The 113,083-nt window shown below is 64.8% G+C and carries 112 protein-coding genes and 1 pseudogene (2 of these 113 running past the window's edge); 43 read left to right on the top strand and 70 right to left on the bottom strand.

Going from position 1 to position 113,083, the window contains the following annotated elements; genetic code table 11:
• From HNQ08_RS10625 to HNQ08_RS10515, 23 genes are all read right to left on the bottom strand, one after another.
• On the bottom strand, positions 1-239 hold the 5' portion of the coding sequence (locus tag HNQ08_RS10625) for a hypothetical protein (RefSeq protein WP_184131272.1). It extends 103 nt beyond the left edge of the window; only the first 239 of its 342 coding nucleotides appear in the window; its start codon is at positions 237-239; the stop codon falls past the left edge of the window.
• On the bottom strand, positions 236-589 hold the full coding sequence (locus HNQ08_RS10620) for a hypothetical protein (RefSeq protein WP_184131270.1): 354 nt from the start codon (positions 587-589) through the stop codon (positions 236-238). The genes HNQ08_RS10625 and HNQ08_RS10620 overlap by 4 nt, the downstream gene beginning before the upstream one ends.
• Before the next feature lie 89 nt (positions 590-678).
• Positions 679-972, bottom strand: coding sequence for a hypothetical protein (locus HNQ08_RS10615; protein ID WP_184131269.1), 294 nt, complete (start codon positions 970-972; stop codon positions 679-681).
• A gap of 247 nt (positions 973-1,219) precedes the next feature.
• Entirely contained in the window at positions 1,220-1,486 is a 267-nt protein-coding gene (locus HNQ08_RS10610; protein ID WP_184131267.1) for a hypothetical protein, read from the bottom strand.
• Positions 1,483-1,737, bottom strand: a complete 255-nt coding sequence (locus HNQ08_RS10605) for a hypothetical protein (RefSeq protein ID WP_184131265.1) — start codon at positions 1,735-1,737, stop codon at positions 1,483-1,485. The genes HNQ08_RS10610 and HNQ08_RS10605 overlap by 4 nt, the downstream gene beginning before the upstream one ends.
• Positions 1,734-2,243, bottom strand: a complete 510-nt coding sequence (locus HNQ08_RS10600) for a hypothetical protein (protein ID WP_229789807.1) — start codon at positions 2,241-2,243, stop codon at positions 1,734-1,736. Before HNQ08_RS10600 ends, HNQ08_RS10605 begins: the two co-directional genes overlap by 4 nt.
• Positions 2,240-2,422, bottom strand: coding sequence for a hypothetical protein (locus HNQ08_RS10595; RefSeq protein ID WP_184131263.1), 183 nt, complete (start codon positions 2,420-2,422; stop codon positions 2,240-2,242). Before HNQ08_RS10595 ends, HNQ08_RS10600 begins: the two co-directional genes overlap by 4 nt.
• 77 nt (positions 2,423-2,499) lie before the next feature.
• Entirely contained in the window at positions 2,500-3,036 is a 537-nt protein-coding gene (locus HNQ08_RS10590) for a hypothetical protein (RefSeq protein WP_184131261.1), read from the bottom strand.
• 164 nt (positions 3,037-3,200) lie between these two features.
• Positions 3,201-3,425 (bottom strand): hypothetical protein, encoded by a 225-nt coding sequence (locus tag HNQ08_RS10585; protein ID WP_184131259.1) that lies wholly within the window; start codon positions 3,423-3,425, stop codon positions 3,201-3,203.
• Positions 3,422-3,646, bottom strand: a complete 225-nt coding sequence (locus HNQ08_RS10580; protein WP_184131256.1) for a hypothetical protein — start codon at positions 3,644-3,646, stop codon at positions 3,422-3,424. Before HNQ08_RS10580 ends, HNQ08_RS10585 begins: the two co-directional genes overlap by 4 nt.
• Complete coding sequence (locus tag HNQ08_RS10575) at positions 3,636-4,019, bottom strand: hypothetical protein (RefSeq protein ID WP_184131253.1); 384 nt, start codon at positions 4,017-4,019, stop codon at positions 3,636-3,638. The genes HNQ08_RS10580 and HNQ08_RS10575 overlap by 11 nt, the downstream gene beginning before the upstream one ends.
• Positions 4,016-4,486, bottom strand: coding sequence for a hypothetical protein (locus HNQ08_RS10570; RefSeq protein WP_184131250.1), 471 nt, complete (start codon positions 4,484-4,486; stop codon positions 4,016-4,018). Before HNQ08_RS10570 ends, HNQ08_RS10575 begins: the two co-directional genes overlap by 4 nt.
• On the bottom strand, positions 4,483-4,689 hold the full coding sequence (locus HNQ08_RS10565; protein ID WP_184131247.1) for a glyoxalase superfamily protein: 207 nt from the start codon (positions 4,687-4,689) through the stop codon (positions 4,483-4,485). Before HNQ08_RS10565 ends, HNQ08_RS10570 begins: the two co-directional genes overlap by 4 nt.
• Positions 4,686-4,976, bottom strand: a complete 291-nt coding sequence (locus tag HNQ08_RS10560) for a hypothetical protein (protein ID WP_184131244.1) — start codon at positions 4,974-4,976, stop codon at positions 4,686-4,688. Before HNQ08_RS10560 ends, HNQ08_RS10565 begins: the two co-directional genes overlap by 4 nt.
• Positions 4,976-5,584: a hypothetical protein gene (locus HNQ08_RS10555; protein ID WP_184131241.1), complete on the bottom strand. Its 609-nt coding sequence runs from the start codon at positions 5,582-5,584 to the stop codon at positions 4,976-4,978. Before HNQ08_RS10555 ends, HNQ08_RS10560 begins: the two co-directional genes overlap by 1 nt.
• Positions 5,581-5,973, bottom strand: a complete 393-nt coding sequence (locus tag HNQ08_RS10550) for a hypothetical protein (protein WP_184131238.1) — start codon at positions 5,971-5,973, stop codon at positions 5,581-5,583. The genes HNQ08_RS10555 and HNQ08_RS10550 overlap by 4 nt, the downstream gene beginning before the upstream one ends.
• Positions 5,967-6,206, bottom strand: coding sequence for a hypothetical protein (locus HNQ08_RS10545; protein WP_184131236.1), 240 nt, complete (start codon positions 6,204-6,206; stop codon positions 5,967-5,969). The genes HNQ08_RS10550 and HNQ08_RS10545 overlap by 7 nt, the downstream gene beginning before the upstream one ends.
• On the bottom strand, positions 6,203-6,619 hold the full coding sequence (locus HNQ08_RS10540) for a hypothetical protein (protein ID WP_184131233.1): 417 nt from the start codon (positions 6,617-6,619) through the stop codon (positions 6,203-6,205). Before HNQ08_RS10540 ends, HNQ08_RS10545 begins: the two co-directional genes overlap by 4 nt.
• Positions 6,603-6,998, bottom strand: coding sequence for a hypothetical protein (locus tag HNQ08_RS10535; RefSeq protein WP_184131230.1), 396 nt, complete (start codon positions 6,996-6,998; stop codon positions 6,603-6,605). Before HNQ08_RS10535 ends, HNQ08_RS10540 begins: the two co-directional genes overlap by 17 nt.
• The gene (locus HNQ08_RS10530) at positions 6,998-7,414 is read right to left on the bottom strand and encodes a hypothetical protein (RefSeq protein WP_184131227.1); all 417 of its coding nucleotides are present in this window, start codon (positions 7,412-7,414) and stop codon (positions 6,998-7,000) included. Before HNQ08_RS10530 ends, HNQ08_RS10535 begins: the two co-directional genes overlap by 1 nt.
• On the bottom strand, positions 7,411-8,181 hold the full coding sequence (locus tag HNQ08_RS10525; RefSeq protein ID WP_184131224.1) for an AAA family ATPase: 771 nt from the start codon (positions 8,179-8,181) through the stop codon (positions 7,411-7,413). Before HNQ08_RS10525 ends, HNQ08_RS10530 begins: the two co-directional genes overlap by 4 nt.
• A complete protein-coding gene (locus HNQ08_RS10520) occupies positions 8,181-9,950 on the bottom strand; it encodes a DDE-type integrase/transposase/recombinase (protein ID WP_184131221.1) in 1,770 nt (589 codons plus the stop codon). The genes HNQ08_RS10525 and HNQ08_RS10520 overlap by 1 nt, the downstream gene beginning before the upstream one ends.
• Before the next feature lie 389 nt (positions 9,951-10,339).
• The gene (locus HNQ08_RS10515; RefSeq protein WP_184131217.1) at positions 10,340-10,576 is read right to left on the bottom strand and encodes a helix-turn-helix domain-containing protein; all 237 of its coding nucleotides are present in this window, start codon (positions 10,574-10,576) and stop codon (positions 10,340-10,342) included.
• Between the two features lie 79 nt (positions 10,577-10,655).
• Here HNQ08_RS10515 and HNQ08_RS10510 point away from each other — a divergent pair, with 79 nt between their 5' ends.
• The 6 genes from HNQ08_RS10510 to HNQ08_RS10485 all read left to right on the top strand — a co-directional run bounded on the left by HNQ08_RS10510 (position 10,656) and on the right by HNQ08_RS10485 (position 19,734).
• A complete protein-coding gene (locus HNQ08_RS10510; protein WP_184131214.1) occupies positions 10,656-11,351 on the top strand; it encodes a LexA family protein in 696 nt (231 codons plus the stop codon).
• Between the two features lie 310 nt (positions 11,352-11,661).
• Positions 11,662-12,255: a TetR/AcrR family transcriptional regulator gene (locus HNQ08_RS10505; RefSeq protein WP_184131211.1), complete on the top strand. Its 594-nt coding sequence runs from the start codon at positions 11,662-11,664 to the stop codon at positions 12,253-12,255.
• A 162-nt stretch (positions 12,256-12,417) separates the two neighbouring features.
• Complete coding sequence (locus tag HNQ08_RS10500; protein ID WP_184131208.1) at positions 12,418-13,989, top strand: TolC family protein; 1,572 nt, start codon at positions 12,418-12,420, stop codon at positions 13,987-13,989.
• Entirely contained in the window at positions 13,986-15,041 is a 1,056-nt protein-coding gene (locus HNQ08_RS10495) for a TolC family protein (RefSeq protein ID WP_184131205.1), read from the top strand. Before HNQ08_RS10500 ends, HNQ08_RS10495 begins: the two co-directional genes overlap by 4 nt.
• A complete protein-coding gene (locus HNQ08_RS10490; protein WP_184131202.1) occupies positions 15,038-16,318 on the top strand; it encodes an efflux RND transporter periplasmic adaptor subunit in 1,281 nt (426 codons plus the stop codon). Before HNQ08_RS10495 ends, HNQ08_RS10490 begins: the two co-directional genes overlap by 4 nt.
• Positions 16,315-19,734: an efflux RND transporter permease subunit gene (locus HNQ08_RS10485; RefSeq protein WP_184131199.1), complete on the top strand. Its 3,420-nt coding sequence runs from the start codon at positions 16,315-16,317 to the stop codon at positions 19,732-19,734. Before HNQ08_RS10490 ends, HNQ08_RS10485 begins: the two co-directional genes overlap by 4 nt.
• A gap of 104 nt (positions 19,735-19,838) precedes the next feature.
• Here the strand turns inward: HNQ08_RS10485 and HNQ08_RS10480 are convergent, their stop codons facing one another.
• The 4 genes from HNQ08_RS10480 to HNQ08_RS10465 form a co-directional block, all read right to left on the bottom strand.
• The gene (locus HNQ08_RS10480; RefSeq protein WP_184131196.1) at positions 19,839-21,059 is read right to left on the bottom strand and encodes an MFS transporter; all 1,221 of its coding nucleotides are present in this window, start codon (positions 21,057-21,059) and stop codon (positions 19,839-19,841) included.
• 53 nt (positions 21,060-21,112) lie between these two features.
• Complete coding sequence (locus tag HNQ08_RS10475; RefSeq protein WP_184131193.1) at positions 21,113-21,928, bottom strand: helix-turn-helix domain-containing protein; 816 nt, start codon at positions 21,926-21,928, stop codon at positions 21,113-21,115.
• 92 nt (positions 21,929-22,020) lie between these two features.
• Positions 22,021-25,122 (bottom strand): alpha-mannosidase, encoded by a 3,102-nt coding sequence (locus HNQ08_RS10470; protein WP_184131189.1) that lies wholly within the window; start codon positions 25,120-25,122, stop codon positions 22,021-22,023.
• 157 nt (positions 25,123-25,279) lie between these two features.
• Positions 25,280-25,774, bottom strand: coding sequence for a hypothetical protein (locus tag HNQ08_RS10465; protein ID WP_184131186.1), 495 nt, complete (start codon positions 25,772-25,774; stop codon positions 25,280-25,282).
• Positions 25,775-25,905: 131 nt separating this feature from the next.
• Between HNQ08_RS10465 and HNQ08_RS10460 the strand changes: the two genes are divergently transcribed.
• The 10 genes and pseudogenes from HNQ08_RS10460 to HNQ08_RS27320 all read left to right on the top strand — a co-directional run bounded on the left by HNQ08_RS10460 (position 25,906) and on the right by HNQ08_RS27320 (position 32,696).
• On the top strand, positions 25,906-26,709 hold the full coding sequence (locus HNQ08_RS10460) for an alpha/beta hydrolase (protein WP_184131182.1): 804 nt from the start codon (positions 25,906-25,908) through the stop codon (positions 26,707-26,709).
• 233 nt (positions 26,710-26,942) lie between these two features.
• The gene (locus tag HNQ08_RS28200; RefSeq protein ID WP_425321343.1) at positions 26,943-27,347 is read left to right on the top strand and encodes an FAD-dependent oxidoreductase; all 405 of its coding nucleotides are present in this window, start codon (positions 26,943-26,945) and stop codon (positions 27,345-27,347) included.
• A 59-nt stretch (positions 27,348-27,406) separates the two neighbouring features.
• A complete protein-coding gene (locus HNQ08_RS10450) occupies positions 27,407-27,676 on the top strand; it encodes a hypothetical protein (RefSeq protein WP_184131176.1) in 270 nt (89 codons plus the stop codon).
• A complete protein-coding gene (locus HNQ08_RS10445) occupies positions 27,673-27,861 on the top strand; it encodes a hypothetical protein (protein WP_184131173.1) in 189 nt (62 codons plus the stop codon). Before HNQ08_RS10450 ends, HNQ08_RS10445 begins: the two co-directional genes overlap by 4 nt.
• Positions 27,839-28,021 (top strand): hypothetical protein, encoded by a 183-nt coding sequence (locus HNQ08_RS10440; protein ID WP_184131170.1) that lies wholly within the window; start codon positions 27,839-27,841, stop codon positions 28,019-28,021. Before HNQ08_RS10445 ends, HNQ08_RS10440 begins: the two co-directional genes overlap by 23 nt.
• A 57-nt stretch (positions 28,022-28,078) precedes the next feature.
• Positions 28,079-29,131: a flavin-containing monooxygenase gene (locus HNQ08_RS10435; RefSeq protein ID WP_184131167.1), complete on the top strand. Its 1,053-nt coding sequence runs from the start codon at positions 28,079-28,081 to the stop codon at positions 29,129-29,131.
• Positions 29,124-29,858, top strand: a complete 735-nt coding sequence (locus HNQ08_RS10430) for a hypothetical protein (RefSeq protein ID WP_184131164.1) — start codon at positions 29,124-29,126, stop codon at positions 29,856-29,858. Before HNQ08_RS10435 ends, HNQ08_RS10430 begins: the two co-directional genes overlap by 8 nt.
• Before the next feature lie 226 nt (positions 29,859-30,084).
• Positions 30,085-30,444: a hypothetical protein gene (locus HNQ08_RS10425; protein ID WP_184131161.1), complete on the top strand. Its 360-nt coding sequence runs from the start codon at positions 30,085-30,087 to the stop codon at positions 30,442-30,444.
• 207 nt (positions 30,445-30,651) lie between these two features.
• Positions 30,652-31,425, top strand: a complete 774-nt coding sequence (locus tag HNQ08_RS10420) for a hypothetical protein (protein ID WP_184131158.1) — start codon at positions 30,652-30,654, stop codon at positions 31,423-31,425.
• 119 nt (positions 31,426-31,544) lie between these two features.
• Positions 31,545-32,696 (top strand): annotated as a pseudogene (locus HNQ08_RS27320) (sensor histidine kinase).
• A 98-nt stretch (positions 32,697-32,794) separates the two neighbouring features.
• Here HNQ08_RS27320 and HNQ08_RS10405 read toward each other — a convergent pair.
• Both HNQ08_RS10405 and HNQ08_RS10400 read right to left on the bottom strand, forming a co-directional pair.
• The gene (locus HNQ08_RS10405; RefSeq protein WP_184131149.1) at positions 32,795-33,934 is read right to left on the bottom strand and encodes an ABC transporter substrate-binding protein; all 1,140 of its coding nucleotides are present in this window, start codon (positions 33,932-33,934) and stop codon (positions 32,795-32,797) included.
• Positions 33,935-34,083: 149 nt separating this feature from the next.
• Entirely contained in the window at positions 34,084-35,274 is a 1,191-nt protein-coding gene (locus HNQ08_RS10400; protein ID WP_184131146.1) for a PucR family transcriptional regulator, read from the bottom strand.
• A gap of 124 nt (positions 35,275-35,398) precedes the next feature.
• Here HNQ08_RS10400 and HNQ08_RS10395 point away from each other — a divergent pair, with 124 nt between their 5' ends.
• The 9 genes from HNQ08_RS10395 to HNQ08_RS10355 all read left to right on the top strand — a co-directional run bounded on the left by HNQ08_RS10395 (position 35,399) and on the right by HNQ08_RS10355 (position 44,738).
• On the top strand, positions 35,399-36,199 hold the full coding sequence (locus HNQ08_RS10395) for a fumarylacetoacetate hydrolase family protein (protein WP_184131144.1): 801 nt from the start codon (positions 35,399-35,401) through the stop codon (positions 36,197-36,199).
• 58 nt (positions 36,200-36,257) lie between these two features.
• The gene (gene hpaE / locus HNQ08_RS10390) at positions 36,258-37,823 is read left to right on the top strand and encodes a 5-carboxymethyl-2-hydroxymuconate semialdehyde dehydrogenase (RefSeq protein WP_184131129.1); all 1,566 of its coding nucleotides are present in this window, start codon (positions 36,258-36,260) and stop codon (positions 37,821-37,823) included.
• Positions 37,820-38,641, top strand: a complete 822-nt coding sequence (locus tag HNQ08_RS10385) for an NAD-dependent epimerase/dehydratase family protein (RefSeq protein ID WP_184131126.1) — start codon at positions 37,820-37,822, stop codon at positions 38,639-38,641. Before hpaE ends, HNQ08_RS10385 begins: the two co-directional genes overlap by 4 nt.
• 2 nt (positions 38,642-38,643) lie before the next feature.
• Positions 38,644-40,137: a 4-hydroxyphenylacetate 3-monooxygenase, oxygenase component gene (gene hpaB, locus HNQ08_RS10380; protein WP_184131123.1), complete on the top strand. Its 1,494-nt coding sequence runs from the start codon at positions 38,644-38,646 to the stop codon at positions 40,135-40,137.
• Positions 40,130-41,107 carry a 3,4-dihydroxyphenylacetate 2,3-dioxygenase gene (hpaD, locus tag HNQ08_RS10375; protein ID WP_184131120.1) on the top strand — a complete coding sequence of 326 codons (978 nt, stop codon included), beginning with the start codon at positions 40,130-40,132 and terminating at the stop codon, positions 41,105-41,107. Before hpaB ends, hpaD begins: the two co-directional genes overlap by 8 nt.
• Positions 41,108-41,278: 171 nt before the next feature.
• Positions 41,279-42,370, top strand: a complete 1,092-nt coding sequence (locus tag HNQ08_RS10370) for a sulfite oxidase (RefSeq protein ID WP_184131117.1) — start codon at positions 41,279-41,281, stop codon at positions 42,368-42,370.
• Positions 42,367-43,215: a 2-oxo-hept-4-ene-1,7-dioate hydratase gene (gene hpaH / locus HNQ08_RS10365; RefSeq protein ID WP_184131113.1), complete on the top strand. Its 849-nt coding sequence runs from the start codon at positions 42,367-42,369 to the stop codon at positions 43,213-43,215. The genes HNQ08_RS10370 and hpaH overlap by 4 nt, the downstream gene beginning before the upstream one ends.
• Entirely contained in the window at positions 43,208-43,972 is a 765-nt protein-coding gene (gene hpaI, locus HNQ08_RS10360) for a 4-hydroxy-2-oxoheptanedioate aldolase (RefSeq protein ID WP_184131110.1), read from the top strand. The genes hpaH and hpaI overlap by 8 nt, the downstream gene beginning before the upstream one ends.
• A gap of 70 nt (positions 43,973-44,042) precedes the next feature.
• Entirely contained in the window at positions 44,043-44,738 is a 696-nt protein-coding gene (locus HNQ08_RS10355) for an HAD family hydrolase (RefSeq protein ID WP_184131107.1), read from the top strand.
• Between the two features lie 26 nt (positions 44,739-44,764).
• Here the strand turns inward: HNQ08_RS10355 and HNQ08_RS10350 are convergent, their stop codons facing one another.
• The 10 genes from HNQ08_RS10350 to HNQ08_RS10305 all read right to left on the bottom strand — a co-directional run bounded on the left by HNQ08_RS10350 (position 44,765) and on the right by HNQ08_RS10305 (position 55,788).
• Positions 44,765-45,643, bottom strand: a complete 879-nt coding sequence (locus tag HNQ08_RS10350; protein ID WP_184131104.1) for a ParB/RepB/Spo0J family partition protein — start codon at positions 45,641-45,643, stop codon at positions 44,765-44,767.
• A complete protein-coding gene (locus tag HNQ08_RS10345; protein ID WP_184131101.1) occupies positions 45,640-46,416 on the bottom strand; it encodes a ParA family protein in 777 nt (258 codons plus the stop codon). The genes HNQ08_RS10350 and HNQ08_RS10345 overlap by 4 nt, the downstream gene beginning before the upstream one ends.
• Before the next feature lie 220 nt (positions 46,417-46,636).
• A complete protein-coding gene (locus HNQ08_RS10340) occupies positions 46,637-47,974 on the bottom strand; it encodes a family 1 glycosylhydrolase (protein WP_184131098.1) in 1,338 nt (445 codons plus the stop codon).
• Between the two features lie 10 nt (positions 47,975-47,984).
• On the bottom strand, positions 47,985-48,854 hold the full coding sequence (locus HNQ08_RS10335) for an SDR family oxidoreductase (RefSeq protein ID WP_184131095.1): 870 nt from the start codon (positions 48,852-48,854) through the stop codon (positions 47,985-47,987).
• 136 nt (positions 48,855-48,990) lie between these two features.
• Positions 48,991-50,088 carry an NAD(P)-dependent alcohol dehydrogenase gene (locus tag HNQ08_RS10330; RefSeq protein WP_184131092.1) on the bottom strand — a complete coding sequence of 366 codons (1,098 nt, stop codon included), beginning with the start codon at positions 50,086-50,088 and terminating at the stop codon, positions 48,991-48,993.
• Between the two features lie 114 nt (positions 50,089-50,202).
• Complete coding sequence (locus HNQ08_RS10325; RefSeq protein ID WP_184131089.1) at positions 50,203-51,720, bottom strand: mannitol dehydrogenase family protein; 1,518 nt, start codon at positions 51,718-51,720, stop codon at positions 50,203-50,205.
• A 47-nt stretch (positions 51,721-51,767) separates the two neighbouring features.
• Positions 51,768-52,442, bottom strand: a complete 675-nt coding sequence (locus HNQ08_RS10320) for a nucleoside/nucleotide kinase family protein (RefSeq protein WP_184131086.1) — start codon at positions 52,440-52,442, stop codon at positions 51,768-51,770.
• Between the two features lie 75 nt (positions 52,443-52,517).
• Positions 52,518-53,375, bottom strand: a complete 858-nt coding sequence (locus tag HNQ08_RS10315; protein ID WP_184131083.1) for a carbohydrate ABC transporter permease — start codon at positions 53,373-53,375, stop codon at positions 52,518-52,520.
• Position 53,376: 1 nt separating this feature from the next.
• Positions 53,377-54,306 carry a carbohydrate ABC transporter permease gene (locus tag HNQ08_RS10310; protein WP_184131080.1) on the bottom strand — a complete coding sequence of 310 codons (930 nt, stop codon included), beginning with the start codon at positions 54,304-54,306 and terminating at the stop codon, positions 53,377-53,379.
• Positions 54,307-54,456: 150 nt separating this feature from the next.
• A complete protein-coding gene (locus tag HNQ08_RS10305) occupies positions 54,457-55,788 on the bottom strand; it encodes an ABC transporter substrate-binding protein (RefSeq protein WP_184131077.1) in 1,332 nt (443 codons plus the stop codon).
• A gap of 288 nt (positions 55,789-56,076) precedes the next feature.
• Between HNQ08_RS10305 and HNQ08_RS10300 the strand changes: the two genes are divergently transcribed.
• The 6 genes from HNQ08_RS10300 (at position 56,077) to HNQ08_RS10275 (ending at position 61,109) form a co-directional block, all read left to right on the top strand.
• A complete protein-coding gene (locus tag HNQ08_RS10300) occupies positions 56,077-57,117 on the top strand; it encodes a substrate-binding domain-containing protein (RefSeq protein WP_229789809.1) in 1,041 nt (346 codons plus the stop codon).
• 47 nt (positions 57,118-57,164) lie between these two features.
• Entirely contained in the window at positions 57,165-57,341 is a 177-nt protein-coding gene (locus tag HNQ08_RS10295; protein ID WP_184131070.1) for a hypothetical protein, read from the top strand.
• 28 nt (positions 57,342-57,369) lie between these two features.
• Positions 57,370-57,510, top strand: coding sequence for a hypothetical protein (locus HNQ08_RS10290; RefSeq protein WP_184131067.1), 141 nt, complete (start codon positions 57,370-57,372; stop codon positions 57,508-57,510).
• Between the two features lie 84 nt (positions 57,511-57,594).
• On the top strand, positions 57,595-59,340 hold the full coding sequence (locus tag HNQ08_RS10285) for a glycoside hydrolase family 15 protein (RefSeq protein ID WP_184131064.1): 1,746 nt from the start codon (positions 57,595-57,597) through the stop codon (positions 59,338-59,340).
• A gap of 44 nt (positions 59,341-59,384) precedes the next feature.
• Entirely contained in the window at positions 59,385-60,560 is a 1,176-nt protein-coding gene (locus HNQ08_RS10280) for an ABC transporter permease (RefSeq protein ID WP_184131061.1), read from the top strand.
• Between the two features lie 3 nt (positions 60,561-60,563).
• Positions 60,564-61,109: a glycosyl-4,4'-diaponeurosporenoate acyltransferase CrtO family protein gene (locus tag HNQ08_RS10275; RefSeq protein ID WP_184131058.1), complete on the top strand. Its 546-nt coding sequence runs from the start codon at positions 60,564-60,566 to the stop codon at positions 61,107-61,109.
• Here the strand turns inward: HNQ08_RS10275 and HNQ08_RS10270 are convergent.
• The 4 genes from HNQ08_RS10270 to HNQ08_RS10255 all read right to left on the bottom strand — a co-directional run bounded on the left by HNQ08_RS10270 (position 61,099) and on the right by HNQ08_RS10255 (position 65,469).
• Positions 61,099-62,379 (bottom strand): glycosyltransferase, encoded by a 1,281-nt coding sequence (locus HNQ08_RS10270; RefSeq protein WP_229789811.1) that lies wholly within the window; start codon positions 62,377-62,379, stop codon positions 61,099-61,101. The genes HNQ08_RS10275 and HNQ08_RS10270 overlap by 11 nt on opposite strands.
• A gap of 66 nt (positions 62,380-62,445) precedes the next feature.
• Positions 62,446-63,594, bottom strand: a complete 1,149-nt coding sequence (locus tag HNQ08_RS10265) for an FAD-dependent oxidoreductase (protein ID WP_229789813.1) — start codon at positions 63,592-63,594, stop codon at positions 62,446-62,448.
• Complete coding sequence (locus HNQ08_RS10260) at positions 63,587-64,297, bottom strand: class I SAM-dependent methyltransferase (RefSeq protein ID WP_229789820.1); 711 nt, start codon at positions 64,295-64,297, stop codon at positions 63,587-63,589. The genes HNQ08_RS10265 and HNQ08_RS10260 overlap by 8 nt, the downstream gene beginning before the upstream one ends.
• A complete protein-coding gene (locus HNQ08_RS10255; protein WP_184131052.1) occupies positions 64,294-65,469 on the bottom strand; it encodes a type III polyketide synthase in 1,176 nt (391 codons plus the stop codon). Before HNQ08_RS10255 ends, HNQ08_RS10260 begins: the two co-directional genes overlap by 4 nt.
• Before the next feature lie 299 nt (positions 65,470-65,768).
• Between HNQ08_RS10255 and HNQ08_RS10250 the strand changes: the two genes are divergently transcribed.
• Positions 65,769-67,007, top strand: coding sequence for an MFS transporter (locus tag HNQ08_RS10250; protein WP_229789822.1), 1,239 nt, complete (start codon positions 65,769-65,771; stop codon positions 67,005-67,007).
• 6 nt (positions 67,008-67,013) lie between these two features.
• On the opposite strand, the gene HNQ08_RS10245 is transcribed toward HNQ08_RS10250, so the two are convergent.
• The 3 genes from HNQ08_RS10245 to HNQ08_RS10235 are packed head-to-tail and all read right to left on the bottom strand — an operon-like array spanning position 67,014 to position 70,590.
• The gene (locus HNQ08_RS10245; protein ID WP_184131048.1) at positions 67,014-67,742 is read right to left on the bottom strand and encodes an ABC transporter ATP-binding protein; all 729 of its coding nucleotides are present in this window, start codon (positions 67,740-67,742) and stop codon (positions 67,014-67,016) included.
• The gene (locus tag HNQ08_RS10240) at positions 67,739-69,544 is read right to left on the bottom strand and encodes a branched-chain amino acid ABC transporter ATP-binding protein/permease (RefSeq protein ID WP_184131045.1); all 1,806 of its coding nucleotides are present in this window, start codon (positions 69,542-69,544) and stop codon (positions 67,739-67,741) included. The genes HNQ08_RS10245 and HNQ08_RS10240 overlap by 4 nt, the downstream gene beginning before the upstream one ends.
• Complete coding sequence (locus HNQ08_RS10235) at positions 69,541-70,590, bottom strand: branched-chain amino acid ABC transporter permease (protein WP_184131042.1); 1,050 nt, start codon at positions 70,588-70,590, stop codon at positions 69,541-69,543. The genes HNQ08_RS10240 and HNQ08_RS10235 overlap by 4 nt, the downstream gene beginning before the upstream one ends.
• A gap of 1,018 nt (positions 70,591-71,608) precedes the next feature.
• On the opposite strand from HNQ08_RS10235, the gene HNQ08_RS10230 reads away from it, so the two are divergent.
• Positions 71,609-73,063: a replication initiator protein A gene (locus HNQ08_RS10230; protein ID WP_229789825.1), complete on the top strand. Its 1,455-nt coding sequence runs from the start codon at positions 71,609-71,611 to the stop codon at positions 73,061-73,063.
• 163 nt (positions 73,064-73,226) lie between these two features.
• Here HNQ08_RS10230 and HNQ08_RS10225 read toward each other — a convergent pair whose 3' ends face one another.
• A complete protein-coding gene (locus tag HNQ08_RS10225) occupies positions 73,227-73,679 on the bottom strand; it encodes a MerR family transcriptional regulator (RefSeq protein WP_184131039.1) in 453 nt (150 codons plus the stop codon).
• Positions 73,676-74,650: an NADPH:quinone oxidoreductase family protein gene (locus HNQ08_RS10220; protein ID WP_184131037.1), complete on the bottom strand. Its 975-nt coding sequence runs from the start codon at positions 74,648-74,650 to the stop codon at positions 73,676-73,678. The genes HNQ08_RS10225 and HNQ08_RS10220 overlap by 4 nt, the downstream gene beginning before the upstream one ends.
• Positions 74,651-74,773: 123 nt before the next feature.
• Here HNQ08_RS10220 and HNQ08_RS10215 point away from each other — a divergent pair, with 123 nt between their 5' ends.
• Positions 74,774-76,570, top strand: coding sequence for an acyl-CoA dehydrogenase (locus HNQ08_RS10215; RefSeq protein ID WP_184131034.1), 1,797 nt, complete (start codon positions 74,774-74,776; stop codon positions 76,568-76,570).
• Positions 76,570-77,397: an alpha/beta fold hydrolase gene (locus HNQ08_RS10210; RefSeq protein ID WP_184131031.1), complete on the top strand. Its 828-nt coding sequence runs from the start codon at positions 76,570-76,572 to the stop codon at positions 77,395-77,397. Before HNQ08_RS10215 ends, HNQ08_RS10210 begins: the two co-directional genes overlap by 1 nt.
• Here HNQ08_RS10210 and nagA read toward each other — a convergent pair.
• From nagA to HNQ08_RS10195, 3 genes are all read right to left on the bottom strand, one after another.
• Positions 77,360-78,520, bottom strand: a complete 1,161-nt coding sequence (gene nagA, locus HNQ08_RS10205) for an N-acetylglucosamine-6-phosphate deacetylase (protein WP_184131028.1) — start codon at positions 78,518-78,520, stop codon at positions 77,360-77,362. The genes HNQ08_RS10210 and nagA overlap by 38 nt on opposite strands.
• 136 nt (positions 78,521-78,656) lie before the next feature.
• On the bottom strand, positions 78,657-80,399 hold the full coding sequence (locus tag HNQ08_RS10200) for a GGDEF domain-containing protein (protein WP_184131026.1): 1,743 nt from the start codon (positions 80,397-80,399) through the stop codon (positions 78,657-78,659).
• Positions 80,389-81,993, bottom strand: coding sequence for a GAF and HD-GYP domain-containing protein (locus tag HNQ08_RS10195; RefSeq protein ID WP_184131023.1), 1,605 nt, complete (start codon positions 81,991-81,993; stop codon positions 80,389-80,391). The genes HNQ08_RS10200 and HNQ08_RS10195 overlap by 11 nt, the downstream gene beginning before the upstream one ends.
• A 354-nt stretch (positions 81,994-82,347) precedes the next feature.
• Between HNQ08_RS10195 and HNQ08_RS10190 the strand changes: the two genes are divergently transcribed.
• Positions 82,348-84,525 (top strand): family 1 glycosylhydrolase, encoded by a 2,178-nt coding sequence (locus tag HNQ08_RS10190; RefSeq protein ID WP_184131020.1) that lies wholly within the window; start codon positions 82,348-82,350, stop codon positions 84,523-84,525.
• A gap of 215 nt (positions 84,526-84,740) precedes the next feature.
• Here the strand turns inward: HNQ08_RS10190 and HNQ08_RS10185 are convergent, their stop codons facing one another.
• The 5 genes from HNQ08_RS10185 to HNQ08_RS10165 all read right to left on the bottom strand — a co-directional run bounded on the left by HNQ08_RS10185 (position 84,741) and on the right by HNQ08_RS10165 (position 90,666).
• Entirely contained in the window at positions 84,741-85,268 is a 528-nt protein-coding gene (locus HNQ08_RS10185; protein ID WP_184131017.1) for an HPP family protein, read from the bottom strand.
• Between the two features lie 24 nt (positions 85,269-85,292).
• The gene (locus tag HNQ08_RS10180) at positions 85,293-86,090 is read right to left on the bottom strand and encodes a formate/nitrite transporter family protein (RefSeq protein ID WP_184131013.1); all 798 of its coding nucleotides are present in this window, start codon (positions 86,088-86,090) and stop codon (positions 85,293-85,295) included.
• 71 nt (positions 86,091-86,161) lie between these two features.
• Entirely contained in the window at positions 86,162-86,620 is a 459-nt protein-coding gene (locus tag HNQ08_RS10175; protein WP_184131010.1) for a molybdopterin oxidoreductase, read from the bottom strand.
• Position 86,621: 1 nt separating this feature from the next.
• Positions 86,622-89,066 carry a molybdopterin oxidoreductase family protein gene (locus HNQ08_RS10170; RefSeq protein ID WP_184131007.1) on the bottom strand — a complete coding sequence of 815 codons (2,445 nt, stop codon included), beginning with the start codon at positions 89,064-89,066 and terminating at the stop codon, positions 86,622-86,624.
• Between the two features lie 553 nt (positions 89,067-89,619).
• Complete coding sequence (locus HNQ08_RS10165; RefSeq protein ID WP_184131004.1) at positions 89,620-90,666, bottom strand: LLM class flavin-dependent oxidoreductase; 1,047 nt, start codon at positions 90,664-90,666, stop codon at positions 89,620-89,622.
• A gap of 175 nt (positions 90,667-90,841) precedes the next feature.
• Between HNQ08_RS10165 and HNQ08_RS10160 the strand changes: the two genes are divergently transcribed.
• The 4 genes from HNQ08_RS10160 to HNQ08_RS10145 are packed head-to-tail and all read left to right on the top strand — an operon-like array spanning position 90,842 to position 94,063.
• Positions 90,842-91,765, top strand: coding sequence for an ROK family protein (locus HNQ08_RS10160; protein WP_268239999.1), 924 nt, complete (start codon positions 90,842-90,844; stop codon positions 91,763-91,765).
• 22 nt (positions 91,766-91,787) lie between these two features.
• A complete protein-coding gene (locus tag HNQ08_RS10155; RefSeq protein WP_184131001.1) occupies positions 91,788-91,955 on the top strand; it encodes a hypothetical protein in 168 nt (55 codons plus the stop codon).
• Between the two features lie 9 nt (positions 91,956-91,964).
• Positions 91,965-93,230 (top strand): kynureninase, encoded by a 1,266-nt coding sequence (gene kynU, locus HNQ08_RS10150; RefSeq protein ID WP_184130998.1) that lies wholly within the window; start codon positions 91,965-91,967, stop codon positions 93,228-93,230.
• Positions 93,227-94,063: a tryptophan 2,3-dioxygenase gene (locus HNQ08_RS10145; protein WP_184130995.1), complete on the top strand. Its 837-nt coding sequence runs from the start codon at positions 93,227-93,229 to the stop codon at positions 94,061-94,063. The genes kynU and HNQ08_RS10145 overlap by 4 nt, the downstream gene beginning before the upstream one ends.
• Positions 94,064-94,321: 258 nt before the next feature.
• Here HNQ08_RS10145 and HNQ08_RS10140 read toward each other — a convergent pair whose 3' ends face one another.
• The 9 genes from HNQ08_RS10140 to HNQ08_RS10100 all read right to left on the bottom strand — a co-directional run bounded on the left by HNQ08_RS10140 (position 94,322) and on the right by HNQ08_RS10100 (position 104,285).
• Complete coding sequence (locus HNQ08_RS10140) at positions 94,322-95,404, bottom strand: aminopeptidase (protein ID WP_184130992.1); 1,083 nt, start codon at positions 95,402-95,404, stop codon at positions 94,322-94,324.
• A complete protein-coding gene (locus tag HNQ08_RS10135) occupies positions 95,401-96,189 on the bottom strand; it encodes an SDR family oxidoreductase (protein WP_184130989.1) in 789 nt (262 codons plus the stop codon). The genes HNQ08_RS10140 and HNQ08_RS10135 overlap by 4 nt, the downstream gene beginning before the upstream one ends.
• Positions 96,189-96,887: an RraA family protein gene (locus tag HNQ08_RS10130; protein ID WP_184130986.1), complete on the bottom strand. Its 699-nt coding sequence runs from the start codon at positions 96,885-96,887 to the stop codon at positions 96,189-96,191. The genes HNQ08_RS10135 and HNQ08_RS10130 overlap by 1 nt, the downstream gene beginning before the upstream one ends.
• Entirely contained in the window at positions 96,884-98,500 is a 1,617-nt protein-coding gene (locus HNQ08_RS10125; protein ID WP_229789827.1) for a DUF885 family protein, read from the bottom strand. The genes HNQ08_RS10130 and HNQ08_RS10125 overlap by 4 nt, the downstream gene beginning before the upstream one ends.
• Positions 98,497-99,621, bottom strand: coding sequence for a Gfo/Idh/MocA family protein (locus HNQ08_RS10120; RefSeq protein ID WP_184130980.1), 1,125 nt, complete (start codon positions 99,619-99,621; stop codon positions 98,497-98,499). The genes HNQ08_RS10125 and HNQ08_RS10120 overlap by 4 nt, the downstream gene beginning before the upstream one ends.
• Positions 99,618-100,697, bottom strand: a complete 1,080-nt coding sequence (locus HNQ08_RS10115) for a ketopantoate reductase family protein (RefSeq protein WP_184130977.1) — start codon at positions 100,695-100,697, stop codon at positions 99,618-99,620. Before HNQ08_RS10115 ends, HNQ08_RS10120 begins: the two co-directional genes overlap by 4 nt.
• A gap of 34 nt (positions 100,698-100,731) precedes the next feature.
• Entirely contained in the window at positions 100,732-101,622 is an 891-nt protein-coding gene (gene opp4C, locus HNQ08_RS10110) for an oligopeptide ABC transporter permease (RefSeq protein WP_184130974.1), read from the bottom strand.
• Entirely contained in the window at positions 101,615-102,568 is a 954-nt protein-coding gene (locus HNQ08_RS10105; protein WP_184130972.1) for an ABC transporter permease, read from the bottom strand. The genes opp4C and HNQ08_RS10105 overlap by 8 nt, the downstream gene beginning before the upstream one ends.
• Before the next feature lie 97 nt (positions 102,569-102,665).
• Positions 102,666-104,285: a peptide ABC transporter substrate-binding protein gene (locus HNQ08_RS10100; RefSeq protein ID WP_229789829.1), complete on the bottom strand. Its 1,620-nt coding sequence runs from the start codon at positions 104,283-104,285 to the stop codon at positions 102,666-102,668.
• 212 nt (positions 104,286-104,497) lie between these two features.
• Between HNQ08_RS10100 and HNQ08_RS10095 the strand changes: the two genes are divergently transcribed.
• The 3 genes from HNQ08_RS10095 to HNQ08_RS10085 are packed head-to-tail and all read left to right on the top strand — an operon-like array spanning position 104,498 to position 107,771.
• Positions 104,498-105,694, top strand: coding sequence for a hypothetical protein (locus HNQ08_RS10095; protein WP_229789831.1), 1,197 nt, complete (start codon positions 104,498-104,500; stop codon positions 105,692-105,694).
• 13 nt (positions 105,695-105,707) lie between these two features.
• Entirely contained in the window at positions 105,708-106,490 is a 783-nt protein-coding gene (locus tag HNQ08_RS10090; protein ID WP_184130971.1) for an IclR family transcriptional regulator, read from the top strand.
• Positions 106,491-106,526: 36 nt separating this feature from the next.
• Positions 106,527-107,771, top strand: a complete 1,245-nt coding sequence (locus HNQ08_RS10085) for a M24 family metallopeptidase (RefSeq protein ID WP_184130969.1) — start codon at positions 106,527-106,529, stop codon at positions 107,769-107,771.
• A 62-nt stretch (positions 107,772-107,833) separates the two neighbouring features.
• Here the strand turns inward: HNQ08_RS10085 and xylB are convergent, their stop codons facing one another.
• From xylB to HNQ08_RS10060, 5 genes are all read right to left on the bottom strand, one after another.
• Positions 107,834-109,300: a xylulokinase gene (gene xylB / locus HNQ08_RS10080; protein WP_184130967.1), complete on the bottom strand. Its 1,467-nt coding sequence runs from the start codon at positions 109,298-109,300 to the stop codon at positions 107,834-107,836.
• On the bottom strand, positions 109,297-110,463 hold the full coding sequence (xylA, locus tag HNQ08_RS10075; RefSeq protein ID WP_184130965.1) for a xylose isomerase: 1,167 nt from the start codon (positions 110,461-110,463) through the stop codon (positions 109,297-109,299). Before xylA ends, xylB begins: the two co-directional genes overlap by 4 nt.
• Positions 110,464-110,539: 76 nt before the next feature.
• The gene (locus tag HNQ08_RS10070) at positions 110,540-111,589 is read right to left on the bottom strand and encodes a LacI family DNA-binding transcriptional regulator (RefSeq protein ID WP_184130962.1); all 1,050 of its coding nucleotides are present in this window, start codon (positions 111,587-111,589) and stop codon (positions 110,540-110,542) included.
• Between the two features lies 1 nt (position 111,590).
• Positions 111,591-112,739, bottom strand: coding sequence for a Gfo/Idh/MocA family protein (locus HNQ08_RS10065; RefSeq protein WP_229789833.1), 1,149 nt, complete (start codon positions 112,737-112,739; stop codon positions 111,591-111,593).
• On the bottom strand, positions 112,736-113,083 hold the final stretch of the coding sequence (locus tag HNQ08_RS10060; protein ID WP_184130959.1) for a sugar phosphate isomerase/epimerase family protein. It continues 660 nt past the right edge of the window; only the last 348 of its 1,008 coding nucleotides appear in the window; the start codon falls outside the window, past its right edge; its stop codon occupies positions 112,736-112,738. The genes HNQ08_RS10065 and HNQ08_RS10060 overlap by 4 nt, the downstream gene beginning before the upstream one ends.

The following is a 113,083-nucleotide window of genomic DNA, read 5'->3' as shown; positions in this document are numbered from 1 at the left end:
GTGTGATCGTCCATCGCCCAGTCCACCGTGACGTACCCCTTGTCTTCCAGCCAGCGCAGTGCGCTGACCTCCAGTTCGGGTGGCGGCATCATGCCAGTGGCCCCTAGGCCACGCAGGGTGAGGCGGCTGCACGTGCAGGGCGTGGCCGGATCGTTCAGCCCCATGTCCTGCAGGCGATACAGCTGGGTGAGGATGGTGCCCCGCGCCATGCGGCGGGCGTACTGCTGCTCTTGACTCATAGATCCTCCACGGATTTCTCTCGGCCTTCCAGGCAACGCACGGCCCCGGCGTCCCACAGCGCACGCCACAGCGCCCGGTAAGCGTCGGCCTCGTCATCTCGCATCTGAGGTGCGCGGGCCTTGTAATAGACCCGCCCGTCCTCGTCCTTGCATTTCACGAAATCGTCCTCGCGCTCCTGGTACAGCGCCATTGCGGCCTGCTGGTGGTGCGACAGGCCCTGCCGCACCCGTCGCACCGCGCGGTCGTCTACTTGATAGCGCCCGCCAATGCTGAGCACATATAGCGGGTCTGGGGTACGGCATTCCATCGCGCCCACCAGATCCACCTGCCCCGGCGTCCAGTTGGCCACGCGCAGGCGCTGGCCCAGATGGACCCCCCAGTCGCGGCGCAGATCGACAGCAGGAGGGGAAGGCGTTTCGGCCTCCCCCTCCTGCGCTTTTAACCTTCCTTCGTGTCCCAGAAGCTGTCGAAAAGTCCCGGTGATCTGTTTGCGTCGGGCGGTGCCTGGGGCAGATACTCCCGCAGTTGCCGGGTGTCCAGCATCACCCGCTCGCCGGTCTCCGGCAGGTACTGCTCCAGAGTCTCGCGGCGCTGGCAGTACCGTTCGCATTTCGGGTTGATGCATACCCTGTACCTCCTATACGCCGTCGCGCCGCCCTCGTCCTGAAGAATCACTCCAGATGGGATGACGATGCTCTCTTCCTGGCAGGTGTCGCAGGGCAGGCCAGCCACAGCTAGACACTCCCCCGCACACGTTTTGATGCTGGCAGGCTAGCGGTTGAGCAGGGGACGGCGTTCACAGTGCTGTGACGCGGTTTCAAGGCTGTGTGGGTTGCCGCTACGCTACCACGCAACCCACTCAGGATCACCATCCGCATCAGGGTGGCCACCATCTCCGGCCTGCTGTCGCCCACGCACCAGCACACGCGAGACAACGGCGCGTCGGGGTCCGTGGCGAGCACCAGGCGCACGCGGTCAATCAGAGCCATGGGGACCCCAGCATGTCCTTCAGTCGGCTCGGAAGTAAGCCGTGAAGTCTCATGCAGTTAACGGTGTGGGACACGCCATAGCGTCGGCAATCCTCCAAGAAATCAAGGTTGTTGGCCCAACTGTTGGGCAGGCCAGTTTTCTCAAGCTCTTTGACGGCGCTCACAGCCAAGTCGTAAAAGCTCGGTTCGGTTTTCCGGGGCACTGGCTTGGGATCGGCAGGCAGGCCCATCTTGCGGAGGCGGGTGCGGCGCTTCACTGCCCCTCCCCCCGGACCAGCGCGTGCGCCTGATCCAGCGCTGCCTCGACTTCTGGCCCCTGCTCCAGCGCCCAGATACCTGGCTCCAGCTCGCGGACCAGGTTGCGGCCCCAGAGTCTCGCCAGGATCTGGCCCACGTTGTCTCCCGATATGCCTTTGGTCCGTTTGGCGATCACTGCCTGTCGATCACCTTCCAATGTGCAGGCCAGCAGCACCTGGGCCTGGGCAGGGCCGAGCGCAACGCGCCTCATTCCAGCACCCCCCAGGCCCGCAGGTAGGCCAGCAGCGTGGCCACGCCGGGGCCGTCGTTCTGGCCGAGCCCCTGACTGCCTGCACGTGGGTTCTCAAAGAGATCGCACGCGCACCCCAGCGGCATTCCCTGGCCCAGCGTGACGGCGGCGTTCCATACCGCCTGCATGTACGGCTTGATGTGCACCGGCCCAGGAGGCGGCGTCTGCATGACCTGAGCCGTGACGAGGACCAGGAGGCCGCTCGTTTCTTGCAATCGGCTCGTGATGGCCGTGAGCACCTTGCCGTCGCCATTCTCTGACCAGCCACAGCGATAATTCGGGTCGACGCCGATCTCGTAGCTGTCCGCTTCCAGTTCCCAGCCGGGTTCCTTCGTCTCGCCAGACCAAACCTCAGCGCGTTCGGTGAGGTAGCCATCGGGCACTTGGGCCAGAACCTCCAGCAGCTCGTCCAGGTGGAACTCCGGTTCACGGGCCAGATCGGCCACGCGCAGCAGCACCCCGCTCACCACGATATCGTCCAGTAATCAGTGTCGCGCTGATCATTACTGTACTGGTAAGCGTTCATATGGGTGATTTTGTACCCACGCTCTTCGAGATACATCCTGACGCCCGTCGCCATGCTCATCACGGTGATGGACTCCTTGCCCTGCTCAATCGCTTTGGAAATGGCGGTTTTAAGGGTCATGAGTTCTGTCCTGGTCGCTACGTTCTCGCTGGAGTTCAGGGCTGCCCGCGCTTCTGCCGCAGTGGGGAACTCACCGCTCACGACAGCGCCCCGAATGCCCCGCTCGCCACGGCACGCTCCGCCACGCCAGCCAGCCGTGCCTGCGCCTCCCTGTCCACCAGTTCTCCTGGTAGCAGCGTCAGTCGATGCCCCGCACCTTCAGGGGTCATGCGAATGGTCACGTACTGATCGTGCAGGATGCCGCCCAGCATGGCTTTCGTATCTAGGTAGCGGGTCAGCGTCTTCACCTGCGAGCGGCGGGCCGTCAGGGTCATCACCTGCGCCCCGTCGTCCATCCACAAGAGCAGCGTCAGCTCCTCAGTGCAGTCGGGCGGCGTGCCGTCCTTGCCCCAGTCGGCAAAGGCGCACAGACACGGGCCGAACTCGCTGCCATTCACGCAGATGGGCAGCCGGGGCAGCTCACCAATGGTGGGCCACAGGGCGCGATCCTCACGGAAGGCCAGGACCACGCCGTACACGGCTTCCCCGTACTCGCCGGTCATGGTGTTGGTCAGTATTCCGGCGTCGTAGTCGAGGGCCAGGGTAGGTAGGGTGGGTCTAATCGGTTTGGTCATGTTTTCCTTGCTTCCAGCGGCGGACGCGCTGGCGTCGAATGATGTCGGAGACCTTGGGCCGCCGAGTGGCGTGCCAGAGGTTGCAGTGGGGGCAGAGGTAGGCCCGCCACGGCGGGTGGCAGCCACTCCGGCGCGGGGCGTAGCGCAGGCTCTCGCGCTGGGCTTCACCCGGCCCTCGGAATGTGGATTTCCCCGTCGTGGGGTACTTCGGGAGCATGGGTCACCTCCACGTCGGCCAGGAAGTGCGTCATGTCGCTGTGGCACTCCGGGCACAGCTCGCCCTCGCCCGTGCTGACCGCACAGGACCGGCACAGCCTCTTGCCACAGCAGCCACAGCGCAGACGGGTGGGTTCCTGGTGGCACTGGCGGCAGATGTCGGGAGAGCTCACAGCCCCATCTCCGCGTGAACTTCCCGGAGGGACTCGATCACCCCGGCCAATGCATCGCGCAGCACGCATTCCGCAGCCGTCTGCCAGGCGTGCTGGATGGACATGGGCAGCTCTTTCCACAAAGGCGCAATACGTCCATCGTAGGTGCGTCCACCCGTCGAGCGACGGTAGCCCTCATACGCGATCTGTCCACCAGTCTGTAAGGTCGTTTCAATATCCACGGCGTTCCTCCTCGGGCAGCAGCGCCAGCAGCGCGGCCCATTCGTCATCGGTGAGGGCATCCAGCTGGCTGGTGCGGGTTTCGATGGTTGCGTCCTCGCGCTCGTGCTTGTACAGGCGGGCATACAGGGGCGTCATGTTGTTGTTGACGACGAACTGGTCATCGTCGGCCCGCAGGCCAGAGTGGTAGCGCAGCACGTGGCACACCATGTCGGCGCTCACCCGGCGCGTGGGGTCCACGGCACGGTACTGATCGGCCAGCGTGCGGAATCCGGCGTACATCTCGGGGTGGTTCTTCAGGTGCCAGTGGTAGTACTCCAGCGGGTTGGCGCTGAAGGACGGCGCGGTCACGCGGGGTGTCAGATCGAGGGTCACAGGTCAACCTCCAGGTCCGGGCGAGGGGCGGGAATCCGGGGCTCGATCACGGTGGTCGGCGGCGGCTCACGAGCAGGGGGATCGCCTTCGCGCCGGAGCCTGCGCCAGCGTTGGCCGTCCAGGGACACCTCCAGCCACGCCCGGTAGGGGCCGTCCGAGATCAGCCGCACCTTCTGGACGGCATGAGTCACCAGCAGTTCCGCGAAGGGGCGCAGGCTGTTGCTCCCGCCAGGGCCGACTGGCTTGGCCGCGTGGGACAGGACCAGCACCACGCGCGGGAACGGGGCCAGCTCGAACGCCATGCCCTTGTAGTCGAAGGTCTCGGCATGCGGGTACTTGCCCATGGCCCGGATGTAGGCGTTGCTGACCAGGCCGAACGCGCAGCCAGTCTGTTCAAACGATTCGGTAGCGGCCAGCAGTTCGGCGGTAATGCAGACGGCGCGGATCTCCTGAGTGCGCGAGGTCATGCGGTGCGCTTCACTTTCGACAGGCCCGCGTCGGCCCGAAGTTTCGCGCTGTAGGTGTGCCAGTTGCGGTAACCATCCTGCACGGCCACCTGGTGGAGGCAGTTGCCGTAGGCGACATCGGCATGCCCCTGGCGCTTCAGCTCATCGTGTATGGCTCTGGCCCGCGCTTTCACATCGCGCACGCTCTGCGGATCGCTGTTCATTTCGCCCTCTTGACGCCATAGGCGCGGTCTAGGGCCTTCTCGATCACTTGGCCGCAACGGATGCAGGTGCAGTCGCCCGTGGTGGTGTAGCGGGGCAGCTTCTGGCCGTCCAGAGGAATCAGGGTGCCGCAGATGGTGCGGCGGCTGCCCGCCTGACGCAGGTGCACGGTGCCGGTGGGCATGACCACGTACTCGGCTGGATGACCCAGGTGGTAGCGCTCGCCCAGGTCGCGGGCCTTGTCGGGGTCGCACCTAAATTCAGGCTCAAAAGTGTGAAGGAGGGTCATTACAAGCCCTCCGGGATGTTGTCGGGCTCATCGGCCCAGCAACCAGAACCACCCGTGCAGGCACCGTACTCGCCGCAGCAGGGCAGGCCAGGGCGAAGGCTTTTCAGGCGCTCGTCAAGGGTTTCCGTCGAAGTGCCGCCATGCTCCTGGCGGGGATCGGCCTCCTCGCCCTTCCCGTGATGCGGCTGGGCCACCAGCGAACCAGGAACGGGGCCGAGGTTCATCCACTTGCGCCAGATGTGTTCGCGCAGCTCCCACTCGCCGTAGGTATAGGTGCCTGTGTTGGAGCGCTTCTTGTGCGACTCCATGGTCGTGATCCCGCACTTGCCGCAGGTCCGCACGTAGCCGTAGGGGTTGCGGCTGAAGTGGGCCACCATGTCCCAGCGGTGTTCGCACAGCTCGCCTGTGAAGCCCTCGCGGATGATTCGTGCACCGACGTATGCCCCAAGAGTCAGCGTCGGCTCCGTGCGTGGATCGTAGAAGCCGTGATCCTCGCCAATGTCCTCGCACACCTTGGCGCTAATCGGGCGGCCCGATGCGCGATAGGCCAGCAGGATCTTCTTGCCTTCCTGCTGACGCTCCAGAACGGTCACGCCGAAGGCACTCACGCCGCCACTCCAGCCACCCGGTACACCGCGCGCACCGTCTTCGTGTTCCGCGCGTGGTTCAGCCGTTCGACTTCCAGCCGTCGCTCGATGTAGCGCCGGTCTGCCAACTCCTCCAGCAGCTGCGCCTCGCTCAGCTTCTTGGCCAGGGCCTTGTCCACCACTTCGCCCGTGCCAGTGCCCTCGCGCACGATCCGGCGCAGGTCGTCGGCCAGGGCCAGCAGCTCGCCGGGTCTGTAATCGCAGGCGTGCACGTGGTCCACCTCGCTCCTCTGGCGGCTCAGCACATCACCGTTTTGCCAAGCGGGGTAGGAGATGGCCTCGGTCTTGACCACGCCCTGCAGGAGCATTCCGCCGAGGGCAATCGTGGCCAGAGTCAGGGTGATCAGCATGGGGGAACCTCCAGGGGCAGACGAGAGGGCGAGTTCAGCAGGGTGGCCAGCGCCTCCTCCGGCGTGGCCCCCTCGGCGGCAGGAAGCTGGTCGATCTCAATGCCCACGTCATCGGGGCCGGGGTAGGGGCCGGATTCCGGCAGGGCCACCCACACGCCGTCGTCGTCGCACCACAGGCGCACGTGCGTGCTCGAATTGGTGAGCATCACGTCGCGCACGGTCTGGCCACTCATGCCAGCCACTTCCCGCCCACGGCGGCCACGATGTCCTTGTCTTTGACCAGCTCGTCCAGCCGGCCCACGATGTGCAGGCCCGCCTGAACCTGGAGTCCGGCCCGCTTACGGCGCAGGAGATCGCGCTGGGCCTCGGCGGCGCGGATGGTGCCGTTCAGCTGGTCCAAACGGTCGGTGATTCCGGCGTATTTGAGGTCGTCTTCCAGGGCGATGGTCAGCGCGGCCTTGCGGTCCTCGGCGTTGGTGTAGCCGCCCTCCTTGCTGATGCGAATGCGGTGACGGGCCTCCAGCGCCTCCAGTTCACGCGCACGCTTGGCCTTGTCGGACTTCATGCCGTTGATCTGCCGTTCCTGCGCGGCGATCTGTTCGGGCAGGTCCAGCAGCTGGCGCAGGTCATCAACCGTGGGTTTCATGCGGCACCTCCGGGGTGTCGAGGATGGTGTTCAGGTAGTCGCGCAGCGCCCGCAGGTCGTCGTAGTCACCGGGCAGGTAGGTGTGCCCCAGGCCGTTGCCGCCGCGCCGCTCGCGGATCACCAGTGCCCCGCTGTTCAGCAGCATTCGGAGGGGGTGATTTGCACGGGTGGGCAAGATGTACGGGAACTCGCGGGTCAGATCGTGGGTGGTCAGCTGCCCGTGCTCGCGCACGAACTGGAGTGCCCAGCGCCGCACCGGGTGCAGCAACAGGCCAGCGGCGCGGCCCTCCGGCGTGGTCTGGTCGCCGTTCTTTCCAGCCAGGGCACGGTCCTGGGGCGGGTGTGCGCGGTTGCGAAGTGCAGGCAGGCGAGTGTCCATCAGTTGACCTCCAGGTCGGGAATGCCCATGCCGCCCGCCTCGTCTTCGCCAGCAACCTCCTCACACAGCACCCAGCGCTGCATCTGTCCGTAGCGCCCCTCGTGCAACTGGACGCGGGCACGGGCCACGATCACGCGCAAGGTTTTCAGGACGCCCATGCCGCGCCCAGGCCGCATCTCCTCAACCTCAAACACGCTGCCTTCGTTCAGCCACACGGCGTCGTAAAGCAGCACGATGAGCGCCTGTTTTGGCCAATCACCTTTGGGGGTGGCCTCGCAGATGTAGGTGGCGGCGTCCTTAGCCGCTGGCACCTTGGCTTCGCCTCCGTCTGGCATCTGAACCACAGCGAAGCGCTGGCTGTTGCTGCCCACACCGCTGGGACGGCGGTTGCCCCGACTCTTCTTCTCGGCGCTCACGACAGCACCTCGCTGGCCACCTTGCGGACATGCTCTGGCGTCAGATCGGCACGGGTCATGTCGGGGGCGCGCTTCAGGCCCTCGTCCAGGTGATCGAGCAGGGCCATGATCCGGCGCATCACGCCGCCCGTCGCGCCATGAACAGCGGCCAACGTTTTGGGGTTGTACCCCTGGCTGCCCAGCAGGCCAGCCAGATCCGTCAACTCAATGGGCTGCACCCGCCCGCGCACCCACGCACGGCTGGCAATGTCGCTGTGACGGTCCACCATCCGGTCCAGCCACGGGCTGCCCAACATGACCACCGTGGTCTGGCTCTGGTCCGCGATGTACTTCAGCACATCCATCGCGCGGTAGTTCAGGCGCTGAGACTCATCCAGCAGGATCACGAAGGATTGCTGTTTCAGGTGCTGGATCAGCACGCTGGTTCGCACTCGCCACGCCTCGCCCGCGCTGATTCGCAGGCGCTGGCACAGGTCTGCCACGACTTCACGGGCGTCGTATTCGGGGGGAACCTCCCAGTACAGGGCGCGAGGGTTGCTTTGGGCGTACAGCTTGGCCGCCGTGGATTTCCCCCCTCCGTGCTCACCAGAGATCACGCACAGCGGGCTGTGAATTTTCACGGCGTAATCAATGCGGCTCAGCACCAGCCGCACGGCGGGCGTGCTGTACACCGTGGGGGCCGGTGCGGGCGTTTCGACGGGGACCAGCTTCAAGTCGATGACCGGTTCGATATCGGCTTGTAGCTCAGCGTTCTTGGCAGGTTTCATCAGTTGTCCTCCCGGATGCGCCGCAACAGCTCATCCATGTCTTCGGCGGGTTTAAGGAAGTCCCCAAAGCCGTCCAGATCGGGTTGTGGGGCAGCCTCGGGTTGCAAAGCGGCAAGGCGAGCACGGGGTGCGGGCAGCGGCGCAGGTTGGACAATCACGTCCTCCATGCCCCGGTTCAGGTGGGCCTCGTAAGTGGCCGCAGGATTGAACAGCTCGCGGCGCAGGCCGTCGGCCTCGGCCAACTGCTCTTTGGTGGCTGCGCGGTTAGCGCGGCGCTGGGCAGCGGCTTCCAGCGAGTCTGCGGCGGTGGGCGCGGGGGCAATCGGTCCCAGCATTTGAAACCGGCCACTGCGATCCTCGTAGGCCGCCAATCTGCGCGGATCGCCCAGGGCAAATGCCTCGGTCATCACCACGACCTTCATGCGCTGGTATTGCGCGAGTCGTCCGTTCGGAGTGGTCCAGGCCACCTTGTCGATCAGCACGGTGCCGTCCGACCGCACCGTGCGCGGCTCCCAGCGAGCAAACAGCAAGCTCAGGTCGTAGAGATCGAGGTCGATCAGGGTAGAGGCGGGGGCGGTCTGGACGAAGTGCTGAAGGCGGGTCAGGCCGTGCACCACTGTCTGGTGATAGTCGGTGACAAGCCATTTAAGAATTACTTCCTGGTATTCGGCCAGCGTCAGCAGCCGCTCGTGCCGTGCGACGTTGCGCCCTTCACGTGCCCAGGCCAGGGTGTTCCTGTACAGGCGGTTCAGCTCATGATTGCTGCGCTTGGCAGCGTTCTCACCGCAGTAACCGACCAGGGCACGTTCTACCTGGTGCAGCGTTCCGAAAAACCGTTCCACCTTGCCGCGCGTGTGGGAAACCAGCGGCCTGGAATGAATAATCTCCATTCCGATGCCAGACACGATCCGGTGAAAGTGCGCGCTCTTGTACGTTTTCCCGTTGTCGATGTACAGCCGCCGCGCCACGCCGCGCATGGGCCAGTGGGCGTCCAATGCGCCGTATTTCCGCATGAGTGAGCGGGCCAACACCAGATCAGCCTGGTCCTGATCCTCACGGCGCGAGAACGAAATGCCCATGATGCAGCCGCTGTACACGTCAATGACAGCCTGCACACGCGGGCGGTAAATGGCGTCTTTGTCGGGATCGTAGACCATGATGTCGCACCTGGTCATGTCCATCTGCCACATGTCATTGCCATGCGCCGCCATGACCTGGCCGCTGTACGTGCGGATGTACTCCTTGCGGGCGTCGGCGTCGGCAAACAGCAGTCGCAACGTGGGGTCATCCAGCATTTCCTGACGTACTCGACGCACCGTGGCGACCGACAGTTCGATCACTCGTCCGCTCTTGCGCGGCACCAGTGCCAACTCTGGCACTCCGCGCGTCACGATGTCGTGGATCTTCCGGATACTCGTTCCAGGCGGATTGCTGATCAACGTGGACTGAACCACCTGCACCAGCTCGTGCGGAAGCCGATGCGCCCCTTTGTCCATGCGGGGTAATTTGCGTGCTGCGCGGGCCAGACCGACCATGCCCATGCTCTCAAATGCACTGATCCAACGTCGGATGGTCCGCGAACTGACGTCCTGGCTAGCGGCAATTTGCTCGATAGCCTCACGACGCTCAGGGCTGCCTGGGCGTTTGGTCAGCGCAGGCATAAGTGACTCGCGCAGATCGGTTGCTTCATCCAGATCGGTAGACGACAGCGGCGCAGATGAAACTTGATTGGACTGGCCCGTGATGGTCCGAGAGTCTCGGACCATCATTTCGAGTGATGGTGCGAGATCATCGCTGCTCTGAAGTGTTGTGGGTACTTTTGCTGTGTCAGGCGGGCTTAATAGGGCGTGATGGTGCGAGGTCTGGATGATGGTGTGAGGTGATGGTGCGAGGCTGCTCACACCATCACCTGTCACCCCGCTCAACATGGCCCTGGAAATGTCCCAGCCCAGGGTGGACGGGTCGTAGTAATTCGCGCGAGTTGCCCCTGCTGTATGCCGTTCAACGACCATCTCGCTGTAGGCAGGGCGGCCTTCTTTACGCAGAAGCGCCAATCGACGTTCAACCGTGGGTTTCGACTTGCCAAAAACCTTCTGACATTCCGCCATGTTGAGTAGCCAGACCTTTCTGGATTTCGAGTAGTGAGGACTCAGTACACTCACCTGGCCGCTTTCCTGGACATAGAATCCGCATAAGAGGATTCACTTGAGAAAAATTTTTGGCTTACCCGCAGGGCTTTCGCCAGTCGGTAAGCCGCATCAATTCCAATACGCTGTCCTCGCTGATTATGGATCAACATGTTGACGTATTGCGGAGAAAGCCCGCTTCTGTCGGCCAATTGCTTCTGCGAAAGCTTCAGCTCACGCCTGCGCCGGTCAATCTTCTCTCCAAGCATCTTGTCTCCTTACATTCAGCATAATCCGCGTAAGCGGATTTATCAACACACGTATGTGGATTTTCTGTATGCTTTTTGCATGACGCGGCGCGGGGCAAAAAATAAAGCAGCAGAGATGCGCGGACCGATCAACGGTCTGATTGTTGAATACATGAGAAAGCACAACGTGGAGAACGTTAGAGAGTTCGCTGACATCGTCGGAATCGGGCGCACCACCATCTATGACCTAGTGCGCGGGCGCTCGACAATCAACGGCGCTTGGATGAAGCCAAGCCTCGACACTCTTGTTAGGCTCGCAACGGTCCTGGAACGCCCCACGCACGAGCTGCTGTATCTCATTGACCCTGAAGCCCCAGGCGCAGACGTTCCTCTATCCGCAGAAGTCACTCAAGTTCCTATCGCCATCGCTGGCCACGCTGGCGCTGGCCCCGACCAGAACTTCAAGCTTGACGGTTACACCTATGTTGAGCGCGAATTTGCCACTGGACGCGAGTTGCTCGCTTTCCGCATCGTGGGCGATTCTATGGCTGGTGGAACGCACCCTATATACAAGGACGACCTGGTAATCGTAGATCGGCGTCTAGAGGGCGAGATCAACAGCGCCGTAGTCGCGCGCCTGATAGGCGATGGATACGTCTGCAAGCGCCTGCGCCCCGGCAATATTCTTGACAGCAGCAACCCTGAATTCCTCGACCCACAACAGGCAATCATCACCGGTGATCGGATCGACAAAATTATCGGTAAAGTTGTGCGGATCATCCACACCAGCCTCTGACCGTTGACACGTAATTTGACCCAAAACGAACGATAACCAGAAAACGAAATCGTTCCGCAAAAATTCACCACGTTCCAGATGAAAGCGAAACAACGCCCTCCCAGCGGGCGCTTTCTTTTGGTTGGTTCAGGCTGGTTCCGGTTGTTCCATTGACACCGAAGCTATACAGGGTAGGTAGATTAATTAGATAAACAACACCATCACACAGATTCCGGATACTTCGGGAGAGGGCCAGAGGCATCGCCCGCCTTCGACGTTGCGTAACCCGTTTCACAGTGCCGTCCCGAGTTCGTGCAGTACAAACTCACTTATGGCCCGCCCCCGCACGATTACCGATGAACAGATTGTGGAGGCCGCCCGGGAAGTCTTCCTGGAACAGGGCTTTGCCGCCACCACAACCGAAATTGCCCGCCGGGCCGGGATCTCTGAGGGCACTCTGTTCAAACGTTACGCCAGCAAGGAGGACCTGTTCGAGGCCGCCGTCGGCCTGCACGATTACGCCCACTGGCGCGCGGAATTGCTGGAACGGCTGGGGCAGGGTGAGGTCCGGCGCAATCTGGAAGGGGCGTTCATGGCGTTCCTGAAGGAAGCTGCCGCCATCATTCCAAATCTGATGACGGTGCTGTCACGCGGCCACGATCCCGAACACAACCGCATTCTGGAGCGCCTGGGAAACCCAGTGCGCCAGGACGCCGAGGTGTTGGCCCAGTATCTGCGGGCCGAGCTGGACCTGGGGCGGGTCCGTCCACTGGACGCCGAGGTCACGGCACTGACCATCCTGGGGGCGCTGACCACCTACGTCCATCAGGAACACATGATGGGCCAGACCGGGCGCGAGCCGATGGACGCCGGACGCTTCGTGCGCGGCATGCTGGACCTGCTGTGGCCAGGACTGGCCCCGTGACCGGGGACGCGATCCGTCCCGGATGTTCCACCTTTAGATGGTGTTGTCAGGGCAGGACAGGGTGTAGCATCTGGCCCGAAAGTAAGTAACCACTGCACAAACCCCGCCAAGATTCCTAGCTTGCCCCTCCCATCCGTCCTGTGTTCGTTTGAGGTTTACTCCATGACGCGACGTTTTTCCGCACTGTTTCTCACGGCGCTTCTAGGTCTGGGACTGCACACCCCGGGCCAGGCCCAGACCCCGACACCACCCCCGTCAGGTTCAACAACGCCCGCTTTACAACAGCCCTCCTCCACGGCACAGGTCCAGGCCGCACCGCTCACGCTGAACGGCGTCCTGACCCTGCTGCGGCAGTCGCCCGGCTGGCAATCGGCAGACCTGACCTACCGCGCCGCGCAACTCGCGCTAGACAGCGCCCGCACCCGCGCAGGCCTGTCCTTGAGCGTGGGAGTTGACAGCAGCCTGGTCAAGGTGCCGTGGGACACTGGCGAGTGGAAGGGCAGCGCCTCACTGAATGTCAGCGCCGCCCTGAACGTGTTGCCATGGTCTCCCGCCCGCGAGGCGGTTCGTAGCGCCGAACGGGCGCTGTCGGCATCGGCGGTCACCTTACGCGACAACCGCGCCACGCTGACCATTCAAGCCGCACAGGCCTTTGCCGGAGCGCGAAGCGCCGTGACCGGACTGGCCCAGGCCGACGCGCAACTGGCCCTGAGTGCCCGGCTACGGGCTGTGGCGGACGAACAGCGCTCGCAAAACCTGATCACCGAGGAAGCTGTGCTGGAGCGCCAGGCTGCCCTGGAATCGGCCCAGGCCGCGCGCGAGAAGGCGGCGCGCGGCGTGACCCTGGCCGCCGCACAACTGACCCGCGTGCTGGGGCAGCCCCTGACGCTGCCCACCGATCTGAGGAGCCTGGGCGGCCTGCCCACGCTGAATCCCTCGAATGACCTGAACACCCTGCTGGCCCGCGCCCTGAATGCCCGTCCGGAAATCGCGCGCGCTGAGGTCTCGCTGGCCGACGCGCAGGCTGCGCTGGCCGCTGCCCAGCGCAACGCCCGCCTGCCGGACCTGACCGCCGGTATCCGCGCCGGACAGCTCAGCGACGGTCAGGGCGGCTCGGGCCGGGTGGTCAGCGGCAGCTTGAACGCCAAGACCGGCGTGCTGGGCGTCCAGGCCAGCATTCCGCTCAAGGACACTGGCGATATTCCTGGTGGGGTCACGCTGTCGCTGAGCGGCACATACACCCTGCTGGGCGGCGCGGCAGCTGGCGAGCTGGCACAGGCCGTTCAGGGCCTGCAGCAGGCGCAACTGGGCCTGAGCACCGCCCGGCAGGGGGTGGAACTTGATGTGCGCACCCGACTATCTGGTTATAAGGACGAGCTGGGCGGGCTGACCAGCCTGCAGACCGCGCTGACCCGTGCCCAGACTGCGCTGGCCAGCGCGCGCGCCCGCGTGGACGCTGGGCTGGCGACGCCGCTGGACGTTTCACAGGCTGAACTGGGCGTGATGCAGGCGCAGAACGCCCTGGACGCCCAGAACGCTGCCGTGGCACTGGCCGCGCTGCAATTGCTCCAGGCGACGGGCGAACTGGATCCGGTGCTGCTGGGCCAGCTCCCGGCGCTGCCCACCACGCCTGCTCCGGCCCAGGTCTCCCCTCCCCCATCACCCGGCGCAACGCCAGTCCCACCGCCCACCGAACCCAGCCCATCTACCGAAACCTCCGGAGGCCAACCATGACCCACCACACCCCCACAGTCCGCATCCTAACCGTCCTGCTCGCCCTGAGTCTGGGCCACGCCGCCGCGCAGGACGCCGTGAAGCTGACCCTGTCGGGCGCCGTCTCCCGCGCCCTCGCCAGCGGGCCGGACGTCACCACTGCCCGCGCCAACCTGCAAAAGGCCCAGGCCAATCTGCGGGCCGTGCGCGCCGATCCCACCAGCATCATCACCACGCTGACCCAGGCCGAGCAGGACAACGCGGCGGCCGCCATCACGCTGGACAGCACCAAACTGAACGTCGCGCAGACCGTCATCTCGCAGTACCTGGCGGCCTACGAGGCAGGCGGGCGAATTGCCCTGAACAGCGCACAGGTGGCGCTGGACAAACGCAACCTGCAGATCGCGCAGGCCCGCCTGGCTGCCAGGGTCGCCACCCAGCTCGACGTGAACCGCGCCCAGACCAGCCTGAACAGCGACACCCAGGCCCTGGCCGACGCGCAGGCGCAGCTTCCTGTACTGAAAGCCGGGCTGGCCCGCACCCTTGGCCTGCCCACCGGCACGGCCCTGACCCTGGCCGATCCGCCCGCGCCGCCCAAGCTGGGCACCAGCCTGGCCACGCTTCAGACGGGACTGGACAAACGCCTGCCCTCGCTGAGCCAGGCCAGCAACGGCCTGAGCTTCGCGGCGCTGCAGGTCAGGCTGGCCGACAATGACTACACACCCGCCCGGACCCTGGAAGACGCCCGCACGGCCCAGGCCAACGCTCAGCGGAGTCTGGATGACGCCGTGAAGGCTGCGTCGACAGGCGTACGCGATGCCTACCGCGCCGTGCAGAATGCCCAGGAACAGGTGGATATTGCCCGTCAGCAGAGCACCAATGCCCAGACCACCCTGACCCAGGCGCGCGCCCGCCTGAAGGCCGGGACCGCCGCCGCCGTGGAGGTCCAGCAGGCCGAGGTTCAGGCGCAGCAGGCTGACTTCGCGGTGGTTCAGGCGCAGGACGGGCTGTGGAAGGCTCTCGCGGCGTTGGGGGCGGCCTCCGGCGTGGACGTGACCGGACTGGCAAAATGAGACGGCTGCTTCCATTCCTGACCCTGCCCCTGCTGCTGGCAGCGTGCTCACAGCCAGGCGAGCAGGCCAAGTCCACAGGCAATGACCTGACCACCGCCCCCGCCAAGTCCACCGTGCTGAACGTGCAGGTGGTCACGGCCAGGGAGGGCACCCTGAACGTGCAGCGCAGCGCCAGCGCCATCATCACGGCGCAGAAGGATTCACAGGTGGCCACCCAAAGCGGCGGCACCGTGACGCGGGTGCTGGCCGACGAGGGTGAACAGGTGAGCGCCGGGGCCGTGGTGTTGCAGCTGGACGACACCCAGCAGCAACAGGCGCTGGACAACGCCCGCCTCCAGCTCCAGCAGGCCCAGATCAACCTGCAACAGACCCGCGACTCCACGGCCAATGCCAGCGCCTCGCTGTCTGCCGCAGTCTCTTCGGCAGAGGCCACGCTGGCCCAAGCGCAGCAAAACGCCCAGAGCGCCGAGACGCTGTACGGGCTGGGCGGGATCAGTCTGGCGGACCTGCAGGCGGCGCGGGCCACGCTGGCGCAGGCACAGTCGGGCCTGTCTGCCGCAAAGAACAACCTGACACAGAACGGGCGCAGCGCCCAGGGCAGCGTGCCGCTGCAACAGGTGGCGCTGGAAACGGCGCAGGCGGGTGTCAGGCAGGCCGAGGAAAACCTGGCCCGCACCGCCGTCAAGGCGCCCTTCGATGGAACGGTGGCGAACATCAGCGCGAAGGTGGGCGAGTTCGCCGGACAGGGGACGCCCGTCTTCCGGCTGGTCGATCCTGGCAGCATCCGCGCCAAGTTCAGCATTCCCAGCAGCGACGCCTTTGCCCTGACCGACGGCACCCAGCTCAATCTGGGCTACGGCGGTGTCAATTACGTGGCTACCGTGCAGGGCAGCCCCGGCATCGCGGGCAGTGACCGACTGGTGCCCATCACCGCGCGCATTCAGGGCGGCGAGAAGCTGCCGGTGGGCGCGGCGGCCCAGGTGCGCTACCGCGCCAATCTGGGCAGCGGCGTGCTGATTCCCAGCAGCGCCGTGCAGGTGGACGACGGCGAGAACGCCGTTTACGTGGCGGCAGACGGCAAGGCCGAGCGCCGGGTGATCCGCGTGATCGCCGAATCCGGCGGTCAACTGGCCGTGGACGGCCTGAACGCGGGGGTGGCCGTGATCAATCCGCTGCCCGCCAGCCTGCAGGACGGCGCGGCCATCTCGGTGGCCGGGGCCGCGCCCACGGCGGCTGACGAGGCCGAAGAGGGCGAGACGGGGGGCGACGCGCCATGAGCACCCACGAATCCGATGAACTGAACGCCCCGCGCGGCACGCTGCCCGACGGCACACCGGAACCGGCAATCAATCCCTTCGTGCGCTTCAGCGTTCGCAACTACGTCTTTTCCATCGGCATCTTCGTGCTGGTGGCGCTGCTGGGGCTGGTGTCGGTGTTCCGGCTGGGCGTGGAACTGCTGCCCAACTTCGAGGTGCCGGTGCTGGCGGTCAGTACGGCCTATCCGGGTGCGAATCCCGATCAGGTGGACCGCGAGGTCAGCCGCAAGATCGAGGACGCGGTCAGTACCCTGGCCGGCGTGGTGGACATCAACACCACCTCCGTGAGCAACCAGTCGGCGGTGATCATCACCTTCGCCGACAACACCGACATCGACTCGGCAGCCAACAGCGTGTCGCAGGCGGTGGCCGCCATTCGCGGCGTTCTGCCCGGCAGCGCTGAGGCCCCGGTCGTTCAGAAGTTCGATCCCAACGCCACTCCGATCCTGTCGCTGGCCCTGCTGGGCGGCAGCGCCAGACCCGACGACGTGACGGCCTTCGCCGAGGACACCCTGGTCCCCCGGCTGGAGCGCGTTGAGGGTGTGGCCGACGTGAACCTGTCGGGCGGACCGGAGCGCAAGATTCAGGTGCTGCTCGATCCCGCCAGATTGCAGAGTTACAACCTGACGCCCGCGCGCGTCACCGGGGCCATCGGCGGCTCGGCGCTGGACCTGCCTGCCGGAACGGTCACGCAGGGCGGCAGCACCACAGGCTTTAGCACGCGCAACACGCCGCGCAGCGCTGCCGATGTGGGCCGCATCATCGTCGATCCGGCCACCGGGCTGCGCGTGGCCGATGTCGCCAGCGTGCGTGACGGCAGCGCGTCGGCCACCTCCTTCGCGCGGGTCAACGGTCAGCCCGCCGTGCTGCTCTCGGTGCGCAAGGCCTCGGGCACCAACTCGGTGGCCGTGACCGACAACGTCCTGGCGGCCATGAAGGAACAGCCGCTGCCCCGTGGCTACAGCCTCAAGCTCGCCAGCGACACCACCCGTGAAACGCGCGCCACCGTCTCGGACACCTTCAAGGAATTCCTGATCGCCGTGGGCGCCGTGGGCATCATCTGCCTGCTGTTTCTGGGCCGCCTGAACACGGTGTTCGCGGTGATTCTCGCCATTCCGATCTCGATCAGCGCCGCGCCGCTGCTCTTCGGGGTGCTAGGCTTCACCTTCAACATCATCTCGCTGCTGGCGATCATCGTGGCGATTGGCATCGTGGTGGACGATTCCATCGTGGTGGCCGAGAACGTGCAGCGCTACCGCGACATGGGATACAGCCCGGTGCGCAGCGTGCTGCTCGGGGCCAGCGAGGTCTTCTCCGCCGTGACCGCCGCGTCGTTCTCGCTGCTGGCCGTCCTGATTCCGCTGAGCTTCTTTCCCGGTATCCTGGGCCAGTTCTTCAGCCAGTTCGGGCTGGGCATCGCGGCGGCCATCACGCTGTCGTGGCTCGAAAGTCTGCTGTTCCTGACCGTCCGCATGACCTACACCACCGAGACAAGGGCGGTGGCGTGGAGCGATCTGCCCGGCGTCCTCGCCCGCCTGCCCGAACTGTTCCGGCGGTCACTGGTGGGTGTGCGGACAGTGCCCGGCTTCCTGGGGCTGGCGCTGGGCGGCGCCATCGGAGCGCTGGCCCTGTCCCGCAGCGGCCTTCCGCTGCCGGTCACGCTGGCGCTGGCCGTGATCCTGGCCCCGGTCGTGCTGACGCTGGTACGCTACGTCCTGAGCGTGCTGTACGCCGTGTTGGAGGCGCTCACCGGCACCCTGCACGGCATCACCCTCAACGCCGTGCAAGGCACCGCCCGCGCATATGCCCGCAGTCTGGGCAGCGCACTCAAGCGCCCCTGGATGGTCATGCTGGCGGCCCTGGCCTTCATGGGCAGCGTCGCGATGATCGCGCCGAGGCTGGGGTTCGCCTTCGTGCCGCAGACCGACAGCGGCATTCTAAATGTGGACCTGAAGCTGCCGGTCGGTACCGATCTGGCCACCACCAACGCCCTGACCCGCCAGATCGAGGACAGGCTGCTGGCCAGGGACGAGGTGCGTCTGGTGCAGACCAGCGTTGGGAACGGCAGCCTGGTGGGCGGCAACAGTGCCAATGCGTCGAGCCTGACCCTGACGCTGGTGCCCAAGGAGGAACGCGCCGGGCTGGAGGCACTGAGCGCCGAGTACCGCAAACTGCTTGCCCCGCTGATTGCGGATCGCCCCAGCGCGGAACTGACGGTGGCCTCCCAGCAGGCCGGCCCCGGCGGCAGCGCCGACATGACGCTGGCGCTGACCGCCCCCAACCAGAGCCTGCTGCTGGAGCGCAACCGCGACGTGGTCCGTCTGCTGCGCCAGGATCCCAACATCCGCACGATCACAAGCAGCCTGAGCGCCACCACCCAGGAGCGCACCTTCATTCCTGACGCCAACAAACTGTCCGGCACTGGCCTGAGCGCCAGCGACGTGGCGCAGGCGCTGCGGACCTACAACGACGGCAGCGTGGCGGGCAGCGTGCGTGACGGTGACCAGAGCGTCGACATCGTGGTGCGGCTGGACCCCTCGCTGATCCGCGACGAGCAGAGCCTGCTGTCCCAGACGGTGTATTCCTCCGCGCTCAATGCCAATCTGCCCCTCAGCGGGCTGGGCACCTTCCAGGTGGGCCAGGCGCCGGCCACCCTGAGCCGCCTGAACAAGGCCTACACGTCCACGCTGGACATCAACCTGGTCCAGGGCGGCCCCAACCCGTTCGCGTATCAGGCCGAGCTGGAAAAGCGCGTGGCCGACGCCGGCCTGCTCAGGAATGGCGTCACGCTGGGCAACGCGAGCGCGTTCGGCAGCGCGGGCCTGACCAAGGATCTGGTCTTCTTCGGACCGATCATCATGGTGACCTCCATCCTGCTGACGTACCTGGTGCTGGGCAGCCAGTTCAACTCGTTCCGTTACCCTATCTACCTGCTGTTGCCAGTGCCGATCGCAATTGTGGGCGCGCTGTGGACGCTGGGCCTGTTCGGGGTCAATCTGGACGTGATCACGGTGCTGGGCATGGTGATCCTGCTGGGCCTGTCCACCAAGAATTCCATTCTGTACCTGGAATTCGTGACCGAGCGCGCCCGCAGCCTGCCGTTGCGAGAAGCCCTCATCGAGGCCGCCGAACTGCGCTTCCGTCCGATTCTGATGACCACGCTGACGGTGCTGGTGATCAGCATTCCCCTGATTCTCGGACAGGGCGACGGCGCGGAATTCCGGCGGGGCCTAGGCATCGTGATTCTGGGCGGCGTCGTGACCTCCACCCTGCTGACCTTTTACGTGGTGCCCACCGTGTTCTGGCAGTTCGAGCGCCGCAGGGTCAAGCCGGACGCCCCGTCTGGGGTCACGGGAACGCTGGCGCACGGCGACTGAGCGCCGCCTTGAGATTGAAAACCCCCTCCCATCATCGGAGGGGGTTTTCGTTTGAAGAGGCCCAAAGGGTGGTCATACGTTGAACGTTGAAAAAGGCCCCTCCCCTACGCCGCTGCAACTCCGGCCTTCGCAGGCTTCTGTCCCAGCAGCAGGCCCAGCGCTGCCAGCACCAGCGCCGCCGCTGCGCCGTATGTGGCGCCGGGACCGAGGCGTGAGTACAGTTGCCCGCCACCGAGCGGCCCCGCCACCTGCGCTAGGGAGGCTAACGCCTGCGCGCCGCCCTGCACCTGTCCCTGCGCCTCGGCGGGAGCAGCGATAGAAATCAGTGCGCCCTGCGAGGCGTTGAAGATGCCTTCGCCAATAGCAAAAGCCAGCGTGCTGGCGTACAACAGGGCGGCGTGCGGAAAGACCACCAGCAGCGCCATCCCCAGCATTCCGGCAAACCCCAGCAACAGGCCCAGCACGGCCACGCCACGTTCCCCGAGAAGTCTGAGCAGGTGCGGCAGCGCAAAACCCTGCGCCACAATGTCGCTGAGGCCCACCAGGATAAACAGAGTGCTGGCCTGCGCCGGCCCCCAGCCCAGGGTGTCACGTCCCAGCAGGGCCGCCGTGACCTGCAGGATGGACAGCGGCAGGGCGAACAGCACGCTGACGGTCACCAGGCGCCGCACCGCCGGATGCGCCAGCGCCCCCGACAGCTGCCTCAGGGGATTGAGGTGTGCCGCGTCGAAGTGGGCGCTGCGGCGCGAGGCGGGCAGGCTTTCGGGCAACATGAACAGGCCCCACAGGACATTCAGCAAGCACACGCCCGCCGCCAGAAACATCGGGGCACCCAGGCTGACTTGCGCGGCCAGGCCACCAATCGCTGGGCCGACGATAAAGCCCGCGCCCACCGTCGCGCCGATCTGCCCGAACACCTTGCCGCGCTCCTCCTGCGGGGTGGTGTCGGCCACGTAACCGAACAGCGCTCCCATGCCGCCCGCGCACAGCCCGTCAATGATGCGGCCGGCAAACAGCATCCCCAGGCTGCCCCCGATACCGAAAATCACGTACCCGAGGGCCGAACCCAGCAAGCTGAGAATCAGCAGCGGACGCCGGCCATAAGCGTCGCTGAGCGCACCCAGGACGGGGGACGAGAAGAACGAGAAGAAGGCATAGGCGGCGCCCAGAAGGCCGATCACGGCGGCCTGTTGCGAGGCCTGGGGCACGTACTTCACCACCACGAACGGCAGCACCGGAAACACCAGACTGATGCCCACTGAGAACAGGAAGGCGGTGACCAGAAGAAACAGGATCGGGACTTTTGTGACCGGGGATTCATGCATACGCTCAGGCTAGATTTGGGTGCCTGGCGGGGTCTTGAACAAACGCGACACGCTCAGGGATGCCCGGCCCCATCGTCTCTGGAGCGGTAGGCCCGCTGTCTCACGACCTGCCCGAACAGCCCAGGCGTCATGAACGACAGCGCCCTGAACTCCCGTGTCAGGTGCGCCTGATCGGCAAAACCCAGCTCGTAGGCCAGTCCGGCCAACGAGAGGTCAGGGTCGACCATCAGCCGGTTGTGGATTTCCTCGAAGCGAATCAGGCGCGCGAGCGTCTTGGCATTGATGCCCACTTCCGAAACGAACAAACGCTCCAGCTGGCGGGAGCTGAGGCCCACCTCGTCGGCCAGGGTCCCCAGGCGCGTCTGTCCCAGCGTGCGGTAAAGGGTGGCCGCCGCCTGGATGCCCGCCCCCGATTCGCGGCCACGCTGGGCCAGCAGTTCCAGCAGCCAGGCGTCCAGCGTCTGCCGCGCTTCCTCCCAGGCCGAGAGCCGCACGAGTGAGCCGAGGGCACGGGTCAGCGCCGGATACTTCAGGCTCAGGTCCAGCGACACCGTGCGGGCGTCCCAGCCGAACAGCTGCCGCGCGCCCCAGGGCAGCAGTTCTGCGCCCAACACCTTATTCTCGCCCTCGGAGACCGCCCGCAGCGGCGTCAGGCTCAGCCCGGTCAGCAGAGCGTCCGGCAGCCGGTCCATGTTGCCGCCCAGCAGCGAACCCTGCCAGGTCTGCCCAGCGGAAAAAGACAGGCGCACCAGACGTTCCGGCAGGAAGCGGTGTTCCTCCCTGGCGCTGTGCAGACTTCCAGACACCTGAAAATAGTTGCGCACCAGATGGCCCAGGCGGGGGTCTGGCGCAAATTCCTGGTAGACCACGCCCCACTGTGGCAGACCGGCGCGCGGGGCGCATCCGCCATCAGGACGGGGGCGGGATGTCGGATTTCTTCAAGACAACTGGAGCGGAATGCTTAATGGCCCTTCAGGCTCAGCACCCGGTACGGCGTAAAGTCCAGAGTTGCCTCGCTCGCCTCTTCCAGCAGGTTGACAGGCGTCCAGTGCGTTACGCCCAGTCCATCTGGCACAGCTGTGCCGCGCGTGCCCTGAGACTCGTAGACCCTCAGCAGCAACGAATCATCGTCTTCGGCCAGCTTGAGGGCGCTCAGGCGCAGCGACGGATGACCGATGCCCAAGAGCCGTGCGCTGCCTTCGCCCTTTCCCGTTTCCGAGGTGAAAAAGCCGCGCAGCGGGGCGTTCAGATCATGGGCCTCTCGCAAGGTGCCATTGCGCCAGTCCCCGGCGTGCGGGTACAGCGCGTAGGTAAAGGCATGCTCTCCGGCGTCGGCGCTGGGATCGGGCGTGATCGGGGCCTTGAGCAGACTCAGTCCCAGCACGTTGCCGTGGGCGCTGTAGCCGTACTTGGAAGTGGTCAGCAGGCTCAGGCCGAAATCTCCCTCGCTGAGATCGGCGAAGCGGTGGCCCGGTACCTCGAACTGCGCGGCCTCCCAGGAGGTGTTGCGGTGGGTGGGGCGCGCGACCGTACCGAACGCGGTCTCGAAACTGGCCTGGGCCGCCCGCACGTTCAGGGGTGTCAGCGCGCGCAGGAACAGGCGGCGCGGCTGCCAGTCTACCTCGGTGTCGATCTCCAGCCGCCGGGACCCGGCCCGCAGGCGGTAAGTCTGCGTCACACGGCTGCCCTGCGCGTCGTACTGCACGCGGATGGCCTGCTCCAGCTGCCCCGGCAGGCGTTCAGGCCGCGCCACAGCGCTCAGGCGCACGCCACCTTCCGGGTAACTGGCGTCCAGTTCCCAGGCCTCCCACTCACGCGGCACGTCGGGGTACAGCCACAGCTGGTTGCCCGGCCCGGCCAGTGCCTCGCGCCCCAGCGTCCGGTCCAGCACGGATTCCAGGCTACCGTCGGGCGCTACTACCACACGCAGATGCTCGTTTTCCAGAGTGAGGGGGCTCGGGGCGGAGTTGCCGCCCGGTACCGGTTGGTCCGCATCCACGCCCAGGCAGAGGTAGCCAAGGCCCGGCACGGTGACGTTTCCGGTGATCAGCAGGCCATTTTCATCCGACTCGGTCTGAAGCGGTGTGCCGTCGGGGGCGCTCAGTCTCAAATCGAACTGACCCGGCAGCCGGAGCGACAGTGGACGCTCGTCGCAGCTCAGGTTCCACACCACCACGCGCTCACCGGTGCCGTGGACGTTGCTCAGGGCCTGCAGAGCATCGTCTCGGAGCGTTTCGGCCTGTGCCAGCGCCTCCACCAGTTCCCGGCGCGCATCGTCGTAAATCGCCCGCACCCCGGAGCCGGGCAGGATGTCGTGAAACTGATTGCGCAGCAGCACTTCCCACAGGCCCTGCAAGGTCCCGCGCGGATAGGGCCTGTCCAGCAGCCTGAACGCCAGGACACAGGCCGTCTCCGCGTCCCCCAGAGCATGCTCCAGGGCGCGGTTCAATTCCTTGATGCGCGCCTGGGTGGTGTAGGTTCCCCGGTGCAGCTCGAAGTACTGTTCTCCCACCCACACAGGCAGCGCCGTGTCCTCATCCACTCCGCCGTAGAACTCGGCCACGCGCGTCATCTGAAGACGGGGCAGGCCGGGAAAGTCGCGCAGGCGATCGTAGCGCTCCAGCATCTCGGAGGTGGGGCCGCCGCCGCCGTCGCCCCAGCCGAAGCTGAACAGAGAAGCGTCGTGACGGCGCTTGCCGCCAAAGTTCTGCCAGGTGTTCAGCACGTCGGGAGCCCCCAGCGTACCGTTGTAACCCTGGCCAGGGTTGCGGAAGCTGTGGGCCAGCACCTGCGTGCCGTCCAGCGCCTCCCAGCGGTACAGGTCATACGGGAACTTGTTGGTCTCGTTCCAGGTGAGCTTGGTGGTGAAGAAATACGGGATCTCTGCCGCCTGCAGCAGTTGCGGCAGATTTGCCGCGTAGCCGAAGGTGTCGGGCAGCCAACACACCCGCGCCCGCTGGCCGAAACGCGACTGGAAGTAGCGCTGACCGTACAGCAATTGCCGGGCCCAAGATTCGCCGGAGATCAGGTTGCCGTCCGGCTCCACCCACATGCCGCCCACCACGTCCCAGCGGCCTTCCTGCACGCGTTGCTGGATGCGAGCGAACAGCGCAGGGTCATCCTGCTCTATGTACGCGTAAATCTGTGCGGAAGACTGGTTGAAGGTGAAGTCGGGGTACCGTTCCATCAGCGACAGGACGGTGGCGAAGGTGCGCCGGATCTTGCGCCGGGTTTCCTTCAGCGGCCACAGCCACGCCAGATCGATATGCGCGTGGCCCGACAGCGCCAGTTGTCCGGCGGCGGGATACCGCGCCCGGATAGCGTTCAGGCGAGTGGCCAACTCCTTGCGGGCCTCCTCGAGCGCCGGGCGATCCGCGTCGGGGTAAGGCAGAGGGGTGCCAGTGAAATTCCACTCGTCCCACTGCTGACGCAGGCTGGCGCGCAACCGGGGTTCCTGCCAGGCCCGCGTCAGGTAGGCTGCGCCCCCGCCACGGGGCACAGGAACGCTGTTCAGTACGTCGCTTAGGGCATCGGCGATCAGTTCGGCAATGTCGCCGCGTCCGCCCTGAAGGAGCGCCGCGGCTGCCTCGTGTGCTGCTTCGAGATCTTCCACCACGGCACGCACCTGGGGATCCGGCAGCAGCAGCCGGGCGCGTTCCAGCCTGGGCGCGTACTCGGGCGAGCCAAACAGGCCGCGTGGCACCGCCTCGATTTGAAGCTGGAGGGTGGACGGGCCGCCCGCCTCCAGCCACAGCTCGGAGTGATAGGGATTCAGACCGCCGCGGGCCACCCCGTCCAGCAGGGCCAGCGCCTCCCCCCCCACCGACAGGTCAAGGACCACAGGCTGGCCCTGCCACTCGTGCGGAAGGTTGACCGTGGCGCTGAAGGTCACGGGCAGTTCACGGGCGGGCCACGCTTCCCCCTCGGCGATGGGCTGCTCGCCGCCGCTCCAGCGAAAGGTCATGTCCAGGGGAACGGAAGCGAGATCACGCCACGCGCGCAGTTCGGTCAGGCGGTTCTGGACACGGATCAGAGTCTGTTCGGTGGTTAGGGCGTGGGTCATGGGCTCCTTTCATCTCCTGCGCGGCCAGCAGGCGGGTGGACAGACAGCCCAGAAGCGCTGCCTCAGTGGGGGAACTGTCCGTCGATTGAAGGTGGGAGGCATTGAAGGGAAGCCGAACCCGCACAGCACCGGGAATGGGGCCGGATCTGGGCTGGCCCTAGCGGATCGGGTCAATTTCCGACAGAGAGGTGGAGGCCGATTCGATGCGCTGAGAGCGGGCCTGACCCACGATCTTGCCGTCCAGCGAGTGCTGCGCCATCACGATGGTCTGGCACAGCAGCAGCAGCGAGGCGCTGACGCTGGGGGTCAGCACCCTCAGGCGCCCGGCGCGCAGCAGCACGCCCTGGTCACCATCGGTCAGGATCAGGACGTGCGGCCCCACCAGCAGGCCTGCGCTGTGCGGATACGGCCACGAGCGGGCGCGGCAGGCCATCAGCTCCTGTCGCCAGGCGTCGGTATTCTCGGCATGCTCCTCGCCGTGCCCTGCCCGTTTGGCCCCCCGACTGAGCTGCGTGATCAGGGTGCGGATCAGTTCGCCGGAATCGTCGGTCACACGGCGCAGCGCCGAGACCAGTTCCGTGCGGCCCACATCGCCGCCGTGCCAGTTTTCCGTCAGCTCCAAGAGCGTCTGCATGTCCTGTGATTCGTCCATAAGCGGGCCTCCGGCGCGGTGAACTGTCCCGAACTCTTGAGCGACTCTAGAGTATCTGAGACAGAATTTTCCAAACGCTCCTTTGTCTTTTCCCAGATTCATCTCCCTCACTCCCCAGGAGACCCCGCAGGATGACGCAGCCCCAGAGTCTGTTCGACGTAGCCATTAACGGAGAGTACATGCCCAGTCGCCGGGTGCCGCATGCCGACATCATCGTCGCAGCCTGGCAGCGGGACAGCGCCGCCGTTCGGGAGGAACGCTTGCCTGCTGAACTGGCTTACGGCGCAGGAGAGCACGAGCGGCTCGACGTTTTCGCGCCGGAGGGCGCGGCGCGGGCCACCCTGCTGTTCATTCACGGCGGTTACTGGCAAGCGTTCTACAAGGACACCTTCTCGTACCTGGCCCCTCCGCTGTTGGGGGCCGGCCTGCGCGTGGGGGTCATGAGCTATGACCTGACGCCCACCGTGACGCTGGCGCGCATCGTGGGTCAGGCACGGCGGGCCACGGCGTTTGTCGGCGCCCGCTATCCAGGACCCCTGATCGTGGCCGGACATTCTGCCGGGGCACATCTGGCCGCCATGGTCCACGCCACCGACTGGGCTGCCGAGGGCCTGCCCGGAGTCACGCTGACGGGTGGGATTGGCGTCAGTGGACTTTACGATCTGGGACCGCTACGCCGCACCGAGTTGCAGCCGGTGTTGCGACTCTCGGAGACGGAGGCCCGCGCCCTCAGTCCCGCTTTCCTGCGCCCGACGAGCGCCGCACCGTTCACCGTGGCCGTGGGGGAGGACGAGTCGCCATCGTTCCTGTGGCAGTCCCAGCAACTCGCCGACGCCTGGCCAGGTGTGGCGAGCAGCGTCCGGCAGTTGCCGGGCCGCCACCACTTCGACGCGCCGGACGAGTTATTGGGGTTGGCGCTGGAAATGCTGGGGTGAAGCCCGCGTCACTCTGACGGGCAAGCCACGCTCTGGACCGTCCCAGGAGCGCTGGACGCCAACGGACTGACCCGTGACCGTCCCGGCTCGGTCCAAGAAATAGCACTCGCCTTGACAGTCACCCGGCAGACAGACTGGGGCGGGAGACACCATGAGTACCCCATCCACGCCGGACCCCCAGCGCTACGGCTAGGCCATTCCGCATCAGAAGGCACTACCCCCTTGAAAGCCATGTGGCGGTGATCGGCACGGGGTCCGGCGGCCTGATTGCCGCGCACCTGGCCGCCTCCAACAGCCAGCGCGTCTTGCTGATCGAGCGCGAGCTAACCGGCGGTGAATCCACCTTCACCGGTTGCATTCCATCGAAGACGCTGCTATCGATGTCCAGGACCGCCCATGCGGCCCGCCAGAGTGGGGCACTGGGACTGACCGCCGGACTGGACCACCGTCCGGGCCGAGATACACTGGATCATCAACGGTTTCAGGGACGTGGATTCGCCGGAGTCCATCGAGGCGCGCGGCGTACAGGTGGTCGGCGATCATTCCGTGTTCGTGTCGCCGCATGTGCTGGAGGTCAGGCACAGGGGCCAGATCCGCACCATCATGGCCGAGAAATTTGTGCTAGCGACGGGTTCTAGCGAATCAGGGGTGCGGTTGCAACTGATAGACGCCAGTCCGTGGAGGGACGCACCTGCTGGTGGCCGTGGGCAAGGCGCCGCGTGTGCAGAGGCTGGGCATGGAAGTCATCGGGGCCAAATTCGACGACCAGGGCCTGAAGGTTAGATCCAACATGCAGTCCACCTCGTATTCGCACCTGTGTGGGGCGGGCGACGTGGTAGGCGGGCCGATGTTCACGCACGGCGCGACTGCCCTGTGCGCACCTGCCACCCGGGTGGGGGACATTCCCTGCGTGACCCACACCAAGCCCGAGATCGCCCATTGGAGCCCGACCCAGGCACAGCCGTGAAGAGGTCCGGCGGGCACGAGGTGGTGGACTACGACTTTGCCCGCCTGAACCGCGCCCGCACTGAGCACGCCCCTGACTTCGTGAAACTCGTTGACCTTCAGGGTCTGCTAGGCTCCCCAGTGCGTTTGCGGGTGGTTGGCGCACAGGTGATGGGGATGCGCCGTGGAGCTGATCCAGATCTTTAGCCTGCCGGCGCGGCTGCATTTTCATCCCGCAAAACTGGCGCTGCTGCCCGTCGCGTACTCAACTTTCGGGGAGGCCGTGCGGCGGACCGACTTGGGGTTGGTAGTAGATGATCCAGCCTTCGGCCAATGTCGTCCCGGACAGGCCGCAAACCATGCCTAAGGTGGTGGGCATACGATCAGTCCTCGCACCGCCGCGCCAGACTGAAAGGAGGGGCATATGTTGGACGCTGTGGTGATCGGGGCTGGGTCAGCCGGACTGGCCGCTGCCTACTCGTTGCAGCGCCGCCATCTGAGTTTCGAGGTTCTGGAGGCGGGCGCTGCGGCCAGCGGCTCGTGGCCGGAGTACTACGACAGTCTGACCCTCTTTACGCCTGCCCACCACTCCGCGCTGCCGGGACTGCCCTTCGGCGGTGACCCGCACCATTACCCCTCTCGCGGGGAGATGATCGCCTACCTGCAGACCTACGCTGCCCATTTCAGCTTTCCGGTACGGCGGGGAGCGCAAGTGGTGGCGGTCCGGCATGTCAAGAAGCTGTTTGAAATTACGGCAAGGGATGGCCGGACTTGGACGGCGAGGGCCGTGATCTGTGCTTCCGGCACCTTCGGGCAGCCGCACTGGCCGCATCTGTCCAGAGCGGGCGAATTCCAGGGGCAGGCGCTGCATGCCTCGCAGTACCGCCGTCCCGTTCCCTTCGCGGGGCAGCGCGTGATCGTCGTCGGGGCGGGCAACTCCGCTGCGCAGATTGCCGCCGAACTGGGTCAGGTGGCGCGGGTGACGCTGGCCGTGCGCCGGGCACCGCAACTGTTCCCACAGCGTCCGCTCGGGCGGGACCTGACCGACTGGCTGGCGTGGACAGGCATCGAGAAACTCCCCCTCGGCGTGTTGGGACGCGTGCCAGACGTGCATCCAGTGGTCGCGGTGCCAGGACTGAGGGCCGCGCTGAGCAGCGACAATCCTGACCTGCGGCCGCTCTTTGAGGGCTTTACGCGCACAGGCGTCCGCTGGTCCAATGGCCAGGAAGAGGCCGTAGACAGCGTGATCTACGCGACCGGATACCGCTGGAACGGAGAGTATCTGCCCCTCGCGGCCCTGGACCGGCACGGCGAGCCGCAGCAACGCCTGGGCATCAGCACGGCCCTTCCCGGGCTCGCTTTCGTCGGCCTGCCGGGCCAGCGGACGGCCGCTTCCAGTACCATTCGTTCAGCCGGACCGGATGCCGAGTACGTCGTGGCGCGGCTGAGCGAACATCTGGAGAACCCTCTTGTCTAAAGTGTTGATGACTATCCTGACTGCCGCCCTGCTGCTCACCGCTTCCGGTCTGACCGCGCCCATGGACGACGCCCTGGCTGCTCTGAACCGGGGCCAGCCCAGCGTGACCGTTGCGCTGCTCCGGGACAATCGGGACGCGCCCGCCCTGAGCTTACTGGCCCGCGCCTACGTGGGGCAGTCGGTCCTTGTGGATGGCAGGCCCGAAAAACAGAGGCTGTACGCGGCCTCGGAGGCTGCCGCGCGGGCGGCCGTGGCCGCTGACGGCCGCGCCGCTGAAGGGTACGTGGAACTGGCGAACGCGCTGGCGCTGCAATTGCAGGGCGCTGGCGTGGTGCGGGCCACCCGGACGGGCCTGGAGATCCGGCGGCTGTTCGAGCAGGCCCTGAAACTGGACCCGGCGCAGGCCCGCGCCTGGATGGGTCTGGGCACCTGGCACGCACAGGCGCTGGGCCTCGGCGCCCTGGTGGTCCTGACCACCGGTGCTAGTGAGGACACCATGCGCATGAGCCACCAGAAAGCCATCGCCCTGGCCCCCGGCGAGATCTTCTTTCGCCTGAGCTACGCCGACAGCCTGCTGCTGCTGGCCGGTCAGGACGTCCGCCGCGCCACAGGTCTGCGGCAGGAGGCCCGTCATCTTCTTGAGGGGGCGCTGGCGCTGAAACCGCAGACCTACTGGCAAAAGTACGACCAGGAACAGGTTCGTGAACGGCTGCGGGGACTGCCATGAACGTTGTGAGAAGAGAGACACCAGAGAAAGGAGCCCGGGGAATTCGCTGCCGGCACTTTGACAGCACGGTGCACCCATGACCCCTGCGGCCAGAGCGGACCGCTCTGCGGACCATCTGGCCGTGCTGGAGATCCTCTCGCGCTTCGCCGAAGACCTGACACAAACCGCCGAGCTGCCAGAATAATTGCAGCGGATAACCGAGGTGTTGAGACAGACGCTTGGCGACGTGACCGTCACGTTGTTCACCCTGGAGGCAGACTCGGATCGCTGGCAGCCGGTGGGTGGCGTAGACCAGACGGCGCAGGAGGACGGTTTTACCGTCAATTCACCAGCGCTGCTGCACGTTCTCAGCGGGCAGGAGCCGATCTTTTTCGGTCATTCTTTGTCGCCCGGGCTTGACCTGGGCGCGCTGGCCCCCGCAGGTGCAGGGGCGCTCTATCCCTGCGTCCAGGAAAACGAAACCTGTGGCCTGTTGCGTGTGACACTGGCCGACGGGCAGGACTGGAACGAGGCTGGCCAGGCCACCTTCCGCACCGTGGCGGGCGCCCTGGGGCTGGGCCTGCGGCACTGCGCCACGCGCAAATAGACAGGACAGGATGAAGCGGCAACTCGAAGACCAGACGGCGGCGTTGGAGGTTTTTACCGCTTTCACGGAACGGGCCGCCCGTGAGACCGATGTGCTGGCCCTCAGTCGGGAGGCCTACACGGTGAGGACGCGCATTTCACCGAGTACAGCGGCGCGTACTACGAGATTCAGGACGGACTGTGGAAGGCCCTGAGCTGGACAGACGAGATGACGCCCGAACAGGTCGACATGGTCCGCGCCGGGCTGCCGCTGAACGTTCCGTCCTTCACGCGTGCGCTGGAAACCCGGCAGCCGGTGTTCATCGACGGCTGGAACGCGGCGCGCGAGCAAATCGAGAACACCGATGTCTTCGGCCCGGTGTGTATCTACCCGGTGGTGGGGCAGGAGGTACGCGGCATCTTTACCGTGGGGCTGCGCCTGGGTGAGCAGTGGCAGAGCCGGGACCGGGGCCTGATGCGGGCGCTGGGGCGCAGCCTGACGCTGGCCGTGGAACGCGGTGAGGGTGCCCGGCAACAGGCCGAGCAGAACGCCGAACTGCTGGCCCGGACGCGGGCGCTCGAGGCCTTCGAGACGCTGTCGCACGAGCTGGACAGCGCTGCACGCTTGCTGGTTGGGCGGTCTCTGGAAATCATGCTGTCGCAGATGCCGCCGGGGTTCGCGATGTCTTACGAACACGAGAACGGGGAAGGCGGCGATGGCCTCTTCCGGATCCGGGCACAGGTCGGCTCGATGCGCAATGACGATCTGCAACGCGCCGTGGATGCGGGCCTGCCGTACCGCTCAACCCTCAATCTGCGTCGCCCATTGGAAACAGGGCAGGCGCACTACCAGGACCATGACCGGCTGGACACCGATCGGCTGGGGGAAATGGACAGTCACCTGGGGGCCACCGCCGCCCTGCCCATTCTGGTCAGCCAGCAGGTCCGCGGCGTGCTGGCCCTGGCTCTGTTCAAGGAAGACAAAGACCTGGACCGCCACTGAGCGCACTCTGCTCGAAACCATGGCGCAGCCTAGGCCTGGCACTGGACCGCGCAGAACAGAACCTCCAGTTGCAGGAGGAGCGCGCGGCGCTGGCCGCGTTCACGGCGCTGACCGACCTGATGGGCAACGAGACCGACGTGCTGGCGCTGATCCGACAGGCGGCGGCGGTGCTGGCTGAGGCCCACGACATGGACGTGACATACTCTGAGCGCGAGGGCGAGGTGTTCCGGATCAGGGTCTGGCCCCCCGACTTCCCGGCAGACCTGCTGGCCGAGGCCCAGGCGGGTTACCGCCCCAGCGATCCGGGTTTCGAGGAGGCGCAGCGCACCCGCCAGAGCGTCTTTCTTGAGGAGATCAAGGGACACCCGAACTGGCGCCCGGGCGCCGCCGTTTACGAGGCTGTGGCCTTTCAGCCGTTCTTCCAGGGCGAAACCATGACGGGCATGCTGATCATGGCTGCACGCCGCCAGACCCACTGGTCGGAACGCGAGCGGGCGGTGTTCCGGGCGGTGGGCCGCAGCCTGAATCTGGCACTGGAGCGGGCCGAGGGGGTCCGGCAGCTGGCCCGCAGCAACGCCGAGTTGCAGGTGGCAGTCGGCGAACTCCAAGCTTTCGCCTATAGCGTGTCGCACGATCTGCGGACGCTGGTGCGCCGTATCAAGGGCTTCAACGCCCTGCTGCGTAACCGCCTCACCGATACATCGGACCTCAAGACGGAGCATTACCTGAGCGTGATCGACGACGCGGCCACCCGGATGAACATACTGATCGACGCCATGCTGGACCTGTCACGCACCACCAGGCAACCCCTGCGGCTGGAGGAGGTCGATCTGGCCGCGCTGGTGACCTCGGCGCAGCTCGAGCTGACTTCTGAGGATGAGGAGCAGAACGTCGAATGGCGAGTCCAGGCCTTACCCATCGTCAATGGTGACCGCCACCTGCTGCGTCAGGTCATGGTGAATCTGTTGGGCAATGCCCTGAAGTACTCCAGACTCCGCCCCCACCCGATCGTCGAGATCTGGACCGAGGAACGGCCCGACGAGTGGGTCATTCTGGTACGCGACAATGGTGTGGGCTTCGATCCGCGTTACGCCAGCCGCCTGTTTGGGGTCTTCCAGCGCCTCCATCACGAATAAGAGTTCGAAGGCACCGGCGTGGGCCTCGCCAATGTCCGTCGGATCGTGTCCCGTCACGGGGGCGAGGTGACCGACCAGACGTCAGGGATCGGCGAGGGCGCAACCTTCAGTTTCACGCTTCCGCGAGGCCCGTGACCTGCCAGGGAGCAGCGGGCCGGAAAATGAGCAAGACAGGCGGACGGGGCATGGAGTTCACTCTCCATGCCCCGTCCGCCTGTGTAAGCGTTACACCGTTACTTCAGCAGCTTCCACTGGCCATCCACGACCTGCACCATCACGCGGCTGCGGGCGTCCAGACCCAGGTGATCCGTCGCCGACAGGTTAAAGATGCCGTGTGCGCCGATCACATTGCGTGAGCCTTCCAGGGCCTCACGCAGGGCGCTGCGGAATTCGGCGGTGCCGGGCTTGGCCTTCTTGAGGGCCACCGGGATGGCCTTCTGCATCAGCAGCCCGGCGTCCCACAAATGCGCCCCGAAGGTCGAGACGCTATCCTTGCCGTATTTGGCCTCGTACAGACTGACGTAATTCAGGCCCACCTTCTTGTTGGGGTTGGTATCGGCCAACTGATCGGCCACCAGCACCGGGCCCGCGGGCAGAATCGCGCCCTCCACATCCTTGCCGCCCACTCGCAGGAAGTCCGCGTTGGCGACGCCGTGGGTCTGGTAGATCTTGCCCGCATAGCCGCGGTCCTTGAGGGTCTTCTGCGGCAGCACGGCGGGCACCCCGGACGCCCCAACCAGCACAGCGTCGGGCTTGGCCGCCAGCACTTTCAGCACCTGCCCGGTCACGCTGGTGTCGCTGCGCCCATATCGCTCCTCGGCCACCACCTTGATGCCGCGCTGGGCGGCGTTCTTCTTCAGCTCGGCCAGCCAACCCTCACCGTAGGCATCGTTGAAACCGATATAGCCCACGGTTTTGATCTTATTCTGCTGCATGTGCTGCACAATCGCCGCCGCCATGATCGCGTCGGTCTGCGGGGTCTTGAAGACCCACTCCCGCTTGGCGTCCACTGGCTTGATAATGGTCTCGGAGGCGGCCAGGCTGATCATGGGCACCTTGGCTTCGGAGACCACGTCGATCATCGCCAATGAGGCGGGGGTGGTGGTGGTCCCCACGATGAGGTCCACCTTGTTGTCCTGAATCAGTTTGCGGGCGCTGGTTACGGCGGCGGTGGTGTCGCTGGCGTCATCCAGGATGGTGTAGACGATCTTCTGCCCAGCGATGGTCTGCGGCAGCAGGGCCACCGTGTTGCGTTCCGGGATGCCCAAACTGGCGGCGGGGCCGGTGGCGGAAACGATCACGCCCACACGGATCTCGGCGAAGGCCAGCGAGGAGCATGCGAGCAGGGCGGTCAGCAGTAAGCGGGTTTTCATGGTGAAACCTCCTGAAGAAAGTGGAACAGGTTGTGGACGCAGGAATGCTAGCAGACCAGACCCCACGCTGACCGTACCGCGCCTCCGCATGCCGTGAGGCCGGGGCGCCAGCGGGTTCACTCGTCACATGACGAGCAGGAGTAACTATCTCAGTCCGCCGCGCTCTGAAAGGCCAGGTATAGTCGTGCCAGCAGCGCCGGATCGCTCAGGCGGCCACCCAGCACCTCCTCGGCGCGACGCAGGCGGTAACGCAGGGTATTGACGTGAATGTCCAGTGTGGCGGCTAGTTCACTCAGCGTCCCCCGATGCTCCAGGTAGGCCCGCAGGGTTTCTGCTGTGCGCCCATCGTCCCGCAGGGTTTCAAGCTGCGCGCTGACCTGCGCCGCTAGAATATCCAGCCGCCCCTCAGAAAGCAGGGCATGCAGGGGATCGAGTTCATGGAAGACGCTGTGTCCCCGGGCCTGCCGCGTCACCGACAGCGCCTGCCGCGCCTCCCCGAAGGCCTGCGACACGTGCGCTGCGTCAGCATGCCTGCCGCTGACGCCCAGGCGCACGTCCAGCGCTGTGGAGGCGGTCAGCGCCAGGTGTAGTTCCCGCGCTTCACGGCTCAGTTCCAGGGTGGTCCACAGCCACACCGCCTGTCCAGCCCGGACGGTGGCGTGGCCCACCAGCCGACGCTCGCTGAAATAACCCTCGCCCACCGCGGCCAGCAGATCGAGCGCCTCGGCCTGCTCAGGAACGGTGGGCGGCAACGTCGCCACCGCAAGCGCGAACGCCTCACCAGTCAGCCCGCTCCCCTCCGTCGACTGCCCGGACAGCAGCGCGTCCAGCATCCTCTCCCCTACCCTGCGCCGCGCCGCCCCCGCCGCCGCTGTTCGCAAGCGGGCCAGCAGAGCATATTCGGCCAGGACCTGGGGCAGTCCGCGCCAGTCAGACGGGAAGGCCACGCTGAGCGACCCAACGTGCCGGCCTGCATGGGACAGCCGCAGGGTTTCCTGAACGGGCACAGACTGACTGGCTCGCCGGCCCGCCGACGCGACGGTGTCTCCCCAACTGGCCTGAATTTCGGCAAAGCCCCCGGTCCAACGTGCCGCGAGCCTGACCAGTTCACGCTCAGGTTGGGGGGACAGGGCCGCGTTCCGCAGGGCCATAAGCAGAACTGGGACGCCCGGTGAACTCAGTCCGTCCTGGGCCAGGAGGGCGGTGCTCGCCGCCAGCACCTGGTCCTTTGGCAGAGCAGGCAGCAGGGCTGTTGCCTCCGCAGGCGTGGTGAAAGTTCGCAAAGCGTCCATCCCATCCTCCAGCCCCAGTTGGAGCGTCACGTCCCGCAAGGTCGGCATTTGTTTAAAGATACAAAAGATACAGCTGCAATCCACAGTGAGTCCAACAGTCCAGAGACCAAAGGTCCTATGCTGAAGGGCAGAACAATCCTCAAGCTCTTGCGCCCTGCCCTTTGGAGTCGCTATGAAAAAAGCCCGCTTTATCGCTGGAGGCCGCCTGTTGAGCGGTCACCTCAACGACGGAAACCTAGTCGACGCTGCTGGCGTCGCGCACACTCCCGACGATGTTCAGTTCCTGCTCCCCGTCGAGCCGCCCAAGGTGATTGCCCTGGCGCTGAATTACAACGACCACGCCGGAGAGCTGGGATTGACCCAGCCCAAGGAACCCGCTCTGTTCTGGAAACCCAACACCACCCTGCTGCCGCACCGGGGCAGCGTGATCTACCCGCGCGGCGCGGAGTTCATGCACTATGAGGTGGAACTGGGCGTGATCATCGGGCGGGATGCCCGGCGCGTGAAGGCCAGGAACGCCATGGATTACGTCGGCGGCTACACCATTGGCAACGATCTGGTGGTGCGCGACTACGTGACCAACACGTTCCGGCCCCCCATGCGCGGTAAGGGCTGGGACACTTTTGGGCCGCTGGGACCGTACTACGTGACTGCCGACGAGATCAGCGATCCACATGATCTGAAGTTGACCGCACATGTGAACGGCGAACTGCGCCAGGAAGGCAGCACGCGCGACATGATCTTTTCCATCCCCGAACTGATCGAGCACATCTCGCGCTTCATGACCCTGCAGGAGAACGACGTGATCCTGACCGGCACGCCGAAGGGCATCTCTCACGTCCGTCCCGGCGACGTGATGACCCTGGAAGTGGAAGGGCTGGGCACGCTGGTCAACGACATCGTGGAGGAAGACGAGGACGCCGAACCGATTCAGGGCAAGGAGAGCCGGGAGGGCGAGTGGGACGGACGGTGAGCGCCCTGTGCCAGTTGGTATTTCTCCATCAGCGTTCAAGCGTCACCCAGGAGGTTCTATGACCCAGACCGCAGCCAACCCCAACCATGACCTGGCCAGGCAGCTTCGCCAGAGCCGACTGAGCGGCGGCCTCCAGCACTTTATAGGCGGGCAGTGGAGCGACTCGCATGGGGGCGAAACCTTCGAGACGCATTCTCCAGTAGACAATGCGGTCCTGACCACGGTGGCCAGCGGCGACGCCACGGACATTGACCGCGCCGCCCGAGCCGCCCACGACGCCTTCCAGATGTGGCGCGAGGTGAGCGGGCAGGAGCGCAGGAAGATTCTGCACCGGGTGGCCGATCTGATCGAGGCCCGCGCGCAGGAAATTGCCGTGCTGGAAAGCATAGACACTGGTCAGGCCATCCGTTTCATGAAGTCGGCAGCGACGCGCGGGGCAGAAAATTTCCGCTTCTTCGCCGACCGCGCGCCGTCGGCGGCGGATGGCCAGAGCCTGCCCGCGCCCGGTTTCCTGAATTACACCCTGCGTCAGCCTATCGGCCCAGTCGGCGTGATTACCCCGTGGAATACGCCGTTCATGCTGTCCACCTGGAAGATCGCGCCCGCGCTGGCCGCCGGATGCACGGTGGTGCACAAGCCAGCAGAGTGGAGTCCGGTCACCGCCACCCTGCTGGCCGAGATCCTGGACGAGGCGGGGCTGCCCAAGGGAGTGCACAACCTCGTCCACGGCTTCGGCGAGAGCGCGGGCAAGGCGTTGACCGAACACCCACTGATCAAGGCGGTGGCCTTCGTGGGCGAGACCACCACCGGCAGCCACATCATGCGGCAGGGGGCAGATACCCTCAAGCGCGTGCATTTCGAGCTGGGCGGCAAGAATCCAGTGGTGGTGTTTGATGACGCCGATCTGGAACGGGCCCTAGACGCTGTTGTCTTCATGATCTACAGCCTGAACGGCGAACGTTGCACCAGCAGCAGCCGCGTGCTGATTCAGGACGGCATCTACGATGAGTTCACTGCCTACATCGCCGAGCGCGCGCAAAACATTCGTGTGGGCGACCCACTTGATCCTGAAATCGAAATCGGCCCGCTCGTTCACCCTCGCCACTTCGAGAAGGTAATGGGGTATTTCGATCAGGCGACAAAGGAAGGGGCAACGATTGCGGCTGGTGGCGAGCGCGTGGGTCAGGAGGGCAATTTCGTCTCGCCCACGCTGTTCACCGGCGCGCGCAACGACATGCGGATTGCGCAAGAGGAGATCTTCGGCCCGGTCCTGACCGCCATTCCTTTCGCGGATGAGGCAGACGCCCTCGCCCTGGCCAACGACGTGCAATACGGACTGGCGGGCTACCTGTGGACGAACGACCTGACCCGCGCCCACCGCTTCGCACAGGCGCTGGAGGCAGGCATGGTCTGGGTCAACTCCGAGAACGTGCGTCACCTGCCCACCCCTTTTGGCGGCGTCAAGAACAGTGGGATCGGGCGCGACGGAGGGGACTACAGCTTCGACTTCTACATGGAGACGAAGAACATCGCCATTTCGCTGGGAACGCACAAAACAGCCAAACTGGGCGTGGGCCAGCCACAGCCGCACAAGGACCGGGCGGATCAGAGGCTGGCCGAGTGACGCCTGGACGCCTCCTTCTGACCGGAGCCGCCGGGACGGTTGGCACGGCCTTGCGCCAGCAGCTGCGCGGGTTTCTGGGCGACGCCTTCCCTACCATCCGCCTGAGTGACCGCCACGATCTGGGCACTGCCGGAAAGGGGAAGGAGATCGTCTACGCCGACCTGACCAGCTTTGAAGAGGTCAGAACGGCGATGGAGGGCGTGAACGCCGTGATTCACCTGGGCGGCATTCCCGACGAACACCGCTACAAAGCGATCCGCGACGTCAACGTGGACGGCACCTATCACGTGCTGGAGGCGGCGCGGCAGGCCGGGGTGGGGCGCATTGCCTTCGCCTCCAGCATTCACACCGTCGGCTTTTATCCGCGCGCACAGACCATCTCGCCCACGGTGCCCGTGCGCCCCGACACCCACTACGGCGTCAGCAAGGTGTACGGCGAGGCCCTAGGACGGATGTACTGGGAACGTTACGGCATCGAGTTCGTGGCGGTGCGAATCTGCTCGTTCCAGCAGCGTCCCAATGACGCCCGGCACTTGTCCACCTGGCTCTCCCCGCGCGACGCCGCGCAGCTGTTCGCCCGCGCAGTGACTGTCCCTGGCGTCGGCTACATGGTCGTGGCCGGGATCAGTGGCAACACGCGGCGCTGGATGTCGCCGGAAGGCTGGGACGCGTTGGGCTACGTGCCGCAGGACGACGCCGAAACCTACGCCGCCGAGATTGAACACCTGCATGGTGATCCTGGCGACCTCACTGAACAGCGCCAGGGCGGAATCTTCGTGAATTCGGGCTACACCGGCCTCGCCGGAAAGGAGCAATAGACATGGCCGCCATCACCGGACAGCAATTCCTGGACCGCCTTCGGAAGAACCCGCCTACCCTTTACATCGACGGCGAGCGCATCAGCGATCCCACCACCCATCCCTCCACCCGCAACATGTGCCAGTCCCTGGCGGGGCTGTATGACCTGCAGCACCAGCCCGAGCTGAAAGACGCCCTGACCTACGAGGACGGCGGCGAACGCCACGCCATCAGCTTCATGGTGCCGCGCAGCAAGGATGACCTGCGGCGCATCGGCGAGGCGCACCGCATCCGGGCAAACTACTCGCTGGGCTTCCTGGGCCGCGCGCCGGACTACATGAACGCCAACGTGATGGCCGCGGGGCTGGGCGCAGAGTACTTCGGCCAGTGCGACGCCAGCCGCCCTGGCAGTGGGAACCGCGACTTTGCCGCCAACATGCGCCGCTATTACGAGCACGTGCGCGACAACGACCTGTGCCTGACCCACGCCCTGACCAACCCGCAGGTCAACCGCGCCAAGCAGGCCTCCGAGATGCCCGATCCGTATATCGCTCTGGGTGTGGTGGAGGAAACCGAGGAGGGCGTGATCGTACGCGGCGCACGGATGATGGCGACCCTCCCCATCGCCGACGAGATTCTGGTGTTTCCGTCCACCGTGCTGAAGGAAAACGCCGACAAGAGCCGCTACGCGATGGGCTTCGGGATTCCCACCAACACGCCGGGCCTGAGCTTCCAGTGCCGCGAACCCATCGACGTGGGCCGCGATCCTGAAGACCACCCGCTCGCCAGCCGTTTTGATGAACAGGACGCCTTCGTGATCTTCGACGATGTGCTCATTCCCTGGGAGCGCGTGTTCCTGCTGTACGACGTGGAGCTGGCGAACAAGGCCTATTCCGGAACCGACGCCGTGCTGCACATGGCCTACCAGGTGGTCAATCTCAAGATCGCCAAGACGGAAGCCTTCCTGGGCACCGCGCAGAGCATCGTGGACGCCATCGGCAGCGGCCAGTTCCAGCATGTGCAGAGCAAGGTGGCCGAGATCATCGTGATGCTGGAGATCATGAAAGGGCTGGAGGCGGCAGCCCGCGAGGGTGCCCAGCCAAACCAGTACGGCGTGATGACCCCGGCGCGCGGCCCGCTGGACGCCGCCCGCAACTATTACCCGGCCAACCACGCCCGCCTGCCGGAACTGCTGCAACTGCTGGGCGCGTCGGGCATCATCATGATGCCCAGCAAAGCGGACCGCGAGGGTCCGTTGGGTGAACAGATCGCCAAATACCTACAGGCGGGCCGGGCCACTGCCGAAGAGCGCCTCAAGCTGTTCCGCCTCGCCTGGGACATGTCCATGAGCAGCTTCGCGGGGCGGCAGACCCTGTACGAGCGCTACTTCTTCGGCGATCCCGTGAGGATGCACTCGGCGCTGTACGAGGTGTTCGACAAGCAGCCCTACGTGGAGCGCATCCATGCCTTCCTGGAACGCGAGAACCGGCACGAGGCGGTGGCGGCGGATGACTGAAGCCAGTCGGCCCAATATCATCCGCATCGCGCACGCCGTCTTCACGGTGCGGAATCTGGAGGCCAGCCGCGAATTCTACGTGGACCTGCTGGGCATGAACATCCTCCACGAGGAACCGGGCGCGCTGTACCTGCGCGGTGTGGAGGACCGCGAGTGGACCCTGAAGCTGGAGGAAAAGGGCACCTCCACTGTGCGGCATCTGGCCTACCGCGTGAATGGCGAGGCTGATCTGGACGCGCTGGTCACCCTGGCCGAGCGCGAGGGTCTCCCCTACCGCTGGGAGGAAGAACTGGACCGCCCACGCCTGCTGCGGATGCAAGATCCCTTCGGCGTGCCGGTGGTCTTCTATCACGTCAGTCAGAAGCATCCGTGGCTGCTCCAGGACTTTCACCTGCACCGGGGGCCGGGGCTGCAGCGCGTCGATCACGTCAACGTCATGGTGCCGGACGTGGAAACGACCATGCGCTGGTACATGGACACCCTGGGCTTCCGCCTGTCCGAATACACCGTGGACGAGCAGGAGCGCTACTGGGCGGCCTGGATTCAGCGGCGTGGCGGCGTGCACGATCTGGCGCTGACCAACGGCCCCGGCCCACGCTTGCACCACTGGGCGTACTGGATGCCCGACGCCATGTCTATTCTGCGCACCTGCGACATCCTGGCCGGGGCACGTCAGCCCGAACGCATTGAGCGTGGACCAGGGCGACACGGCGTGTCCAATGCTTTCTTCCTGTACATCCGTGATCCGGACGGGCACCGTATCGAGCTGTACACCTCCGACTACATTACGGTAGACCCGGATTTCGAGCCGATCCGCTGGCTGCGCGACGATCCACGCCGTCAGACGCTATGGGGCGCCAGAACCCCGCGCAGCTGGTTCGAGGAGGCGTCCGAGATGGAAGCCTTTGACGGCGGCACTGTTCAACCGGTGGCCGGTGAGTTGACCGGGATTCCGGTGCATGTGATCTGAACGGGCGCCTTGGGGTGTCGCCTCCCACCGCCATCTGGGATCAATGACTGTGAACCCTCGCTAGGTCGGAGAAGCTCTGCCCCTCCGGCCTGTCATCATGCATATGAAACGATTCAGTTGACGTCCTATGATGGGCAGAGTCAGTCATACCCACCCCCTACAGGAGGCTCCATGACCACGTCGTCAACCCCTCGCCCTGCTGCCCTGATCGTGCGGCAGGCATCGCCCCCCAATCTTGAGTCGCCGTTCTCCAGCCTGGACGGACGGATCACGCCGGGCGAGAGCGTGTATGTTCGGAGTCACTTCCCCGCGCCGGAGCTGAACGCCGAAAGCTGGCGTCTTCGGCTTGGGGGCCAGGTAGACACGCCACTCGAGCTCTCACTCTCAGACCTGAGAGCCATGCCAGCGCATACTGTGGCGGCCACCATGGAATGCGCTGGCAATGGCCGGGTGTACCTGTCGCCACGGATGCCAGGCGTGCAGTGGGATCTGGGTGCGGTGGGAACGGCCGAATGGATGGGCGTGCTGCTCCGCGACGTGCTGGGACAGGCGGGCGTCCAGGCTGGAGCGCTGGAAGTGGTGCTGGAAGGCGCCGACTGCGGCACGTTGACCGATCCGGGGCGCACCCCGGGCAACATTCATTACGCCCGCAGCCTGCCGCTCGCAAAGGCCCAGGACGACGTGCTGCTGGCCTATGCCATGAACGGTCAGCCGCTGACGCGAGATCACGGCTTTCCCCTGCGGGCCGTGGTGCCGGGCTGGTTCGGCATGGCCGCCGTCAAATGGCTGACCACCCTGCACGTCACCGACACGCCGTATCAGGGCTTCTTCCAGACGGTGGACTACTCGTTCTGGCAGTCGAGAGACGGTCTCTCGCCGCAAATGGTGCCGTTGACGACTATGCTGGTCAAGGCCCAGATCGCCCGCCCCGCCCCGCATGATTGCGTGCCTGCGGCCAGCGTCTTCGAGGTCGTGGGGACCGCATGGACAGGTCAGGGTGACGTGACACGCGTGGAGGTCAGCAGCGACAGTGGCCAGACGTGGGCCGAGGCTGAGCTGGTGGACCCCCCGCAGACCGGGGTCTGGCGGCGCTGGCGTTTCGAGTGGCAGACCCCCCAGCAGCCCGGCACCGTCACCCTGATGGCCCGCGCCACCGATTCAGCGGGCCGCACACAGGAAAGTGGCCACGACGTTGGACGTGGCGGCTACATGATCAATTTCCCGCTGCCCATCACTGTGCATCTGCGAGGTCAGGAAGCATGACGGCACCGGAGCGCGTGATCCCCGAGGCCGATCTGGCCGGTCTGGCTGCTGAACTGGAGGGAGCCGAGGCCACTGGGATCCAAATCGCACCCCTTTCCGAACGCTATCCTGGGATGACCTTTGCCGATGCCTACGCGGTGCAACGGGCGTGGGTGGGGCTCAAACTGGAGGCGGGCGCACAGGTTCGCGGCCACAAGATTGGCCTGACTTCGCGGGCCATGCAACTGGCCTCGCAGATCACGGAGCCCGATTACGGCACGCTGCTAGACAGCATGTTTTACGAGCCGAACGGCGACATTTCGCTGTCTGCCTTCGTCGCCCCCAAGGTCGAGGTGGAACTGGCTTTTCTTCTGAAGGCGGACCTGTATGGACCGAACATCACCCTATTCGACGTTCTGCGCGCCACCGAATACGTGACGCCCGCCGCCGAGATTATTGACGCGCGGATTCAGAGGGTCAGCGCTGCGACGGGCAAACCCCGCCGGGTCTTTGACACCATCAGCGACAACGCCGCCAATGCCGGGATTATCGTGGGTGGAAACGCCGTCAGACCTGATGCCATCGACCTGCGCTGGGCGGCGGCGCTGTGTATCCGCAACGGTGTGATCGAGGAGACCGGGGTGGCAGCGGGCGTGCTGGGACACCCGGCGCAGGGCATTGCCTGGCTGGCCAATCGCCTCGCCCCGCACGGCGAGCATCTGAAAGCCGGAGAGCTGGTGCTGGCGGGCTCGTTCACCCGGCCGGTCGACATCGCGTCCGGCGACGTATTTACTTTCGATTACGGGCCTCTGGGCACTTTTTCTTGCCGGTTTGCCGGACAGGCGCGGGGAGCGGATCATGGCTGAAAACACCTTCAAAGACGCTCTGGCACGCGGCGAAACGATGCATGGCCTGTGGCTGGCGCTGGCTGACCCCTACAGCGCAGAAATCTGCGCCGGAGCAGGGTTCGACTGGCTGCTGATCGACGGAGAACACGCGCCCAATGACCTCCGCAGTACGCTGGCGAGTCTGCAAGCCCTGGCTGGATATCCGGTGGCCCCACTGGTCCGCCCGCCGGTGGGTGATCCGGTGGGCATCAAGCAACTGCTGGACATCGGCGCCCGTAACTTCATTATTCCGATGGTAGAGACGGCGGCACAAGCCCTTGACCTGGTGGCAGCCACCCGATACCCGCCGCACGGCGTGCGGGGCGTGGGCGCGGCGCTCGCGCGGGCCAGTCGCTTCGGACGGGACGCCGCCTATCTGAACCATGCCGACGCTGGCGTCTGTCTGATTTTGCAAATCGAGTCGGTGACTGGGTTGGACGAGCTGGACGCGATTGCGGCGGTAGATGGTGTGGATGGCCTGTTCATCGGCCCAGCGGATCTGGCAGCCTCGTTCGGCCGGTTGGGGAATCCGGGCCACGCGGATGTTCAGAACGCCATTCAGAGCGCGGTGACGCGAATCCGTGCCGCAGGCAAGGCGGCGGGCATCCTTTCCACCGACGAGGCCCAAGCGCGCACGTATCTGGAGTGGGGGTACACCTTTGTGGCCGTGGGCACTGATGTAACCCTCCTGGCCAGAGCCACCACCGCCCTGGCAACACGCTTCAAGACGGACTAACACTCGCTCGTCATGTGACGAGCAGAACTCTCGCACGGTTTGTCTGGCTCATCTCCTCTACCCTGCGCCCATGATCGTCGCTTTCGTCAATCCAGAATCCACCATACACACGCCTGACCCCACCGCCGAGCGGGAACGCACTGCGGTGGGGCTCTCCATGTTGCTGCAGCAGGCCGAACTGATTCCGGTGACCGGCATGGACGAGGCCGAACTGCTATCAGTGCCGGCGGCCTTTACCTCGTGGCAAATTCTTCGGCACGGCGCAGTGGTCATCGGTCCTGACGGGTTGGAGGACGCTTCCTGGAGACGCCTGACGCTGGAGACCCAGCGCCTGCGTGCGGAGGGTTTACAGCTGGCCCACCAGGCTGCCACACACATCAGTCAACTGGGCCAGCTGGAGCTGGGGATCACGTTGCACGAGCACTCCAGTCTGCCCCTGTTCGTGAGCCTGACACACCCGCATGGGCTGGAACTGGCCCTTTTCCAGGCCGAGCGTGAGTTGCGCGAATGGCTGGATGGCGGCCCCTTCCACGCAGATCTGCGTGTTTTGAGACAGGGTGAAAGCCTGACACTCCTACCCCGCGAACTGACCCCCGAAAGCGCCGTAAATTATGTGCTGGGCCACCTCTCCTCCGAGGTCACCCTCACTATGGGCGTCAGCGCACAGGAGGGAGACGCCGCTTATCTGGCCCTGTGCGATTACGCCCTAATCCCGGGGGAGAGCCAGTGGCTTAGCGCTGCCCAGCTGGCAGAAGATCTGGAGTAGCTTTGCTCGTCATATGACGAGCAAAGCTACTCCTCTTCTAAAATGGCCTGCAACTGACGCAGCAGTTTTTCCACTCGCGTGCGCTTGCGTTCGTCCAGGCGCTCCAGTGTCCGGGCATCGGACAGTTTGCGCGCCAGTCCCTTCCAACCCTCGGCCTCCGCCGGCTTCTTCGGGCTGACGAGTTCCCGCAGGGTTTGCACGGTGGCCCCCTCCCGCGCCTGGGTCATCAGGTTGGCGCGCTCGCTGGCCTCCCCCACCCGCCCGATGATCAGGGCCTTGCGGTAGTCCAGTCCTTCTCGCACGGCGTCCTGAACGTCCCCGGGTAGGTTCAGCACGGCGGCGCGGTTGCGAATAAAGCTGTGCCACGTCTCTCCGCCCAGTGCGCCAAAAGCGCTGTCCAGCCGCTCGACCTGTTCGGGGCCAGCGTCGGGGTGACGATCCAGAGCAAACATGCGTGCCACAGCCTCGTTCTCCGGCACGTCCAAGATGGCCGCCGCAACCTGCAGGCGGGCTCGCACTTCCTCAATGACGTTCAGATCCTCGCGTTGCAGGTTCTCCACGGCGGCGGCCATACGTGCTTCCGTATCACTGAGGGTGCGGATCAGCACCGGGACCTCGTCCAGACCCGCCTGCCCGGCGGCCCGCCAGCGCCGCTCGCCGGCCACGATCTCGAAGGTTCCTCCGCCCAGCGGCCTGACCAGCAGAGGTTGCAGGACGCCCTGTTCCTTCACGCTGCGGCTCAGCTCATCCAGAGCGTCCTGCGAAAAATGGGTGCGGGGCTGGAACTGTCCGGGTTGCAATTGAGAGAGCCGCAGCGTGGTGCTGGCCGGCTGGGTGAGTGAGTCCACGCCCTCCACCAGACCACTTAGACGGGAACCGATGGCTGGACGGCCCTTGCGAGTCATGCCTCGACTCCAGGAATCTCGACTGGAAGGCCCACGGCCCTCGCGATCTCAGCCGTGACCCTCAACACGTCGCGGTGAACCGGCGAGCCCGGCGCATACAGCCCCACCGGCTGCCCGGCACTGGAGCTGTCATTCCACACCGCTCCCCGGTCCGCAATTGGGCTGGCAATGGGGGAGAGCAGCTCTTGGAGGGCCGCGTACGCCTCACGATCATGCGAACGCCGAGCGTCGTACAGGGTGGGCACGTACAGGGCCACGGTCAGATCCGGCCGTAACTTGCGGTAGGTGGCCATCGCCTCGGACAGCCCTGCCAGGGCATTCATGCCCTTCTGACGCGTCGGCACCGGCACGATCAGGTGATCGGCGGCCAGCGCCCCCAGGATCGAGAGCTGACCCAGGCTGGGTGGGCTGTCGATCAGGACGACGTCATAGCGGTCAGTCAGCGCCGCCAGCGCCTGCCGCAGATGCAGGTGTGCGCCCACCACCCCCATCATCTGCCCCTCGGCCAGCGCCAGCGAAACATCGCTGGGAATCAGGCTCAGGCCATGGACCTCGGCCGGTGGGGGCAGCGGATCGCCGCGCGAGGCGGTGTCATAGACCGTCTGTTCTCGTTGCACGCCGCTCACCCCCAGCCAGTCGGTCAGGTTGGCCTGCGGATCAAGATCCACCAGAAGAACACGTTGCCCGGCCTGTGCCAAGGTGTAACCCACGTCGCGGGTCAGGCTGGACTTCATGACCCCTCCAGCGTGATTGAAGAGTGTCAGTGTCCGCATATGGCCCAATCTATCGCGTCCATGGGCGCGAGCGCGATACGATTGCCCCACTCGTCATGTGACGAGTAACCACTGACGATCTATCGTTCCTCCTGTTGATAGGCGATCTGAATATGATGGAACAGGGGAGAATCCAATGACCTTGGGAGCAACAGCGTGACGGGCGCAGAACCCACGGGCCGACACACCCTCTTGATTAACCCCTGTCTAGAAAATTCGGCTAAACCTCCACTTTCAGGCGGGCTGCCTGATCCGTAATTTCGAACAGCTCGCTGTGCGGCGAAACCGTCACCTGCCCGAAATTCTCCAGCAGTTCGCGGTAGGCGTGGGCCACCGGATTCGGCTTGCGGTCGAGGGTGTACAGACCATTGGTGTTGACCCTTCCCCTCTTTTCGGCCAGTTCAACGTCCCAGTCAATTTGATCCGTCAGGCTGTACCAAGTGAAACCCACCACTGGCGTGCCCTCCTGACGCAGACGCAGGACGTTCAACCACTGCTTCCACAGCCAGATGGGAGCCTGCTCGAGATCGGAAACGTTGGTTTCACTGTGAAACACCGGCTTCTGGTAACGCTGATAGTAGCCCTTGACGATCTGATACCAGCCGAAGACATCCTCGGCGATCACCGTTTCGCCGTCAGGCTTGATGATCTTCTCGTTGTGGCCGTAATAGTCGCTGCCCATGATCTGGTGGCCCGGCGGCTCTCCAGCCATGAACCAGTCGTATTCCTCACGGGACAGGCCGTTATCTATCAGGTACAGGCAGACGTCCGAATCGGGAGGCACGGCGTAGGTCAGGTCCAGTGAAAGAAAGCGCAGCCGGTTCTGCATCGAGATTTCACGGCGGGGTTCGGCACTGGCGTCGTGCAGGAACTCGGCACTCTCGGCCTGCACGATGATGGCGTCAGAACGCACACGGGCAATCGACTGGCAGGCCAGGATATTGGCGGCCACCCCATGCTTGAGGGCGGTCACGAAACCGCGTTCGGACTTGAGCTGCTCGTTCCATAGCCCGTCCTTCGCGCTGGCCTTGGCCGTCACGTAGATCTCATTGACGGGGGTGTAGTGCCGCACCCAGGGGTAACGCCTCGCCACCGCCCCGGCATAGTCGGCAAAGTGGATCGGCAGTTCCGGGTTCTGGTAGTTGCCCAGCCAGTCAGGCACCCCAAAGTGCATCAGATCAAGGATCGGCGTGAGCTCCAGTCGCTGCAATTCGGCCATGACCCTATCGGCGAACTCCCAGTCGTACTGGCCCGGTCCCTGATGAATGCGGTAATAGGGCAGGCCGTAACGCAGGTACTTGAGCCCCAGATCCTTCACCAGATGCAGATCTTCCTGCCAGCATTGATAATGGCGGCATTCTTCGAGCTGATCGCGCCGTAGCCTACCGTGCTCGATGGTGGGATACGAGCATTCGATGCCGGTGGCAAACATGAAGTTGCTGGCGCGGCCAGTGGGTAGACCCGAAACGCTGCTGCCATTCGCGCCGCCGAACTCGTCGCCGCTGTAATCGCCGTCACCCAGTTCTCTCTTGATGATGTCCAGGAAGCCCTTGCTCATGGTCGCATCGTCATGAGGAGAGCTTGCCGCCAGTCACCTGAAGCAATGTACCCGTCACGAAGGAGCTGTCCTGGCAGGCCAGGTAAACGTACGCGGGGGCCAGTTCCTCAGGCTGACCGGGGCGACCCAATGCCACCTCGTGGCCGAACTTCTGCACCTCGTCAAGCGGCATGGTGCCGGGGATATTGGGGGTCCAGACCGGACCCGGCAGCACGGCGTTGATGCGCACGCCATTGCCCAGTTTCCCGAATTGCAGCGCCAGCGATTTGGTCAGCGCGTGGATGCCCCCTTTGGAGGCGGTGTAATCCACCAGCATGGGATTGCCCGTCTCGCCGACTATCGAGCCAGTGTTAATAATGGCGTCGCCCTCGTGCAGGTGCGGAAGAGCCGCCTGAATCATGAAAACGTAGCCGAAGAGATTGGTTTCCAGCGTGCGCCGCAGCTGCTCCTCGCTGATATCCAGAATGCTGTCCTGAGTCGCCTGAAACGCAGCGTTGTTGACCAGCACGTTCAGACCGCCGTAGGCGTCGACAGTCTGCTTCACAGCGTCGGTGCAGGCAGCCTTATCGCGTACATCGGCCTTGATCACCAGACAATGTCCGCCGCGCTCCTCCACCAGTTGCTTCGTCACCTGCGCGTCACCGTCATTCTCGTTATAGAGAATGGCCACCTGGGCACCTTCCAGGGCAAATGCCAGCGCGACGGCGCGCCCGATTCCCGAGTCTGCGCCGGTGACCAGGGCGACCTTGCCCCTGAGCTTGTCGGCGGCCCGATACTCTTTCAGGTCCGTCTGCGGCTGGATATCCATTTCAGACTGCCTGGCTGGATAGGGCAGGCTCTGTGCGTTCTTGAAATCCTCTGACGTTGGTCGGTCGGGCATGGGGCCTCCTTGAGTGGGGTCCATGCTGTGACACAACGCGGGCCACTTGTGTCTGCTGTGCTACGTGCCGGACCTACTTCAAGGAATGCTGAAGGGAAGGCGATGAACCGGCTGCCCTTCCCGCAAGCACTGCCCCTCAGCCCACCTCGATCATCACCTTCATGCTGGTCTTCTTCTCGAGATCCGCAAACGCAAAGGCCTCTGGCGTCTGGTCAAAGGCGTATCGGTGCGTAATCAGAAGGTCCAGATCAACCGCTCCGCTGGCGACCAGGTCGATCGCTGCCGGATAGCAGTTGGCGTAGCGGAACACGCCGCGCAGGGTGACCTCGCGGCTGGCCGCCGACACGATGTCCAGGCTGACCTCGGGGTCTGGTGGCAGACCGACCAGCACCGCCCGCCCGCCGGGGCGCGGCGCGGCCAGCGTCATCCGGGTGGTGGGCAGGCTACCCGCCGTCTCGAAAGCCACGTCCACCCCGGCGTGGGACGGGGGGAGGTCACGGCGCGTCAGTTCGCGGATCACGGCCAGGACGTCCTGATGTCTGGCATTGAGGCTGTGAGTGGCCCCCACCTTGCGGGCCAGGTCCAGCCGGAAGTCCTCCAGATCGACCGCAATGATGGTGGTGGCCCCCGCCGCCTTCGCGGCCTGGATGGTGGTGCAGCCGATGGGGCCAGCGCCGAAGACCGCCACGCTGTCCCCTGGCGTCACCGCCCCCTTACGCGCCGCCCACACGCCCACGGCGAGCGGCTCCAGCAGCGCGCCGGCATCGTCACTGATGCTGTCGGGCAGGGGAAAGGCGAAGTCGTCGGGCCAGATCACGTACTCGGCCAGCGCGCCGTCCACCGGGGGCGTCGCCATAAAGGTCATCTCCGGGCACAGGTTGTACTCCCCGCGCTTGCAGTACGTGCAGCGGCGGCAGGGATAGCCCGGCTCCAGCGCCACCCGGTCTCCCACGCTCAGACGGGTCACGTTCTCGCCCAGCGCCTCGACCACACCCATGACCTCGTGGCCCAGCACCAGCGGCGCCTCCACCACGAAAGAACCGATGCGCCCGTGCGTGTAGTAATGCACGTCGCTGCCGCACACGCCGATGCGCCGCACCCGCACCCGCACCTCGTGCGGACCAGGGGCGGGCACCTCGCGCGTTTCCCAGCCGAGTTCGCGAGTGCCGGTCAGCACGCTGGTGCGGGAGGACCGCGCTTCAATAGTGGTTGCAGGATGCTCAATGGAAGTCATGGAAAGGCCTCAGTGGGAAAGGAATGGGGGAGGAGAAGGTACCCGATCAGCGGGCAGGTCACACAGTGCTGTTCGCGGCTCTCCACTCAAGGAGGCTGGATCTCAGGCAGGAATTTAGGACTGGTGTCCGATAAGCGACTGTGCCGGAGCAGCCTGGCGGGCTGCCTCCAGCACTTCGATTGCGCCGACGGCCCCGTGCCGACGCAGGCTCTCGCGGGCGGCCAGGTACGCGGCCCTGAAACGGGCATTCTCGCCAAGGTCGCCGAACAGTTCCTTTAAGTCCAGGAACGCGCCCGGCTGGGCCGCTTCGCACCGAACTGCTCTCAGCAACTGCGCGGCGCGTTGATCCTGCAAGGGGGGAACCGTCTCGCCGCCCTGCACCGCTTCCAGATAGGCTGCCCAGGATGCCACCACCAGCGCGGCGTGGCTGATCTCGCCCTCCCGCGCGAGTTGCTCACGCACCACCGGCAGCAGGAATTTAGGAATGCGCTCGGAACCGTCGAAGATCAGCCGGGCCAGGGTGTCCTGGATGGCGGGGCTGGCAAAGCGCTCGATCAGTTCGTGCTGGTAGGCGTCCAGATCCATGCCAGGAACGGGCTTCAGCGTTGGCGCGCCCTCGCGGGCCATGTAACCCAGCAGGAAATCCACGAAGACAGGCATGCGGCAGACCTGGTGGACATAGGTGTACCCGGCGAGCAGGCCGAGGTAGCCCATCGCCTGATGCGCGGCGTTCAGCAGGCGCAGTTTCATCAGTTCGTACGGCTCCACATCGGCCACCACCTGCACACCTACGGTTTCCAGAGGGGGCCGGCCCAGCGTGAAATGGTCCTCGAGCACCCACTGCGTGAAACTCTCACCAATGACCGGCCAGGCGTCTTCAATCCCCGACTGCGCGAGCAGGGCTTCGCGATCCCCGTCGGTGGTCATGGGCGTGATCCGGTCCACCATCGAGTTGGGAAAGGCGACTTCCCGGGCGATCCACGCACCCAGTTGCGCGTCTTTCAGGCGGGCGAAGGCCGACAGCACCGCCTGAGTCACGTGGCCGTTGCCCTGGATGTTGTCGCAGGACATCACCGTGAAGGGTGGGATACCACGCTCGCGGCGGCGGCGCAGGCCCTCGGTAATCAGCCCGAAGACGGATCTGGGCACCGCACCGGGTTGCAGGTCATGGGCGATGTCAGCGCCCGTGGGATCGAACTCGCCTGTCGCGTTGTTGAGGCTGTAGCCACCTTCAGTGACGGTCAACGAGACGATACGGGTGGCAGGAGCGGCCAGGGTCTCGATTACCTTTTCGGGATCGTCGGGCGCGAAGAGAAACTCGTGGATGGCGCCAATAACCCGTGTTTCGGTCTCACCCGATGGAGCCTTGGTGACCAGGGTATAAAGACCGTCCTGATCCTTCAGCACATCCCGCATCCTCGCGTCGCCGGGCAGCACACCCACGCCGCAGATGCCCCAGTTTGTACTCCCCCCGGCGTTGAGCACGCGATCGAGGTACATGGCCTGATGCGAGCGGTGAAAGCCGCCCACGCCAAAATGGACGATGCCGGTGGTCAGGGTGCGGGGATCGTAATGGGGAATGGCCACATCGGGGCCGAGTTGACCCAGCGCCGAGAGTTTGAGCTTGGTCATGAAGAACGCTCCAGAAAAAGGGTCGAGACCGGGAGGGAAAGGAGATGTTACTCGACGATTTGCACGATCAGATCGGCGCGGGCGCGGGTGAGCTTGATGGTGGCGGCGTTTGGTCCGTCCACCGCGTCCACCCAACGTTGGGCGTCGGCGGGCGCTTTGCCGAAAGCGACGTGTCGTGCCACCAGACGCGAGAGACGCGAGTCTTCAGGAACGTCCAGAAACCACACGGCGTCCAGCTGCGATCTCACCTGACCCCAGCTTCCGTCCGGCAGCAACAGGTAATTGCCCTCGGTCAGAACCAGAGGCGTGCCTGCGGGCACGGCAACGGCGCTGCCGATGGACTCCTCAAGCTGCCGGTCAAAGGTGGGGGCATAGATCGTCCGGTGCGTTTCCACGCGCAGCCTTGCCAGCAAAGCGGCGTAGCCGTCCGCATCGAAGGTGTCCGGTGCGCCCTTGCGCCCGCGTCGGCCCAGCCGCTCGAGTTCCGTGTTCGCCAGGTGAAAGCCGTCCATGGCCACCAGCGCCGCGTCACCGCCCAGGGCTTCAAGGAGCGCCGTGCAGAGGGTGGACTTGCCTGCCCCCGGCGCACCGACAATCCCCAGGATGCGCCGCTCGCCGACGGTCATCATCGCCCGCGCCCGTGCCACCAGTTCGTCCAGGGTGGCATGAACCGCTGGCGGCTGACTTTGGCTGAATTGTCCGTCAGACGGTGGGGCGACCATGTGGTGTCTCCATGCTGGGTGAGGATAGGGGAGCGGGAGCGAACGAGGGGCGAGTGCAGCCCCTGGCCGTCTGGGCTATTTGACGGCCCCGAAGCTCAGGCCGCGCACCAGCTGGCGCTGGGCCACCCAGCCGAAGATCAGCACCGGAAGCACGGTCAGCGCGGCGGCGGCGCTCATCTGTGCCCAGAACAGGCCCATGCTGGTCTTGAACGAACTGATGAACACGCTCAGCGGCGCGGCGTCCGAACTGGTCAGGTTGACGGCGAAAAACACCTCGTTCCATGCGAAGATCACCGCCAGCAGCGCGGTAGCAGCCATGCCTGGTGTGGACAGGGGCAGCGCGATGCCGAAAAATTCCTGCGCCACCGACGCGCCGTCTACCTTGGCGGCCTCGTAGATGGCAAAGGGGATCTCGGTCATGTAGCTGTGCATCATCCAGACCACCAGCGGCAGATTCATGGTCGTGTACATCAGGATGAGGCCCGGTAGGGTGTCCAGCAAGTGCAGATTACGAAACAACAAAAACAGCGGCACGATCACGCCCACAGCCGGCATCATCTTGGTAGACAGCATCCACGTCAGCGTGCCCTGCGCGCGGCGGGTGGGGTAGACCGCCAGCGCAAAGGCGGCGGGCAGCCCCAGGGCGAAGGCCAGCAGCGTGCTGCCGACGGCGGCCACCAGACTGTTCTTTAGCGCCGGAAAATAGCTGGGCAACGCGTTCTTGAAGTTTTCCAGAATGGGCGTGAAGGCAAAGACGGGTGGACTGGCAAAGGCCTCGGCTTCGGTCTTGAAGGCGGCCAGAAACATCCACACCAGCGGGAACAGGAAGGCGATGGCGATCAGGTAGGTGAGGATGGTCAGCACAGTGTTCCGCACCCTGATGCGGCTCTTGTCCCGCCGGACCGGCGCTGAAGTGCTGGGTATCGTCGTCATGTCAGCCCCCCTTGTTGCTCTGGTTGGTGCGGTTGATCATCCGCAGCAGATAGACCGCCAGGATGTTGGTCAGGATCACCGTGATCACGCCGGCCGCACTGGCCAGACCGATGTTGTACTCGGCGAAAGCCTTCTGGTAGATGAAATACGGCAGGTTGGTGGTGGCCAGTCCCGGCCCCCCGGAAGTCGAGCCGTAAATCTCGCCGTAGACCTGCAGGAGCGCGATGGTTTCCATCAGCACCACCACCTGAATGGCCTGGGTCCAGTGCGGCATCACGATGTGCCGGAACTCCTGCATCGGGCTGGCCCCGTCCAACCGGGCAGCCTCGAGCTGATCGTCGGGCAGGCTTTGCAGACCGGTCAGCAGGATCAGCATGGCAAAAGGCGTCCATTCCCAGGTGATCATCGCGATCACGCTGGCCATCGGGTACTGCGCCAGCCAGTCCACCGGCTGCCCGCCCAGCGAGGCCACCAGCCACGAGAAGAAGCCGAACACCGGGTTCAGGAGCATGTTCTTCCAGACCACCGCCGTGACGATGGGCATGACCAGAAACGAGCTGATCATGAGCGTACGCAGCAGCCCGCGCCCTGGAAAGTTGCGGTTGAGCAGCATGGCCATCGCGCCGCCTATAAACAGTGTCAGGATCAGGGTGCCCCCCGCCAGGATGACCGTATTCAGGACGACCTGCAGATTCTGCGGGTTGGTGAGCAGGGTGGCGTAATTGCCAAAACCGATAAAGGGCCGGTTGTCGGGGATTACCAAGTTGTAGTTGAAGAACGAGTAGTACACCGTCATGAAAAACGGGACCTGGGTGGTCAGAATTAGATACAGCATGGCAGGCCAGATCAGCGCTGCCGGGGTCAGACGCAGGCCGCGTTTGGGAGCCGGTGGGCTGGCCGTGGTGGTGGTTGGACGGACGGCGGTGGTCATGGGGTCCCCTTATCGCGGTGATGGCAGTCTCAGCGCTCGACAGGCGAGTGGGCCTTGCCCCTTAGCGCAGTCCTCTCGGTCAAAGCTGAGAGGGAGACGGGCAATATTGCCCAGCCCCCCCTCTTTTGACGGTCAAGCGCGGGCCGGATTCTATTTCTGGTAACCGCCTTCCTTGGCGGCCTTCTGGGCCGCGTCCTGGGCCTGCTTGAGCGCCTGATCCACGGTGGTCTGCCCACTGATGGCCCCGGCCAGGAACTGGCCGACCTGCGTGCCCAGCGCCTGGAACTGAGGAATTGCAACGTATTGAATGCCCGAGTAGGGCACAGGGTCCTTAGTGGCGTTGTTCACATCGGCGCTGTTAATAGCGCTCTGCACCAGCCCGCTGAAGGCCCCGGCGGCCTTCTTGTAGTTGGGGTTGTTGTAGGTGCTGGTGCGGGTGCCGGGGGGGACCGAGGCCCAGGTGCCCTTCTCCTTGGCGACCAGCGCAATGTAATCCTGGCTGGTGGCCCAAGTGATGAACTTGAAGGCCGCATCCTCCTTCTTGGTGCTCTTGGGAATCGCCAGGTTCCAGCTCCAGTACCAGTGGTTGCCCTTGGGAGTGCCGGGGCCAGTGGGCGCGTTGGCAAAGCCAACGGATTTGGTGATCTTGGAACTGCTCGGATCGCTCAGGAAGCCCGCAGCCACGGTGGCGTCCACCCACATACCACACTTGCCCTGGCTCATCAGGGTGAGGTTCTCGGTAAAGCCGTTCCCCGTCGCGCCGGGAGGGCCGTACTTCTTCAGGGTATCCACGTAAAAGGTCATGGCGTTCTTCCAGGCAGGCGAATCGAGTTGCGCCTTCCAGTCCTGGTCGTACCAGCGCCCGCCGAAGGTGTTCATCACGGTGCTGAAAACAGCCATGTTCTCCCCCCAGCCGGGCAGCCCGCGCATGCAGATGCCGTACACCCCTTTGCCAGGGTTGTGGATCTTGGCCGCGAAGCCCTGGATCTGACTCCAGGTGGGGTTTTGCGGCATGGAGATGCCGGCGGCCTTGAACAGATCCTTGTTGTAAAAGGTCATGCTGCTCTCGGCGTAGAAGGGCACGGCGTACAGATTGCCGTTCACGGTTAGCGCCTTGCGGACACCAGGAATAATGTCGTTGAGATTGTAGCTCTTGGCAATCTCGGCGTTCTTGGCAAACATCGGCGTCAACGGATCGAGCCAGCCGTTCTTGGCCCAGATCGGCACTTCGTAGGCTCCCACCGTGGCGACGTCGAAGCTGCCCGCATTGCTGGCGACGTCCAGGGTGACCTTCTGACGCAACTCGTTCTCGGGCAGCACCACCCACTTCACATTGATGTCCGGATACTTCTTGGTGAACTCCGGCGACAGTTTCTGCATGGTCACCATGTCCGGGTTGTTCACGGTGGCGATGGTGATGGTGGTGGCCGCCTGCGCAGCGGTGGCGGTCAGGGCAAGAGTCAAGAACAACAGTCGTTTCATGGGTCAACCTCCAGCAACGCCGCGCACTCCGGAGCGGCGAGGACAAGGAGCGGCAAATCCGGTCATGCGGGCCTGACGCGCTCAGTTCGACCGGGACACTTCCCGATCAGTTGATGAATGGTCTCGTGGCCATAATTGAATCATAGATTTTTTCATTCGTCAAATTCAATTTTTTGGACTCACAACAGCGTTTCCTAGAAATGGCCACGGGACCACTGCGATTTACCACCACACGACAAATACCATTCGCTGGGGCACCTATGGGCCATGAACCTCTACAATGGCCTCGTGTCAACGATTCAGGATGTCGCGCGGCTGGCGGGAGTCTCGCCCACCACAGCCAAACGGGCCCTGCGCGACCCGGACAAGCTCACGCCGGAGACGCTCTTACGGGTCCAGGCGGCCATTGAGCAACTGCATTACGAACCCGACGTGCGTGCGGGCAGCCTGCGCGGCGGCCAGAGCCGCACGGTGGGGCTGGTGGTGGCGAGTATCGTCGAACCTTTCTTCGGGCAGTTCGCCCGCGCCGCTGCCCGGCACCTCAAGGCCGCCGACTACACCCTGATCATCAGCGAGAACGAGTACAGTGCCCGTCTGGAACTGCCCGAACTGCGCCGCCTGTATGGCCAGCGCGTGGCCGCCATCATGCTGCGGCCCGGCTATGGTGAGGACAGCCGGGAATATCTGGAACGCCTGCGTGGACGCGGCCTGTTCATTCTGGAATACGACTATGTTCCGGACGGTTCGGCCTTCCCCAGCGTGATGCTCGACAATGCCCAAGCGATGCGTGAGGCCGTGGCCCATCTGCACGGTCTGGGCCACACCCGGATCGCCGCCCTGGGGGCCTACGATCCGCTGGTGCACCCGGAAGGCCGTTCCCGGACGTTTCCTAAAGCCATGCGTGAACGCGGCCTGGAGGTGCCGCCCGAATACCAGCGCATGACCCTACTTACAGAAGACACCGCCTACCACCTGACTCACGAGTTGCTGGGCCTGCCCAATCCACCCAGCGCCCTGATCGCCCTGACCGGCACCCAGGCCATCGGCGCTTTCCGGGCCATCCGGGAACGGGGTCTGAGCCTGCCCGCTGACCTCTCTCTGCTGACTTTCGACAACTATCCGTGGACCGCGCTGGTCGAGCCGCCCATCACGGTGATCGAGCAGCCGGTAGAGCAGATGGCCGAACTGGCGGCTAACGCGGTGTTGCGCGCGCTGGAAGGTGGACTGCCACCACAGAAGACGGCGCAGCATGCGGTCCTGCCCGGACGGCTGATCGTGCGCGGCAGTTGCGCGCCCCCCCGGCAACACGAAATGGTTTCCGGGCGGTAGGATCACAGACGCTGTCAACGGACGAGTTGTCCTGCGACTTTGCTGACATGCTGGACCTCGCGCCCGACTGGACAGGCGGCATTGACGACTTTATGAACAAGGCCAATGCCTGGCTGCACCGCCTGCTTACGCTGGACCGCGCCACCCGCCCTGAAGCCGAGGTCAACGCTCGACTGAGCCGTCATGACGCCACCGTGGGATTGCTGTCCTTCACCTGTCCTTGACGCGTTGATCCAGGAGCGCAATCGACTGATGGATCTGAAGACACCCGGCCTGATCGGCGAGGCCGCAGTCCTGGAGCAGCTGGACGTCGCCTTCAGCCTGGACGAGCCACTGGCCCGCAAACGCGCTGTCAGCCAGAACTACAACACCCGCCGCAGCAGACCGCAGTAACGCAGACCCGGCAGGGCAGACTGGCCTCCTTCAGACGTTCCTGCTCACCATTCAGCCGTAAAGTGGCGCGGTGCAGAGGAGCAGATGACCCCGACCCAAGGCCCCCCGCCCCGGATCCAGGACCTGGGACTGCTGAGCAACCGACGCAGCGCCGCACTGGTCACGTCCCTGGCCGAGGTGGTGTGGTACTGCCCGGGGCGGTTTGACGCACCTTCGTTGCTGGCCCGGCTACTGGATGACGAGCGGGGAGGCTCCTGGGCCGTGGACCTGCCGGGGGCGGCCCCGGCCGGACGCCGCTACCTAGGCGACGGTGGGCATCTGGAATCCATGCTACAGACCGGGGAGAACGGCGAGGCCCTGACCATCACCGATTTCATGCCGTTCGGAGAGGGCTTGCCTTGTGGCCTGTGCCGCGTCTTTTCGCTGGCCCCGCAGGCCTACCGGCTGGTCCTGAAGGCCGCGCCCGACTATGCCCGCCGCGCCGTCACGCTGAGCCATGACGGCGCGGGGATGCAGATCGACGGCCAGCACTGGCTGTACGCGTCCCATCCTCCGGAGGTTGTGGGCGATTCAGTGGTGATTCAGGTGCCTGTCGGCGAGGCCGCCTGGGCTTTTCTGAGTGACGAGCGCCTCGAACAGCTCGACTGGGAAACCGTGACGCGCTGGCGTGAGGCGTCTTTGCTCAACTGGCAGACGCTGACCGTCCACGCCACCTACCACGGGCCATACGAGGAGGCGGTGCGGGCCTCACTGCGGGCGCTGCGGCTGCTGACGGATCACGTGGGCCACGCCACCATCGCCGCTCCCACGACCAGCCTTCCTGAGGTTCTGGGAGGTGAAAAGAATTGGGACTACCGCTACGTCTGGCTGCGCGACGCCGGCATGGTGGTCAGCGCCCTGACCCGCGCCGGGGGCGACGGCAGCGAGGGTCGGGCCTTCCTGGAATTCATCTGCGCCTGGGCGAAGCCGCAAGGCGACCTGCCCGCGCCCCCGTTTCTGACGGTGGACGGCGGCAGGCCACCCGAGGAAACCGAACTGGAACTCGCGGGCTACGGGGGCAGTCGTCCGGTCAGAATTGGCAACGGAGCGCGTGGGCAGTTGCAACTCGATGCCTACGGCAACGTGCTGCTGGCCGCCAAACTGATCTACGAGCGCTTCGGCACCCGCGAGCATTGGGGGATCATCGAGCGACTGGCCGAGTTCCTGTGCGAGCACTGGCAGGACGACGACTACGGCATCTGGGAGGAACGCCGCAAACAGCCGTATGTGGCGGGCAAGGTGCTAACCGCCGTGGCGCTGGAGTACATCGCTGAACACAGTGAGGAGCCCCAGCAGGCCGCGCGCTGGAGGGCTGCGGCGGGGGCCGCGCGCAAGTGGGTGGGGGCGCATGCCCTGAACAGCGAGGGCGCGTACGCCTACGTGGCTGGAGAGGAGGGGGTAGACCTGACGGCGGCCCTGTACCCGGTGTGGGGTTTTTGTGCCCCCGACTCGCCCGAGATGCTAGCTACGATGGCCGCGCTGGAACGCGATCATTGCCAGGATCACCTGTACTGGCGTTTCCTGGCCGACAACGACCCGTGTCAGGAGGGAGCGTTTCTGGCCGGGACGCTGTGGGTGGCACAGTACTGGGTAATGCGCGATCCGGCGCGGGCGCGCGCCATTCTGGACGCGGTCCTGGCCTACGCGGGTGACCTGGGCCAGTTGCCGGAGATGGCCGATCCCCGGACGCATGAGGCGCTGGGCAACGTGCCGCAGACCTTTGTCCATGCCGCACTGGTCGGTGTGGTGGTGGACCTGGCCGAGGCCGAACGAGCGCAGCACCCGACCTGAACGCCAGGACTGGAAAGCCGCCAGGGAGGCGCTACCCTTGGGGCGTGCGCCTTCCCGATCTGCTGCGATTCTCCGCACTGGGGCTGCTGCGCCGTCCGGTCCGGACCGTGCTGACGGCGCTGGGGCTGGCGGTGGCGCTGGGCAGCATGCTCCTGTTTCTGTCGCTGGGCGAGGGCCTGCGCGGAGTCTTTCAGAGCGAACTGGGAACGGTGGGGCCGGACCTTCAGGTGGCGAGCACGCGGGCAGGAGAGACCCTGCTGCCACACATGGACCTGAACCCGGCGGTGGTGGACGAGTTGCGGCGGCTGTCGCCCCGGCTGGGCATCGAGGACGTGATCCCGGTGGCCGCCACGATTCGTCAGTCGCTGGACCCGGCCCAGAGCGCGGTCTTCTACGGCCTGCCTGCCGCAAGCGGCATCGGCGCGATGTTCACAGGCGTCAAGGTGGCACGCGGACGGCTGCTGGGGCCAGGCGATACCGGAAAGGACGTGGCCGTCCTTGGGGCCAGGGCCGCCCAGAACCTGGGGCTGGGCCTGGGCGACACCCTGGAGCTGACACGCCGGGGTAAGGCGCGGGTGATTGGCATCCTGCAACCGGCGAGCGCCCTGACCGACACCTTCACCTTCCTGCCCCTGGAAGCCGTGCAACACGCCTTCGGGGCAGACAATCGCCTCTCACTTGTGGCGCTGCGGCTGAAGAACCCTGCCAACGCCGACCGGGTGGCCGCCACCCTGGCAAGGGAGCCTCAGGTTGGTGGACTGGGCCTGGAAATCAGCACCCGCGCCGATGTGGCCGGCAATCTTGGCAAACTGCTCAGCAGCGCCGATCTCCTGAGCGTGTGTCTGTCGGCCATCGCGCTCCTCGTGGGCGGACTGGCGGTAGTCAACACCGTACTGATGGGCGTTTACGAACGCACCCGCGAGTTCGGCACCCTGCGGGCCATCGGGGCGCGGCCCGCTTTCGTGCGCTGGCTGGTGCTGAGCGAAACTGTGCTGCTGTCCGGACTGGGCGGTGTGGTGGGACTGGCGCTGGCGGAACTGGGCGTGTGGGGCATCAACATCTATACCCAGGATCTGGCGGGCTTTGACGGGGCTTTACTGACCCCGCGCCTGATCGTGGTGGGCCTGGGAGTGGCCCTGGCAGTAGGCGTCCTGGCCGGGCTGTGGCCCGCCCGCGCCGCCGGGCAGCTGACGGTTGTAGACGCGCTGGGCAGGCACTAGGGGGTGGCGCTCGTCCGGCCAGACTGGGTGCGAATCTGGGTGCAGCTCGGTCTCGCGGCTGTGCTGGTGGCGCTGGCCGCCTGGGGTCTGGGCCACGTCATCGGGTCCCACAATCTCCTCTTCGCGTTGGGAGTACAGGTGCTGCTGATGTGGTGGGCGCTGGCGCTTCTGGCCGTGACCCGCCCTCCATTACGCGGCGCGTTCTTTACCGTGAACGGCTGGGAAGTCTGCCTTTACCAGCGGCTGGGAGCGCCCGCCTTTGGGACGCTGTTAAGACGGGTGGGCTGGGAAAGATTACGCCGGGACGCGCGCGGCTTCAGCGGCACCCGCGCCTCACTGGCTCGGCTGGATCACGCCACGCGTGAGGCGGAATACAGCCATCTGCTGCTGGCCCTGGTCTGCGCCGGAATTGCGCTGGGCGCGCTGTCTTTGCACGCTGCCGATACGGCCGGTTGGCTTATGCTGACCGCCATTCCTACCCACCTCTACCCGGTGATGTTGCAACGCAGCCTGCGCTGGCGGCTCCAGCGCCTGGGCATCAGGGGCTGAGCTTCCGCTCTATCGCCCGCCCAGTCCGCGCCAGCTCCGCCACCAGCGTTGCAGCCTCACTCGGCGCGTCGTGCCGTCTCATCTCGGCTCCCATCGCCTGGGCGCGTCGCCGCTGGGGACTGTCACCGAGCAGCTCCAGCACGGCCCGGCGCAGGCGCTCCGGCGCGGGGCGGGCCGTGCGCAGGTTCAGGCCCACCCCCGCATGGGCCACGCGGCCCCCCACCTCAGACTTGTCTTCTGTGCTGCCCGCCACCACCACCGGGACGCCATGCGCCAGCGCTGACTGCACGCCGCCGTACCCCCCGTTGGTCACGTAAACCGAGACGTGCGGGAGCAGCGCCGCGAAGGGAATAAAGGCCGCCGCCCGCGCATTGATCGGCAGAGGGTCTAACCCTGCCGCGCCCGCCACGATCACCAGTACGTCTTCGTTTTCCAGCGCCCGCACCGCTGGCACGATCAACTCGTTCCGGTTGGTGGCAAGGGTGCCCTGCGTGACCAGCACCACAGGACGGGGCGACTCCAGCAGGTCCGGCCACCATGCCGGCAGGTTCACCTGCAGGGGGGACGGCGGCGTGATCGGCCCGATAAAATGCAGGGAACGGGGTAGATCGCTTTGCGGGTACTCGAAAGCAGGAACGGTAGGCTGAAGCATCAGGTGCGGTGAGGGGGGCAGCGCGAAGGGCCGCTCGCGAACGCCCATGCGCCGGCAGGCCGCAGACAGATCGCGCGACGCTGCTCCGAAGACCACCTGCTGGGTCAACCAGTGCAGCGCGCGGTTTCTGACCCTTCCAGCCACTGTGGCGGACGGCGGCAGGCCCAGGCCGAACGGCGCAGTATCGCGGCTCTGGATTCCCAGCGGCAGCACGCCCAGCAACGCGCAGGGCGGGCCTCCCGACTCCGCGTGCAGCAGGGCGGCCACCAGCGTCTGATCGGCCAGCACGGCGTCCGCAGGCCAGGCTCGGTGGATCTCGCGCAGATCGTGCATGTTGCCCTCGATTCCGCCCACAAAGATCTGCTGGACATCATGTTGCAACTGACGCAGGCCGCGATGGCGATTGCGCTCCGGGAAGGTGGCGCCCAAATCGGCGTCGTCGAAATCGCGGGCATGGACGAATGGCAGGAATTCGGCCCCCACAGCCTCCACCTGCGCCGCATACCCGCTTCCGGTGTACCAGCTCAGAGCGTGCCCGCGCCGGACCAGTTCCCTCGCAATGGGCAGCAGCGGCAGAACGTGCCCGGTGATCGGCTGCGAGGCGATCAGAATGCGCAACAGACAGGACTCCGTTTAAAGAGCAGGAACGCCAGATCTGGATTCAACGTAATCATCCCCAATACGCTACAACCAGCGCATCGTGAACGCTTTGGCGAGCAGAGGCTCGGCGGCGGGAGAGAGCAGCACCCGCTCGATCAGCCGTTCGCGCCAGCGTTGGGTCCGGGCGCCCACCGGACGGCCCGCCGCCATGTTCAGTTCGGCCTGACGGCCAGCTATACGGGCCGAATGGAGGCGGCGGCGCTCGAAGTGTGGCCAGTCCACCCGGCGGCCTGCGAGCGACGTTTCCAGCAGGGGGGCCAGCGCGGCGGCGTCCAGCCAGCCCAGGTTCATGCCTTGCCCGCCGATCGGGCTGACCACGTGTGCAGCGTCCCCGATCAGCACGGCCCGCCCACCCACCATCTGCGGCGCACGGTGGCGGCGGACCTCGAAGGCGCTGAGCATACGGCATTCAGGAGCGGGGACGTGCAGCCCGGTGCGCCTCTCGATCATGGCCGTCAATTCGCGGGCGGAGGCGTTCTCCAACAGCTGACTCCCGGTGTGGACCACCCAGCGCCGTCCCCGGCCTGGCAGCGGAAAGGATTCCACCACTCCCTCCCCGGTCAGCGCCACCAGAGCGGTCTGACCCAGCGGCGTGGTATCGGGAAAATCGCCCATCAGGTACTTGTCCGGGTAGAGACGACCGGGAAAGGGCAGCCCCAGCGCCTCCCGAACGCCGCTGCGCCAGCCGTCCGCACCCACGATGAGGCGGGCGCGCAATTTCAGAGGTCGGCCCTGATCGTCGGCGGTGACGTGGACGCCGTCGGCCCCTTCGCGAAGCTTCATAACTGTGAGGCCGGGGCAAAAGGACCCAGGGGCGAGTTCGGCCAGCCGACGCCTCAGCACGGCCTCCGTATCGCGCTGTGGCAGCGAGAGAATAAACGGGAACTGTGCCGAGGCTGTGCCGAAGCCCAGCTCACCCAGCGGTCCGTGCTCACCAGTGACCATGCCGCGCGTGATGCGCAGCCCTGCAGCCAGCAGCGGTTCAGTCAGGCCCACCTCCCGGAATGCTTCCAGTGCGGGCGGATGAATACCGATGGCCCGAGAATGCTGACCCGGCTGTGCCCGCCGTTCCAGGACGCGGAAGCTCAGGCCGCGCTGTGCCAGCAGGCACCCCAGGAACAGGCCCACCGGGCCACCTCCAACAATCAGCACATCCCAGACCGGCTCAGGCACGCGCCGAAGCCTCATACATCAGCAGATTGCGAAATGGGATCACGGTGCGAACCGTCCAGTCCGGCGGGGCCAGCTCTCTAAGCTCGGCGGCGGTGAAGCTGCGGCGAATGGAAAGCAGCCCGTCCGGACCAATGAACGATCCACGGAACAGCGGTGCCACTCCAGCACGGAAACCCAGGTAAGCCAGCGGACTGCGTTGAATGTCGCTGTGGACCACCAGATCCGAACACAGCCCTTCGCAATCTTGCAGGAGGGCGCTCAGCTCCGAGGCCGTCAGGTGGTGCAAGAGGTGGTTGGAGGTCACCAGATCAAAGCGCTGCCCCTCCCGCATCAGATCACCGCTCATGGCCTGCCGGAAGTGCAGCCCCGATACGGGCGGCTGGTCCTGCGCAAAGGCAACCGCCCGCGCGTCGGCGTCGATGGCCGTGATCCGCAGGGTGAAGCCGTCCCGGGCCGCCCAGCGGGCCAGCGCGCGCGGGACGTCGCCACCGCCGCAACCGATATCCAGCAGCGTGTTTGGGCGCGAGGCCGAAAGCCGGGGGCGGAGAACCTGTCGGTAGACCTGTCGCCACCCAGCCACCAGCCCATTGACGGCACCGAACTGGGCGTAAGTACGGTTCAGTTCGGTCAGATCACAGTGGGGATCGTCCATGCGTTCGGCCAGGTGAATCTCGCGCACGGTCAAGGGAACCGGGAGGATCACTGCACTCCGGCCAGTTCACCCTGCCGGTCCGCCGTTGCTCTGTCTCCCGTGCCCACCGCACCGCTCAGCAGACCCATTTCCACTGTCAGGCCCGGCCCGAAGGCCATCGCGCAGACCCGCTCCCCATCGGGCACTGTGGCCAGCAGGTCTTTCAGAATAAATAGAATGGTGGCACTACTCATGTTGCCATACTGGCGCAGCACCTCGCGCGACGGAACCATCTGCTCGTCACTGAGCTTCAAGCTGCCCTGCACCTTGTCCAGAATGCTCCGCCCACCAGGATGGATGGCCCAATGTTCGACCCCGACGTGTCGGGCCTCGGCGAGCGCGGGTTCGTGGTCCAGCAACGGCGACAGCGCGCCCTCGATATGCGACTCGATGATGGAAGGAACGTAACTGCTCAGGACCATCTCGTAACCTTGATCGCCAATGGTCCAGGCCATCTCCGCCTCGCCCACACCGGGGGGGGTCAAGGTGGTCTCGAAGTGATCCATGCGCAGGGCCCGCCTTCCAGCCGCCGGAGGGCGGGCGCTGACCAGCGCCGCCGCGCAGCCGTCCCCGAACACAGAGGCGGCGATGATGGTGTCGGGGTCCGGTGAGGCGTGCATATGGAGGGTGCACAGCTCGGCGCTGACCACCAGCACTGCAGCCTTCGGATCGGCCTGACAGAATGCCTTCGCCATCTTCAGCGCGGGAAAGGCCGCGTAACAGCCCATGAAACCCACGTGGTAGCGGCCTACGTCGCCACTCAGCCCCAGCGCCCGGACAATCGCGTAATCCGGCCCAGGCGCAAAGAACCCGGTGCACGACACCGTAATGACGTGGGTCACATCGGCAGCTTCGAAAGCACTGTTGTCCAGCACCTTGCGGGCGGCCTCCACATACAGTTTGGTGGCCTCTCGGGCATAGACGATATTTCGCTCCCCGGTGGTGGGCGTCAGCATTCGCTCGCCAGATGGGTCGAAGAACAGGCCAGCCTCGCCGTCCCTGTCGGCAAATTCACGCACCACGCTGTAGCGCTGGTCGATTCCGGAGGCATTGAAGGCCGCCCCCGTCAGTCGCTTGGCGAGACGGTCCAGTTCCGGCTGCGCCTTGATGACGTCGCGAATCACCGACTGCGGGTAGGCAGTCTCGGGCAGCGCCAGGGCGATGTTATGAATGTAGACGGACATGCTGCAGGTTAGTGGCTGAAACTGACCTCAAGTGCGTGAATTGCACAAGGATTGAGCAATGATGAGGGTAGGGCAGGGGCCTCCACCGTGTGACTGCTATCGGGGTTCAATCGACGACTCCAGGCCTGTTTACAGGGGCGGTCCTCCATGAAGCGTGGTGTGAATGGTTGAAGACGGACACACCCCTGCATGTTCCCTTTTGCAGGAAGTGATGACCTCCCACCGCGCTAAAGTTGGCACGATGACCTTCTCAATTTCGTCCCCCATCCCTGCGCTGGCCCCCCGCCTTGGCTAGAGGCTTGCAGCTCCAGGCACTGGCCGGGCTGCCCCGGAATGCCCGCAACTCCATTCTGATGGAGCCGCTGTGGGGCATCTTCGGCGTTGTGGTGGTGTATTACGCCCCGCTGTACATGAGCAGCGTGGGGCTGTCCAGCACCCAGATCGGCCTGCTCGGCTCCATGACGCTGGCGCTGTCCTTTCTGTTTCAGGCGGTGGCCGCCCCGATCACCAACCGCGTGGGCCGCAAGCGCACCACCCTGATCGGAGACCTGATCTCATGGACCATCCCAATGTTCGTCTGGGCCTTCGCGCAGTCCTTCGCCGCTTTCGCCGTGGCCGCTGTTCTGGCGGCCAGTGGCCGAATCGTGTCCGTCTCATGGAGCCTGCTGCTCATCGAGGACGTCGAGGAATGGCAACGGGCACGCGTGTTCGGCATCATCAATCTGATTGTGACGATGTGCGGGCTCCTGACGCCGCTGGTGGGCCTGGTGATCGCGCAGCACGGCGTGACGGCCACCATGCGCGGCTTCTACATTCTGGGCGGCATCGGCATGACCGTCATGTTCTTGTGGCGCAATGCGATCACCAGCGAAACCCGCAGCGGCGTGGCCGCCATGGCCCAGCACCGTGAGCTGGGCCTGGGGGAGAGCGTTCGCCACGCGCTGGGCATGGTGGCTGGCATGCGCGGCCACCCCGGCCTGATGGGCGTCACCGCCTTCTACCTGCTGACCGTCTTTATCGAGCAACTCAGCCTGTTTCAGATCCTGTTCCTGGGGCAGACGCTGCGTTTCAGTGCCCAGACGCTTTCCTTTGTCCCGTTTGTGGCCGCCTTCGTGACCCTGTTGCTGTACGGGCTGGCTCTTCCCCGCCTTTCAAGACTGCCGCTGGGCCGCACGCTGGTGGTGGTCCGTGCCCTGGGCCTGATCGGCGCGGCGGCGCTGCTCCTGGTTCCGGCGGGAAACACGGCGGCCATGCTGGCGGTCGTGGGCCTGCTGGGCGGCGTCACCTTTCTGACACTGACCTACCGTGACGCCGCCCTGTTCGCCCGCCTGCCACAGGAAGGCACCGCCGATCTGTACTCGGCGGTGCAGACACTGACCCTGCTGTGCGCCATCCCGGCAGCGGGCCTGGCCGGGGCCATCTTCACCGCCTCGCCGCGCGGACTGTTCGTGCTGATCGCCGCGCTCAGCGCCGTGCTGCTGCTGCTGGCGATGTGGCTGGCCCGGCGGGACGGGCGGGCGCAATCCCTGGGCGTCTGAACCTGCCTAGCCTCCCAGGTAGCTGGCCGTCAGTTCCGGATTCTGCGCCAGTTCGCGGGCCGGGCCACTCAGTTTGACCTCCCCCGTCTCCAGCACGTAGCCGCTGTTGCTGATCGCCAGACTGGCCCGTGCGTTCTGCTCCACGAGCAGCACGGTCACGCCTTCGGCCTGCAACTGTTTGACGATGCGCAGGATGTCTCGCACGATCAGCGGCGCGAGGCCCAGCGAGGGTTCGTCGAGCAGCAGCAGACGCGGCTTGCCCATCAGGGCGCGGCCAATCGCCAGCATCTGCTGTTCGCCGCCGGACAGCGTGCCGGCCAGTTGCCTGCGCCGCTCCAGCAGGCGGGGAAAGCGCTCGTAGACCTGGTCCAGATCACCGCGCCACTTCTGCTGACGGCGGCTGTACGCGCCCAGTGTCAGGTTGTCGGCCACACTCATGGAGGCGAACAGGTCCCGCCGCTCCGGCACCAGACTGATGCCGCGCGCTACCCGGGCTTCCAGCGTCACGCCGCGCAACGACTCTCCTTCATAGAGCAGGTCGCCGCTGCTGGGCAAGATACCCATAACCGAGTTCATCAGGGTGGTCTTGCCTGCACCGTTGGCCCCGATCACGCTGACGATCTGTCCTGCAGGAACGTCCAGCGAGACGCCGCTCAGCGCTTCCACGCGGCCATAGCGCGTATGCAAGTCACGCACAGCGAGTAGGGGAGAGGACGATGTCGGTGCCGTGGTCACGCCGCCCCCTCCTCTTCCATGTCCACGCCCAGGTAGGCCTCACGCACATCGGCGTTGTCGCGTACCGCCTGCGGCGTTCCCTCGGCCAGCTTCTCACCGTAATTCATGACGACCAGACGGTCCACCAGCCCCATCACCAGGTCCATGTCGTGTTCGACGAGCAGGATGGTCACCCCCTCGTCGCGCAAACGGCGCAGCAACGTCACCAGTTCGGCCTTCTCGCCGTAGCGCAGACCGGCGGCGGGCTCATCCAGCAGCAGCAGGGTGGGATCGGCCACCAGCGCGCGGGCAATTTCCAGCACCCGCTGCTGCCCAAGCGCCAGATTGCCCGCCAGAACGTAGGCCTGATCCGCCAGCCCGACGCGCTCCAACTGACGCAGCGCCTCGTGCTGCAGCGACGCTTCCTCCGCACGTTCCAGGTGCAGCAGGCTGCGAACCATCCCCGCGTGGCCACGTGCGTAGCCGCCCATCATGGTGTTTTCCAACAGGGTCAGGTCCGGCAGCAGGTGAACGTGCTGAAATGTGCGGCTCAGGCCCAGACGGTGAATGTGACCCGCGCTGCGACGGCTGATGTCCTGCCCCATGAACGTGATCTGCCCGGAGGTGGCCGGATTGACGCCGGTGATCAGATTGAACATGGTGCTCTTGCCCGCGCCGTTGGGACCGATCAGCCCTAGGATTTCCCCAGCACTTAGTTCGAATGATACGTCGCCCACGGCCCGCAATCCACCGAACTGCTTGACTGCGTGCTGAACGCTCAGCAGCGGCGTGCCGGGCGTAGGCTTAGGGCGTGCGGCGAACTTCTTGCGTTCCGGCAGGATGCGGATGCCCTCCTGCGGTAGCACCAGTTCGATCAATGGCCACAAGCCCCGGCGCGCGAACTGCAAGACCAGAATCACCAGCGCCCCGAAGACGATGACCTCGAAATTGCCCTGCTGGCCCAGCAGCCCCGGCAGCACGTCGCGCAGAACCTCCCTGATCTGGGTGATCAGCCCCGCGCCCAGCACGCCGCCCCAGACGTGCTGCGAGCCGCCCACCACCGCCATGAACAGATACTCGATCCCCGCCTGCAGGCCGAACGGGGTGGGATTCACGAAGCGCTGGCTGTGCGCGTAAAGCCAGCCCGCCAGCGCCGCCATCAGGGCCGAGAGCACGAAGACCTGCACCCGCAGACCAAAGGCGGACACCCCGAAGGCCTCGGCCACCAGTGAGCCGCCGCGCAACGCTCGCATCGCCCGACCCGTGCGGCTCGACAGCAGAAACTGCGCGCTCAGCGCCACGAGCCCCAGGCAGATCAACGTCAGGTAAGCGAAGGAGCGCGGCGAGGTAAGTTCCAGCCCGAACACGGAGACCGGTGGAATATCAGTCAGGCCGGTGAAGCCCCCCAGCGCCGGCGTGTTGCCGAACACATAGAACAGACTGATGCCCCACGCAATCGTCGCCAGTGGCAGGTAATGGCCCTGCATCCGCAACGTCAGCACCCCGAGAATCCACGCGATCAGCCCCGTAACCAGCAGCGAGACGGGAAGCGACAGCCATGGGTTCCAGCCCATTTGCGCGGTCAGGATGGCTGTAGTGTATGCCCCGACGCCCATGAAGGCTGCCTGCCCGAAACTGGTCAATCCCAGGATACCGGTCAGCAACACCAGCCCGGTCACCACAATGGAGAAGATCAGGATGTTGGTCAGCAGCGTGACCTGAAAAAGGGGCAGCAGCAGTGGCAGAGACAGCGCGACCAGGCCGGCAGCCAAGCTCAGGCCCAGACGACGCGAGAATTTCGGGGCGGTTCTGGCAGTGGTCATTCCTCGTCCTCCGGAATGTGACGGGTGGTCAGGGAGCGCCATAGCAGCACCGGCAGAATCAGCGTGAACACGATCACCTCTTTCCAGGCCGAGAGGCTGAAGCTGGCGAAGCTCTCGATCAGGCCCACCAGAATCGCCCCGGCTGCCGCCAGCGGGTAGCTGACCAGGCCGCCAATGATTGCGCCCACGAATCCCTTGAGGCCGATCAAAAAACCGCTGTCGTAGGTCACGGCCACGCTGGGCCCGATCAACACGCCGCCCAGCGCCCCGATAAGGGCGGCCAGCGTGAAGGTCAGCATGCCTGCCGAGGACGGACTGATGCCCACCAGCCGCGCGCCCAGGCGGTTAACGGCGGTGGCCCGCAGCGCCTTTCCAGGCATGGTTCGCTCGAAGAACAGATACAGGCCAAGCATCAGCGCTGCCGAGGCCACGATCACCAGCAGGCTCTGCCAGCTCAGCGTCACCTGCCCCAGCGTCAGGTTGCCCTCGAAAAAGGCCGGAGTCCTCGAGCCTTCTGGTCCGAAGAACACCAGTGCCAGACCGGTCAGCAGAAGATGCAGGGCAACGGAGGCGATCAGCAGGACCAGGACGGTGGCATTCTGCAGGGGCTGGTAGACGACGCGGTAAAGCAGTGGGCCCAGCGGAGCAACGAGACCCAAGGTCAGGATGACCTGGACCCAGAGAGGAGCTTTCAAGGGGGCCAGCCAGCCTATCAGTGCCCACATGCCTACACCCAGGAGTGCGGCACCGCCTACGGTCAACAGTCCCCGGCGTGTCTGCCCAGCGCGCGCCGAAGAAAAGGCTTCCATCATTGCGGCAATGCCAAGCAGCGCCAGAACCAGCCATAGTGTCCCCGGGGTGCGGCCCAGTTGCAAAGAGGCCAGGGTCAAGGTCCCGAAGACCACAAATTCACCCTGGGGGATAAAGATCACGCGGGTGACTGCGAAAATCAGGACCAGCGCCAGGGCCAGCAAAGCGTAGACCGCCCCGTTGGTCAGCCCGTCGGCTGCCAGAATCGGGAAGATGGTGGGGTCAAAAATCTGCACTTGGCTCCAGATCAGCCTGCGCCAACCTGCCTAAAACTCGTTTGGTTGTCATTGCCAGCCACCATACGGAGTTTCTGAGCGGTCAACAAGAGACGCGATCAAGTGCGAGGCTCGATTTTATGCCCGTCATTTGGGTTGGTGCCTGATGTTCGTGCCTCAACACGGACATCTGAGGCGACTTCTTATGGTCGAATCACCCAATGGAGAAGAAAATTGTTGGAACTGTATTTTCCTGATACAGAGCTATGCATAATCGCGGACGGACGAACGGGGCATCAGGAGGGCCGTAGAGGGCCTATGAGCAGGAGGGACGTATAGAGAGGCCCACTTTAGTTCGGAGGGCCCTCTACGGCCCTTCGGCGAGCTTACAGGAACACTCTCGTTAAGACAGAGGACAAGTCTCGTCATAACGCTACAACTGCAGCCCGTTTTTGCAAATCTGTCCCCTAGTGCCCAGTAGGGGTAATAAGGGGTCCCTGATGATGTTGTATTTGATCTTTAAAAGATTCTCTAAAAGATATGATGATCATCATCAGAGGGGGCGGGGGAGGGGCGACAACTACGACGATTTCCAGCTTTTTCGCCTGAGTTGTCCGGTAGTTGTAAGACGAAATCGCCTGAGTTGTCCGGTACATTTTGAGTTAATCGCCTGGGTTGTCCGGTAGTTGTAAGACGAAATCGCCTGAGTTGTCCGGTACTCCAGACCTGCAATCGCCTGAGTTGTCCGGTACTCCAGACCTGCAATCGCCTGAGTTGTCCGGTGGTGCTGAGGATCTAATCGCCTGAGTTGTCCGGTAGTTGTAAGACGAAATCGCCTGAGTTGTCCGGTACTCCAGACCTGCAATCGCCTGAGTTGTCCGGTAATTGCACGGAACCGGTGAGCCAACCTGAAAAAGATTGTCTGAGAAGAACTTTTTTACGGTTCCCCGTCCCCCAATCGCCTGAGTTGTCCGATAGTCCAACCGACCAATCGCCTGAGTTGTCCGGTAGTAGTTTTTAAACCTCTTGGACGCGTATTATGCATAAACCGCACTGGGAGGACATGGCGTTGACGCGCACCAAAAGTTCCCAAAAAACCAGACCAGCCACTCCGAAAGAAATCTCGCGCATTGACGAGGCCAACGTGGGTCGGCTGGGGCTGATCAGCATCCAGGAGCGCGTTCCAGACAGCTTTACGTCCTGGACCATCGACTTTCACGTGGAAGGCCGTCCGGCGCGGCTGAGTTGCGACGCCATTCCCAAATATGGTGGTGTACCGCATGGTCTCGATGGCGACATCTCGACGGCGCTGATTGATCTGTACGTAGAGGGCGGCTGTCCGGAAGACGGCACCTTGCACACCACCGCCTATCAGATTCTGAAACGGGCTGGCCTGCACGATTCCGGTCGGTACTATCAGAACCTTCGTCAGACATTGTTTCGCCTGCGGACGTCCACGTACACCGCTTCAGAGGCGTGGCGTGATCACCGGCGGGGCAACTGGACCACAGTGACCTTCAATTATCTGGAAGCGCTGGAATTTACCAGCGGTGACGAGGATCTGGGACTGAACCGCAGCAGTACCCTCAAGATCCGGCTGGCAACCCCGATCACCAAATCGATTCGCGCCCAGTACACCAAACCGCTGGACTTGGAGTTCCTGACCAGCCTGGACCGTCCGCTGACCCGCGCGCTGTACCGCCTGCTGGACGCACGGCGCTATCCCCCCGAAGACCCGCGCGAGCCGCTGGCATCGTTCACGGTTAACCTGATTGACTGGGCGGAGGCGTGCAAGATTGTGGACCGCCGCAGCAACAAGATTCGCTCGACACTGCAGGGTGCACATGAGGAGCTTATAGAGCGGCTGTACCTGAGCGCAGTGGAATATGAGGGGCGGGGTCAGAAACAACAGCTCACCTACCGCTTCGCCGATCTGGCAGACCGCGAGGAGTCCACCCTGCCCGACAGCCCCCTGATCATGGAACTGGCCGAGTACCGGGTGTCGGGTCCGGTGGCCCGCCGTCTTATCGAGGAGTACGGTGACGAACATGTTCAGGCACGTCTGGCCAAGTTCGTTCGTCTGCTGGACAGTGGTTTTAAGGCCCGTAACCGGTCGGCGGTGCTTGTAGACGTCATCCGCGATCAGGAGGGCAAATACCCTGAAAAGGAGGCGCCCAGCGAAAAGGCCGCGAAGAGGAAGGGGCGTCTTCCGGCCTCCAACATGCCCACGCTGGTGGAGGCGACCGACGAGCCGCAGCCGCTGGAGACGCAGGTGGATTCGGCCCTCAAGACCTTGCAATTTCTGTTACGCGAACGCCTGAGCGTCAGCGAGTACGCCCTGTTGCGCATGGGCATGATCATCGGACAGCCGGATCCTCAGGAGGTCACCCGGCTGGCCTCGCGGGCCAAAGTGGAGGGACGGCTCGACGCCTTTACCGCCGAACTTCTTGAGCATCTGGGCCATCTTCAGGTGATGGACAGTGGGGCGAACTGAGCATTGGAAGGTTTGCAGAGTACCGGACAACTCAGGCGATTGGGGCAATGATCGGGTCGTCAGGATTCCTGGTCGTCATGTGACGAGTGCGAGCATTCAGCGCACCTGTGCTGTGGATTTTTCTTGTCTCATAGGGTGATTGAGGACAGTGGCGTGGATAAGTTCAGTCCTTGATAGGTGATTCCTCGTCATTCCTGATAAAGCGCTTGGTCAGCCAGCGATCCAGGCGAGCAAGGTTCTCTGCCTGTCGTGCGTAAGAAGCATTGATGGAGCGTAAGCGGGTCTGAAGGGCCTGCAAACGTTCATCGCTCAGCGGCACATCTTCACGCTTCCAGTCGCGGCGGCGGTTGCCCGCAAGATCGTGGGTGGCGCGCCGCAAGATGACCATGTCGCGGGCCTCATCAAGCGGCATACCTAGAGCGCGCAGATCGATCAGATCGCGCAGCAGCCGCAGTGAATATGGCCCATACAGCAACCGGCCCGATGCGGTGGTCAGATCCGGGGTCAGCAGTTCAAGCTCGGCATAGTGCATTACCGTCCGGCGCGTGACTCCGGCCTCGCGTGCCAGCTCGGCAGTGGTGTAAAGGGTGGTCCCAGAGGTATCGGGCGTGCTCAAGGGATGATGACCACCTTGCCCGTCACGCGCCGTTCCAGCAGGGCGCGCATGGCCTGTGGACCGTCGTCCAGTGAATAGCGCCCACTCACCAGCGGTTTGACGGTGTTTTCCAGGACCCAGCCCGCGAGCCGCGCCAGGTTGCGCGCGTTGGCCGCTGGATCACGTCTGGCGAATTCGCCCCAGAACACGCCCACCAGCGAGGCACCCTTGAGTAGGGGCAGATTCAGGGGCAATTTGGGAATCTCGCCGCCCGCGAAACCGATTACCAGATAGCGCCCGCCCCAGCCGATGCTGCGAAAGGCCGGTTCGGCGTACTGATCGCCTACAGGGTCAAAGATGACATCTGGCCCCTTGCCGCCGGTCAGGGTTTTGAGGCGTTCGCGCAAATCCTCGGTGGCGTAATTGAGACCCTCATCCGCGCCGTGATTACGGGCCAGTTGCAACTTTTCGTCGCTGCCGGCGGCCGCGATCACCCGCGCACCCAACGCCTTGCCGATCATCACGGCTGCTAGCCCCACGCCGCCCGCTGCGCCCAGCACCAGCAGGGTTTCGCCAGCCTTGAGCTGCGCGCGGTCCACCAGCGCGTGCATGGTGGTGCCGTAGGCCAGAGGCAGCGTTGCAGCCACCTCGAACTCCATCCCGTCCGGTAAAGGCATCACGGTTGCCGCGTCGGCTTTCAGATGCGTGGCGAACGCGCCCAGCCCGGTGAACGCCACTACGCGTTGACCGACGCTCAGGTGTTTGACCCCTTCGCCAATGGCGCTGACAACCCCCGCCGCCTCGGCCCCAGGGACGAACGGTAGAGGAGGCTTGATCTGGTACTGGCCCATGACCATCAGGGCATCCGGGTAGTTCACGCCTGCCGCCCTGACTTCTAGGACGATTTCGTTGGGGCCGGGCGTGGGATCGGGCTGGGTCTGGACGGTCAGTGTTTCGGGCTGGTCGAATGTTTGGCAGATCAGGGCGCGCATGATGGAACCTCCTGGAAACGGGACTGAGACGGTGGTGCGCTATGCCCTATATTAACGCCAACGTTCAAAATAGACGTGCGCGGACACCCGCCCCGTTCCATTCCCATACCAAGGAGTACCCCTATGGCCCCCTTCCTGAGCAAACGAGACCTGCGTTTTCAACTGTTTGAGGTGCTGGACACCGCCGCCCTGCCGGGGCGTCCCCGTTTTGCCGATCACAGCCGCGAAGTGTACGAGGACGTGTTGAGTCTCGCGTACAACGTGGCGGACAGGTATTTTGCCAATCACGCCCGTGAGGCGGACCTGAACGAGCCGCATGTGGTCGACGGCAAGGTGAAACTGCTGCCTGCGGTGGGGGAGGCCATGCGCGCCTTCCGGGAGGCTGGATTCTTCAGCGCTCACCATGATGAGGAACTGGGCGGCCTGCAACTGCCGTGGGTGATGACGCAGGCAGTTCAGGCGCACTTTCAGGCAGCGAACGTGGGCAGCAGCGGCTACCCCTTCCTGACCATCGGCAACGCCAATCTGCAACGGGTCTTTGCCTCACCTCAGCAGCAGAAAAAGTACATGCTGCCACTGGTGGAAGGCCGCTGGTTTGGCACGATGGCCCTTTCCGAACCGCATGCCGGGTCCGGACTGGCTGATATCACCACCACCGCCACCCCCAGGGAGGACGGCACCTACAGCATCAGCGGCAGCAAGATGTGGATTTCAGGTGGTGAACACGAGCTGAGCGAGAACATCGTTCACCTTGTCCTGGCTCGCATCAAGGGTGGGCCGGCGGGGGTCAAGGGAATCAGCCTCTTTCTGGTGCCGAGATTCAAAGTCAACGAGGATGGCACGCCCGGCGAGAGCAATCATGTCGTGCTGGCGGGTCTGAACCACAAGATGGGTTACCGTGGCACCACCAACACGTTGCTCAATTTCGGTGAGGGCGGTGAGACGATTGGTGAACTGGTGGGCGAACCCGGCCACGGGCTGCGGCAGATGTTCCACATGATGAACGAGGCGCGAATTGGCGTCGGTATGGGCGCGGTGATGCTGGGCTACGCGGGGTATCTGGCGAGCCTGGAGTATGCCCGTGAACGCGCCCAGGGCCGCGCCGCCAGCAACAAGGATCCCCTTAGCCCGGCCATTGCGATCATCGGTCACGCGGACGTGAAGCGGCTGCTGCTGCGGCAAAAGGCCTTTGTAGAGGGTGGGCTGGCGCTGGGCCTGTATGCCTCCAGCCTGGTCGATGATCTGCAAACAGGGCCGGAGGAAGGCCGCGCCGACACATCCCTGCTGCTTGACCTGCTGACACCCATCGTTAAATCCTGGCCGAGCAAGTACAGCCAAGAAGCGCTGAGCGACGCGATTCAGGTGATGGGTGGGGCTGGATACACCCGCGATTACCCGGTAGAGATGTACTACCGCGACAATCGCCTGAACCCCATCCACGAGGGCACCGAGGGCATTCAGGGCAACGATCTGCTGGGTCGCAAGCTGACGCAGGCGGGCGGACGCGGCCTGGAGCTCCTGATGGCGCGGATCGAAGCCGATCTACAGGCCTCCGAAGGTCTGGAGGGTCTGGACGAGATTCGAACTGCCCTGAAGACAGCCCTGGAGCAGAATCAGAATGCCCTGAAAGCTCTTCTGGGACGGGCCATCGAACTGGGGCCGGATCTCTTCCTGGCGAATGCCAACAGCGCACTGGAGATGCTGGGTCATACCGTCGTGGGCTGGATGTGGTTGCGGCAGGCGACGGCTGCCGCTCACGCGCTGCCGGAGGCAAGGGGAGACGACGCCAACTTCTATCGCGGCAAACTGCACGCTGCCCGCTTCTTTGCCACGCACGAACTGCCCAAGGTCCGTGCCCACGCTGACCTGCTTGCCAGTGCCGATTCCACCACCTCACAGATGCAGGCGGAATGGTTCTGATGACCGGGCCGCTTTCCGAACCCCGCCTGTGCAACATCGGCACGCGCACCCTGGCCTATGACGAGATTCGTCCCGAACACCCGCAGGGCAACGTCCTCTTTCTGACCGGGCTGGGCAGCAACCGCCTGGGCTGGCGCGGACAGCTTCCGGTCTTTGGGGAGAAATACCGCGCATTGGCCATTGATCACCGCGATACGGGTGACAGCGACCCCGCAGACACCGACTACTCCACCGCCGATCAGGCGGATGACGCCGCCGCCTTCCTGCGGGCCATGAACGCTGCGCCCGCACACATCGTGGGCATCAGCATGGGCGGATTTATCGCGCTGAATCTGGCCGTGCGCTGGCCAGAACTGGTGTCCAGCCTCACCCTAGTCAGCACCTCGGCGGGTGGGGCAAGCCATGTCAGGCCGGACGGGGCGGGGCTGGACGCCTTGCGTCCCGATTTCACGCTGTCCCCCGGCGAACGCGCCCGCCGTACCTACGGCCTGATCATGACCCCTGGTTTTCTGGAGGCCAACCCGCAGGCCGCCGACACGGTTGCCGCCAACGCGAGTTACCGCCCGCTGACCCCCGAACGCTACGCCCGCCAGTTTCGTTCCACGCGCACGCATGACGTGACCGCCGAGCTGGATAAACTGCTCGTCCCGACGCTGGTGGTCCACGGTGACGCCGATCCATTAGTGCGCTACGAGAACGGGCAACATTTGGCCGCCCACATTCCCGGTGCCGAGTTCATCACTTACCCCGCTACCGGCCATATTCCGATTGTGGAGCGAGTGGAGGAATTTAACCAGGATGTCCTGGAGTTTCTGGCCGGGCACTGATCCTTTTTCCCCCCACGAAGACCTCCAGCACGTTCAGATCGCCGTCAAGCACCACCAGGTCGGCGCGTAGGTCTGGCTTTAGCGCTCCCCGGTCATTCAGGCCCAGCGAGCGGGCGGGCGTTTCACTCAGCATGCGGCTGGCCTCCTCCAGCGGGATACCTGCGCTAACGGCGTTCTTCAGGGCAACGTCCATCGTCAGCAGGCTTCCGGCCAGCGACCCGCTTTCCAGATTGGCGCGTCCATTCTGGACGATCACGCGTTGACCGCCCAGTTCGCTCTCGCCGTCGCCCAGGCCGGCGGCACGCATGGCGTCGGTGATCAGGGTGACCCGCCCCGCTGCAGCGGCGCAGGCCAAGCGGAAACTGGTGGGGTGAACGTGAATGTTGTCCAGAATGACTTCCAAGTAAGCATGGGCGTCGGCCAGCAGCGCGGCAGGAGGGCCGGGAACACGGCCCTCGATTCCGCCCATCGCGTTGTACAGGTGGGTGGCGCAAGTGGTGGCCCCCACCGCGTTCAGGGCGTTCAGGAAAGCGGTCACGGTATCGGCGTCCGCCCGGGTATGGCCCACGCCAATACGGGCGCCTGCTTGTGCCAGCGCCAGCGAAGCGTCCAGCGCCCCTGGCAATTCAGGTGCGATGGTTACGGCCCGCACCACGTCCAGCGCCAGCACCTCTGCGATCAGCGGCGACAGCGGCTCCAATGTGTTCGGCGGCTGCGCGCCCAGGCGCCCTGGACTGATGAACGGGCCCTCCAGATGCGCCCCGACGACATCCGCCCCTCCTGGCACGCCTCCCTCGGCCATGACCTGCCGAATGCCTCGCAGGGCGGCCAGCACGTTTTCCCAGGGATTGGTAATGGTGGTGGGCAGCAGCGTGGTGGTGCCGTGCGCGGCGTGGAAACGGGCCAGCCTGCGGACCGCCTCCGGGCCATCCATCGCGTCTGCGCCGCCTCCGCCGTGAACATGTGCGTCGATGAAGCCAGGCAGGATCAGACGCTGAGAGGGCGTCCCAGGATCGGAAGTGATGGCCGTGATCTGGTCGCCGAACTCCAGACGCGCCGAGACGAATTTGCCGGTGGGCAACAACACTTGTCCGTTTAAGGTCTGATGCGGGGTAGAAGTCATCTGTTGACTCCAGTGTCGCTCATCTCACCGGAACTGGCTTGCTCTTGTCTGTCTCCCAATTCAGGACAGAAAGCCCTGCCGATTCATCGCCGCAAACGAACTGCAGGTCAGTAGAGCAGCTGCATCAGCGATTTCCTTATGGGCAGGGCTGCGGATCGCGGGCGCTCTCCGCCTGTCTGGTAGCCACCCTCACAGTATTTCGGCCTGCAGCCTTCGCGGCGTAGAGTGCCCGATCAGCGGTCGTGAGCACGCCCGTGATGTCTTGCACGCCGTCCAACACGGCCACGCCGAAACTGCCTGTGGTAACCAGGCCGGGCGCCAGCGCCTCCCAGGAAGCGTTCTGAAGCGCGTCGCGCAGCCGGAGGCACACCACTTCCGCCTCCTGCGCCGTCACGTCTGAGAGGATCACGATAAATTCCTCACCGCCCAGCCGGGCCAGGAGATCCTGCTCACGCAATTCGGCGCCCAGCAGGCGGGTCACTCCAGTCAGCACCGCATCCCCGACCAGGTGGCCGAACGTGTCGTTCACTCGTTTGAACAAGTCGAGGTCGAGCAAGGCCACGGCGCTCGGACGGCCCTGCCGGGCCTGGACGTGCAGTTCGGCCAGCACTTGCATGGCCCGCGTGCGGTTGGGCGCGCCGGTCAGCGGGTCGCGCAGCGCCGCCTCGGCCAGCGCCTCGGCGCGCACCTCAGCCTCACGTGCCTGCTGCGCGATCTGCCGGACCAGGGCGCGTTGCTGGTGGTAACCCCGGTACAGGTTCTCCATATCGCGGGTCACCTCCTGCTGGGTCTCGAAGGCTTCACGGTAACGCCCCGCGCGGGCATAGATGGCGGCCAGCTGTTCTCGCGAACGGGTCTCCCACAGCTCCGAAGCGGCTTCATGGAAAAAGCCGACGGCCTGACCGGCGTCCCGAACCGCGCTTTCCAGATCCCCGCTCTGAGCAAACACACGGCTGCGGTCGAGCAGAGCGCGGCCGTACAGCAACGGAAAATCGGCGTGTCCCGTGAGGCGAACGTGATCGTCGGCCAGCGACTGGGCTGCCAACAGTTCGCCGGTCCACAGGGCGTGACGGGTCAACGCGTCGAGCATGGCTGCCTTCTCCAGCAAGGTAAGGCTCTGTCGTTCCTTAAGCACCGCGGCAAGGATGGTTGACGAGATGACCAGTTGATCTTTCGCCGCCCGCAGAGTGGCCTCGTCGTGGAAGGTGGGCTCCGTGTTTGCCAGCAGGGTCTCCGAGACAGCGACCACGAAATTGATATGGAAGGTTTCCCAAAGCTGGCGGGCGTCGGGTTCCTGCAGCGCCTGCACAGAGGTGGAATTCAGCAATTCCATCAGGTGCTGGGCGGCCTGTCGGTGGTTGCGCCGTTCCAACTCGAAGTGCGAGGCGTTGACGGCCACCAGCGCCACGCCCCGGGCATCGCCGATCTCCTCGGCCAGGATAAGCGCCGCCAGGAACTCACGCTGCGCGCCCGCGTCGTCGTAGGACTCTGTCATGGCGAGCGCCAGCGTCACATGGGCCTTGACCTGAAGTGGTCCTTCCCCGCTGGTCCGCGCCCAGTGCAGGCAGTTCAGGGCAAGCTCCATGCCCGCCTTGAGGTCTCTGAGATCCAGCGCAAGGTAGGCGGCGTCGCGGTATGCCAGGGATTTCGCGGCGGCGGTGCTGTCGGGATCGGTGGCCCGGAGTAGAAGGGCGTGCAGCTCATTCCGGAGGGCAGTTGTATTTGCGCGGCGCTCCACGCTGGAGAGAGCCGGATCAATCGAGGCGGAGGCTGTCAAACCCTGATCCATCGGCTCCGAACCGGTCGAATCTGAACCAGCGGTCTCTGGGCCAGGCTGCCCCCCCACCAGACGCTGATCCGCCGCATCGTTATCCGTCATGGTCTTCCCCGGCCTGACCGAACAGCGCTTCGAAGTGGGCGAGCGCATGCGGGTCGAACTGACTGCCGGCGCCCCGGCGCAACTCCTCCATGGCCCGCGCGTGGGTCCAGGCAGGCTTGTAGGGGCGTGTGCTGATCAGTGCGTCATAGACGTCAACCACACTAAAAATCCGGGCCAGCAGGGGAATAGTGTCGCCAGACAGGCCGTCCGGGTAGCCGGCGCCGTCCCAGCGTTCGTGGTGCGAGCGCACAACAGCCCGGACCTCACGCGGCACGAAAATCTCGTCGCGCAAAATATGATCGCCGGCGACCACGTGCTGTTGCATTAAGGCACGTTCAGGCGCGGTCAGCGGCCCCGGCTTTCGCAGAATGTCGTCGCGCAGGGTCACCTTGCCAATGTCGTGCAGATATGCCCCCCAGCGCAGGTGCTGCAAAGCCTCCTCACCCAGTCCCAGTGCCTGTCCGAGACGCAGGGACAGGGCCGTGACACGGTCAGTGTGTCCGAACGTCTCTCCGTCCCTGCCCTCAAGCACCCGACCTACGGCGCGCAGCGCGGCCTCGCGCATCTGACGCATCTGCTCGAAGGTGGCGATCCTTTCCTGCGCCCGGTCCACCCGCGCCGCCACCATGTCGAGCAGTGCAGCGAGTTCTGCCGGAATGGGTTGTGGCGTGTCCATCTTCAATACGCCGATGAGCCCGGTAATGCGCTGGCCACTCCGCAGCGGCGCGGCCAAGATGGAACGTACGCGCAGCAGTTCCGGCGATGAATCCGGATGGGCGCGGTAGTCAGCCACTGCGACGCTGCGGTTTGCAGCGAGGATCTCGGTGATCAGGCCGCGCGGCTCATGAACGTTCATAAGGGCGGCGGCGACCTTAGTCGTGTCCTCGGTGCCCTGAATCATGCTCAGGTGGACCTGACCGTGCTCGTCAACGGTCATCATCGCCCCGATACTAAATTCGCTCAGGGTCAGCAGCATGCCCAGCGCCTCGCGGGCAATGTCATCTGGATGCGTCAGGGTTTCAAGCTGAGCTGACAGGTGCGCGAGCTGCTGATACTGGCTGGCACTGCGCTGCGCGTCTTCCAGCGCTTTCCAGCGGTCGTACGCGACGCCAGCGGCCTGACCTAGTACCAGCAGCAGTTGCGCATCGGGGGCGCCCAGAATCTCGTCGCTGTCGGTCGTGTCGGCAGACAGGACGCCGAGCACCTGGCCATCAGGGGCCAGGAGTGGCACGCCCAGATACATCCCCGAGCGGGGTCGTCCGCCCACGAAGTGGGCGTCGCGGGTGTTCAGGGTTTCTTCCACCAGGTACGGTGCTGCGGTCGAGATGACATGCCAGCTCAGGCCCTGGCCCCTGGGAAGGCGACGCCCAACCGCTTCGGAGGAGCGCTGGCCTGCGGCGGCCACCACTTTCAGCTCGTCGGAGTCGACGCAGTGCAGCGAGATCATCACGGTGGTCGCCCGAGTTTTTTGCAACGCCAGGGTCACGCAACGTTCGAACGCGTCGTTCGCCGACTGGGCCAGCAGCACCACAGTCTGCAGGTCCAGTTCTGGTTTCTGGCCCACCTGAGCAGGGAGCTGGATCTCAAAAGTCATTTTCAAGGAATCCATGGCCTAGCCACGCCATACGGGACAGCATGTAACTAAGGCTATCCAACTCTACAGTCTCCCTCCTGTCCGAAACCTTACAGGGATTCTTATCGTTCCCAGTGTCGTCAAGGGATCGGGCGTTTTTTACGATCCCTCGGGTGGGCTGGATAGCAGCGTCAATTTAACGGAGAGCCGCAATACTGTAGCCCCCAGTGGTTGAGGTTGCCTGGAAGAGTGGTGGTCCGGGAGACTGGAAAATAACCACATGTTCACTCTCCACAATGGCCAGCCTCGATTTCTATAAATGGAAACCACGGGTCTGTCATTCCCGCTGCTTGAAAGCAGACATGACAATCAGCTATGTCTTTCCTGGCACCTTCAAGTGAGCTGGCCCTGTGGGTAGGTGTCGAACCCACGGTCAGCCGGGTGGGTGACGATATTCTCGACCAGATCAGCTTGAGCGGCTTCCATGACCGGCTGGATGATATCGACCGCCTCGCCACTCTGGGGGCGCAGGCGGTGCGCTTCCCGCTGCTGTGGGAAAGAACCGCCCCTGATGGACTGGCTTGTGCCGATTGGAGCTGGGGGGACACGCGCCTGGCGCGCCTGAGTGAACGCGGGCTGGCACCGATCCTGGGACTGGTTCATCACGGCAGTGGCCCCCCAAGCACCCATCTGCTCGACCCGCAGTTTGCACGGGGTCTGGCGGACTACGCACGCGCCGTAGCGGAGCGTTACCCGCAAGTCAGCGCCTATACGCCGGTCAACGAGCCACTGACCACGGCCCGGTTCGCCGCGTTGTATGGTTACTGGTATCCCCATGCCCGTGACGAGGGCAGTTTTTGGAAAGCGCTGATGCATCAGTTGCAGGCCACGGTACTGGCTATCCGGGAAATCCGACAGGTCAATCCAGAGGCCCGGCTGATTCAGACCGAGGACCTGGGCCGCACCTTCAGCACGCCCGCGCTGCAGGCCCAGGCCGATTTCGAGAATGAACGCCGCTGGCTGAGTTTCGACCTCCTGCTGGGGCAGGTCGACCGCAATCATGCGCTGTGGGCGTATCTGAGGTGGTGTGGAGCGACCGAAAGGGAACTGGACTGGTTCATCGAGCATCCGTGTCCGCCAGACGTGCTAGGCCTGAACACCTACGTGACCAGTGAGCGGTTTCTGGACGAGCGGCTAGAGCGTTATCCGAACGACTGCCGGGGCGGCAACCATTCAGCGAGCTATGCCGATGTAGAAGCGGTCAGGGTGCGAGGTGCGCCGTTAGGGACAACCGCAACCCGGCTGCGGGAGGCCGGTACCCGCTACAGTCTTCCGCTGGCGATCACGGAGACGCATCTGGACTGCACCCGGGAGGAGCAGTTGCGCTGGCTCCTGGAAAGCTGGAACGGTGCGCAAGAGGTACGCGGCGAGGGGGTGAACGTCTGTGCCGTGACTGCCTGGGCCGCTTTCGGAGCTTATGAGTGGAACAGTCTGCTCACGCGCCGCGAGGGCCATTACGAAAGCGGTCTGTGGGATGTGCGCGCACCGGAGCCCCGGCCCACCGCTCTAGTCCAGCTCGCCCGTGAACTGGCACGGGGTCAGTTACCGTCGCATCCTGTCCTCGCAGGTCCTGGCTGGTGGCGGCGCAAGGGACGACTGCTTTACCTGCCCGAGGGTGAGGTGGAAATGGGCGCAGCCGCTGGTCCCCCCATGCTGATCATCGGCGCTACAGGCGCGCTGGGACAGGCTTTCCGGTGTGCGTGTGAGGAACGTGGGCTGCCCTACGTGTCATATGACCACAACATGTCTGATCTCGCTGATATTCAGGCGATTTTAGAACGCTGGCGTCCATGGGCGGTGATCAACACGGCAGTCGACTTCCAGGTGAACGACGAGGAGTTTGAGGTCTGGCAGGCCCCTGGGAACGCATTGGAGCCCCAGCTGTTGGCGCAAGAGTGCGCGGCACGCCAGATCCCATTGGTGGCTGTTTCCTCCGATCTGGTGTTAGGTGGACAACGGGAGCGGCCCTATCTGGAAAGTGATTCTCTCCGGCCCTCCAGTGTTTACGGACACAGGCAATTGGCCGCCGAGGAAGCCATCATGGCGGCCCATCCTGATGCATTGGTGGTACGCACAGGCCCCCTGTTCGGGCCATGGGACGAACACAACTTCGCCCAGCAGGTGCGCCGAAAATTACGGGCGGGGCGGCGGATCCGTGTTGCGAATGACCAGACCATTTCACCCACTTACCTTCCAGATCTTACCCGCGTCACCCTTGACCTCCTGGTCGATGGTGACGCGGGGGTGTGGCACCTGGCGAATGTGGGGGCCGTCACCCGGGCCGGGTGGGCCGCACAGGTGGCAGCGCTGAATGGGCTGAATGCCACACTGATTGATGCGGTTCCAGCTGCTGAAGTCGGTCTGAGCGTGGCGCGGGCACGGTACAGCGTCCTGGGCAGTGAACGAGCATGGATCATGCCGGAGTTTGGGGAAGCCCTGCGCCACTGGAGCGAGGTGACGCGCCAGAACATGCCTACCCCCGAGCTGTCCTGAGCATAAGGTGTGGTGCGGCTTTTCTTCTGACGGTTGCCAGAAAGCCGCCACCATTGGTGAATGCAGCCAAGTCCTATCCGACGGATAGATTTTAGGAGATTGAGAATTAGTCGCTCTGGGGCTATGGATCGCCCTCCTATAGCTTATCTACGCAGACCCAGTCGCTGACGATCTCTGAGGTAACTCCTTAACCGTGGCAACTGGGGACCCAAAGCTTAGGGTGAACCTGTGGCCTGCTGCATTAACCGGAGACGGCGCAGGCCCTCTCCGAGAAGCGCAATCAGCAGTACTCCGCCCATGACCGTAGTTGCACTTTTGATGGTGGGTGGAAATCCTCCCAGTGAGGCCAGCAGGGTGGTCGCCGCTGCCGGGGGGTGTGAGGCACGCAGCAGCAGGCCACCCAGCAGGGTCAGAGCGACCGCCAGGACAGAAGCCCAGACACGCGGCGCCGTGAGGTCATGTGTGGCGAGAACACTGGGTGCGTCCGCCGCCCCGAACACCCACACCGCGAGGAAGCCGGCCAGCAACGCCACGACGTGCCCGATGACAACGTGGTAGGGCTGTGCACTAGTCTGGTCCGGTGTCTCGGTTTGCAGGAACGCGGTCGGACCCAGGCTCGGGAAAAGCAGCGGCTGGTGGGTTGCCAAGCCGAGCAGACCGATGACAAGCAACAGGACACCTGCCGAAACGGGGGCCCACACGGCGTCGGGAATGGATGGCTTCTGCTCAGCATTTTTAGACACGGCTCTCCTCCCACTGCTCCGGTTCTACTTCTTGCCGGCCACAACCTGCGCGTGATTGAGGGCTGCCACCAGCATGACGCCGCCCAGAATGTTGCCGATCAGGGTTGGGACCATGTAGCCCAGCAGGTACTTGCTGAACGAGAGCGCCCCGGTCGAGACGAGGTACAGCACCTCCACGGAGCCCGCAATGATGTGGCTGAATTCTCCGAGACCCACCAGAAACGTGATGATCACGATGATGCTGACCTTCGCCGTCTCCGCTGCTGGTAAGAGCCACACCATCAGCGCGATCAGCCAGCCTGCGAACACGCCGCGGATCAGCAGGGTCCAGAAGGGGTGATCGGCCGCCGCCCGGCCAATTTCTGTGAAGGTGGCGCGCGTACCCGGATTGAAGACGTCGGTGTTTCCCACCACCCAGGCGAACAGGAAGGCCCCGAGCAGGTTAGTGATGAGCACGGTGAGCCACAACCGGGCCACCTGCCCGAGCTTGCCCAGACTCCAGTTCTGGAGCAGGGGAAGGATGGCGGTGAGCGTGTTTTCCGTAAACAGTTGCTGCCGTCCCAGAACCACGATCAGGAAGCCGACGCTATACCCGAACTTGGAAATCAGTGGGCGCCACGACACATCGGGCAATTGGTCGCGCAACAAACCCTCCGCGACGAGAGAAAACCCCATCGAGAGGCCAGCCGCCAGGCCGGACCACCCCAGCGCGGAGACGGGGCGCCGCAGCTCCTCCTCGCCCTCCTTCCTGATTGTTTCGTGGACCACCGTGGGCGAGATGGCGGCGCGTTCCTCGGCCTCAGCCAGCTCCTCCTGTTCCAAGTCAGTTCCGGGGTCTTGATCGGGTGGGGGCGCCTTCTCCCGGTGGGACTCCTTCTGCTGTTCCTGCGGCGTCACAGTGCAGCAACCAGGGCCTGGGGCGCAGCTTGCTTAATCCGGGTCAGAAAGAAGGCCGTCTGCCGCTTGGTTTCCTGGCCGCACTGCTGGCAGACCCGCTCCAGCTCGTTGTCGCGCAGCGCCTGAGCGGCCTGTTCCAGCACTGTCCAGCACAGGTGCACCTGCTGGGTCAGCAGCCACACGTCGTGCAAATCGCGCAGCAGCGCCAGGCTGCCCTGACGGGGGCCGTGAAACAGGGCAGTTTCCAGATTGTCGGGTTCGGGGTTCTTGTCCTCGCCGTATTTCTGCACCAGCGGCTCCAGATGTTCGATGTGCTTACGAGACCACGACATCAGCAGCTGGCAGGTCTCGTAGATGTCCGGTTCATCGCCGTGATGTTCGGCAACCTTGTTGAGGGCGTCCACCAAGCGCTGTTCGCTGCCGTGGGCCAAGCCGACATAATTTCCGACATGCATCTCAACCATCCACCCTTTGCGTGGTTTTGGGCTGCGGACCCTGGGACTTGGAGCCGCCCGTGGGCTCGGCCTCACCGGAGATGAGCTGCTGCACCGCGTCCACCGCCCGGCCCAGCAGGCCCGGCTGCGGCAAGGCCGCCTTGGCGTCGTATTTGCTGATCTTCACCGCCGCGTATTTGTAGTGCGGCTGTTTGCTGACCGGGTCCCACTCGGTGATGGTCAGCTCGTTGGCTGCTCTGGGCCGGCTGGGATCGTCCCAGTAGCCGTAGTGCCAGGGAATGAACACCAGGCCCGGCTCAACGTTGCCGATCATGGCGCGCTCGATGATCAGGCCACGGCGGGACTCGACCAGAACCCAGTCGCCCTCCTCAATTCCGTACCTTCCGGCGTCCTGGGCCGAGAGCTGTACGAAGGCGTCGGGCGCAGCGTCGTGCAGCGCCTTCGAGCGCCCAGTCTTGGTGCGGGTATGGAAATGGTAGACCTGCCGCCCTGTGGTGAGCCACAGCGGGTACTCGTCGTCCGGTACCTCGTGCGGCTCACGGTGCTCGGCGGCCTTGATCATGGCCTTGCCCTTGGGGTCGTTGGCCTTGTATTCCTCGGGGCTCACGGCGGCGCCGGTCTCGAGATCGTGGCCGTAGGTCTCGGCATAATCGGCGCTGGTGGGAAACACGAAGTCGGTGTAGAGTCGCTGCGTCCCGTCGGGGTGTTGCTCATTAACTGGCCAGGGAATGCCGCTGCCCTGGAGCAGTTTCTCGTAAGTCAGCCCGGTGTAGTCGCAGGGCCGTCCACGGGTGCATTCCTTCCAGGCCTCGAAGGCGCTTTCCGGATCGTGCCACTTAATCAGCGGGGCTCCGTCCTGGTCGCGGAAGTCCATACGCTGGGCGTAATCCAGGAAGATGTCGAGGTCACTTCTGGCCTCGCCGGGCGGGTCTATGGCTTTGCAGGAGATGTGCACCGTACGGCTGACGTTGGTAAAGGTGCCGGTCTTCTCGGCCCAGATTGCCGCAGGCAGCACCACATCGGCGTAGCGGGCCGTTTCGGTCAGGTAGGCGTCCTGCACCACCACGAACAGATCCTCTTTTTGCAGGATCTTGCGAATGCGTGATAGTTCCGGCAGGCTCACCGCCGGGTTGGTCGCCTGGATCCACAGCAGCTTGATGGTGCCCTGTTCGGCGTAGCGCCAGATCTGCATGGCGTGCGTTGGCGGACTCCAGTGCGGAATCTTGTTGACCGGCACATTCCAGAGCTTGGCCAGCTCCTTGATGTGCTCGGGGTTGCCCCAGTTCCGGAAGCCGGGCAGATCGCCGTCGGCGCCGCACTCGCGGGTGTTCTGGGCAGTGGGCTGGCCGTTCATCTGCAAAATGCCGCTGCCAGGCTTGCCGATCAGCCCCCGGATCAGGTGGACATTGTTCACCTGCACAGCGGCGGCGGTGGCCTGCATCGACTGGTACACGCCCTGCAGAATGGTGGACACCAGCGTCCGCGTGGTGGCCAGGATCTCACCGGCCCGGAGCAGCTCGGCGGCCGGCACGCCAGAGAGTTGCTCGACGTATTCGGGCGTGTACTTCTCGACGGTTTTCTTCAGGTCGTCGTAGCCGGTGGTGTGTGCCTCCAGGAAGGCCGCGTCGATAGCGCCGGCCTGGATGATCAGATGCAGCAGTCCATTCATCACCGCGACATTGGTGCCGACTTTTGGCGCAAGATGCACGGTGGCATGCTCAGCTGTGAAGGTGCGCCGGGGATCGATCACGATGACTTTCGGCGGATTGGGTCCAGCCAGCCGGTCGAGAATGCGCATCCACAGCACTGTCTGCTGCGAGGCGATGTTGTGCCCCACATGCAGCACGCAGTCGGTCACGTCGAGGTCCTCGTAGCCGCCGGGCTGCCCGTCAGAGCCAAACGAGACTTTCAGGGCGGCGGCGGCGGTGGCCGTGCACAACCGGGTGTTGCCGTCCATGTGTGGGGTGCCCAGGCCCGCCTTTCCCAGCACCCCGAGGGTGTAATACTCCTCCAGAAACAGCTGCCCGGACGTGTAGAAGCCGATCCCCAGCGAGGTCTGCTTCTCGACAATTGCTTTCGACTTCTGAACGATCAGGTCCATCGCCTCGTCCCAGCTGGCCTCCTGTAATTGCCCGTCACGGCGGATCAGTGGCTTGGTCAGGCGGTCAGGGCTTTCGTTGGCCACCCAGCCATGCAGACCCTTGGGGCCCAGGCGCCCCCTGTTGGTGGTGTCGGTCGCCAGCCCCCGCACGCCGACGATCTTGCCGGCTTTGACACCGATATCGAGGCCGCAGCCGTTGGAACACAGCACACACGTTCCCCGGACCCACCGCTCGGGAGTCTCCGAAACCCGCTCGTCGACGCGAACGGGCCACTCCTGCCCGGGGCCATGCGGAGTGCGTTCCCCCCAGATATCGTTGATGCTGTTGCGTGTTTCGCTCGTCATCACCTCGCCTCCTGCCCCCATTGATACGCCGTTCACGATCCTTCCAAGTGAAAATGATGGTTAGCTCAGCCTTTTCTTCCGCTCTCTTTAAGGCTGAGCTTAGAGAGACCCGGAGATTCCGCGTGTCCTGAGTCTTTTGACCGAGACAACTCGGTCCAGCGCGTCACTCCAGGCCATGGGCTCAGGTTGGACTTGACGCGCTGGATCATGCCAGACGAGAGGGGGCTTTACGGATGCCAGATGGCATTCTGAAGGCGATTCGACACCGTGCAGTCGACTCGGGGAGGGATCCGCGTGACCTGTTCGATGTCCGGAAGGGGTCTCCGATCAGACATGCCTGATCATCTCTGTCAGGCCATGCCGTTTCAGGTCACGGCACCAGAAGAGGAAGCTCTGCGGGTTCACGTCACTGCTTTGCCGTCGTGCGTAGAACGGACTCTCGTTGGAGGGTATGGCCACCTGGAACCATGCCGCCGAAGCGGCTGGCCCCCGTCCAGACCCTATGGAAGAGCTCTTTCGGCAGTGATTTCAGAGCTGCCTCAACCAATGCTGTTCAGGATTCAGCCTGGGTCAGTCGCTCATGGACTAGTGGCGCGACCTGAGTTCCCAGAAGCTCAATGCTGCGCAGCATTTCAGCATGGGGCAGCAACACATTGGTCATCTGGAAGGTCAAGCGTGACAGGCCGCCCAGCACCCGGTCCACGTACGCCACTTTCTGCGCCACGGTCTGTGCGTCGCCGATTAAGTAAGGCCCGGTAGGCCCACACGCTGCGTCAAACTGTTCGCGGGTGGGCGGCCGCCAGCCCCGCTCCTGACCCAGGGCCGAGAACAGCCGTTGATGGCCTGGCCAGAACGCGTCCCTGGCGGTCTGCGCGGTTTCTCCCACAAAGCCAAATGCATGGACGCCAACCTGAAGCTGCTCAGGGGCGAAGCCGGCCTGCTGTCCGGCGCGGCGGTACAGATCGATCAGGGGCCGGAACTGCCGGAAATCGCCGCCGATGATGGCGACCATCAGCGGCAGCCCCAGCGTACCCGCCCGCACGAATGAAGCGGGTGTGCCGCCCGCGCCCAGCCAGATGGGCAGCTTGTCCTGCAATGGACGAGGGTAGATGCCCTGCCCGGTCAGCGCGGCGCGGTGTCGTCCAGACCAGCGGACCTGGGTGTCGTCTCTGATCCTGAGCAGCAAGTCGAGTTTTTCAGCAAACAGCGAGTCGTAATCCTCCAGCGCAAGCCCGAACAGCGGATAGGCTTCTACAAAAGAGCCCCGCCCCACGACCAGTTCAGCCCGCCCCCGGGACAGCAGATCCAACGTGGCGAACTCCTGAAACACCCGGACCGGGTCGCTGGCACTCAGGACCGTCACGGCACTGGTCAGGCGGATGCGCTGTGTCCTGGTGGCGGCCGCGGCCAGAATCATGGCAGGCGCGGAATCCAGATATTCCGGGCGGTGGTGCTCACCGATCCCGAACACGTCAATTCCGGCGCGGTCCGCCGTCTCGATCTCTTCCACCAGATTGTTCAGCCGGTCTGCCGCTGCCAGCGTCTCGCCCGTCTGCGGGTCAGAGACCACGGCGGCAAAACTGTCGATTCCAATTTGCATAGCTGGTCTCCCTGAACGGTCCAATAGACCGTTTCCAGCCCAGAGATTACTGGGTTATTCAAAGCAATTTGCATTGTTAAAATCTTGTGGTCTCTTTCCACCCGTTTCTTCCTGTTCATCACTGGGGGTGCTGCGCGTCAATCGCCGGGCCATGGTCCTGTGCTGTAATTGCCCGGTGTCCCAACCTCACGCACTGCTGGCCCTCGATATCGGCGGCACCTCCATGCGTGCTGCACTGATCGAATCTGGAACCATCGTTCAGCGGGCCGAGGTCCGCACACCCAAGCCGAGCCGCCCGGACGCGGTGATCGATGCCGCTCTGGCCCTGGCCGCGCCGTTCGCCCCTTTCGCCGCCGCCGTGGGAGTGGCCTGCGCCGGTGCGGTGGCAGCCGGACGGGTAACGGCCACGGCCACCCACACCTTTCCCGGCTGGACCGACGTGCCCCTGACCCAACAGATTGGGACGGGGCTGAACCTGCCCTGCGCCGCTCTAAATGACGCCCGCGCCGCCGCATGGGGCGAATTCTCGGCAGGGGCAGGCAGGGGGTCTCGTGAATTCATGTTCATCACAGTCAGCACTGGGGTGGGCGCGGGCCTGGTGCTGGGGGGGCGGCTGCATCTGGCGGGCAACGGATTGGACGCCGAACTGGGCTTTGTCAGTGTGCCTGCGCTGTGGCACCAGGGCACGGAGGTCTCTCCGCTAGGGGAACTGGGACCGCTGGAATTCGAGACGAGCGGGACCGCGCTAGGCGTTCGGGCGCAGCAGCTGGGGTTCGGGGATGCCCGTGCCCTGGCCGACACTGCCGAGGCCGGGAATTTGGAAGTGGACAAGAGCTATCGCCGCTCTGCCGCACTGATTGCCTGGAAGATCGCGGACGTGGCCGCGCTGCTGGGCGTGACCCGCGTGGCGCTGGGCGGGAGCGTGGGCCTGCGGGACGGCTATCTGGCACGGGTGCTGGAAAGCCTGAGCCTGTTCCCAGCCCGCTATCAGCCCGCAGTCGTTCACGCGGAACTGGGCGCAGACGCCGGGCTGATCGGCGCCGGACTGTGGGCAGGCGGCACAGTGCGGGAGACGGGGCAGGACACAGGCGAGGAATAGGCCACCACCTATACTTCAGGTCATGTCAACGGCAGGCCCGCGCCCTTGGAGCCGCGCCGGGGCGAACGCCATCGCCCACGTGCTGCGGGCGTGGTGGTGCGCCACGCTGGGCCGTCCCCTGACCTTTTGGGCTACCCCTTCAGTCCACGCTCCTGCTCCCATGAGCCAGCTTCTGCATCTTCCTTTGTGAGGTTTCACCATGACCGTGTTTGACCGCCTGTTTGCCGATTCCACCCTGAGCCAGTTGCAGGAGAAAGACGCCCGCGATCCGCTGGCCCACAAGCGCGCTGAATTCAAATTGCCGGAAGACGCCGTGTATCTGGATGGCAACAGCCTGGGCGCGTTACCGCTGAGCGTCCCCGCCCGCCTTGCCCGTGTGGCTGAGGAGGAATGGGGCAGCCAGCTCATCCGCTCATGGACCGCCAACGACAGCGCTTCAGTGGGCGCAGCGGCCGCGCAGGACTGGATGAACCTGCCGGACCGGGTGGCGGCCAAGATCGCCCCCCTGATCGGCGCGCAGGCCCACGAGGTCGCGGTGGGCGACAGCACCAGCGTCAACATCTTCAAATTGCTCTCGGCCGCGCTGCACATGGCCCCACCCCAGCGCCGCGTGATCCTGACCGAGGCCGACAACTTTCCCACGGATCTGTACATGGCGCAGGGTCTGAATGCGCTGCTGGGTGGGCGCTACGAACTGCGCACTGTGCCAGGTGCTGAGCTCGAAGCCAACCTGACCGATGACGTCGCTCTGACCCTGCTGACCGAGGTGGACTACCGCACAGGCCGCAAGCTGGATCTGGCGAGCTTGACAGCGAAGGCGCACGAACGCGGCATCCTGACCATCTGGGACCTGGCGCATTCCGCCGGGGCGTTTCCAGTGGATCTGAACGGCACGGGCGCGGATTTCGCGGTGGGCTGCGGCTACAAGTTTCTCAATGGCGGCCCCGGCGCGCCCAGCTTCATGTTTGTGGCCGAGCGGCATCATGGCTCGGCTCCCGCCTTCCTGAGTGGCTGGATGGGCCACGCCGACCCCTTTGAGATGGCCCGCGAGTTCAGCCCGGCTCCCGGAGCGCGGCGCTACGTGGTGGGGACGCCCATGGTCCTCAGTCTGAGCGCCCTGGACGCTGCCCTGGACGTGTTTGCGGACGTGGATATGGCACAGCTCCGGGCCAAGTCGCTGTCGCTGACCGACACCTTTATTGAACTGATGGAGCCGCTGGCGGCACAGTATCCGCTCACGCTGATGACGCCTCGCAACCATGTCCAGCGTGGCAGTCAGGTGTCCTACCAGCATCCGCAGGCACGCGCAGTGATGCGGCAACTCATTATGCGCGGCATCCTGGGTGATTTCCGCACGCCCGACATCCTGCGCTTCGGCTTCACGCCGCTGTACCACTCGCACGCCGACGTCTGGCGGGCCGTGCAGGGAATCAGAAAAGTGCTCGAAGGTGGTGAGACGGCGTGACCGGCGCGGACCACAACGCTGCCGAACGCGCCTACACCGACTTTTCCCACAGCCTCAGCTACAGCGATTATCTGCGGCTGGACACGCTCAAGGCAGCCCACCAGCCGATCACCGGGGCACATGACGAACATCTGTTCATCACAGTCCACCACGTCTCAGAGGTCTGGCTGGAGCTGATCGTGCGCGAGCTGCGGGCGGCCATGGCGCTGCTGGAGGGCGGCATCACCGACGCGCCACTCAAGATGCTGACCCGCGTGGTGCGCGCACAGGAGCAGCTGACCAATGCCTGGGAGGTCCTGAAGACCATGACCCCCGCCGATTACCTGCAATTTCGTCACGCTTTCGGGCAGGCGTCCGGGTTTCAGTCGGCCAGCTACCGCACGGTGGAGTTCCTGCTCGGCAACCGCCGCGCCGTGCTGCTGCGCCCCCACGAACACCGCCCAGACCTGCACGGCCCGCTGGAAGCCGTGTTGCACGCCCCCAGCGTGTACGATCTGGCCCTGCGGCTGCTGGCCGAGCGCGGTCTGACGGTACCGGACGAGGTGCTGAACCGCGACCTGACGCAGCCGCCAGTCCTGAACGAGACCGTGCTGGAAGCGTGGCTGACGGTTTACCGTGATCCGCAGACGTACTGGGATCTGTACGAGTTGGCCGAGAAGCTGCTGGATGTGGAGGACAATTTCCGGCGCTGGCGCTTCAACCACCTGACCACCGTGGAGCGCACCATTGGTTTCAAGCCCGGATCAGGCGGGACTAGCGGCGCGGGTTACCTGCGCGGCGTGCTGGCGGTGGTGCTGTTCCCCGAATTGTGGGAGGTGCGAACCCGGCTGTAGGCCTCAGCCACACCTCGAACCCTTCAACACGTTCACCGCCGCGAGCCCGAACATTCGCAGGTTTTCTTGCGAATGTTCGGGCTCAGGAGGTCGGGGCGGCGCTGTACGATCTGCCGCCCCGGCAGAGCCGACAGGGAGAGCCCCAGAACTGCTGGCCCTCCCTGCCATGGGGGACCTCGACTGCCATTGCCTGTGGCTCACGCCCACGGTGGTGCGCTCTTGCCCGTGTCTACCCTCGTCTGAGGCGCGGACTCCGTTCTAGACGAAGCGTCCACCATCCTGAAACACTTCGCCGTCCAGCAGAATCTGCCCGCCCTGGCGTAGATCCTTGATCAGGTCCCAGTGCAGGGCCGAGACATTGGTGCCACCCGTCTCGGGATAACCGTTGCCCAGCGCCAGATGAACCGTGCCGCCGATCTTCTCGTCGAACAGGATGTTCTGGCTGGGTGCCTGAATCCCGGCGTTGCTGCCAATACCCAGCTCGCCCAACCATCTTGCGCCGTCGTCGGTGTCCAGCGCGGCCAGCAGCGCGGCTTCGCCTTCCTCAGCGTGGGCGTCCACCACCAGACCGTCCTTGAAGGTCAGGCGCACGTTCCGGACCGCCGCGCCCCCATACACCGTGGGCAGATCGAACAGAATCTGTCCGTTGGCACTGGTCTCGATGGGGCCGGTGAAGACCTCACCCGACGGCATGTTGCGCTTGCCATCGCTATTGACCCACGTGCGGCCCTGAATGTTTAGGGTCAGGTCGGTGTCCTCGCCCACGATCCGAACCTCGCTGGCACGGACCAGCCGCTCGATGAGACCCGCCTGCAGGTCGCGAATCTCGCCCCACTTTGCCACCGGATCAGGGGTGTCCAGAAACATGGCGCTGGAGACGAACGCCTCGTATTCGGGCAGGGACATGTTTGCGGCCTGGGCCCCATACGCTGTCGGATACAGGCTCAGGTTCCAGCGCCGCGCGGCCCGGGCGCGGGCCACCGGGTTCATGGCCTTGCGGTGACGGGCCACCCGCTGGGGATCGAGTCCTTCTGCCGGGGCCGAGGGCGTCAGCAGGCGAATCGAGGCGTCGATACTCTCTACTTCCGCCAGCAGCAGGGCTTCCGTATTGTCCAGCAGCGCGTCGGGCGCAAGGCGGTAGAAATCGTCGAGCTGGGTAGGATACTCCAGCCGGATCAGGGGGGTGGCGCCGCGCTCCAGCAGCAGGCGGTGCAGCTCCTCCACCAGCGGCAGGGCCTGCGTGGTGGTTTGCACCAGCACCCGTTCGCCCGGCTGGGCGTTAATGCAGTAGTCGGTCAGCAGGCGGGCGTGCGCTTTCGGGTCGTAAGGGTTGTCGCTCATAGACTGGTCACGGCTCCTCCGTCCACCAGCAGCACGCTGCCGTTGACGTAGATGGCGGCGGGCGAACACAGGAATGCGGCCACCTGACCGAACTCCTGCGGCTGCCCCAGGCGGCCCATCGGGATCTGCGCCTCGGAGGCGGCGCGAACCTCGGCGCGGCTCAGGCCGCGTTTCTGGGCCTGCGCGTCGTCGAGCTGGTTGATACGCTCGGTCTCGATACGGCCCGGGGCCAGACCGTTCACCTGAATGTTGTCCCCGGCCAGTTCCAGCGACAGGCTCTTGCACAGCCCGTACACGGCGGGCCGGAAGGTGTTGGAAAGGGTCAGGTTGTCGATGGGTTTCCGGACGCTGCTGCTCAGCAGGGCCAGGATGCGACCCCCGCCCGCTTGGCGCATCAATGGCAGTGCCAGACGCACGCTGCGGACCACGCTCATCAGCGTGAGCTGAACTCCGGTGGCCCACTGCTCCTCGCTCAGCGCCGAGAAATTGCCGGGGGGAGGGCCGCCAGCATTGCACACCAGAATATCCAGCGAACCGAAGGCGCTCTGCACCTCACTGAACAGCCGGGTCAGATCGCTCTCGCTGGCGACATCGGCCTCGAAAGCCAGCACCTCGTTGCCAGTCTCACCTTGAATCCGCCCCGCTGCGTCCCTGGCGCGCTTCAGATCGCGCGAACAGATCGCCACCCTTGCGCCTTCTGCAGAGAGTGCGGCCGCCGTCGCGTAGCCAAGGCCCGCGCTGGCCGCCGTGACCAGCGCCGTCTTTCCCTGAAGTCCAAGGTCCATCAGACGTGCCCGTACTTTTCCAGCACCTCGGGAAGGCTCAGGCCCCGGTCCAGATCCTCACGGATGGCGACTTCTTTGCGGGTCAGTTCCTCGGCCCGTTCCAGCACCGTCTCGGCCAGTTCCTGTGGGATGACGATGGCGCCGTCGAAGTCGGCCAGAATGAAGTCATCCGGGCGCACGGTCACGCGCTCGGCGGTGGCCCCCGGCAGGTACACCGGCACCTGCCAAGCGTTGACCTGCCAGCGCCCGATCGATTGCACAGGACTGCGGTACTGCGTGAAGACCGGGAAGTTCATCCCGGCGATCCACTCGATGTCGCGGATGCCGCCGTCGATCAGCGAGCCGACGCAGCCGCGGTGCTGCATCCCACGCGCGATCAGCTCCCCGAAGAAGCACACGCCAGACGCTCCACCGCCGCTCCAGACGCTGATCTGGCCGTCTTGCAGGCCAGCCACGGCCTTCATCTTTTCGGGATCGCCGGTGCCGGGATACGGCGTCATCTGGCCGCGAATGGTGTAGGCCCAGCCCGCCATCTTGTTCTGAGACTCGCGGATCGGCCAGAAGCTGCTGGCCAGGCCGTAATCGAAGTGGCCGAGCTCGTCCATTACGTCGGCGACGTTGGCGGTGTCTACCTTCAGATACCGCTCGCGCAGTTCGGCCCTGCGCTCTTTGGAAAGGGGTTCGTGTGTTGCGGTCATGGGTGTCCTTGTGAATGCTGGCGGCGCATCTCGTCCGCGATCAGGGTGACCGGGGCGCAGCCATAGGAGAGAAGCCGATCATGAAAGACCTGCGGCGCGAGGTCAAGCTCGGCCCGCAGTTCCCGGATCACTTGGGTGCCCAGCCAGTACATCAGCCGGGTGGCCGGGTAGATGCTGTTGCGGGTCGTCTCGGCCCAGACACGCCCAGGCGCGAAACCCACCTCATCACGGTAGAACGCGCGCATCTGCTCCAGCGTCCACTGCCCGGTGTGCAGGCGGATGTCGGCCAGGCAGCAGGCGGCGTTGCGGAACTCGAACTGCTTGAGCAGCACCTGCTCTTCAGGCGTGTAGAAACCGGGCGCTTCCAGCAGCAGATCCTCGGCGTAGCAGGCCCAGCCCTCCACCAGCGTTCCCGCGCTCAGAAAGGCTATTCCGCTGGCGCAATCGGTCCCGCCCAGTCGGGCGAGGCGCGAGGAGGCCTGCCGCGCCCGCGCGTTCTGGGTGTGGTGACCGATGCTGCCGTGATGGACGGCGTGGACGGCCTTGATGAACGCCGTATTCTGGCCGCGCAGGTACGCCGCCGTGTCCGCCCCCGGCGCGAAGATCCAGTAGATGCTGCCGTCGCCAGGATATTCAGCGGGCGGCGAGCGGTAGAACAGGAAATACAGCGCTCCCGCCGCGTCCCTGGCCCACTCCGGCAGAAATTCGAAAGACAGGCCGTACTCGCGGGCCGGGGTCACGAGTCCAGCGGCAGCGTCCAGCGCGCGGGCGTTCCAGTCCTGATAGGTGTTTTGCACGTCGTCTAAAGCGGGATGCTGCTGTTCCAGTTCCGCGAGCTGCTGCTGCCAGGTCTTCGCCGGGTCAAGCTCCTGGGCCATCTCGACGAGTTCCGAACGCAGCGTCTCGAACGCAGCCTGCGCCCGCTGCTCGGCCTCCGCAGCCGGGTAGGGGAGGCCGTGGGCCTCACGCATCAGAAACTCCAGATAATCGCGTCCACAGGCCGGGTCGGCGTCACCCGTTTTTAACGCCGCGGCGAAAGCCCGAACAGATGTGGCCGCGTGGGCGGCGGGTTGCTGCCAGTCCTCCCGGGAATCGGGGTGTTTGGGCAGACCGCGCAGCAACAGGGCTTCTAGGGCCTCTGCCTCCTTGCAGGCCCGTTCCACCCAGTCGGCAGGCAAGTTGAGCGGTTGCAGCATTTCCGTTCCTGCCGCCAGAAATCCGGGAATGGCCTTCAAGCGCGCCAAAACAGCGTCACCGTTCGTCGGGCGCTCGTTCGGCAACAGCAGGCTGATGAGACCGAACGCCGCCTCGCCGGTGTAGAAGGCTGGATTGTGCTGGCGAGGTCTTTCACGCGCCTCGCGCAACGTGACGCGCAGTTGAGAGCGTAGGAGCCACAGGTCTAGCCGTTCGCCCGCTGTGTCTGGATGCTGAGGACAGCCCTCCACCTCCTGCAAGAAGTTGGCGAGAGCGTGCCGTTCGTGTTCCAGGGCTTGCGGTCCCACCGGGGGCAGCTCGTGATCGTGTTCCGACAGGCCCATGAACGAGGCGTCCACCGGGCGGAGCTGGGCGTGCAGGTCAAGGTAACGCTCAACCCACGTCTGAAGCTCTTTCACTGCGCCGCTACCCTGGGCAGATCCACCCAGCGCCGTTCGCGGTACGACTGCACGATGGCATTGACCGTCTCCTGGCTCTTGGCGCCGTCGTAGAACGTGCATTCGCCCGGCAGATCGTCCAGGATCTCGTCCACCCAGAAGCGGATCAGGTTGCGGTAGTACAGCTCTGGCCACGGCGTATGCAGCGTGGTGCCCGGCGGGTAGGCGGTGTCCGGCAGCTCGATCTTGCGGAACTCCACCGCGTCGGGCGTGGCGAAGTGCAGGGTCTCGGCGATGCCGTTCTCCTCCACCAGCCGGGCAACCGCCGCGCCCTTGCTGCCGTAGATCCGCAGCTCCACGCCGGGATAGTTGCCCACGGCGATGTATGACGTCTGCAGCATGCCCTGCGCCCCGCTGGCGAACTCGGCCAGGGCCACCGCGCCGTCCTCCACCGGAATACGCTGCATGCCCTCGTAGCCGCGCACGATGCGTTCGGGCACGTAATTATGCAGGCTGCCAATCACGCTCTGATACTCCCCGGCGCACCAGCGCACCAGGTCCAGCAGGTGTGACCCGTAGCCGACTATGGACGAGGGAATCAACTGCGTCCAGTCGGCGTCCTGCGGCACCTGCCGCAGCGGGTAATTGGGATCAAGGAACTGAGAGTTCTGCTCCAGCCCATGAACGTGAAAGATCTCGCCCAGCGTTCCGTCGTCCACCCACGTTTTGATCTGGCGGATCGCGGGCGAGTAGCGGAACGTGAAGCCCAGCTTGGTGCGCACACCCTTCTCCTGCGCCAGTGCAGCGGCGGCAAACGCATCCCTGGCGTCATGCGCCAGCGGCTTTTCGGAGATGACATGCTTACCCGCGTTGATGGCCGCCAGGCTCAGCGGAAGGTGCGTGTCGGTGGGCGTGCAGACATCCACCATCTGCACCTCGGGATCATTGATCAGTTCATTGGCATCGGTGTAGATCTTGCGGATGCCGAACTTTTGGGCCAGCGCCTCGGCCCGCTCCGGCACGGTGTCACAGATCGCCACCAGATCGGCCCGGTCATAGGCGTGGTAGCCCGGCAGATGCGCCTGCTCGGCCCAGGCGTGCGCCCCGATCACGCCGACGCCCAGTCTTTTTTCCCCGCTCATGGCAGCGCCTTGCCGATGGAGGTGACGTACGCTTCCAGCTCATCGTAATTTTCAAAGCCGAGTGGCCGCTGGCCGCCCTCGATCTCGTAGATCATCTCGCACAGCTTGGCGTTCAGCCGGGCATCGGCCCCCACCTGCGCGGCGTAGTCCACCAGTTTGCCGTTGCTGGAGCGCACCTCCGAGGGCCGGTTGCGGTACACGATGTCCCACCAGATGCCGCTGCCCTTTTTCTTGAACTGGTGGGCGTCGGGCTTCTGGTCCTTCTTGAGCAGCCAGACCGCGTGGTTGATGTTGTCGATCAGTTTCTGGGTGTCCTGGGGGGTCTGCGGTTTGTAGTTGGCTGGATCGAAGAAGTCGAAGGCCTCTACCGTGATGCCGTTGGCCTCGGCGATCTCCAGCGCCTCGCGCACCACCGCGCCTGCCACACGGGCATAGCGCTCCACCCCCAGCGTCTCGCGGATCGGCGCGTTGACCAGGGCGCTGAACACCACCTGGGCGCTGTAGACCTCCTTGGCCCAGATCTGCCCCCAGATGTTGTCGCTCAGCTGCACCTCAGTCAGCGCCGAGAGCTTTTCGGCGAGTTCCAGCAGGCGCGGTGTGCGCTCGCCGGTCATCTCGCCCAGCTGAATGGCCCCCTCGTGCACAAATTCGATGTAGCCGGGATCGACCAGTGCCCCCCCGTAATTGGGAATCGAGCCGATGACCCGCTCCAGGCCGCCCAGCCCCGCCTCGGTCAGCCGGGCGGCGATGTCGTGCTCGTTAAAGCCGTTCTGGTACGACACCACGAAGGTGTCAGGGCCGAACAGCGGCAGCACGCTGTCCAGCGCCTCCAGGGTGTGCTGGCTCTTGGTGGCGATCAGGACGGCTTCCAGCGGGCCAGTCAGTTCGTGCGGATGCAGCGCCTTGACGTCAAAGTGCAGGTCACCGCGCACGCCGTCCACCGTCAGGCCATTCGCTTTCATGGCGTCGATATGCTCGGCCCAGCGGTCCACCAGCGTCACGTCGTGGCCGGCTCCTGTCATGTAGGCCCCGGCGAGGCCGCCGATGGCTCCTGCTCCCAGAATGGTGATCTTCATAACTTCTCCTTACCTTGCTGTGAAACGGCGAGCTTCAGTTGCGTGGATCGAAGGCATCGCGCAGGCCATCGCCCAGAAAGTTGACGGCCAGTACAGTGATCAGAATCATCAGCCCCGGAAAGACGGCCAGCCACGGAGCGGCGGTCAGCCACTGGCTGGCGTAGTTCAGCAGGTTGCCCCAGGTGGGCGTCGGCGGCTGCACGCCCAGTCCCAGGAACGACAGCGCGCTTTCGAGCATGATGGTGCCGCCCACCGACAGCGTGGTGGACACGATGATCGGGCCAATGGCATTGGGCAGGATGTGGCGGAACATGACGCGGTTGTCGCCGCCGCCCAGGGCGCGCGAGGCCTCCACGAATTCGCGCTCGCGCAGGCTCAGGAACTGGCTGCGCACCAGCCGGGCAGTGCCCATCCAGCTCAGGCTGCCCACGATCACGATCAGCAGCGTCACGCTGGGCCGCAGGATGCCCGACAGCAGGATGATCAGCGGCAGCAGCGGAATGCACAGCACCACGTCGGTAAAGCGCATCAGCGCCGTGTCTGTCCACCCACGGTAGTAGCCGGACAGCGCGCCGATCAGGGTGCCCAGGAAGGTGGCCAGCAGCGCGCTGAACAGCCCCACCATCAGCGAGATACGCGCGCCGTACAGCACCCGGGTAAAGGCGTCGCGGCCCAGCTGATCGGTGCCCATCGGGTGAGCGGCGCTGGGCGGCTGCGGCTGGCCGATGATGCTGGCGTCCTGACCGTCGAAGGTGTACGGGGCGATGAACGGCGCGAAGATCGCCAGCAGGCCCAGGAGCAGCAGCACCACAAGACCCAGCACCGCCAGTTTGTGTTTCAGGAAGCGGGCGATCAGCGTGGGCCAGAAGCCCTCGCGCCGTTTGCGCCGGCGCGGTGCGGCGCGGTCTTTAAGGGTGTCAGTCATAGCGGATCCTGGGATCGATCAGGCTGTAGGCCAGGTCAGCCACCAGATTGCTGACCACCAGTGCGAAGGAGCCCACCATCAGCAGCGCCATCAGCACTGGGTAGTCGCGTCCGTTCATCGAGTCGATAAACAGGCGGCCCAGGCCCGGCCAGGCGAAGATCGTCTCGGTGATCACCGCGCCCGACAGGATTGCTGCCGAGTCCAGCGCCACCACCGTGACCACCGGAATCAGCGCGTTTCTAAAGGCATGTGAGTATGTGACGCGCCGGGACGAGACCCCCTTGGCGCGGGCGGTGCGGATGTAGTCCTGGCTCAGGATCTCCACCATGCTTGAGCGCATGTAGCGGCTCCAGCCCGCCACCGAGGCGAAGGCCAGGATGAACATCGGCAGGGCCAGATGCCGCAGGATATCGGGCAGCGAGCCGTCGCCAATGGTCTGCATTCCCGCCGAGGGCAGTAGTTTCCACTGCACCGCAAACAGCAGTTGCAGCATCAGTGCCAGCCAGAAGACGGGCGTGCTGATGCCCAGGAACGACAGCAGCGTGATGAAGTAGTCCACTACGGTGTAGCGTCGGGTGGCGCTGAGAATGCCCAGCGGCAGGGCCACGATCAACGCAAGCACGAAAGCGCTGCCGCTCAGCATCAGCGTGGCGGGCACGCGGGCCAGCACTTCCTCCATGACCGGCTGTGCGGTGCGGATGGAAAAGCCCCACTCGCCCTGGAAGAACGCCGTGACCCATTTGAAATACTGCACCGGCAACGGCTGGTCCAGCCCGAAAGCCCGCTTCATGTTGTCCAGGGCTTCCTGGGTCACGGAAGGATTGTCCGCGTAGACGTCCAGGGGACCGCCGGGCGCCAGGTGCAGCACCCCGAACAGGATCAGCGAGACGCCCAGTAACAGCGGCACCATGCCCAGCAGGCGTTTGAAAATGTACGACAGACTCATGGCGCTCCCTTCGCAGGTGTGGTGGCGTGGAGATCAAGCGCGCAGGCCCCGCGGGCCAAGTGGAGCCGGGCCGAATGCGGGGCCTGCGCCTCTTGCTCTACTTCTTCAGGTACCAACCGCTGGTATTGACGAAATTGGTCATGTTCGTGGGGTTGGGGACGAAACCGCCCAGTTTGTCGGTTACGACGATCATGGATGGGTTGGAGGTCACAGGAATGCTGGGCAGGTCCTGCATCAGCGTCGTCTGGAAGTCACGCAGGGCCTTGGTCCTGACCGCCGGGTCCAGGCTGCTGTCCGCCGTCGCCAGCAGCGCATCGATCTTGGGATTGCTGTATCCCTGCCCGTTGTTGACGCCCTTGCTGCCGAAGAAAACACTGTATGAGGGGTCGGCCGAGGTGATCCAGCCCCCGTAGTACAGGTCATAGCCGCCCTTGTAACGCGCGTCGCGCAGGGCCACCCCAGCCTTGTTGTCGGGCTTGAGTTCAATGCCGATGGCCTTCATCTGCGCGATGATCACCTGCTGGGCGTCCTCGTCGGTGGAACGGCCCGCCTGCGCCATGATGTTGAAGCTCAGGCGCTGGCCGTTCTTGGCGCGGATGCCGTCGCTGCCCACCTTGTATCCGGCGGCGTCCAGCAGCTGCCTGGCCTTGGCCGGATCGTAAGGGTACTTCGGCACGTTCTTGTTGCTGTAGGAAAAGACTGGCACCACGACCGTATCGATGGGGATGGGATAGCCGCCAAGCGCCTTGGAGATGGTGGTGCGGTCCAGAGCATGCGCCATCGCCTTGCGGACGTTGATGTCGCGCAGCGGGGCAGGACCTTTCAGGTTGAAATCCAGGTGTTGCCATGACAGCACCGGGTTCTTGACGACATTCAGCCCAGGCTGATTGTCGAGCTGAGCAATCTGCGAGTACGGCACGCTATAGGCCATCTGAATCTCGCCGGACTTGAGCTGGGTCACCAGCGTGTTGCTGTCGGGAATGATCTTGAAGATCATTTTGTCCAGGTAGGGCAGCTGCACGCCCGCCTTGTCCTTGCGCCAGTAGTACGGGTTGCGGTCAAGCACCACATACTGACCCTTGACGAACTGGCTGACCTTGAAGGGGCCGGTGCCCAGCGGCATCTGGTTGTAGTTGTCGGTGTTGAGGTCCTTGCCTTCCAGCGTGTGCTTGGGCAGGATGCCGAAGGTAAACAGCGTGCTCTTGAAGTCAGGCGCAACGCGTTTGTAGTTGACCACCACGGTCAGATCGTTGGGGGTCTGAATGGAGGCGATGTCCTCGGTGCCGTCCTTGGATTCGGCGATGAACTTGGGGTCCTTGACGGTCTCCCAGGTGAATTTCACGTCGGCAGAGGTGAACGGCTTGCCGTCGGACCACTTGACGCCAGGCCGCAACTGGTAGGTCACCACCATGCTCTTGTTGTCTGCCGCCACCTTGATGCCGCCGTTCTGCACCGTGGGCACGCGCGTCGCCAGCACCGGCACATATTCCGCCTTCTCGTTGGGGGCCACCAGGCCCTCGACCACCGCAGCCTGTACGTCGCCTAAAAAGCCAGTCGAGTAGACGTTGAGCGTGTCGATGTCGTACCCGAGCCCGACGGTCAGGGTGCCGCCCCGCTGCTGTGCCAATCCCATTCCGCTGAGCAGAATCGCTGCGCTCAGGCCGAGAACCAAACGCTTCTGCCTGGTGGAACCCGCCGCCTGAATCTGATAACCCATGTTCCTATCCTCCATGAAAAGGGAAAAGTACGGCCAGAGCGATCAAAACCTGAATGAAATTGAAGGTTTGCACCACAGTGTATGCACACTTATTCGGCGAAGTCAAGATGAGACTGCGATGGTAAAAACGGTTGGAATTCCGGGATATGGAATGAACGCTTGACTTCAGGTTCCACTTGACGGAATGATGTTGGGCATTCAGGAGGTACAACATGGAGAATCAGAACGCAGTCCCCAACGACGCCTCGCTCGGTCGGCAGCTCACGGCCCTCACCATTGGAATGGATCACCTCGAACGTCAGCTCTCACGCGGGCACGGTGTACTGGACAGCGAGGGGCTGGTGCCGATCTACCTGGGAGACGAACTGGTGCCCCCGATGGCGCTGAGCGACTGGGACGCTGTACACACCGAGCTGAACGATCTGGAGCGGCAGGTGGCGCAGTACCCGGCAGGTGCGCGCCGGACGTTCCTGGACGACATGCTGCGTTCCCTGCGCACGGCAACCCGACTGTTTGAGGGCGAGGTGCTGAGCTTCCGCGAGAAGCTTGAAGGTCTGGTAGGCGTGCCGGCCCAGCCGATCAGCGACGAGGAACTGCTGGAGATGCACGGGCAGCTCTCGGGGCTGCTGGATCGGACAGGCCTGCGTCACGGCACACTCGCCGAGCGGATCGGGCGCTGGGAGGAGGAGCGGGCGCTGGAATCAGGCCAACTGGAGCCGGTTTTCACCGAACTGATGGCCGAAGCCCAGCGCCGCACCGACGCGCGCATCTATCCGACGGGCGATTACACTATGCGGCTCAATGCCCTGCGCGACGTGCCATTTACCGCGCGTTGCAATTTCAGTCAGGGGCAGATGGACCTGAACGTGGACCTGAAATTCACGCGGGCGGCCATTAAACACCTGGTCTGTCATGAGGTCTTTCCAGGCCACTCCACTCAGCTGCTATACACCCGCGACAAGGCGGCCAGTGGCGAGAGCACGGCGGATGTGCTGCTGTGCACCGCCAACGCCGTGACCGGCTGCGTGCAGGAGGGCATCGGTGACCAGGGTGTGGAATTGATCGACTGGATTGAACACGAGGACGACGCGGTGCATGCCCAGCTTCGGCGGGTGCGCAGCGCCAGCGCCACAAGCGCGGCGTGGTACCAGATGGGCGAGAACTGGTCTGAGGACCGTGTGATGGACTTTCTGAAGCGCTATTCCTTCGGACAGCAGCCCTGGATGGAGGGACGCATTCGTTTCGCCAGCTACAGCTTCCGGGGGCCGTTCATCGCCTCGTACTGGTTTGGCAACGAGGCCGTGCGTGAAGTGCGCGAGCGTCTGAGCGCCGAGCAGTGGCCCGCCTTCATCGAGACGCTGTACGGCCAGATGCACTCCCCGCGCAGTCTGCGGATGTTCGGCTCCTAAGCTAGGGTGGCCCATGAGCGAAAACGTCCAGAGTGTCGAGCGTGCCCTCGACATCATCAATACCATCGTGGCGGCCAACCGATCGCTCAGCGTGGGTGAACTTTCTCAGGCCATGGGCCTGGCGCCCAGCACCATCCACCGCATCCTTCAGACCCTGACCGTCAAGAATTACGTGTTCCAGGACACCCAGACCAAGCGCTACGATATCGGCCCCGAAATCGTGGATATCAGCAGCGCGCTGTACCTGCGTTACGACCTGGTGCGGCGGGTGCGCCCCTACCTTCAGGAACTGGTGGAATCGACGGGGGAGACGGCCCATATCGCGCAGCTGTACGGCACCACCGCCATGTATCTCAGCCAGGTCGAGCCGTTCAGCATGGTGCGGATGTTCACGACTCCCGGTAGCGTCGCCCCGCTGCATTGCAGCGATGTGGGCAAGGTCTTTCTGGCCGACCTGCCCACTGCCCGAGTGGACGAGATTATCCGCAAGACCGGCTTGCCCGCCCGCACCCCTCACACCATTACCGACGAGCCGGCGCTGCTGGCCGAACTGATGTGTGTGCGCGCCCAGGCCTACGCGCTGGACGATGAGGAACGCGAGGTCGGCGTGCGCTGCCTGTCGGCGGGCATCCTCAACGGCGCGGGTAAGGTCGTCGCCGCGATTGGGGTGGCCGGACCCACCAGCCGCCTGAGCCGCGGGCGCATCGGGGAGGTCAGCGACGCCGTTGTCAGCATGGCCCGGCGCTGCGCCGACGAACTGATCCGCCAGCCAACAGTTGAGCCTGTGGCTCAGTAAGCGGCGCGGTCCCCCGTCAGAGAAAAGAGGTTGCCTATGACCGACACCGTGGTTTCAGAGCCTGCGTTTTCACAGACCGCCCGCCTGGAGATCGGCGCGGACGAGTACCGCCTGCGGCGCGAACGGGTTTTCAGGCTGCTCCAGGAACGGCAGCTTGATGCCGTGTGCGTCTTCGGGCCGACGCGTGTGGCCTACCTGAGCGGATTTTTCTTCTCGCCCACCGAGCGGCCCATTGCCCTGATCCTGACGGCGGACGGCAGGGTGGCCGCCCTGTTGCCGCAACTGGAACTCAGCCACTTCCAGCAACAGGGTCCAGCACTCGACGACAGCGCCATCTACCCCGAATATCCTGGCGGGGGTTCCGGTCGCCATCCCCTCCTGTTTCTGCGCGAACTCCTGTCCAGGCTGGGAGTGCTGGGGCGGCGGATTGCGGCCGATGTGGACGGTTACGAGCACCGCTGGGGCTACCGGGGGCCCGCCCTGGGCGCTGTACTGGAGCAGCCTGTTCAGGCCGATGTGGCCCTGATCGACAACCTGCGGATGGTCAAGAGCGCAACTGAGATTGCCCTGATGACCGAGGCGTGCCGCTGGGGGGACCATGCCCACCGGCTGATGCAGAACAGTCTGGGCGTGGGTGCCGAGGAACTGCTGGTCTCACACGGGGCAAGCCTGCAGGCCACCCGTGACTTGCTGGCCGCGCTGGGGGAACGTTACGTGCCCAAAGCCCGCGAGGGACTGCCCGCCAATGCCATGTTCATTCGCGGAAGCAACACCGCCCATCCGCATGGCCTGCATGAGGCGGGCGCGGTGAAGGCAGGTGACGTGCTGGTCACTGGCGCGTACGGCGTAGTAGGCGGCTACGAATCCGAGCTGGAACGCACCATGATCGTCGGCGAGCCGGACGCCAGGTTTCAGCGGTATTTCGCGGCGATGCTGGCAGCGCAGCAGGTGGGTCTCGACGCCCTGCGGCCCGGACGCACCTGCGCTGAGGTCGAGGCCGACGTCCGGCGCTTTATCCGTGTTGAGCTGGGCATGGACGATCTGGTGCGCCATCACACTGGACACGCCTTTGGTCTGGAAGGACACGAGCATCCCTTCCTGGATCTCGATGATCACACCGTCATTGAGCCGGGCATGGTTTTCTCGGTTGAGCCGGGCCTGTATGTGCCGCAGTTTGCCGGATTCCGTCACTCCGATACGGTGGTGATCACTTCGTCCGGTTCAGAGCGCCTCAGCCTGTACCCGCGTGAGCTGGACGAACTGGTGGTGCCGGTGGGTTAGGCAGACCTTTGCTCTGTCCGAGGGTCCTCATACGTGCAATACCGCTGTGCTTCTCCCAAAGCTCATGGCCTTCCGAGCAAGTCTTCCAAGGCGGCCCTGTGCTGCTTCAACGCCTGATCCATCGGCTGCGGCGCGACCGCCTCTCCCTGTGGCCTGAGCGTGGTCATGACGGCTTTCAGATCAGGAAACAGCCCGGCGGCAGGCATGGCGAGCAGCGCCGCACCCTCCGCCGCGCCGGGGGCATGCTCGATGTGCTGGACAGGCAGGTCCAGTGCGCCGCTGACCAGACCCAGCCACAGGTCGCTCCGCGCGCCGCCCCCAGTGGCCAGCAGGGTGGTCACGCTGGAGAGGGGGCGCATCACCTGATAGGTGTCGGCCAGCGCACAGACGGTTCCTTCGAGCAGCGCGCGAACCAGATGGGGGCGGCGGTGCGCCAGGCTTAGACCAGACCACGAACCGCGCACATCGGGATTCATCAGGGGGCTGCGTTCCCCAGCCAGGTAGGGGAGGAAGGTCACGCCTTCCGCGCCGTCTGGCACCGTTCCAGCCTCGGCCAGCAGTTCGGAAAAACCCATTTCGGGGGCCAGCGCGTCGTGAAACCACTGCAGCGCCCCGGCGCAGGCCAGCGTGACGCCCAGCAGGTGGTAGCCGCCGTCGGCGTGGGCGAACAGATGGATGCGTCCCTGGGGATCAGGCGTGGGTGTGTCCAGTGGGGCGAACAGCACGCCGCTGGTGCCCAGGCTGACGCTGCCCACGCCGGGTCGGTGCGCCCCCAGCCCCAGTCCGATGCCTGCCGCCGCATTGTCGCCGCCGCCCGCCACGACCTTCAGGTCAGTGGGCAGTCCCGTATACGCGGCCAGGTCAGGCAGAATCTGGCCCACCACGGCCCAGGAGTCCACCACTTCGGGGAACAGTTCCGCGTTCAACGAGAGGGCCTTCAGAACCTCCCGGTCCCAGGTCCTGGTCGCCAGATTCAGCGCCCCGGTCCCGGAAGCGTCCGACGGCTCGGTGAAAAAATGGCCGGTCAACACATAGCCCAGGTAATCCTTGGGGAGCAGCACCTTGTGCAGGCGGGCAAAGTTCTCCGGCTCCGCCTGCCTCAGCCACAGCAGCTTGGGCAGCTGAAAACCGGTCACGGCGCGGTTGCCGGTGCGGGCGATCAGCTCCTCGCGCGGAATTTTCGCCTCGATCTCGTCCACCGCTGACCCGGTGCGCTGATCGTTCCAGAGGGGAGCTGGGCGGATCACCTCGCCCTGCCGGTCCAGAAAGACCGCGCCGTGCATCTGTCCGCTGAGGCCAAGGGCATGGGGCGTCCAGCCGCCGGCCTGCAACGTCGTGGCCAACTCCTTGAGGGCCTCCAGGCTGGCGGACGCCCAGTCCTGCGGGCGCTGCTCGGTCCAGCCGGGTCTGGGCGTCAGCAGCGGATAGGTGCGCGTGGTGCTGGCCACCACGCGGCCTCCTGTGTCCAGCGCCACAACCTTGACCCCGCTGGTGCCTAGATCGATGCCCAGCGTGACGGACTGGGTCACCCGCGCACGCCCATCAGCAGCTCGGTGGTCATCTGGTCCAGGGCCTCCAGACCCGGGCCGCGCTGGCCCAGCGCCACACGGTCAAAGCTGAAGTTCTTTAGGGCCTCGGCATTTTCGGGTGAGAACCTGCTCAGGGTGGCCAGTTCGCCGTCCTCCACGCGGTACGCCTCCAGCGCCGCCGTGATCTCGGCGTCGGCGCGGAACTGCGCCACCTTGTCCTTCAGGATCAGGTAGGTCCGCATGCAGCCGCGCGCAAAGGCCCACACCCCGGCCTCGTCCTCGGTCCGTAGGGCATGGGCATCAAAGTGCAGCGGGCCGGTGTAGCCGCCCTCTTCGAGCAGCATCACGGTGAAGAACGCGCCCTTGAGGTTCTCCGCGCCGAAACGCAGGTCCTGATCGAAGCGGCCCATCTTTTGATCGTTCAGGTCGATGTGGAACAGTTTGCCCGCGTCCAGGGCCTGGGCAATCGCGTGCGGGAAGCTGAGACCTGCCATGGTCTCGTGGGCGAATTCGGGATTGACCCCGAACAGGTCGGGCCGGTCCAGCGTGGGAATGAAGCCCAGAGCGCTCCCCACCGTGGGCAGGAAGATATCGGCGCGCGGTTCGTTCGGCTTGGGTTCCAGCGCGAAGCGGTACCCGTATCCCTGCGACTCGGAATAGTCGGCCAGGAAGTTGAGGCTCTCGCGGAACCAGCCCAGCGCGTCCATCAGTTTGCCGCCCGCGTCCACTTCCGTGCCCTCGCGGCCGCCCCAGAAGACGTAGGTCTGGGCGCCCAGTTCGGCGCCCAGGTCCATCGAGCGCATGGTCTTCTGGAGCGCGTAGGCCCGCACGCGGCGGTCCGCACTGGTAAAAGCCCCGTCTTTAAAAGCGGGATCGCTGAACAGGTTGGTGGTGGCCATCGGCACCTTCAGACCAGTCTCCCTCAGCGCGGCTTTCAGGGCGGCCACAATGCTGTCGCGCTCAGCGGCCGTGGCGTCGATGGGCACCAGATCGTTGTCATGCAGATTGATGCCTGAAGCGCCCAGCTCGGCCAGCTTGTGCACGATGTACGGCGCGCTCAGCGGCTGCCGGGTGGGTTCGCCGAATGGGTCACGGCCAATGTTGCCGACGGTCCAGAGGCCAAAGGTGAAACGGTCAGCGGCGGTGGGGATAAAGTTGTTCATGGCTCTCCAAGTGTAAAAGAAATCGATTTCGTTATTGAGGGTTAGCTAGATGCGGCGTGAATTCTGGGTCAGTTGCTCAGTCGCCCCCGGGATTTGGTCCCGTGCTGTCGCGCAACACCAGCCGGGTGGGCAGCAGCACCTGACGGGGGGGGTGTCCCGCCAATTGCTCGAGCAACAGCCGCACGCCCTCGGCGGCCATCTCGGCGGCCGGGTGGTACACCGTGCTCAGGCCGCCCGCGATGTACTCCGCGCCCTGGATGTCGTCGAAGCCGATCAGCGAGACGTCCTGCGGCACGCTCAGTCCCGCCCCGCTCAGGGCCTGAAAAGCCGCCGCCGCGCCAAGATCGGTTTCGGCGAAGACGGCGGTGACCGTGCCGCGCCGCACCGCCTCCACCAGCGCCGTGCCGTCATGGAGGGGGGGGAGGGCCGTTAACCCTGCCGCCGCAAGGGCGCCCCGGTAGCCGGCCTCCCGCCGCTGGAAATGCTCGACGCCGCTGGCCTGACCGCCACCGTAAAAAGCGATCCGGGTGTGGCCCAGTTCCAGCAGATGGTTCACCGCCTGGGCCGCGCCGCCCGCGTGATCGACGTCTGCCGCGCCCATGCCGGGGGGCACCTGTTCGCTCCAGAGCGCCACCACGGGCAGCGCGGTCCCGCTCAGGCGCTCGAGCAGATCGTGGCCGCGAAGTGGATCGCAACTGACCAGCAGGCCGTCCACCCGCCCGTCCAGATAGGTGCGGGCCAATTGCTGCCCGCCCGGATAGACCACCAGAGCCGGCACATCCAGCTCGCGCGCCGCGCCGCTGAGACCGGCCATGATCGCGCCGTCAAAAGTGCGCGAGACGGCTCGGCTGGCCTCTGGCTCGCCCAGCAGGTTGTCCGGTTCGGAAGGCCCCACCGCTTCGAGCACGACGCCCAGCTGACCGGTCTGGCGAGTTCGCAGGTTGCGGGCGGCCACGTCGGGGACATAGCCGAGTTCGCGGGCCACCTGCCTGACCCGCTCGGCGGTCTCGGTCCGCACGGGATACTCGGCGCGGCCCGACAGCACCTTGGACACCGTGGCCGGACTGACGCCCGAGGCGGCAGCCACGGCCTTGATGCTGACGCGCCCCGCCTCTGGCCCCTTCAATTCAACCACCGTCTGAGAACTTGACCCAGCGTCCATCCGCCGCCGCGCTGTCCAGCACTCGCGTCATGAATTCCACGCCCTGCACACCGTCCCTGATCGTCGGGTAGTCGGGGTTGATCCGCTCGCCCTGTTCCCGCGCGGCCAGATCGTCGGCCACCGCGCGGTAGATGTTGGCGAAAGCCTCAATGAACGCTTCGGGGTGGCCTGCGGGCAGACGGGTCACGGCATTGGCCGCGCCGTTTGTGCCCGGCCCTCCACGCGTCAACACCTGCCGGGGCTTGTCCAGTGGATCGTAAAGGAGGTAGTTGGGCTCCTCCTGCCGCCAGCTCACGCTGCCCCGCGTGCCGAACACCGACAGGCGCAGGTCGTTCTCGCGGCCAATCTCGATCTGCGAGACCATCAAGACCCCCCTGGCGCCGCCGCTGAGTCTCAACAACATGCTGGCGTCGTCGTCCAGGCGGCGGCCCGGCACAAAGGCGGTCAGCTCGGCGGCCACCGCTTCCACAGACAGACCGCTCACGAAAGTGGCCAGTTGCTCGGCGTGGGTGCCGATGTCGCCTAGCGCCCCGGCGGGACCGCTGCGGGCCGGATCGGTGCGCCACTCGGCCTGCTTGCCCGTCTGCTCCGTGGCAAGCCAGCCTTGATGGTATTCCACGATGACCTTGCGGATCTCGCCCAGTTCGCCCCCCCGCACCATCTCGCGGGCCTGACGGATCAGGGGATAGCCGCTGTAGTTGTAGGTGACCGCAAAGACGGTTCCGGCCTGCTCCACCGCCGCTTCCAGCTCACGGGCCTCTTCGAGTGTGGGCACCAGTGGCTTGTCGCAGATGACATGAAAGCCTCCCTGCACCGCCCCCAGCGCCACCGGAAAATGCAGGTGGTTGGGCGTGACGATGGAGATGACTTCCGCACCGTCCTCACGCCCCTTCTCGGCGTCGAGCATTTCCTGCCAGGTGCCGTAGCAGCGTTCGGGCGGCAGGCCCAGCGCCGCGCCCGATTCTCTGGAACGCTGCGGCGTGCTCGACAGCGCCCCGGCCACCAGCACGTAACGCCCGTCCAGCGCCGCCGCGTGCCGGTGAACCGCGCCGATAAAGGCGTCCTGACCGCCGCCCACCATGGCCAGTCGCAGAGGGCGCACATGGGCGCTCACGCCTGCTCCTTGCTGAACGCGGCGTCGAACACCACGTCCGACGGCGGAAAATCAAGGCGGCGCGTGTAGGCGGCGCTCTCGGTCGCCCCGGCCACCCGGTCCATGCGCGCGTCCTCCCACTCGATGCTGAGGGGACCGTGGTAGCCGATGTCGTGCAGCGCCACGATGATGTCCTCGAAGCGCACATCGCCGCGCCCCACCGAGCGGAAGTCCCAGAAGCGCCGCCCGTCGCCGAAGGTGGTGTGGCCGCCGAATACGCCCACCTCGCCGCTGCCGTGGCCCCACCACACGTCCTTGATGTGGACGTGGTAGATCCGCTCCGGGAAGCGGCGAATGAACCCCAC

Origin of the sequence: Deinococcus humi, from assembly GCF_014201875.1 — a bacterium.
In the GTDB taxonomy this organism is placed as follows: domain Bacteria; phylum Deinococcota; class Deinococci; order Deinococcales; family Deinococcaceae; genus Deinococcus; species Deinococcus humi.
The sequence above is the reverse complement of the archived record's forward strand: the minus strand, read 5'-3'. Positions and strand labels throughout refer to the sequence as shown.

Coding starts and splice junctions, on each gene's coding strand:
- HNQ08_RS10605 (WP_184131265.1), bottom strand. CDS start 1,737: ATGAGGCGCGTTGCGCTCGGCCCTGCCCAGGCCCAGGTGCTGCTGGCC.
- HNQ08_RS10595 (WP_184131263.1), bottom strand. CDS start 2,422: ATGACCCTTAAAACCGCCATTTCCAAAGCGATTGAGCAGGGCAAGGAG.
- HNQ08_RS10590 (WP_184131261.1), bottom strand. CDS start 3,036: ATGACCAAACCGATTAGACCCACCCTACCTACCCTGGCCCTCGACTAC.
- HNQ08_RS10570 (WP_184131250.1), bottom strand. CDS start 4,486: ATGACCTCGCGCACTCAGGAGATCCGCGCCGTCTGCATTACCGCCGAA.
- HNQ08_RS10565 (WP_184131247.1), bottom strand. CDS start 4,689: ATGAACAGCGATCCGCAGAGCGTGCGCGATGTGAAAGCGCGGGCCAGA.
- HNQ08_RS10560 (WP_184131244.1), bottom strand. CDS start 4,976: ATGACCCTCCTTCACACTTTTGAGCCTGAATTTAGGTGCGACCCCGAC.
- HNQ08_RS10550 (WP_184131238.1), bottom strand. CDS start 5,973: ATGCTGATCACCCTGACTCTGGCCACGATTGCCCTCGGCGGAATGCTC.
- HNQ08_RS10545 (WP_184131236.1), bottom strand. CDS start 6,206: ATGAGTGGCCAGACCGTGCGCGACGTGATGCTCACCAATTCGAGCACG.
- HNQ08_RS10540 (WP_184131233.1), bottom strand. CDS start 6,619: ATGAAACCCACGGTTGATGACCTGCGCCAGCTGCTGGACCTGCCCGAA.
- HNQ08_RS10535 (WP_184131230.1), bottom strand. CDS start 6,998: ATGGACACTCGCCTGCCTGCACTTCGCAACCGCGCACACCCGCCCCAG.
- HNQ08_RS10525 (WP_184131224.1), bottom strand. CDS start 8,181: ATGAAACCTGCCAAGAACGCTGAGCTACAAGCCGATATCGAACCGGTC.
- HNQ08_RS10520 (WP_184131221.1), bottom strand. CDS start 9,950: ATGATGGTCCGAGACTCTCGGACCATCACGGGCCAGTCCAATCAAGTT.
- HNQ08_RS10515 (WP_184131217.1), bottom strand. CDS start 10,576: ATGCTTGGAGAGAAGATTGACCGGCGCAGGCGTGAGCTGAAGCTTTCG.
- HNQ08_RS10510 (WP_184131214.1), top strand. CDS start 10,656: ATGACGCGGCGCGGGGCAAAAAATAAAGCAGCAGAGATGCGCGGACCG.
- HNQ08_RS10505 (WP_184131211.1), top strand. CDS start 11,662: ATGGCCCGCCCCCGCACGATTACCGATGAACAGATTGTGGAGGCCGCC.
- HNQ08_RS10500 (WP_184131208.1), top strand. CDS start 12,418: ATGACGCGACGTTTTTCCGCACTGTTTCTCACGGCGCTTCTAGGTCTG.
- HNQ08_RS10495 (WP_184131205.1), top strand. CDS start 13,986: ATGACCCACCACACCCCCACAGTCCGCATCCTAACCGTCCTGCTCGCC.
- HNQ08_RS10490 (WP_184131202.1), top strand. CDS start 15,038: ATGAGACGGCTGCTTCCATTCCTGACCCTGCCCCTGCTGCTGGCAGCG.
- HNQ08_RS10485 (WP_184131199.1), top strand. CDS start 16,315: ATGAGCACCCACGAATCCGATGAACTGAACGCCCCGCGCGGCACGCTG.
- HNQ08_RS10480 (WP_184131196.1), bottom strand. CDS start 21,059: ATGCATGAATCCCCGGTCACAAAAGTCCCGATCCTGTTTCTTCTGGTC.
- HNQ08_RS10470 (WP_184131189.1), bottom strand. CDS start 25,122: ATGACCCACGCCCTAACCACCGAACAGACTCTGATCCGTGTCCAGAAC.
- HNQ08_RS10465 (WP_184131186.1), bottom strand. CDS start 25,774: ATGGACGAATCACAGGACATGCAGACGCTCTTGGAGCTGACGGAAAAC.
- HNQ08_RS10460 (WP_184131182.1), top strand. CDS start 25,906: ATGACGCAGCCCCAGAGTCTGTTCGACGTAGCCATTAACGGAGAGTAC.
- HNQ08_RS10435 (WP_184131167.1), top strand. CDS start 28,079: ATGTTGGACGCTGTGGTGATCGGGGCTGGGTCAGCCGGACTGGCCGCT.
- HNQ08_RS10420 (WP_184131158.1), top strand. CDS start 30,652: ATGACGCCCGAACAGGTCGACATGGTCCGCGCCGGGCTGCCGCTGAAC.
- HNQ08_RS10405 (WP_184131149.1), bottom strand. CDS start 33,934: ATGAAAACCCGCTTACTGCTGACCGCCCTGCTCGCATGCTCCTCGCTG.
- HNQ08_RS10400 (WP_184131146.1), bottom strand. CDS start 35,274: ATGCCGACCTTGCGGGACGTGACGCTCCAACTGGGGCTGGAGGATGGG.
- HNQ08_RS10395 (WP_184131144.1), top strand. CDS start 35,399: ATGAAAAAAGCCCGCTTTATCGCTGGAGGCCGCCTGTTGAGCGGTCAC.
- hpaE (WP_184131129.1), top strand. CDS start 36,258: ATGACCCAGACCGCAGCCAACCCCAACCATGACCTGGCCAGGCAGCTT.
- hpaB (WP_184131123.1), top strand. CDS start 38,644: ATGGCCGCCATCACCGGACAGCAATTCCTGGACCGCCTTCGGAAGAAC.
- hpaD (WP_184131120.1), top strand. CDS start 40,130: ATGACTGAAGCCAGTCGGCCCAATATCATCCGCATCGCGCACGCCGTC.
- HNQ08_RS10370 (WP_184131117.1), top strand. CDS start 41,279: ATGACCACGTCGTCAACCCCTCGCCCTGCTGCCCTGATCGTGCGGCAG.
- hpaH (WP_184131113.1), top strand. CDS start 42,367: ATGACGGCACCGGAGCGCGTGATCCCCGAGGCCGATCTGGCCGGTCTG.
- hpaI (WP_184131110.1), top strand. CDS start 43,208: ATGGCTGAAAACACCTTCAAAGACGCTCTGGCACGCGGCGAAACGATG.
- HNQ08_RS10355 (WP_184131107.1), top strand. CDS start 44,043: ATGATCGTCGCTTTCGTCAATCCAGAATCCACCATACACACGCCTGAC.
- HNQ08_RS10350 (WP_184131104.1), bottom strand. CDS start 45,643: ATGACTCGCAAGGGCCGTCCAGCCATCGGTTCCCGTCTAAGTGGTCTG.
- HNQ08_RS10345 (WP_184131101.1), bottom strand. CDS start 46,416: ATGCGGACACTGACACTCTTCAATCACGCTGGAGGGGTCATGAAGTCC.
- HNQ08_RS10340 (WP_184131098.1), bottom strand. CDS start 47,974: ATGAGCAAGGGCTTCCTGGACATCATCAAGAGAGAACTGGGTGACGGC.
- HNQ08_RS10335 (WP_184131095.1), bottom strand. CDS start 48,854: ATGCCCGACCGACCAACGTCAGAGGATTTCAAGAACGCACAGAGCCTG.
- HNQ08_RS10330 (WP_184131092.1), bottom strand. CDS start 50,088: ATGACTTCCATTGAGCATCCTGCAACCACTATTGAAGCGCGGTCCTCC.
- HNQ08_RS10325 (WP_184131089.1), bottom strand. CDS start 51,720: ATGACCAAGCTCAAACTCTCGGCGCTGGGTCAACTCGGCCCCGATGTG.
- HNQ08_RS10320 (WP_184131086.1), bottom strand. CDS start 52,442: ATGGTCGCCCCACCGTCTGACGGACAATTCAGCCAAAGTCAGCCGCCA.
- HNQ08_RS10315 (WP_184131083.1), bottom strand. CDS start 53,375: ATGACGACGATACCCAGCACTTCAGCGCCGGTCCGGCGGGACAAGAGC.
- HNQ08_RS10310 (WP_184131080.1), bottom strand. CDS start 54,306: ATGACCACCGCCGTCCGTCCAACCACCACCACGGCCAGCCCACCGGCT.
- HNQ08_RS10305 (WP_184131077.1), bottom strand. CDS start 55,788: ATGAAACGACTGTTGTTCTTGACTCTTGCCCTGACCGCCACCGCTGCG.
- HNQ08_RS10295 (WP_184131070.1), top strand. CDS start 57,165: ATGCTGGACCTCGCGCCCGACTGGACAGGCGGCATTGACGACTTTATG.
- HNQ08_RS10290 (WP_184131067.1), top strand. CDS start 57,370: ATGGATCTGAAGACACCCGGCCTGATCGGCGAGGCCGCAGTCCTGGAG.
- HNQ08_RS10285 (WP_184131064.1), top strand. CDS start 57,595: ATGACCCCGACCCAAGGCCCCCCGCCCCGGATCCAGGACCTGGGACTG.
- HNQ08_RS10255 (WP_184131052.1), bottom strand. CDS start 65,469: ATGTCCGTCTACATTCATAACATCGCCCTGGCGCTGCCCGAGACTGCC.
- HNQ08_RS10240 (WP_184131045.1), bottom strand. CDS start 69,544: ATGACCACTGCCAGAACCGCCCCGAAATTCTCGCGTCGTCTGGGCCTG.
- HNQ08_RS10230 (WP_229789825.1), top strand. CDS start 71,609: ATGCATAAACCGCACTGGGAGGACATGGCGTTGACGCGCACCAAAAGT.
- HNQ08_RS10220 (WP_184131037.1), bottom strand. CDS start 74,650: ATGCGCGCCCTGATCTGCCAAACATTCGACCAGCCCGAAACACTGACC.
- HNQ08_RS10215 (WP_184131034.1), top strand. CDS start 74,774: ATGGCCCCCTTCCTGAGCAAACGAGACCTGCGTTTTCAACTGTTTGAG.
- HNQ08_RS10210 (WP_184131031.1), top strand. CDS start 76,570: ATGACCGGGCCGCTTTCCGAACCCCGCCTGTGCAACATCGGCACGCGC.
- nagA (WP_184131028.1), bottom strand. CDS start 78,520: ATGACTTCTACCCCGCATCAGACCTTAAACGGACAAGTGTTGTTGCCC.
- HNQ08_RS10200 (WP_184131026.1), bottom strand. CDS start 80,399: ATGACGGATAACGATGCGGCGGATCAGCGTCTGGTGGGGGGGCAGCCT.
- HNQ08_RS10195 (WP_184131023.1), bottom strand. CDS start 81,993: ATGACTTTTGAGATCCAGCTCCCTGCTCAGGTGGGCCAGAAACCAGAA.
- HNQ08_RS10190 (WP_184131020.1), top strand. CDS start 82,348: ATGTCTTTCCTGGCACCTTCAAGTGAGCTGGCCCTGTGGGTAGGTGTC.
- HNQ08_RS10175 (WP_184131010.1), bottom strand. CDS start 86,620: ATGCATGTCGGAAATTATGTCGGCTTGGCCCACGGCAGCGAACAGCGC.
- HNQ08_RS10170 (WP_184131007.1), bottom strand. CDS start 89,066: ATGACGAGCGAAACACGCAACAGCATCAACGATATCTGGGGGGAACGC.
- HNQ08_RS10165 (WP_184131004.1), bottom strand. CDS start 90,666: ATGCAAATTGGAATCGACAGTTTTGCCGCCGTGGTCTCTGACCCGCAG.
- HNQ08_RS10155 (WP_184131001.1), top strand. CDS start 91,788: ATGTCAACGGCAGGCCCGCGCCCTTGGAGCCGCGCCGGGGCGAACGCC.
- kynU (WP_184130998.1), top strand. CDS start 91,965: ATGACCGTGTTTGACCGCCTGTTTGCCGATTCCACCCTGAGCCAGTTG.
- HNQ08_RS10140 (WP_184130992.1), bottom strand. CDS start 95,404: ATGAGCGACAACCCTTACGACCCGAAAGCGCACGCCCGCCTGCTGACC.
- HNQ08_RS10135 (WP_184130989.1), bottom strand. CDS start 96,189: ATGGACCTTGGACTTCAGGGAAAGACGGCGCTGGTCACGGCGGCCAGC.
- HNQ08_RS10130 (WP_184130986.1), bottom strand. CDS start 96,887: ATGACCGCAACACACGAACCCCTTTCCAAAGAGCGCAGGGCCGAACTG.
- HNQ08_RS10120 (WP_184130980.1), bottom strand. CDS start 99,621: ATGAGCGGGGAAAAAAGACTGGGCGTCGGCGTGATCGGGGCGCACGCC.
- HNQ08_RS10115 (WP_184130977.1), bottom strand. CDS start 100,697: ATGAAGATCACCATTCTGGGAGCAGGAGCCATCGGCGGCCTCGCCGGG.
- opp4C (WP_184130974.1), bottom strand. CDS start 101,622: ATGACTGACACCCTTAAAGACCGCGCCGCACCGCGCCGGCGCAAACGG.
- HNQ08_RS10105 (WP_184130972.1), bottom strand. CDS start 102,568: ATGAGTCTGTCGTACATTTTCAAACGCCTGCTGGGCATGGTGCCGCTG.
- HNQ08_RS10100 (WP_229789829.1), bottom strand. CDS start 104,285: ATGGGTTATCAGATTCAGGCGGCGGGTTCCACCAGGCAGAAGCGTTTG.
- HNQ08_RS10095 (WP_229789831.1), top strand. CDS start 104,498: ATGGAGAATCAGAACGCAGTCCCCAACGACGCCTCGCTCGGTCGGCAG.
- HNQ08_RS10090 (WP_184130971.1), top strand. CDS start 105,708: ATGAGCGAAAACGTCCAGAGTGTCGAGCGTGCCCTCGACATCATCAAT.
- HNQ08_RS10085 (WP_184130969.1), top strand. CDS start 106,527: ATGACCGACACCGTGGTTTCAGAGCCTGCGTTTTCACAGACCGCCCGC.
- xylA (WP_184130965.1), bottom strand. CDS start 110,463: ATGAACAACTTTATCCCCACCGCCGCTGACCGTTTCACCTTTGGCCTC.